The following is a 112536-nucleotide window of genomic DNA, read 5'->3' as shown; positions in this document are numbered from 1 at the left end:
AGTTTCCGAGTCCAGGGACGATGAGAACGCTCGCTTTCGCCATGGGGTCCGATCCGCTGCGGTGAACGGGGACGTTACAAACCGCAACGGTCCCGGAGCAAGGCTTACGGCTCCTCCGACACCCGCCACGCGCCGGATCCCGCCGGGCGGCGGGCCGGGGCAGCACCACCGGGAAGCGGGACGATCAGGCGGCGCTTGGCCGGCTGCTGGGTCTTGCGCGACACCCCGGCGAAGATCTGCTTGGACGCCTCGATCATCGTGACCCCGGCGAAGGCCTTGAACCAGCGGCAGCCGACCTCCTCCCAGGCCGGGGCGGTCTTCATCAGGAAGCGGGAGCGCAGCGGCGGCAGGAACAGCGCGTGCCCGGTGCGCTCGGGCACGAACATGGTGTCGCGCAGAACCTGCTTCAGTTGCGACGCCGAATAGGGGAAGCCATGGCCGAAGGGCGTCCAGTCGGCCCGCGCCCACAGGCCGCGGCGGTTTGGCACCACCACCAGGACCCGCCCGCCGCCGGCCAGCACGCGCCAGATCTCCCGCATCATCGGGCGGAGCTGCTCCGTCCCCTCCAGCCCGTGGACGAGCAGCACGCGGTCCACCGACATGTCGGCCAGCGGCAGGTCCGCCTCGTCGCCCAGCGCCACCAGCCCCGGCCCGCCCGGCGGCCAGAAGGTCACGCCCTGGGTCGCCGGCATGATGGAGAACACCCGCTCGGCCTCGTCGCGGAAGGGCTGCAGATAGGGCGTCGTGTAGCCGACCCCCAGAACGATCTGGCCGCGCAGGTCGGGCCAGATCGTGCGGATGCGCCGGCGGATCATCCGCCGCGCCGCCTGACCAAGCCCGGACTCGTAGAATTCACGAAGATCGACGATATCGGTGTACATGGTCATCCCAGGCTATCACGTTTCGATCAAACGTCCATTCATGCGGGAGGGCCCAAGCCCATGGACATCCACCTGATTCCGGCGTTCAACGACAACTACATCTACCTCCTGCGCGACCCGGCCAGCGGCGCCGTGGGCGTCGTCGACCCCGGCGACGCACAGCCCGTGCTGGCGGAGCTGGAGCGGCGCGGCTGGACGCTGACGCACATCTTCAACACCCACCACCACAACGACCACATCGGCGGCAACCACGCGCTGAAGGCGCGCTATGGCGCCGACGTGATCGGACCGCGCGCCGACGTCGCCCGCATTCCCGATATGGAGACGTGTCTGGGCGAAGGCGAGACCATTTCGTTCGGATCGTACACCGCGCACGTGTTTTTCGTCCCCGGCCACACCTCCGGCCACATCGCCTTCTGGTTTCCCGAGGCCAAGGCGCTGTTCAGCGGCGACACGCTGTTCGCGCTCGGCTGCGGGCGGCTGTTCGAGGGCACGCCGGCCCAGATGTGGGCCTCGCTGGAAAAGCTGCGCGGCCTGCCGGACGACACGCGCGTCTATTGCGGCCATGAATACACCCTGTCCAACGCCCGCTTCGCCGTGACGGTGGAGCCGGACAACGCCGCCCTGAAGGCCCGCGCGGCGGAGATCGCCGCGCAGCGCGAGCGCGGGGAACCGACCATCCCCTCCACGCTGGGCGTCGAGAAGGCCACCAACCCCTTCCTGCGCGCCGACTCGCCGGAGGTCCAGGCCGCCCTGGGCATGGCCGGGGCCGACCCGGTGGCGGTGTTCGCCGAGATCCGGGGCCGCAAGGACCGCTTTTAGGACGGAGCGCTTTTAAGACCGCGCGCCGTCGCGCTACGCTGACGCCCACAAAACGGGAGGAGAGATTTTCATGAAGCTTCGCTGGAGCCCGACCTCGCCCTACGTCCGCAAGGTCGCGATGGTCCTCATCGAATGCGGGCTGGACTCGACGGTCGAGAAGCAGGCGACCAACGCCTGGGCGCCCGACACCGACCTGCCGGCGGACAACCCGCTGGGCAAGGTGCCGGCCCTGATCCTGGACGACGGCTCGGCGCTCTACGACAGCCCGGTGATCGCCGAGTATCTGGACTCGCTGCACGACGGCCCGCGCCTGTTCCCGGCCGCCGGCCCAGCGCGCTGGACGGCGCTGCGCCAGCAGGCCCTGGCCGACGGCATCTGCGACGCCGCCATCCTGCGCCGCCTGGAGCTTCAGCGACCGGACGGCGAGCGCTCCGAAACCTGGGCGGACCGCCAGCGCCGCGCCGTGGCCCGCGCGCTCGACGTGCTGGAGGCGGAGGCGCCGGCCCTCGATGGCACGCTGACCATCGGCACGCTGTCCATCCTGGTGGCGCTCGGCTACCTCGACTTCCGCTTCGGGCACGAGAACTGGCGGGCGGGGCGTCCGGAGCTGGCGGCGTGGTTCGCCTCGGCCTCCGACCTCGACAGCTTCCGCCACACCGCGCCGCCGCCGGCGTGACGGCCGGCGCAAGGGAGGGCAACGCCATGGAGGCCCTGACGCCCGAGCGCATCATCGCGACGCTGGGCATGCAGCCCCACCCGGAAGGCGGCCACTATGTGGAAACCTTCCGGGACGCCCCGCCGGGCGGCGGGCGCGGGGTCAAGACCGGCATCCATTACCTGCTTCAGGCGGGCGAGCGCTCCCATTGGCACCGGGTGGACGCGGTCGAGATGTGGCACTGGCACGCCGGCGGACCGCTGGAGCTGTCCATCTCCGCCGACGGGCGGTCGGTGGAGCGGCTGGTGCTGGGGATGGACCTCGCGGGCGGCCAGCGCCCGCAGGGGGTCGTTCCGGCGCACGCGTGGCAGGCGGCGCGGCCGGTGGCGGGCTGGGTTCTGGTCGGCTGCACCGTCTCCCCCGCCTTCGAGTTCGCCGGTTTCGAAATGGCGCCGGAGGGGTGGGAGCCCGGGTAAGGATCCGCCCGCCTCACGCCGCATATAAAAAGCGCCCCGGAAGCGGGGCGCCTTTTCAACGTCGGTCTTCGGAGACCAGCCCTCAGGGCTGTTCCAGGTTGATCCGGCTGGGCAGCGGGTCGAGCTGGTCGCGGTACTTGGCGTCCGGGCGCGCGGCGTAGGGCTTGGAGGTCGGCGACATCAGCGTCTCGAAGCTGAGGGCGCAGATCCGCATGCCCGGGCGCAGCGCCAGCGGCAGCCGTCCGCAGTTGAAGAATTCCAGGGTGATGCGGCCGTTCCAGCCGGGATCGATGGTGTGCGCGGTGGCGTGCACCATCAGCCCGAGGCGGGCGAGGCTGCTGCGGCCGTCCAGGCGGCCGGCGATGTCGTTGGGCAGGCCGATGCGCTGCACGGTGATGCCGAGCACCAGCTCCCCCGGATGCAGGAAGAACGGCTCGCCGACGGGAACCTCGACGCGGTCCATCAGCTTGTCGGGAACCTGGCTGGGATGGCCCTCGGGCGGGGCGAGGTCGACAAAGGCCGCCTTCCCCGGCGGGAAGACCTGGAAGGCGTTCCCGAGCTGGAGGTCGACCGACATCGCGCCGATCTGGCTCTCCGCCGGCAACGGGTCGATCTCGATGCGTCCTTCGGCGAGGTATCGGCGAATATCGACGTCTGACAGCTTCATTCCTTCCGAACCTCCTGGCGAACCCGCAAACGGCGCGGCTCCGGTCGCTTCCCTGGCGCACTCTATAGCCGGATCGACGCCTCTCGACAACACAATCACCAGTCCCTTAGATGGGGCCGCTTTGCAAAGGGGAATGGGAATGGCGGTATCCTCGATCGACGCGTCGGCAACGGAGCATGGGGCATCAGACCACGAGGCCGTGTTGCGGCATCTGTCCGTCATCCTGGGCGATGTCCCGCCCGTGGACGCCCGCCCCGATGCGGTTTCGCTGTTCCGGACCCGCGTCGCCGAACACGGCGAACGGGTCCGTGCCCTTCGGGACTCCGTGTCGCCGCTGTTCGTCGTGAACGGCGATCTCACCGCCTACGCCACCGGCGGCGGGATGCTGCCGGAACTCATCCTGGTCGGCGACAATCCCGGGCGCCGGGAATTCGAGCAGTCCGTCTATCTCTGCGTCCAGGGGCGCGCCGGGGCGATGGCGCACAGCTTCTTCGACGGCATCTTCGGCGCGGGCTCCTTCCGCAGCAAGGTGATGGTGCTGAACAAAAGCTCCTTCCACACGCCGCGCACGGTGGGGCTGACCGAGGCGATGCGCGGCGATCCGGCGCTCGCCGAGGCCATCCGGCGCGACCAGGAGGAGAACGCCCGCCTGATCGCCGACTCGGTGGCCCTGCTCGGCGTTCCGGTCGTCACCATCGGCATGGAAAGCGGCGGGACGACCTTCCAGAGCTTCCGCAAGACGCTGGAGTCGCGTTACCGGACCCACGGCAACCCGCCGGCGGTCTTCCAGGGAAAGCGCCTCGCTGGCCCCTTCCGCAAGGTGCCGCACTTCTCATTGTCGAAAATCTTCTGCCGCAACGCCGATGCCGCCTGGAACGCCGCGCTGGACGGTTTCCTGGCCCGCCACGCGGCGGTTCCCGGCCTGCGGACGGACAACGGCAACGTCTCGTCCAAGCTGCTGCTGGGACTGGGGGACGGCGCGCTGCTGGCCGATTACCTGGACAGGGTGATCCTCGGCAACGGCGGCTGACCCTCGGCCTGCCTCAATGACTCAGGGTCTGCAGGGCCTTGCGGCAGGCGTCCTCGCAGGCCCGGCAGGCCTCGGCGCAGATGCGGCAGTGCTGGTGCATGCCGGCGTGGCCCTCGCACTCCTCGGCGCACAGGCGGCAGGCGGTGGCGCAGGCGTCGAGCATGGCGCGGATCACCGCCTCGTTGGAGCCGCTGCGCCGGGTGGCGACGGAGCCGGTCGCCGTGCAGACGTCGGCGCAATCCATGTTCAGGCGGATGCATTGGACCAGCTCCGCCACCTGATCCTCGCCCAGGCAGGCGTCGGCGCAGGTGGTGCAGGTCTGCGCGCAATCGTAACAGGCCTCGATGCAGCGGATGAGCGCGTCGTTGGTGTTTCCGCGGACCTGCGGGTGCGTGCTGATCATGTCGCGGGCGTGCATGGGCAGCCTCCAAAGGACGGGGGTGAGGGGGAATTGGGCGTCGGTGCCCTCCCCCGCCAACAGCGCCGCGCCGCCATGGTTCGGAAATTCTCCGCCCTTTCCCTGGCCCCGCCCACGCGCCCCGGTTTACAAGCGACCGGCACGGCTTGAGGGGAAACGCGGGTGGTCAACGAGACGGTCGGTCTGACGGCGCTGATCCTGGCCGTCGCCACGCTGTACGCCGCGGTCGGGCAGGCCGGAGCCTCCGGCTATCTGGCGGTCATGGGCATCGTCGGGCTCGACCCGGCGACGATGAAGCCGACGGCGCTCGCCCTCAACCTCCTGGTGGCGGGCATCGGCACGGTGCGATTCGCGCGCGCCGGGCTGTTCGACTGGCGCGCCTTCTACCCGTTCGGCGTGCTGGGGATGCCCTTCTCGTTCCTCGGCGGCACGATGCATCTGCCGCCGCATCTCTACTACCCGCTGGTCGGGGCGATCCTCCTCCTGGCGGCGCTGGAGCTGGCGCGCTCCACCTGGGCGGCGCGCGGAACGCCGGAACGGGCGGCCGCAGCCATGCCGCCCTTCCTGCCGGCGCTCGCCGCCGGGGCCGCGGTGGGCTTCCTGTCCGGGATGACCGGCACCGGCGGCGGCATCTTCCTGGCGCCGCTGATCCTGCTGATGGGCTGGGTCGAGACGCGCCGCGCCGCCGCCGTGTCGGCCGCCTACAATCTGCTGAACTCGGCGGCGGCGCTGGCCGGGACCTGGACGACGGCCACCACCCTGCCGGCCGCCCTGCCCTGGTGGCTGGCCGCCGCCGGGGTGGGCGGTGCGGTCGGCGCCTGGCTGGGCAGCCGCCACCTGCCGACCGCGGCGCTGCGCTACCTGCTGGCGGCGATCCTCGCCTTGTCCGGCCTCAAGATGCTCACGGCCTGACCCTGGCGCTCTCCCACGCCCGCCGCTCCCAGACATGGGCGGGCAAACGGCTCATCAGGCCGATGGGCAGCAAAAACAGCGCGACGTTGGTCCAGCACAAGGCGCGGCGTCCGCCGCCTCGCTCCTGCGGCGCCTGCGCGGCGGCGCGTTCCATCCAGCCGCCGCTCGCCTCCCGGTAATCCGGCATGGCCTCCAAAACGCCGCCGGAGGTGTCGCGGGCCGGGCGGTTGTCGAACATGTCGCGGTCCATCCGGTGGGCCAGCATCCGGTCGGCCAGCGCCGGCGCCACCGCGTGCGGCAGGGCGGCGGAGCGTCCCGCGGCGCCGACGAACAGCTCCGGCTTGGGGTTTTCGGCCAAGCGCAGGATGGCGTCGGCCACCTCTTCCGGCGGGCGCAGCGGATTCATCGCCTTGACGGCACGGCCGGTGTAGTTCGCGCCGTGCTGCCACAGCGGCGTGTCGATGGGGCCGGGCAGCACGGTGCAGACCTGGATGCCGGGATCCTCCACCAGCTCCTGCCGCAGCGTCTCGGAGAAGCCGCGCACCGCGAACTTGCTGGCGGCGTAGGCGGCGGCGTAGCGCTGCCCGATGATCGAGGCCAGCGAGGCGACGTTGATGACCGTGCCCTCCCCGCGCTCCAGGAAATGCGGCAGCACGGCGCGGCAGCCGTTGGCGGTGCCGAAGAAGTTGGTGCGCATCACCTCCTCGAACACGTCCTGCGGAGTCTCCTCGAAGCGCCCGAAGGCGATGACGCCGGCGTTGTTCACCCAGACGTCGATCCCGCCGAACACCTCGATGGCGCGCTCGGCCAGCCGGTTCATCTGCTCCTGGTCGCGCACATCGGTGGGCACGACCATCGCCCGCCCCCCGGCCTCGATGCAGTCCTCCGCGACCTCGTGCAAAGCGGCATGGCGCCGCGCCGCCAGGACCACCGCGGCGCCGTGGCGCGCGAACTCCAGGGCGGTCGCCCGCCCGATCCCGCTGGACGCCCCGGTGATGACCACCACCTTGTCGAAATGCCGACCGGCCATAAGCGTTGCTCCCGCATTGTTCGTTCGAATCCGCTTCCCTGGCTAACATCCCAGCCCGGCAAAGGTGCCCTGGGCCTCCGGACCGCCAAACTGTCCGGAACGCCGAATCTATGGGAACGGTGGAGACGGCGGCGCGAACCCGCTACAGTCGCGGCGTCCGGTGCCCATGCAGAAGAAGAGGTTACGTCCGTGTCGGCCAAGGAACTCGACGTGAAGGGGCTGCATTGCCCGCTGCCCATCCTGCGGACGCGCGCCCTGCTGGACAAGATGGCCGAGGGGGAGGAGGTGATCGTCTACGCCACCGACCCGGCGTCGATCATCGACTTCAAGCATTTCTGCAACACGACCGACAATGTGCTGCTGGCGCACGAGACGCGCGGCGAGGTGTTCGTGTACCACATCCGCCGCGGCGCCTCCGCCGCGTGATGCCCGTTCTTGCCCTGGCCGTCGTCCATCCCTGAAGGAGCCCGCCCCATGCCGACCCTGCGCCCTGCGGTTCCGCCCCCGCTGCGTCCCGGCGCGGTGGTCCATGGCCCCGGCTCCGCCGCCGTGGACGCCATGATCGACCGCTTCGTGATGGAATTGCAGCGGCGCGGCTTCCGCGTCGGGGGCGTGATCCAGCGCAACACCGGCGCGCCCGGCGACTGCGCCGACCTGATGGAGCTGGTGGACGTCGCCACCGGCCAGGCCTACGACATCTCCCAGCATCTGGGCCGCCAGTCGCAGTCCTGCCGCGTCGACCCCCAGGGGGTGGCCGAGGCCAGCCAGGCGCTGCGCCGCGCCATCGCGGAGCGCGCCGACCTGCTGGTGGTCAACAAGTTCGCCGGCCTGGAGGCGCACGGTGAGGGGCTGGCGGACGAGCTGCTGGCCGGCATCGCCGAGGGCATCCCGGTGCTGACCAGCGTCGGCAGCCGCTTCCTCAACGAGTGGCAGAGCTTCACCGGCGGCTTTAGCGCGCTGATCTCGCCGGACGAGGACGCGCTGTGGCGCTGGTGGGGGGCGCACCGGCTCTACGACGACCTGCTGCACGGGGTGGAGGACGCCGAGGTCCGCGCCATCACCATCGGCGCCAAATGGATCATGGTGGAGACGGACGGCGCCCGGGGGCCCGGCATCGGGCTGGCCGCCCGCCCGCAGTCGGCGCCGCCGCCCGATCCGGCGCGCTGGGTCGGCGTCGGCCTCGCCGGGCTGGCCGCCCACGCCGCCCGCTCCTGGGACCCGCAGGAGGCCGCGGTCGGCATGGCCGCGCTGAACGCCCACTACAACCGTCCGGACCTGACCGGCTCCTCGGCCAACGGGCTGGACCTGTTCGCCGGGATGGAGGGGCGCGTCGTCGTCTTCGGGTCCTTCCCGCAGATTGCCCGGCGCCTGCCCAACGCCCATGTGGTCGAAATGAACCCCAGCGACGGGGAGTATCCGGAAGCCGCCGGGGAGTGGCTGCTGCCGGGCGCGGAGGGGGCGGCGATCACCGCCTCCACCCTGACCAACCGCAGCCTGCCCCGTCTGCTGTCGGTGGCGCAGGGAACCCGCGTCGCCCTGATCGGGCCGGGGACGCCGCTGAGTCCGCGGCTGTTCCGCTACGGCATCGCCGCGCTGGCCGGCTTCGTGGTGGAGGACCGCGACGCCGTGGCCGAGGCGATCCTGGCCGGCGGTTCGTCGCAGAGCTTCCACCGCCATGGCCGCTTCGTCACGCTGCACAACGAACAGAACTGAGAGGGATTGGAATGGACGAGAAGACCCGCACCGAGTTGGAAGCCGCCGCGTTCCGCGGTCTGGTCGCGCATCTCCAGAAGCGCACCGACGTGCAGAACATCGACCTGATGAATCTGGCCGGCTTCTGCCGCAACTGCCTGTCCAAATGGTACGCCGCCGCGGCCAAGGAGCGGAACGTGCCGCTGACCGACGAGGAGGCCCGCATCGCCGTCTATGGCATGCCCTATTCGGAATGGAAGGCGAAGCACCAGAAGGAAGCGACCCCGGAGCAGCAGAAGACCTTCGAGGACACCAAGCCCCTGCACGCCGAGATCAGCGGCCACATGCCCAAGAAGTAAGGGCTCTCCCCCTCTCCCGTCCCCCGGGAGAGGGCCGGGAGAGGGCCGGGAGAGGGCCGGGAGAGGGCCGGGAGAGGGATCGTCCGGCGCTCAGGCGAACAGGCCGGTGAAGGGCAGGAACTCCACCATGTCCCCCTCGCGGATCGTGGTGGCGTCCGCCGGCATATCGACCAGCCCGTCGGCCTCGACCATCGAGGTCAGGACACCGGAGCTGTCGCTGGGGAACTTGTGGGCAACCGGGCGGCCATCGGGTCCGGTCGCCAGACGGGCGCGCAGGAACTCCCGCCGCCCCGGCTTCTTCCTGAACTCGAAGCCGGCGACGACGAGGCAGCGCGGGGTCGGCGCGCTCTCCGCCCCCGACAGGCGCAGCACCAGCGGACGGCCCACCAGCATGAAGGTCACCATGGCCGAGACCGGGTTGCCGGGCAGGCCGAGGAACGGCGTGGTGCCGATGCGCCCAAGCGCCAGCGGCTTGCCCGGCTTCAGCGCGAGCTTCCACAGGTCGACGGAGCCAAGCTCGCCGACCACCCTCTTCACATGGTCCTCCTCGCCCACCGAGGCGCCGCCGGAGGTGACGACGAGGTCGGCGGTCGCCGCGGCGTCGGCCAGGGCGGCGCGGGTCACGTCCGGCTTGTCCGGCAGGATGCCGAGGTCGCGCACATCCGCCCCCAGCGCGTCGAGCTGGGCGGCCAGCGTGTAGCGGTTGGCGTCGTAGATGGTGCCCTCCGGCTTGTCCGTCCCCGGCTCGCGCAGTTCGTCGCCGGTGGAGAACAGGACGACGCGCAGGCGCTGGCGCACCGACAGGCTCGACCGCCCGACCGCGGCGGCCAAGCCGATCTCCTGGGCGCGCAGCCGCAGGCCGGGGGTCAGCACGACGGACCCCGCCGTCATGTCCTCCCCGGCGTCGCGGATGTTGGCGCCGCGCTCAAGGGTAGCCGGCACCAGCACCGCACCGTCTTCCGCCCGGCAGTCCTCCTGCATGGCCACGGTGTCCACACCCACCGGAATCGGCGCGCCCGTGAAGATGCGCACCGCCTCGCCCGGCCCGACCACACCGGGGAAGACGGAGCCGGCGGGCACACGCCCCACCACGGCCAGCCGCCGGGCTTCACCCGTCCCGGCACCGTCCGCCGTGCCGAATCCCCAGCCGTCCATCGCCGAGACGGCGACCGGCGGCACGTTCACCGTCGCCGTCACCGGTTCCGCCAGGATGCGGCCGAGCGCCGCGCGCAGCGGCACCTCCTCGGGCTCCGTCACCGCGCCGTAGGTCCGCTGCACGCGGGCCAGCGCCTCGTCCAGCGGAATGGGGGCGGCGGGGCCGGGGCCGGCGAAGCAGTCCATGCGACAATCCTTCTCCCTTGGGGGCCGCCCCCAGGGAGCGGCACCGCGTCATATCACCCCGGATAGTCCGGTGCGCGGTTCTCTTCCACCTTGATCATCGTCAAGACGCGGCGCGGCGCAAGCGTCCGTTCGTGGACACACCATCGCGGTTTCATATCACCACGGGGAATTCGCGGCATGATTGTTGGTTACACGAATTAATTTTCGCAGCGCTGCGTTTTCCGTCTTGCGCATTTGGATCGATCCAAATAGGCTCGCCCCAACATCCGGCGCCGGAGGCATCGCCAGGGAGGCACCGCCACGGCCCGCCGGAGGACGAGAGGCCGACAACGAGAATCCCGCACAAGGGACCGTTCACCGGACGCGCGCAGCGCCCCGGTCCGGATGCGGAGGGAAAGCCCGTGAACTACACCTTCGATTTCAAGGCGGTCGTCGATTCCTGGGACTACCTGCTCCAGGGCGCTTGGCTGACCGTTCAGTTGTCGATCGGGGCCATGATTCTCGGCCTGATCGTCGCCATCCTCTGCGCGCTCGGCAAGACGTCCGGGCCGAAGCCCATTCGCTGGGTGATCAACGCCTACATCGAGGTGGTGCGCAACACGCCCTTCCTGGTGCAGATCTTCCTGATCTTCTTCGGCCTGCCGACCATGGGCATCCGCCTGTCGCCCGACCTCGCCGCGCTGATCGCCATGGTGGTCAATGTCGGCGCCTACGCGACCGAGATCATCCGGGCCGGCATCGAATCGATCCAAAAAGGCCAGATCGAGGCCGGGCTGGCGCTGGGGCTGAAGCCGTTGCAGGTCTTCCGCTACATCGTCATCAAGCCGGCGCTGCGCACCGTCTACCCCGCGCTGACCAGCCAGTTCATCCTGCTGATGCTCAGCTCCAGCGTGGTCTCGGCGATCTCGGCGGACGAGCTGACCTCGGTCGCCAACAACATCCAGTCGCAGACCTTCCGCAGCTTCGAGATCTACATCGTGGTCACCGGCATCTATCTGGCGCTGGCGATGATGTTCTCCGCGCTGTTCGCCGGCATCTACAAGCTGGCCTTCGCCTACGACACCGACCGGCGCTGAGGGAGGGCCGAGCCATGATCCGCGCCTTCAGTTACAACGAGTTCCTCTTCCTTCTCAGCGCCGTGCAGTGGACGCTGGCGCTGTCGGCCATCGCCTTCGTCGGCGGGGCCACGGTCGGGCTGGTCATCGCGCTGGCCCGCACATCGGACATCAAGGCGGTGCGGCTGGCCGCCACCGGCTACATCCAGCTGTTCCAGGGCACGCCGCTGCTGATGCAGCTCTTCCTGGTCTTCTTCGGCGCCACGGTGATGGGGCTCGACCTCAACCCCTGGGCCGCCGCCGCGCTGGGCCTGACGCTGAACGCCAGCGCCTTCCTCGGCGAGATCTGGCGCGGCTGCATCCAGGCGGTGCCGCGCGGCCAGTGGGAGGCCGCCTCGGCGCTCGGCCTGCGCTATCCGGGGCTGATGCGCTACGTGATCCTGCCGCAGGCGGTGAAGGTCGCGGTGCCGCCGACGGTGGGCTTCCTCGTGCAACTCATCAAGAGCACGTCGCTGGCCGCCATCATCGGCTTCACCGAGCTGACCCGCGCCGGGCAGATCGTCAACAACGCCACCTTCCAGCCCTTCCTGGTGTTCGGGATCGTGGCGGTGCTCTACTTCCTGATGTGCTGGCCGCTGTCGCTGCTCAGCGCCCGCCTGGAGCGGCGCTACGCCCTGGCCACCCGCTGACACCCCCTTTCATAAGAACCGTGAGGAAACCCCCAATGAGCCTGTCGATCACCCGCCGCCTCGCCGTCGCCGGCGCCATGATGGCCGCAGCCGTCGCCCTGGCCGCTCCCGCCGCCGCCCAGACCGTCGACGAGATCAAGTCGAAGGGCAAGCTGACCATCGGCATGCTCGTGGACTTCCCGCCCTTCGGCATCACCACCGCCGACGGCAAGCCGGACGGCTACGACGCCGACGTCGCCAATCTGCTGGGCAAGCACATGGGCGTCCCGGTGGAGATCGTCCCGGTCACCGGCCCGAACCGCATCCCCTACCTGCTGACCAACAAGGTCGACCTGCTGGTCGCCTCGCTGGGCATCACCCCGGCCCGCGCCGAGCAGGTGCAGTTCTCCGAGCCCTACGCCGCCATCGAGATCGGTCTGGTCGCCCCGGCCAACACCAAGATCAAGGAGGCCGCGGAGCTGTCGGGCAAGCGCGTCGGCGTCGCCCGCGCCAGCACCCAGGACAACGCCCTGACCGCCGTCGCCCCGAAGGACGCGCGCATCATGCGCTTCGACGACGACGCCAGCGCCGTGCAGGCCATGCTGTCCGGTCAGGTGGACGCGCTGGGCCTCAGCAACGTGGTCACCAAGGAGATCAAGAAGCTGGCCCCGCAGGCCAACTACGAGATGAAGTTCGTGCTGAACCGTCAGGTCCAGGGCATCGCCATGCGCAAGGGCCAGGACGCCCTGCTGAAGTGGGTCAACGAGTTCATCGAGACCGCGAAGGCGAACGGCGAGCTGAACGAGGTCCACAAGAAGTGGCTGGGCACCGACCTGCCCCCGCTCACCAAGTCGTAAGTTCTTGATCCCCTCTCCCGCCCCGGGAGAGGGTGCCCGCGAAGCGGGCGGGTGAGGGTAAAGCCGAGAGCGCTGTGTCTTGCCGGCACCCTCACCCTTCCCACGCTTCGCATGGGTCCCTTCCCTCTCCCGGGGCGGGAGAGGGCCAATTTTGGAGGAGTCCCCCATGGCCTCGGCTTACGATACCACGGACGTCCCCGCGCCGCGGCCGGTCAGCGGCGAGGTCGTCATCCGGATGGCCGGCGTCCAGAAATGGTACGACAGCTTCCATGTGCTGAAGAACATCGAGCTGGAGGTCCACAAGGGCGAGCGGATCGTCATCTGCGGCCCCTCGGGCTCCGGCAAGTCCACGCTGATCCGCTGCATCAACCAGCTCGAGAAGCATCAGAAGGGCACGATCACCGTCAACGGCGTCACCATCGACGCCCACCACCGCCACCTCGATCAGGTGCGGCGCGACGTCGGCATGGTGTTCCAGCAGTTCAACCTGTTCCCGCACCTGACCGTGGTCGAGAACTGCATGCTGGCGCCCATGCGGGTGCGCGGCACCTCCAAGCAGGAGGCGCGCGACATCGCCATGAAGTATCTGGCCCGCGTGCGCATCCCGGAGCAGGCGGACAAGTACCCGGGCCAGCTCTCCGGCGGTCAGCAGCAGCGCGTCGCCATCGCGCGGTCGCTGTGCATGAACCCCAAGGTCATGCTGTTCGACGAGCCGACCTCGGCGCTCGACCCCGAGATGGTCAAGGAGGTTCTCGACACCATGATCGGGCTGGCCGAGGACGGCATGACCATGCTGTGCGTCACGCACGAGATGGGCTTCGCCAAGTCGGTCGCCGACCGCGTCATCTTCATGGACCGCGGCGAGATCGTCGAGCAGGCCACCCCCGCCGAGTTCTTCACCAATCCGAAGTCCGAGCGGACCCGCAACTTCCTCGGCCAGATCCTCACCCACTGAGTCTTCCCCATTAAGGACAGCGTTTGATGAAGCCGGAGATCCTCCTCGTCGAACCCATGATGCCGGACATCGAGACGGCGCTGGACGCGGGCTACACCGTCCACCGCCTCGCCGGGGCGCCCGACCGCGACCGGCTGGTCGCGGAGGTGGGGCCGCGTGTCCGCGCCGTCGTCACCGGCGGCGGCACGGGCGTCAGCAACGCGATCATGGACGCCTGCCCGAACCTGGGGATCGTCGCGATCAACGGCGTCGGCACCGACGCGGTCGACCTGAAACACGCGGCCAGCCGCGGCGTCCGCGTCACCAACACGCCGGACGTGCTGACCGACGACGTGGCCGATCTCGCCATCGGGTTGATGATCGCCGGGTCGCGCCGCATGATGGTCGGCGACCGCTTCGTGCGCGCCGGGCGCTGGCCGGGCGGCGGCCTGCCGCTGGCCCGCAAGGTCACCGGCAAGCGGCTCGGCATCCTTGGTCTGGGCCGCATCGGTCTGGCCATCGCCCAGCGCGCCGCCGGATTCGGCATGGACATCGCCTACACCAACCGCAAGCCGCGCAGCGACGTGCCCTACCGCTTCGTCGCCTCCCCGGTCGATCTGGCGCGGGAGTGCGACATCCTCATCGTCGCCGCCTCGGCCGGGCCGGACGCCCGCAACATGGTCAACCGCGCGGTGATCGAGGCGCTGGGGCCGGACGGGCTGCTGGTCAACGTCGCCCGCGGCGCCGTGGTGGACGAGCCGGAACTGGTCGCCGCCCTGGCCGACGGTCGCCTCGGCGGGGCCGCGCTGGATGTCTTCGCCAACGAGCCGCACGCGCCGGAGGCCCTGTTCCGCCTGGACAATGTGGTGCTCCAGCCGCATCAGGCGAGCGCCACGGTGGAGACGCGGATGGCCATGGGCAATCTCGTGCTGACGAACCTGTCCGCCTTCTTCGCCGGCCAGCCGCTGCCGACCGCCGTCGTCTGAATGGCGGCGTGAATGACCATCCTCGACGAGCGCGGCGGACCGGCCCGCATCACCCTGACGGAGGTGGCGCACCACGCCGGGGTGTCGCGGTCCACCGTCTCGCTCGTCCTGCGCGGCAGCCCGCTGGTCGCCGCCGAGACGCGGGAGCGCGTGCAGGCCGCCATCGAAGCCTTGGGCTACGTCTACAACCGCGGCGCCGCGACCCTGCGCGCCGCCCGCACCGACACGGTCGGGCTGCTCGTCTGCGAGATCAACAATTCCTTCTACGGCGAGCTGACCGCCGGGGTGGACGACGTCCTGGGTGAGCAGGGGGTCGTCGCCTTCCTCGCCAACACCGCGGAATCGGGGGAGCGGCAAGACCGCTACCTTCAGCGCATGCGCGAGCAGAATGTGGACGGGGTGATCATCTGCCCCGCCGCCGGCACGTCGCCGGCCCTGCTGGACCGGCTGCGCCAGTGGCAGCTTCCCGTCGTCCAGGCCCTGCGCTTCCTCTCCGCCCGCGAAGGCGATTACGCCGGGGTGGATTACGAGTTCGGCATGGAGATGATGACCGAGCATCTTCTGCGGATCGGCCATCGCCGCATCGCCTTCGTCGGCGGCAACCTGTCCCACTCCGCCTTCACCGGGCGCCGCGTCGGCTTCGCCGCGGCGCTGCGCCGCCACGGCCTGACCCCGGACCTCGTCGTCCGCTGCCCGGCCACCCGCCGCGGCGGGCTGGACGCGGTGGGGCCGCTGATGGATCTTGCCGACCCGCCCACCGCGATGCTTTGTTACAACGATCTGGTTGCGTTCGGCGTGATGCTGGGGCTGGAGGCCCGCGGTCTGCGGGCGGGACGGGACGTCGCGGTCACCGGTTTCGACGACCTGACCGAAGCGGCGATAAGCCGCCCCGCCCTGACCACCGTCGCGACCTCCGCCCGCCAGATCGGGCAGGAAGCCGCCCGCCTGCTGCTGCGCCGCATCGCCGACCCGCAGGGGGCACCGGAGCGCGTGATCCTGCCCGCCCGGCTGGTCATCCGCGAGTCCTGCGGCGCCATGAGAGTCCAACCCGATAAGCACCAATAACCGAAGAAAAGCGAAGGCCCGAAGACGATGTCCGAAGAGATGAACGATTCCGCATTCCGCGATTCCGTCGACGCCCTGATCCAGGCGCGCAAGAGCCGCGACTGGCTGTCCGCCCTGCCGACCCGCCCCACCAGCGAGGCCGAGGCCTACGCCATCCAGGACGCCGTGGCCCGCCGCCTCGGCCCGGTCGTCGCCTGGAAGGTCGGCGCCCGCACCCCGGAGTCGGAGCCGTTCCGCGCTCCCATCCACGCCGACACGCTGTTCTTCGACACCACGGTGCTTCCCGCCGCGGACTATCAGGTCATCGGCATGGAGGCGGAGATCGCCTACACATTCGCCAAGGACCTGCCGCCCCGCGCCGAGCCCTACAGCCGCGAAGAGGTCCTCGACGCCGTCGGGTCCGTCCATCCCGCCTTCGAGATCGTCGACACCCGCTTCGCCGGCTTCGGCTCGCAGGAGTGGTTCAGCCACATGGCCGACCAGTTCAACCACGGCGCCCTGGTCGTCGGCCCGGCCATCGCCGACTGGCGCTCGCTGGAGCCGCTGAAGGAGCGGGTCGCCCTGGTCGTCGACGGCGAGACGAAGGCCGACACGGTCGCCGGCAACTCCGCGGGCGAGCCGGTGCGGCTTCTGGTGTGGATGGCCAACACCGGCGCGGTCAGCCTGGGCGGCCTGAAGGCCGGCGACGTGGTGACCACCGGGTCGCATGTCGGCACCGTCATGGTCCCGGCGGGCAGCACGTCGGTGGCCGTGTACGGGACGATGGGAACGTATGAACTGACGGTGAAGTGATCGAGTTCCCCTCTTCCCTGACCAAGGCCATCACCTCTGGCCTTTTTTATAGCCCTCTCCCCTCCGGGGAGAGGGAGCCTGCAACAGGACCGCCCCTCACCCGAACACCGACGCTCCGGCCTCGGCGCTGCCGACCGCCCGGCGGAACACCCCGAACAGCTCCCGCCCGCAGCCGACACCGGCATCAGCCGGCGCGTCCGCCGGCGGGCGCGCGGCCCACTCCGCGTCATCGACCAGCACCTCCAGCGTGCCGCGCTCGGTGTCCAGCCGCAGAACGTCGCCATCCCGCACACGCCCCAGCGGGCCGCCCGCAGCGGCTTCCGGCGTGACGTGGATCGCCGCCGGGACCTTGCCCGACGCCCCGGACATCCGCCCGTCCGTCACCAGCGCGACGCGGTAGCCGAGATCCTGGAGCACGCCCAGCGGCGGCGTCAGCTTGTGCAGTTCCGGCATGCCGTTGGCCTTCGGCCCCTGGAAGCGCACCACCACCACCACGTCGCGGTGAAGCTCGCCACGGCGGAACGCCGCCTGCACCGATTCCTGGTCGGTGAAGACACGGGCCGGCGCCTCGATCACGCGATGGTCGGGCTTCACGGCGGAGACCTTCACCACCGCGCGCCCCAGCGGCCCGCTCAGCACGCGCAGCCCGCCCTCCGCCGCCATGGGCGACGCGACCGGAGCCAGCACGGCGGGGTCGGCGCTCTCGCTGACCGCCGCGCCGCGCACCAGTTCGTCCCCCTCCAGCCGCAGCGGGCGGCGGTAGGCGGCGATGCCGTTGTCCTCCCACACGGTGGCGGCGTCGCCGTGCAGCAGCCCGGCGTCGGCCAGTTCCCCGATCAGGAAGGCCATGCCGCCCGCCGCCTCGAAATGGTTCACGTCGGCGCTGCCGTTCGGGTAGACGCGGGCGAGCAGCGGCACCACCGCCGACAGCTCGGCGAAGTCCTCCCAGGTCAGGGCGATGCCCGCCGCCGCCGCGATGGCCGGCAGATGCAGCGTGTGGTTGGTCGAGCCGCCGGTCGCCAGCAGCCCGACCACCGCGTTGACGATGGCGCGCTCGTCGACGATCTCGCCGATGGGCGTGCGCAGGGACACCACCCGCCGCGCCGCCGCGTCGGTCAGCGCGTCGCGCAACGGCGTGCCGGGGTTGGCGAAGCTCGCCCCCGGCAGGTGCAGCCCCATCATCTCGACCAGCATCTGGTTCGAGTTGGCGGTGCCGTAGAAGGTGCAGGTGCCCGGCGCGTGGTAGGAGGCGGCCTCCGCCTCCAGCAACGCGTCCTTGTCCAGCTTGCCTTCCGCGTACTGCTGGCGGATGCGCCCCTTCTCCTTGTTGGGCAGGCCGGAGGGCATCGGACCGGCGGGCACGAAGACGGTGGGCAGATGGCCGAAGGACAGCGCGCCGATCAGCAGCCCCGGAACGATCTTGTCGCAGACACCGAGGCACAGCACGCCGTCGAAGGTGCCGTGCGACAGGGCGACCGCCGTCCCCATGGCGATCACCTCGCGGGAGAACAGCGACAGCTCCATCCCCGGCTCGCCCTGGGTGACGCCGTCGCACATGGCCGGCACGCCGCCCGCCACCTGCGCCACGCCGCCCGCCGCGCGCACCGCCGCCTTGAGCCGCTCCGGATAGTCGCCGTAGGGCTGATGGGCGGACAGCATGTCGTTGTAGGAGGTGACGATGCCGATGGCCGGCGTGGAGCCGCCACGCAGCGCCGCCTTGTCCTCCGCCGCGGTGCAGCCGGCGAAGCCGTGCGCGCGGTTGGCGCAGCCCAGCGCCAGACGGCGCGGCCCCTGCGCCGCGGCGGCGCGGAGCCGCTCCAGATAGGCGGCGCGGGCGGGCTGGCTGCGCTCCCGGATGCGGCGGGTGACGGCGTCGAGGACGGGATGAAGACTCATCATGGCGCGGTCCTTCCAGACGGCAGGCTGTTCAGGCGGCGGGAGCGATCCGGGAGGAGACGCGGGCGGCGATCTCCGCCGGGCTGGCGTCGATGTCGCAGACGATGCCCAGCTCCCCGGACCCCAGCGGCTCCAGCGCCGCGAACTGGCTGTCGAGCAGGGTGGTCGGCATGAAATGGCCGGCGCGCAGCGCCATGCGGGCGTGGATGATGTCCCGGCTGCCGTCGAGATGGACGAACAGGACGCGCGTCCCCCCGGCGCTCAGCCGCTCGCGGTAGCGCCGCTTCAGCGCGGAGCAGGACACGACGATCGGCGCCTTCGCCTCCCGCGCCAGGGCGATGTGAGCGGCGATGGTGTCCAGCCAGCCCCAGCGGTCCTCGTCCTGCAGCGGGATGCCGGCGGACATCTTCGCGATGTTCTCCGGGGGGTGGAAGCCGTCGCCCTCCAGGAACTGCCAGCCGAGCCGCCGGGCCAGCTCCTCCCCCACCGAGGTCTTGCCGCAGCCCGCCACGCCCATCACCACGACCGCGTCCACGGCCCCGCTTATGTTAGCGGTAACATCGGAAGACGGGGGAGCGCTCATGCCGATCGGTCCTTGCAACATTACGGGAGGGGAGAGATGACGATGTTACCGCTAACAAACGAGGCTTGTAAAGCCCAAAGCGGCGCGGGATAATGGCCGCCGGACAACTGGAACGCCGATGACCGCCACCCCCCGCAAACCCCGATCCTCGCGCAGCGGACGCGCCACCATGGCCGACGTCGCCGCCGCCGCCGGGGTCAGCGCCATGACCGTGTCCCGCGCCCTGCGCCGGCCCGACACGGTCAGCGAGGAGGTGCGCGCCCGCGTCGAGGAGGCGAGCCGCCGCCTGGGCTTCGTGCCCAGCCGCGTGGCGTCGGCGCTGGCCTCGGCGCGGACGATGACGGTGGCGGTGCTGATCCCCTCCCTGACCAACGCCGTCTTCATCGACCTGCTGGCCGGCGTGCAGGAGACGCTGAGCCCGCAGGGCTACCAGCCGCTGGTCGGCATCACCGGCTACGGCCCGGAGGCGGAGGAGCGCGTGCTGCGCACCCAGCTCGCCCACGACCCGGACGGGGTGATCCTGAGCGGGCTCGACCACACGCCGGGCACCTGGGACCTGCTGCGCGGCCTGACGATCCCGGTCATCCACACCATGGATCTGGCCGCGGAGGATAAACACGGCGACTGTCCGGTGCAGACGGTCGGCTTCTCGCAGTTCGACGCCGGCTACGCCGTCGGCGCGCATCTGGTGGCGCGGGGACGGCGGCGGATCGGGCTGATCGCCGGGCAGCTCGACCCGCGGACGCGCCAGCGCTGCGACGGCTGGCGGCAAGCGCTGCGCGACGCCGGGCAGCACGACCCGGCGCTTGAGTTGATGGTGCCGGACGCCACCTCCGTCGCGCTGGGCGCTGAGCTGCTGGAGCGCACGATGGCCACCCACCCGGACACCGACGCGCTGTTCCTGTGCAACGACGATCTGGCGCAGGGCGCGCTGTTCCAATGCGCACGGCTCGGCATTCCGGTACCGGAGCGGCTGGCCGTCGCCGGCTTCAACGATCTGGCGGGGGCGGCCTGGACCGTCCCGCCGCTCACCACCGTCGCCACCCCCCGCCGCGCGATCGGCGTGGAGGCGGCCCGCCTGCTGATCGCGGGCATGGCGGACCGGACGCCGAAAAGCCGGGAAAATCCGCAGCGTGTGGATCTGGGCTTCCGCCTGATGGTCCGCGAGACCACTTGAGAAACCGAAACCGACCCCCGCGCCGCGGGGCGTCATCAAAGTGCCACCCCCGCACCGCGGGGGATCATCAAAGAGAATGTACGGGAGTTCGTTGTGATGGTGCAGGGCAACTCGACCAGGACCGGAGCGGAAACCACCGCCATCGGCTCGGCCGACATCGCCGTCCTCGGCCTGGGCGTGATGGGGCGCAACCTCGCCGCCAATCTGGCCGACCACGGGGCCGTGGTGGCGGGCTACGACCTGGACGAGGGGCGCCGCGGTGCCTTCGCCGCCCAGGTGGGCAACGCCATCGCCTGCGCGTCGGTGGAGGAACTGCTGGGCGCGCTCAAGGCGCCGCGCACGATCCTGATGATGGTGCCCGCGGGCGCCCCGGTGGACGAGCTGACGGCCGCCCTGCTGCCCCGCCTGGCGCCGGGCGACGTGCTGATCGACGGCGGCAATTCCCACTTCCGCGACACCAACCGCCGCGCGGCGCTCGCCGCGACCGCGGGCGTGCGCTTCGTCGGGCTGGGCGTGTCGGGCGGCGAGGAGGGCGCGCGGCGCGGTCCCGCCCTGATGGCCGGCGGCGACGCCGAGGCGCTGGCCCCCGTCGCCCCGCTGCTGGCCGCCATCGCCGCCCGCGCGCCGGACGGCGAGTCCTGCTTCGCCCGCGTCGGGCCGGAGGGGGCGGGCCATTTCGTGAAGATGATCCACAACGGCATCGAATACGCCGACATGCAGCTGATCGCCGAGGCGTATCATCTTCTGCGTGAGATCGGCGGCTGCTCCTACGAGCGTCTGGCGGACATCTTCGCCGAATGGAACGGCGGGGAGCTGGCCTCCTACCTGATGGAGATCACCACCGACATCCTGCGCACCAAGGACGGCGAGACCGGCGCTCCGATCCTCGAGGTCATCCGCGACGCCGCCGGCCAGAAGGGCACCGGCCATTGGGCGGCGACCACCGCGCTTGAGCTGGGTATGCCCGCCCCGACCATCGCCGAGGCCGTGCACGCCCGCTGCCTGTCCGCCCTGAAGGACGAGCGCGTGCGCGCCGCCGAGGCGCTGGCCATCCCGCACGTTCCCTCCACGGAGGATCTGGTCACGTCGGTCGGCGACGCGCTGCTCAGCGGACGGATCGCCGTCTACGCCCAGGGCTTCGCGGTGATCGCGGCGGGCAGCCGGCAGTTCGGCTGGGATGTCGATCTGGCGGCGGTGGCGCGCATCTGGCGCGGCGGCTGCATCATCCGCGCACGCCTGCTCGACCGCATCCTGACCGCGCTGAACCGCGCGCCGGAACTGCCGAACCTGATGCTGGACCCCGACATCGCCGGCCTGATGACCCGCGGCGACGCCGGCTTCCGCCGCGTGGTGGCCGCCGCGACGCTGGCCGCGGTGCCGGTGCCGGCGATGGCTTCGGCCCTGTCCTACTGGGACGGCTACCGCAGCGGCCGGCTGTGGGCCAACATGATCCAGGCCCAGCGCGACTATTTCGGCGCCCACGGCTACGAGCGCACCGACCGTCCGGGCATGGTGCACACGGAGTGGAAGGGGGCCTGAGGCCGCGGCACGGGCCCCCACCCCGGCCCTCCCCCGCTCCGCGGGAGAGGGAGATCAGTCCCCTCCCCTGCGATAGCGGGGGAGGTTTAGGGTGGGGGCCTCACACCCGCACTCAGCCCTTCGGAAACACCGGTGCCCGCTTCTCGAAGAAGGCGGTCAAGCCCTCCCCGGCCTCGTCGTTGAACAGCGACTCCACGAAGGCGTCGCGCTCACGGTCGAGCTGCTTCGCCAGACCGCCGTAGGCCACCTCCAGCAGCCCCTTGGCGCGGCCCAGCGCGGCGGTCGGGCCGGCGGCCAGCCGTTCCGCCCAGGCGGTCGCCTCGGCCAGCGCGCCGCCGGGGGCGGTCAGCCGGTTGATCATGCCGAGCTGCGCCAGACGCGGCGCCCCGACGCGCCCGCCCTCGAACAGGATCTCCGCGGCGAGCTGCGGCGGCAGCGCGCGGGCCAGCGACGCCGTGCCGCCGCCGTCGGAGGTCAGCGCGACCTTGATGTAGGACAGGGTGAAGACCGCGTCCTCCGCCGCGACGATCAGGTCGCAGGCCAGCGCCAGCGGGAAGCCCGCCCCGCCCGCCGGCCCCTCGACCGCGGCGATCACCGGCTTGGGGCAGGCGCGCAGGCTGCGGATCATGGCGTGGAAGCTCTCCACCCCCGCCCGCACCGACTCGCGGTCGCCGTTGCGCGCCTCCTTCAGCCATTTCAGGTTCCCGCCGGAGCAGAAGGCCCCCTCGGCGCCGGTCAGCACCACCGCCCCGACGCTTGCGTCGGCCGCCGCCGCGTCGAAGGCGGCGCGGGCCGCCTCCATCAGCGCCGGGCCGATGGAGTTGCGGGTGGCCGGGTCGTTGATGGTCAGGCGCAGGACACGGCCGTCCTGCGCGATGTCCAAGCCAGTCTTCTTATCGTTCGTAATGGTCATCGGGGCGTTCCCTCCGGATTTTCGCTTCCCGGAGCATACTTGAACATTCCCTCGGCGGACGCCAGCAGCGCGCCGTCCTCCTTGCGCCGCACCTCGCCGCGGCAGCCGACGATCTTGCGGCCGCCGCCCAGCAGCGTGCCGCGGGCCACCACCGTGCCCTCCGCCACGGCCCCCAGGAAGCTGGAGGACAGCGACAGCGTGACCACCCGGCGGGAATGGCCGGGCACCGAGCAGTGGGTCGCCGCGAATCCCATGACGGTGTCGAGCAGGGTCATCAGCGCGCCGCCGTGCAGGACGCCGCCCCGGTTGCGGTGCTGCGGAGCGATGGTCAGCTCCACCTCCGCCACGCCCTCCTCCCAGCGCACCAGCGTGTAGCCGAGCAGGGTCTGGAAGCCGGAGGCCGGTTCCCCCTTCATCAAGTCGTCCATAAAAGCGCTCTCCAACCCGTCTTCTTGGTTCTGGAGCGCCAGTGTGGCACAGAAGGGCGGGTCAGTGCCGCCGCGCCGCCTTCAAAAAACGCTCGCGGTCGCTGGAGCCGACGCGCATGTCGAACACGTCGCCCTCCCGCTCCAGGGTCAGCGGCACGTCCACGCCCGCCGGGCCGAGATTCCACAGGGCGCGGTAGAAGTCGGCCAGCGAGCCCACCGGCTGCCCGGCCACCGCGCGCACCACGTCGCCGGCACGCAGCTCCGCCCGCTGGGCCGGCCCGTCGCCAGCCAGCCCGACCAGCACCACACGCTCCCGCTCGTCCTGTGTGGCGTAGAGTCCGAGCCAGGGGCGCGGCGGGCCGCTGACCTTCCCACGGGTCATCAGGTCGTCGAGGATCGGCTTCAGCAGGTCGATCGGCACGTTCATGTTCAGCGGCAGGACGCGCTCCTCCTCAGCCCGGTACTGGAGCTGGAGGGAGCCGATGCCCAGCAACTCGCCCCCCGCCCCCAGCATCGCCGTGCCGCCCCAGTTCGGATGGGCCGGCAGGGTGAACAGGGCGTCGTCGATCATGTACTCCCAATAGCCGGCGAACTCCTGCCGGGCGACCACCCGCGCGGTGATGGACCGCTCGCGACCGCCGGCGCCGGCCACCACCACCGGGTCGCCCAACTGCACATGGCGCGACGAGCCGAGCATGAGCGCCGGCACGCCGAGCGGCGACAGCGCCTGCACCAGCCCGAAGCCGCTGGTGTGGTCGTAGGCGACGACATGCGCCTGCACCGCCCGCCCGTCGTTGGTGGTCAGCCAAACCTCCTCGGCCTCCGCGATCAGATAGCCGATGGTCAGGACCAGCCCGTCCTCGCGGATGACGGCGCCCTGCCCGGCGCGCTCCGTCCCCAGCACGCCGGCGGTGTAGGCGTCTTCGGGAACGCTGGCGCGCAGCCCGACCACGGCGGACAGCGCCCGGTCCAGGTCGTAGGCCAGATCATCCGGGTCGGGCTGGAATTGCGGCGGAATCCGCCAGTCGTCGGACGGGTTCATCGGCGGCTCCTTTCGCAGGGGGTGGTGTGATCCCCTCCCCTTTCAGCGTTACTCTCCATGGCCTTATTTGGGAAGTCGAACGCCGCTGCTAAGCCCGACGTTCCGCACCCCCTCCTCCGCGCGTGAAACCAGCGAGCCGCAGCGATGTTGTCCGGGATCGCTTCACCATGGCGACCAACCGAGGGAGGACATGATGGGCCTGTTCGATTTCTTCCGCCGCGATCATGGCGAAAAGGTCGGCGACGCGGACGCCCCGACCGCGGACGAGCTGAAATCCCACCTGTCGCAGGTCGGCCTGCCGACCAACGGGCTGGACATCCAGGTCGCCGACGACACGGTGACCGTGCGCGGCAGCGCCGCCTCGCAGGAGGAGAAGGAGAAGATCGCGGTGGCGCTCGGCAACGTGAAGGGCGTGTCGCGGGTCGACGACCAGACCGCCGTCATCGCCAAGGACCAGGGGCCGGGTGGCCCGGACCAGCCGACCATGCCGCCGACCGAGCAGCCGGCCAGCCAGACCCGGTTCCACACGGTGGAGAAGGGCGACACCCTGTCCGCCATCGCCAAGAAGGTCTACGGAGACCCCAACCGCTACAACGCCATCTTCGAGGCCAACAAGCCGATGCTGAAGGACCCGAACAAGATCTATCCCGGTCAGGTCCTGCGCATCCCGCCGCAGTGACGCGGCACCGTCCCGCGGCGGCGAGGTTCCGCCGCGGGATCGGTCCGCAAAGGTGCAGATCGCGCCGGAATCTCCCGTCATTCCGACCGATCTCGAATTGCTCCGCCCAAGCCGCTCCGGCAGGCTCCCCGCCACGAACCGGCAAGGAGGAGCAGGCCATGAAGATCATCGGATACCCGGACGACCTCATTCCGCGGGTGGCGTCGGCCAGCCTGGGGACGTACCGGACCCGGCAGGAATGCGCGGATCTGCTGGCCGGGATGGCCGACGCGGAGAAGGCGTTCGGCTCGATCACGTGGCACAAGGTGATGCTGCTCGCCCTCACCAAGCCGGAGCCGTTGGACGAGGACACCATCCACGTCTACGAGAGCGAGGTGGACAACGCCATCGCCCGCGTGTTCCGCAAGATGAAGATGCTCAACACGCTGGCCGCCGCGGCCTCCAAGGATCTCGGCGCCCTGGCGAAGGCGAATCCGAAGGACGCGGTGGCGAAGAAGGCCCTTGCCGCCACCAAGGCGGTGCCGGGCGTCACAGCCAAGCTGGTGAAGGCCCTCGAGGACGCCATCGACAAGGACCACAAGGACATCAAGGCCCGCTTGGCGAAGGATGAGGCGGCCCATGAAAAGCAGCGCAAAGCGGCGGAAAAGGCACAGGCGCAGACCAACGGCGGTCAATTCGTCAATCCCTTCCAAGGCAAGAGCCTCGCGGACATCCTGAAGAGCAGCAAACTGACGCTGCTGCTGCACGCCTTCGCCAAGACGGAATACAACGGCGACAACATCGAATTCCTGTCGATCACACGCAAGGGCGTCGACCAGCGGGGCGCGCTGAAGCTCTACGACCTGTTCATCGACCCGAACGGCACGAAGAGCCTGAACATCACGGCCCAGCAACGCACCGATTTCTCCAACGGGATCGGAACCGGCGCCTACGTGGCGGCCCTGAAGGACATCCGCGAGCATGTCGAACTCGTCGTCAGCCGGGAAACCCTGAAGCGCGCCAAGGAGCTCGGCGAACCCGCCCTGCGCAAGCTCGGCCACAAGTGACCCTCAAGCGGCGCCGGGCCGCCAGCGGGTCAGGCGCGCCGCCAGCCGGTCAAAGCCGGCGTCCAGCACCACCGCCAGGGCGGCCACGATCACCGCGCCCTGGATGACGTAGGCGGGGTTGGAGCCGTTCAGCCCGACGATGATCGGCAGGCCGAGCGTCTTCGCCCCGACCGTGGAGGCGATGGCCGCCGTGCCGAGATTGACGACCGCCGCCGTCCGCACCCCGGCCAGGATCACCGGGGCGGCCAGCGGCAACTCCACCCGCCACAGCCGCGCGCCCGGCCCCATGCCCATGCCGCGCGCCGCCTCGCGCACCGGCTCCGGCACCGATTCCAGGCCGGCCACGGTGTTCTCCACGATGGGCAGCAGCCCGTAGAGCGTCAGGGCGATCAGCGCCGGGGCCGGGCCGAAGCCGAGGACGGGGACCGAGACGGCCAGCACCGCCACCGGCGGGAAGGTCTGGCCCATCGCCGCCACCGCGTCGAGGATGCCGCGGAACTCCCGGCCAAAGGGCCGGGTCACCGCGATGCCCGCCGCCCCGCCGAGCAGCACCGCGATCAGGCTCGCCCCGCCGGCCAGCGCCAGATGGTCCAGCGTCAGGGCCAGGAAGCCGTCCGCCTCGTAGAGCGGCCGGTCGAGCGCCGGGAAGAAGGCGGCGAACAACGGCTTCAGCGCCGGCATCCCCAGCACCAGCGCCGCCAGGACGAGCAGGCCCAGCGCCAGCCGGTCGGTCAGCAGGCTCCGCAGGCGGCTCACGACCGGTCCGGCCCGCGCAGCAGGTCGGCGAGGTGCAGCACGCCCATCGGGCGCCCCTGCCCGTCCGCCACGGGAAGCCGGTCGGTGCCGCGCGCCACCATCGCGGCCAGAGCCTGACGCAGCGACGCCCCCGCCGCCAGGGGATCGCCCGGCGCCGTCTCGCCGGGGCGCAACCGCTCCGCCACCGTCTCCACGGCCAGCCGCTTCAGCCCCCAATCCTCGCGCCCCACCAGATCGCGCACCCGGTCGTCGGCGGGCCGGGTGAGGATGTCGAGCGGCGTGCCGCTCTGCACCAGCCGCCCGCGGTCCAGCACGGCGATCCGGCTGGCCAGGGCCAGCGCCTCGTCCATGTCGTGGGTGACGAAGACGATGGTGGTCCCGGTCGCCTTGTGGATCGCCGCCATCTCCGCCTGCAAGGCGCCGCGGGTGATCGGGTCGAGCGCGCTGAACGGCTCGTCCATCAGCAGGATGTGCGGCTCCGCCGCCAGCGCGCGGGCGACGCCGACACGCTGCTGCTGGCCGCCGGACAGCTCGTGCGGGTAGGCACCGCGGTAGCGCTCCGGGTCGAGGTTCAGCAGGGCGAGCAGCTCCGTCACCCGGTCGCGCACCCGCGCCCTGGGCCAGCCGAGCAGGTCCGGCACGGCGGCGATGTTGCGCTCCACCGTCCAGTGCGGAAACAGCCCGATGCTCTGGATCACGTAGCCCATGCGGCGGCGCAGCGCCTCCGGCTTCAGGCGGGCGATGTCCTCCCCCTCCACCCGGATGGTCCCGGCGTCCGGCGCGATCAGCCGGTTCATCATCCGCAGCACCGTGGACTTGCCGGAGCCGGACGGCCCGATCAGCACGCGGAACTCCCCCGCCGCCACGGTCAGCGACAGGTCGTCCACGGCGGTCCAGGCGCCGAACCGCTTGGTCACTCCCTCGAAGGCGATCACGCCGCCGTCCTCCCAAGTCGTGACAGCGCCAGCGCCGAGGCCAGCTTCAGCGCCGCGTCGGCGGTGACGGCCAGCAGGATCACCGGCACCGCCCCCAGCAGCACGAGGTCCAGCGCGTTGGCGAACAGCCCCTGGAACATGATCGCCCCCAGCCCGCCGGCGCCGATCAGCGCCGCCACCGCGGCCAGCCCGACCGCCTGGACCAGCGTGATCCGCAGCCCGGCCAGGAACACCGGCAGAGCCAGCGGCGCCTCGACCCGCCAGAAAATCTGGCGCGGGGTCATGCCGATGCCGCGCGCCGCCTCCCGCACCGGCTCCGGCACGCCGGCCAGCCCGGCGGCGGTGTTGCGCGCGATGGGCAGCAGCGAATAGAGCGTCAGCGCGATCACCGCCGGCACCGGCCCCACCCCGCCGATCCCCAGCCCTGGAAAGGCGGCGGCCAGCGCGGACAGCGGGGCCAGCAGCAGCCCGAACAAGGCGATGGACGGAATCGTCTGCACCACGTTCAGCACCGGGAAGACCAGCCGCCCAACGGCGGCGGAACGCTGCGCCGCGATGCCCAGCGGCACACCGATCAGCAGGGTCGGCACCAGGGCCGCCGCGACCAGCGCGGCGTGGCGCAGCACGGCCCCGGCGAAGACGTCCCGCTGGTTGGCGTATTCCTTCATGATCGAGAGCTGGTCGAGATGCCCGGCGGCGAACTGCCCGCCGATCAGCGCCGCCACCAGCGCTCCCACGGCGACCCGCCCGGCGGGACCCAGCCCCAGCCGCCGCACCCCGTCGAGAACGGCAAGCAGCGCCGCCGCCTCCATCACCCAGAAGCCCGCCCCGAAGGAGGTCCGCGCCGCCGGGCTGGCCGTCGCGGCGAGCAGGACGGCGTGCTGCCCGGCCAGCCAGACCAACCCCGCCGCCGCCAGAACGCCACCCCCGACATACAGGGCATTCACCACCCGGCCCGGCCGCAGGAACGGCACGGCCAGCAGCAGGGCGACCGGCAGCAGCGCCGCTCCGCTCCACCCGGCGCCCGCCACCGTGCTCAGCGCGACGGCCTTTCCCGACAGCAGCCGGTTGGGCGCGAAGGCAAGGAACGGCAGGGCCAGCGCCGCCGCCACGGTCATGGCGGCGAGGAGCAGGGCGACGCGGTTGTGGATCGGACGGACGCGGGTCATCCCGTCGGTTCAGGCCGTCAGTTCAGGAAGCCTTTCGACTTCAAATACGTCGTGGCGACCGCCCGCGGGTCCTGCCCCTCCACCGAAATCTTGGCGTTCAGCCCGCGCAGGGTCTCGGTGTCCAAGGACTTGAAGACCGGGTCCAGCAGGTCGCGGATCTTCGGATGGGCGTCCAGCACGCCGTCGCGGATGGTCGGGGCCGGGGCGTAGACCATCTGCGCGCTCTTGGTGTCTTTCATGACCACGAGGTCCAGCGCGGCGATGGCGCCGTCCGTGCCGTAGACCATGGCGGTGTTGACGCCGGACGTGCCCTCCGCCGCCGCACGGATGGTCGCCGCCGTGTCGCCGCCGGCCAGCACCAGGATCTGGTCGGGCTTCAGCGTGAAGCCGTAGGATTTCTGGAAGGAGGGCAGCGCCGCCGGGCTCTCCACGAACTCCGCCGAGGCGGCGAGCTTCGCCGTGCCGCCCGCACCGACCCAGCGGGCGAAATCCTCCATGGTGGCGAGGTTGTTGGGCGCCGCCACGTCGCGACGCAGCGCGATGGCCCAGGTGTTGTTCGCCGGCGCCGGGGTCAGCCAGACGATGTTGTTCTTGTCGCGGTCGAGCTGCTTCACCGTCTCGTAGCCGGCGGCGGCGTTCTTCCAGGCCGGATCGCTGTCGATGTTGAAGAAGAAGGCGCCGTTGCCGGTGTATTCCGGATAGACGTCGATCTCGCCGGCCAGCAGGGCGCTGCGCACGATCCGGGTGGGGCCGAGCTGGATCTTGTTCTCCACCGGGATGCCGTTGGCCTCCAGCACCTGCAGGATCATCGTGCCGAGCAGGCCGCTCTCGGCGTCCAGCTTCGATCCGACACGGACCTTGTCCGCCGCCACTGCGTCCGCCGCCACTGCGCTCCCCGCCGTCAGCAGCGCTCCCAGCGCCAGGGCGGCCACCGCCCGAACCACACGCCGCATCCCCCGCATCCTCCCAGCCATCGTCCAATCCGTCCGTCCGCCAGCATGGGGAAGCCGGGCCGCCGCGGCAACCCACCCTTTCCGCCGGTGCGGCCCTCCATTTTGGAGAAGGGGGTCACACCGTGACGTGGTCCTCCGCATCGCGCGCCGCCCGCGCCCCGGCGCCGTCCACCCAGCCGCCCAGCTCGCGCTCCACGAGGTCGGCCAGGAAGATGACATGGTCGGGATGGTCGTTCAGGCAAGGAATGTAGGTGAAGCGCTCACCGCCCGCCGCCATGAAGGCGTCCTTCACCTGGAACTGGATCTCCTCCAGTGTCTCCACGCAGTCGGCGGAGAAGCCCGGCGCGATCACCGCGATCTTGGTCTTGCCGGCGCGGGCCAGCTCCTCGACCGTCCTGTCGGTGTAGGGCTTCAGCCACTCCGCCTTGCCGAAGCGCGACTGGAAGCTGTACTGCACGCGCCCCGGCTCCCAGCCCAGCCGCTCGGCCAGCAGGCGCGCGGTCTTCACGCAGAAGCAGTGGTAGGGATCGCCGCGGTCGAGATAGGCCTTGGGCAAGCCGTGGAAGCTTGCCAGCAGGACGTCCGGCGTGTGGTCCAGCGCCGCGATGTGCCGCACCACCGAGCGGGCCAGCGCCTCGATGTAGCCCGGCTCGTCGTGGTAGGCGGGGACGGTGCGCACCGCCGGCTGCCAGCGCATGGTCATCAGGTGACGGAAGGCCTGGTCGTTGGCCGTGGCCGTCGTCGTCGCCGAATATTGCGGGTAGAGCGGGAACAGCAGGATGCGGTCGCAGCCCTGGTCCTTCAGCCGCTGGATCGCCGGGCCGACCGCCGGCTGGCCGTAGCGCATGGCCCAGTCCACCACCACCGCTTCGCCATGCCGCGCCGCCAGCGCCGCCGCGACGCCCTCCGCCTGGGCACGGGTGACGGTCTTCAGCGGGCTTTCGTTGCGCTCCTCGTTCCAGATGCTTTTGTAGGCATGGCCGCTCTTGCCCGGACGCACGGTCAGGATGATGCCGTTCAGCACCGGCCACCACACCGCCTTCGGCACCTCGATCACGCGGGGGTCCGACAGGAACTCCTTCAAATAGCGGCGCATCGACCAGTAGTCGGTCGCCTCGGGCGTCCCGAGATTCATCAGAAGCACACCGACGCGGCGCGCGGGAACCGGCGGATGGTCGGCGGGCTTGGGAATGGGCTGCATGATGTCGGTCACCTCGATGTCGCGGCGGGCAGCATAATAGCGAGCCGAACCCATCGGAAGCAGCCCTTTGTCCCTATGCGGTCGATAGGGCCGGGCTATCCTCCGGCCGTTCGGACAGGCTCTTACGTCCGGCCCATCGGCTGATCCGCGAAAACGGATTTCAGATCGACCGCGCCGTCGGACCGCGCGTCGAGGTCGAGCTGCCGCTCCACCTCGTCGAGATGCTCCATCATCAGCCGCATCGCCGCGCCGGGCGGGCCGGACTCCAGCGCCTCGACGAAGCGCCGGTGCTCGGTGGCGGAGCAGGAGTGCGAGGACCGCCGCTCGAACGCCGCGATGGCGAGGCTGGAGCGGTCGATCAGGTCGGCCAGGATGCCGGCCAGCGTGGCGTTCCCGGCGAAGTCGGCGAGCAGCTGGTGGAACTGGCCCGACAGGCGGATCAGCGCCATGCGGTCGCCGGTCCGGTCGGCCTCCTCCTCCCGCGCCAGATGGGCGCGCAGCTTCGCCGACATCTCGTCCGGCAGCGGGTCGCGCTCCAGCGCCTCCACCACGGCGCGCTCGATCACGCGGCGGGCCTCGAACACCTCGCGCGCCTCCCGCGCGGTGGGCTTGGCGACGAAGGCGCCGCGGTTGGGAATCAGCGTCACCACGCGCCGCTGCGCCAGCAGGAGCAGCACCTTGCGCACCCGCTCCCGGCTGACGCCGAACACCTCGGCCAAGCTCTCCTCGGCCAGCTTGGTGCCGGGCGGCAGACGGCGGTCGGCGATGGCCTCGCCGATGCTGCGGACGATTCGGGCCTCCGCCCCCTCCCCCGCCCGCGGACGGCGCGGCGGGGGGCGCTCAGGACAGTTTTCATGACGGCACGGGCGCTGTTCAATGTGTTGCCGCGGATTGTGCACAAAACGGACCAGCGGACAAACGCGGCTCCCGCGCCCTGCCCATGCATCGGGCACAGCCCACCTATGCACAATTTCGCGCCATAGCGCTGAAATCCTGACCAATCGCTGATTTTCGTCGCTGGAAAGCCGCAGAATTCCGCCATTCACACGCTGGCATGGAACTTGCGGACACATCCGACAGCCGCAGCGGGCCCTGCGGATTGTGCACAAAATCGGAGAAGGTCATGACTGCCGGATCGACCGCCGCCGGATCGACCATCGAGCTGGTGAAGCTGCGCAAGTTCTACGGCTCCACCGTCGCGGTGGACGGCATCGACCTGCGCATCGCCGCCGGCGCCTATTGCTGTCTGCTCGGCCCCAGCGGCTGCGGCAAGACCTCGACGCTGCGCATGATCGCCGGGCACGAGGACATCTCCGACGGCGACCTGCTGATCGGCGACACGGTGGTGAACGGGGAGCCGCCGGCCCGCCGCGGCACCGCCATGATGTTCCAGAGCTACGCCCTGTTCCCGCACCTCGACTGCACCGACAACGTCGCCTTCAGCCTGAAGATGAAGGGTGTCGCGAAGGAGGAACGGCGCCGCCGCGCGCGGGAGATGCTGGACCTCGTCCACATGTCCCAGTACGCGGACCGGCTGCCCGCCCAGCTCTCCGGCGGCCAGCAGCAGCGTGTGGCGCTCGCCCGCGCGCTGATCACCCGGCCGGGCGTGCTCCTGCTCGACGAGCCGCTGTCGGCGCTCGATCCCTTCCTGCGCATCCGCATGCGCGAGGAGCTGAAGCGCCTGCACACGGAGCTTGGCATCACCTTCGTCCATGTCACCCACAGCCAGACCGAGGCGATGGCGCTGGCCGACCTCGTGGTGGTGATGAACCAGGGCCGGATCGAGCAGGCCGGGCCGCCGCGCGAGGTCTTCAACCAGCCGCGCACCGCCTTCGTCGCCCGCTTCATCGGCGGCCACAACGTGGTGGAGGACGCCGCCGGCCGCCGGGCCGTGCGGGCCGACCGCATCCTGCTCGGCCAGCCCGAGGGCTCAGACCATCAGTTGGAAGGCACCGTCCGCGCGCTGGAGTATCACGGCGCGTCGGTCCACCTGACGCTCGACGTGCCGGGTGCCGAGGACTTCGCGGTGGTGCTGGACGAATCCCGATTCTACGACGCCCCGCTCGCCATCGGCGACCGCGTGACCGCGGGCTGGAAAGCGCGCGACGTCCACCCCCTGGTTGCCTGATTTCCCGACCAATCCCCAAAAACCGACTCCCCAAGAACCGACCGACCATACTGGAGGCACAGAGCATGACCGAGACGCGCACCGGCTCGCCCCTTTCCGCCGGGACCACCACGGGCGTCAGCCGCCGCACGCTGCTGAAGGGCACCGCCGCCGCCGCGGGTGTCGCCATCGGGTCGGGGGCGATCACCGGCTTCCCCACCATCTGGGCGCAGAACATCAAGAACGTCACGCTGCGCCAGTTCGGCACCGGCGTGTCGAACCTGAACGCCGTCGCCGACAAGGTGAAGGAGGATCTCGGCTTCACGCTGCAGATGACCGCGCTCGATTCGGACGCGGTGGCCCAGCGCGCGGTGACCCAGCCGAAGTCCTACGACATCGCCGACATCGAGTACTGGATCTGCAAGAAGGTCTTCCCGGCCGGCGTGATGCAGCCGATGGACGTCTCCAAGATCAAGAACTTCGACAAGATCGTCCCGATCTTCGTCAACGGCAAGCTGACCCCGGAGAGCGCCGTCGCCCAGGGCACCGCCCCGCACACCGTCGGCTTCGTGGAGGGCAAGGACAGCATCAAGTTCGCCAAGTCGGCCACCCAGTGGATGACGCTGATCCCGACCATCTACAACGCCGACACGCTGGGCATCCGCCCCGATCTGGTCGGCCGCCCGATCAGCAGCTGGAAGGACCTGCTCGACCCGGCCTTCAAGGGCAAGGCGTCGATCCTGAACATCCCCTCCATCGGCATCATGGACGCCGCCATGGTCTGCGAGGCCATGGGCGAGGTGAAGTACGGCGACAAGGGCAACATGACCAAGGAGGAGATCGACAAGACCCTCAAGATCATGACCGACGCCAAGAAGGCCGGCCAGTTCCGCGCCTTCTGGAAGACCTTCGACGAGAGCGTCAACCTGATGTCGTCGGGCGAGGTCATCATCCAGTCGATGTGGTCGCCGGCCGTGGCCGCCGTGCGCGCCAAGGGCATCCCCTGCGTCTACCAGCCGCTGAAGGAAGGCTACCGCGCCTGGGGCGGCGGCCTCGGCATCGCCAAGCATCTGAGCGGGCTGGAGCTTGAGGCGGCCTATGAGTACATCAACTGGTACCTGTCGGGCTGGGTCGGCGCCTATCTGAACCGCCAGGGCTATTACTCCGCCGTGCTCGACACCGCGAAGGAGCACATGTCGCCGGACGAGTGGGCCTTCTGGATGGAGGGCCAGCCGGCCAAGACCGACATCCTCAGCCCCGAGGGCAAGGTGATGGAGAAGGCCGGCGCGGTGCGCGACGGCGGCTCGTTCCAGGACCGCATGGGCCGTGTGGCCTGCTGGAACGCGGTGATGGACGAGGACCGCTACATGGTCCGCAAGTGGAACGAGTTCGTCGCGGCGTAAGGCGCGTCTGCGTTTGCCCCCACCCTTCCCATGCTCCGCATGGGCCCCTTCCCTCCCCCGCTCTCGCAGGGGAGGGAGCATCAAATCCCCTCCCTCGCCGGAGGCGGGGGGAGGCAAGGGAGGGGGCACCGCAATCTTCCATCACTCCCCCACGGCACCGGACCCCTCCGCCATGACCGCCTCCGCCGTCCCATCCGAAGCGTCCAGCGCGTCCGCGGCACCGCGGGGCGGCGGGGTGCGCCGTTCCGTGTTGCGCCGGGTCGCCCCCTACCTCCAGGCCGGGCCGCTGGCGCTGACGCTGCTGGTCTTCCTGCTGATCCCCATCCTGACCATCGTCGCGGTCAGCTTCTGGGACTATGACAGCATCCGCATCTACCCGGATTTCGTGCTGACCAATTACGAGGAGCTGCTCACCTCCCCGGTCACCTGGAAGACCTACCTGAACACGGTGAAGTTCGCGGCGCTGACCTGGGTGATCACGCTGCTGATCGGCTTTACGGTCGCCTATTTCCTGGCCTTCCACGTCCAGTCCACGACGTGGCAGATGGTACTGTTCCTGGTCTGCACGATCCCGTTCTGGACCTCCAACATCATCCGCATGATCTCGTGGATTCCCTTCCTCGGGCGCAACGGGCTGCTGAATTCCGGGCTGATCTCCGCCGGGCTGATCGACCAGCCGCTGGAGTTCCTGCTGTTCTCCGACTTCGCGGTGGTGCTGGCCTTCGTGCACCTCTACGCGCTGTTCATGGTGGTGCCGATCTTCAATTCGATGATGCGCATCGACCGCGCCCTGGTCGAGGCGGCGCGCGACGGCGGCGCCAGCGCGGCGCAGGTGGTGTGGAACGTCATCCTGCCGCTGGCCAAGCCGGGCATCGCCATCGGCTCCATCTTCGTGGTCACGCTGGTGATGGGCGACTTCATCACCGTGCGTCTGATGAGCGGCGGGCAGAGCGCCTCCATCGGGCTGATGATCGCCAACGAGATCTCGCTGCTCCAGTACCCCGCCGCCGCCGCGAACGCGGTCGTGCTGCTGGCCGTCGTCCTCATCATGGTCGTGGCGATGCTGCGCATCGTCGACATCCGGAAGGAGCTGTAAGCGATGACCGGCACCCGGCGCGGCCTGTCCTTCTACCTGCTCGCCGCCTTCTTCGGGCTGTTCGTCCTGTTCCTCTACGGGCCGATCGCCACCATCACCATCCTGTCCTTCCAGGGGCCGGAGGGCGGGTTGACCTTCCCGATGAACGGCGTCTCCCTCCACTGGTTCAGGAACCTGTTCGAGCAGCAGGCGGTCGGCGATTTCGGCGGCTCCTTCCGCCGATCCATCGCGCTCGGGCTGACGGTGATGGTGCTGACGGTGCTGTTCTCGCTGCTCGCCGGCTTCGCCTTCCGCCGCCGTTTCCTGGGCAGCGGGGCGCTGTTCTATCTGGCGGTGGCGAGCCTGATCGTGCCGTCGATCCTGGTCAGCCTGGGCATCGGCCTGCTGTTCAACATCCTGGGCATCGAGCCGACCTGGTACGGCTCGGCGCTGGGCGCGCATCTGACCTGGACGCTGCCCTTCGGCCTGCTGATCGTCTTCGCCATCTTCAACCGCTTCAACCCGGCCTACGAGGAGGCGGCGCGCGACCTCGGCGCCACGCCCTGGCAGACGGTGCGCCACGTGGTGCTGCCGATCCTGCTGCCCAGCCTGATCGGGGTCGGGCTGTTCGGCTTCACCCTGTCCTACGACGAGTTCGCGCGGACGCTGATGACCGCGGGGTCCTTCAACACCCTGCCGCTGGAGATCTACGGCATGACGACCAACGTCACGACGCCGGTGCTCTACGCGCTGGGCACGCTGACGACGGTGTTCTCCTTCACGGTGATCGGCCTGTTCCTCGCCGGGGTGATGATCCTGCGCCGCCGCAGGCTGCGGCGGACCGGCGCCGCCGGTTGACGGGAGAGGAACCAACCATGCGCATCCTGGTCGTCAACCCGAACACCACCGCCTCGATGACCGAGAAGGCCGGGGCCGCCGCCCGCGCCGTCGCGGCGCCGGGGACGGAGATCGTCGCCGCCAACCCGGCCATGGGTCCCGCCAGCATCGAGGGCTATTACGACGAAGCGCTGGCCGTCCCCGGCCTGCTGGAGATGATCGCCGCCCATGAGCGCGCCGCGCCGGGCATCGACGGAGTCGTGATCGCCTGCTTCGACGACGTCGGGCTGGACGCCGCGCGCTGCCTCGCCGCGGTTCCGGTGGTCGGCATCTGCGAGGCGGCGATGAAAACCGCCACCCTGCTCGGCGGACGGTTCAGCGTGGTCACCACCATGCCGCGCTCCGTCCCGGCGCTGGAGCATCTGGCGGAACGCTACGGCGTGGCCGGGCGCTGCCGGGTGCGCGCCGCCGGCGTGTCGGTGCTGGCGCTGGAGGACCCGGCGTCCGGCGCCGTGGAGCGGGTGCGCGACACCATCCGCCGCGCCATCGCCGAGGACGGGGCGGAGAGCGTCGTGCTGGGATGCGCCGGCATGGCCGATCTGGCCCGCGCCCTGACCGCCGAGATGGGCGTGCCGGTGGTGGACGGCGTCACCGCCGCGGTGAAGCTGGTGGAGGGGCTGGCCGTGCTGGGCTTGCGCACCGGCAAGACCGGCGGTTACGCTTTCCCCCTGCCCAAACCCTACGCCGGGGACATGGCGCGCTTCGCCCCCGCCCCGCAGCCCTGAACCGGAGGGACGCCATGGAAGGCTACCGCGTGCGCGTGATGAGCCGGGCCGAGCTGGATCTCGCCGTCGACTGGGCGCGGGCGGAGGGCTGGAACCCCGGGCTGCACGACGCCGGGGCTTTCCACGCCGTGGACCCCGAAGGCTTCCTGATCGGGGAACTGGACGGCGAGCCGGCGGCCTGCATCTCCGTCGTCCGCTATCCCGAGAATTTCGGATTCCTCGGCTTCTACATCGTGCGGCCCGGGATGCGCGGGCGCGGCCTCGGCTGGGACCTCTGGCGGGCCGGGCTGAGGCATCTGGAGGGCTGCACCGTCGGACTGGACGGGGTGGTGGCGCAGCAGGATAACTACCGCAAGTCCGGCTTCGCGCTGGCCCACCGCAACATCCGCTACGGCGGAGCGCCGCCCGCCGGGACCTCCTCCGCCGCCTCGCTGGTGGACGCGCGGACGGTGCCCTTCGACCGGCTGCTGGACTGGGACCGCGCGCTGTTCCCGGCGCCGCGCGCCGGCTTCCTGTCCAACTGGATCGCGCTGCCCGGCGCCTCCGCGTTGGCCGCCGTGGTCGATGGGGCGTTGCGGGGCTTCGGGGTGATCCGCCCCTGCCACAGCGGCAGCAAGATCGGCCCGCTCTACGCCGCCGACCGCGGTACCGCGCGTGATCTGGCGCTGGCGCTCGCCGCCACGGCAGGGGACGGCCCGGTCTTCCTCGACGTGCCGGAGGTCAACCGCGACGCCATCCTGCTGGCGGAGGAGTTGGGCCTGACCCCGCAGTTCGAAACCGCCCGCATGTATCTCGGCCCCGCCCCGGCCATCGACACCGCGCGCCTGTTCGGCGTGACGACGTTCGAACTGGGCTGACGACGGGCAGAGCTGAGCCGTAACAGTCCGTTACCAAACAGGGGGCCGCCGGACACACGCCGGCAACAGGGCGCGCGCAGCATCGGGACATCGGGATCACGATCCCGGCCTGATGAAAAGAGGGATACCCCATGTCGCGCATCCTGATCGCCGCCATGACCACCGCCTTGACCGCCGCCACCGTGCTGGTCGGACTGGGCACCCGAGACGCTTCCGCCGCCGGTTGGGGACCGGACCATCGCGAACCGCCGCGGATCGAGCGGGACCACCGCGGCCCGAATGCGCACCGCCCGGAGGCCCATCGCCCGCCTCCGCCGGTCCACCGCGCGGCACGATACTGGAAACCCGGCGACCGGCTGCCCGCGGCCTACGCGTCGCGGCGCCACGTCATCGCCACGCCCGCCGCCTATCATCTGCACCGTCCGCCGCACGGGCATCATTGGGTCCGCGCCGGGTCGGACGCCGTCCTGGTGGCGTCGCGATCGGGGATCATGGTGCGGATCGTCCCCGGCCTGTTCCGCTGAGGCGCCGCCCTTCCTCCGTGGACGAGGCCCGGCCGGGCGGTCTACTCTCCCGCGAGTTGCACCGCCCTTTGCCGCGATGCCCGATCCCATGATGGACGCTCCATGACGGTCAGCCGTACCCCCTCGCCCTCGCTCACCGATGCCCTGGCTCTGCACAACGACGGCCGCAGCGACGAGGCGGAGCGGGCGTACCGCGACATCCTGAGGCGCGAGCCGCGCAACCCCGACGCCTGGCACCTGCTGGGCGTCCTGCAGTCCGAGCGGGGCGATCACGAATCCGGCATCGCCAGCATCCGCACCGCCCTGTCCATCCGGGAAGCGCTGGAATACCACCTGAATCTCGGCTCCGCGCTTCTGGATTCGGGCCGCGCGGACGAGGCGCTGGACGCCCTGATGGCGGCGTTGCGCCTCGGTCCCGACCGGGCCGACATCCATTTCCGGCTGGGCAACCTGTTCCGCCAGCAGCGCCGGCCCAACGAAGCCGTCGCCGCCTACCGTCAGGCCATCGCGCTCCAGCCCGGCTTCGTGGAGGCGCTGAACAACCTCGGCTCGCTGTTCCTGGAGGTCGGGCAGACCGACGCCGCCGTCGCCGCCTTCAGCGAGGCCATCCAGGCGGCACCGGCCAACGCCGAGTCCCATTGCAACCTCGGCTACGCCCTGGACCTGCAGGACCGGCTGGGCGAAGCGGCCGCCGCCCACCGCGTCGCCCTGGCCTTCCGGCCCGACTTCGCCCTGGCCTGGTCCAACCTCGGCAACGTCCTGAAAGGGCAAGGGCATCTGGAGCAGGCCATCGCCGCCTACCGCTCGGCGCTGACGCACCGCCCGGACTACCCGATGGCGCACAGCAACGTGCTGATGGCGCAGCATTATGTGCCGGAGTGCGGGAACGCCGATTTCCTCGCCGCCGCCCGCGGCTGGGTCGAACGAAGCGGCGGCGGACCGCCGGCGACCGCCCCGGTGGTGCGCGACGACCGCCCCCGTCCGCTGCGCATCGGCTACGTCTCCAGCGACTTCAACAGCCACCCGGTCGGCTACTTCCTGGAAAGCGTCCTGAGGGCGCACGACCGCGCGGCGGTCACCGCCTTCGGTTACGCCAACAACGGCCGCACCGACGACGTGACGGAAAGCCTTCGCGCGGCGGCCGACGGATGGCGCCCGATCGTCGGGATGGACGACGCGGCGGTGGCCGACCTGATCCGGCGGGACGGCATCGACATCCTCGTCGATCTGTCCGGCCACACCGGGAACAACCGCCTGACCCTGTTCGCCCGGCGGCCCGCCCCCGTCCAGGTGAGCTGGCTGGGTTACTTCGGGACGACCGGCCTGCCGGCCATGGACTGGATCATCGCCGACCGCCACGTTTTGCCGCCGGGGGAGGAGCGCTTCTTCACCGAGAAGGTCTGGCGCCTGCCCGACAGCTATCTGTGCTTCACCCCGCCGGCGGAGGAGGTGGCCGTCGGGCCGCTTCCGGCGCTTGGCGGCGGACCGGTCACGCTCGGCGCCTTCCACAACCGGGCCAAGATCACCCGTCCGACCGTCGCGCTGTGGGCGCGGGTCCTGACCGCCCTGCCGCAGGCCCGCCTGCTCCTGAAATCGCGGGAGTTCGCCGATTACGGTGTGCGGCAGACCCTGCGCGACCAGTTCGCCGCGCAGGGCATCGCGCCGAACCGCCTGCGCATGGAGGGGAAAACGCCGCGGGCCGACTATCTCGACAGCCTCAACCGCATCGACCTCGCGCTGTCCCCCGTCCCCTTCGGCGGCGGCACGACGACGGCCGAGAGCCTGTGGATGGGCGTGCCGGTGGTGACCCTGCGCGGCGACCGCTGGGCGGGGCGGATCGGGGTCAGCTTCCTGGAGACGCTGGGTCTCGCCGACCGGCTGGTGGCGGACAGCCCGGAGGATTACGTCGCCAAGACCACCGCGCTGGTCGGCGACCTCGAGGCGCTGTCCGCCCTGCGCGCCGGCCTGCGCGAGCGCATGCGCCGGTCGCCGTTGTGCGACGCGCCGGCCTTCGCCCGGTCGCTGGAGGAGGCCTACCGGTCGATGTGGCGCGCACCGTAAGGGGGCCGAGGGTATGCCAAAGGAAGTCCTTCCGATACGCCCTGGCACAACGGTGCCGACCATGCGTTGAAGGACCCGACGACGCAGCGGAAGCGAGGCCGAGACGCCGATGATGAAGGATCCCAAACAGATCGCGCGGGTTGCCCTGCAATCGGCCCGCGTCAATGTCGAGGTCTACGAGGCCTGCGGCCTGATCGACACGCCGTCGGCCCACGGCCTGCGCTACAAGATCGCCGTGCAGGCCAGCGACGTGAACGGCGACGAGTGCCGTTTCCCCTCCTGCGCCTGCCCCTGGCCGGACTGCTCCCGTCAGGCGGAAGCCGGAGCGGCGGACGGTCAGCCCAGCGGCCCGACCGTCTCCACGTAACGCTCCATCGCGGCGACGCCCTCTTCGGTCAGTTCGATGAAGACCCGGCGGCCGTCCTTGTCGTCGGCGATCCGCCGGACCAGCCCGCGCTCGTGCAGGTCGGTGATGCGGCGCAGCGCCGTGGTCTGCGCCACGCCGGACGCGATGCACAGCGAGGACACGGAAATCCGCCGCCCCTGGAGATGATTGATCATCAGGTCCAGCAGCATGTCCCAGCAGGGGTCCTCGAACAGGCCCTTGGGAAAGAACTTCTCGCGTGCGGCGCGCTTGCGCCGGATCGCCGTCAGGATGCCCAGGCTGTCCGGCACTCCGCCGTCCGATACCTGTTCGCTGACGGATTGAGCCGCGGTCGCGATGGCCGTGGGAGAGGCCGTCGGTGTGCCCGCCATGGGTACGGCCGCCGTGGGTGCGACCGCCGCGCGATGGGCCGCGACGAAGGGCATCACGCGGGCCGCCGCGGCTTCCCCGCGCAAGGCCCGCACCGTCTCGACCAGCGCCAGCCCGTGGCGGTAGGCCTGCTCCAGCGCGTCGTCGCGGCTGTCCATCGCCGCCGGGAATTCCGGAACCGACGATGCGCTCGACTCCCCGCCGTTGAGGACACGGGCCAGCGCGCGCTCGATCTGCGCGTCGTCCTCCGGGTCGGTCACCACGTCGGCCGCTTCCAGACGCAGGGCGCGCACCACGTCGTCCGCCTCCGGGTTGCGGGCGAAGAGGATGCAGGCGAGCCCGCGGTGGGTGCGGTGCAGCCGCTCCATCAGCGCCAGCCCGTCGAACCAGGGCGATCCGCCGTCCACGAACACCACGCCCACGCTGCGGTCCACGTCGAGCAGGCCCAACGCGGAGATCACGTCGCGCGTGTCCTGAACCCGGTGGCCAAGCCGCAGGGCGCAGTCGCGGATGCCGGCGATGGCCGCGCTGTCATTGCCGATGATCAGGATGGACGGCGCCGCCGCTGAGTAAGTCGGGGCCGAGTAATTCGGCGCCGCTTGACTGGTCGCCGTTTGAGTGGCCGCCATATGGCCAGTCAGCGCGAGACGCTCCGCCGAGCGCGAAACCAGGGACCGTTGCATGCCGCTCTCACCCGCATCAGATCGCGCGCCGGTTGACCGGCGGCGGTGTCAGGCCCGGCGCGGCGACCCGATGCGGCGGAACGTTCCGCCACCTCCAGGTACCCGCTTGGAACCGTCAATCATTCGTTGGGTGATGTATAGCATTACCCCGTTCGAACGCGTATCAACGGCCGTTGATACTTTTCTGTCGGAGTAACGTGCGGTTTATTATTGCATATTAATCATTATCGTCAAGATTCGTCAGATTCCAATGCATAACCGACCCCACGGACGGTAACGATCGGCGATGGCGCGCCGTCGTCCAGCCGCATCTTGCGGCGCAGCCGGGTGATCAGCGTGTCCACCGTGTGCTCGCTGATGGAGCGCGGGTCGCGGTTGCTGATCACGTCCAGCAGATATTCGCGGCTGACCGGGTTGGGCCGCATGGCCGCCAGCGCCGCCAGGATGTTGAACTCCCCCGTCGTCAATGCGAGGTAGGAGCCGTCGGGACGGAACAGCGCACGGCGCACCAGATCCAGACGCCACCCCCGGAAGGTCAGCGGCGCGTCGGGGGCCGGACCCGCCGCCCCCTCGACGGATGCGGACGGAACGGCGGACGCCCCGGAGCGGCGCAGCAGGTTGCGGATGCGGATCAGCAGTTCGAGCAGATCGACCGGCTTGGTCACGTAATCGCCGCCGTGGGACAGGCCGGCGATGCGGTCGGTCGGGCTGTCGCGTCCGGTCACGAAGATGAGCGGAAGGGTTTCCCCCAGCCGCAGCCGCTCGGCCAGGGCCAGCCCGTCGCAATCCGGCAGGTTGATGTCCAGCAGCACGAGGTCCGGCCGGTCCCGCGCGATGCGCTCGGTCAGTTCCGCCCCGTTCGCGGCCCGCAGCACCCGCAACCCCTGGCTTTCCAGATAGGTGGCGATCAAATCCTGCGTTTCGGGAGAATCCTCGACCACCAGCACGGTCCGCCCGACCAGTTCCGATCCGACGCTCATGCCGCCCTGCCCGCCGCTGCCGGTCCCGTCGCTTCAATCCCTGTCGCCGTCATGTCAGCCCCGCCTCCCCCTTTTCGATGGCGCGCAGGGCGGCGTGAAGCCGATCCCGCAGCGCCGCCGCGTCCCCTTGCATGGAAGCGGCCCCCCCGCTTCCGCTTTCGACGGCCTGCGCCGTCCGCTCCAGCGCCCGCGCCGCGGCGCTCACCTCCGGAAAGCCATAGGTGCCGCCGCTGCCCTTCATGCGGTGGGCCGCGTCGACCACGCGCCGGGGCGGCGAGTCCGCGTCGTCGAGAACCGCCAGCACCTCCCGGCAGGCCTGGGCGAAGCGCTCCATCAGGCGGGCGCGGTCGGCGCTGGACAGCCCGCCCGGAAGACGTCCGCTCCCGAGCGGCGCCTGCCGGACCGCGACGGACGGAACGGACGCGGGCGCGCAGGTGCCCGACGGCGCGTGGCGCGCGAGCGCGTCCTGGAGCGCGTCGGGGTCCACCGGCTTGGCCACCACCTCGTCCACGCCGGCCTCCAGATAATCCGCCCGGTCCTCCGGCGAGCTGTTGGCGGTCACCGCGATCACCGGCACCAGCGCCCGCTCGGCGTCCGGCAAGGCGCGGATGCGCCGCGTCACCTCCACCCCGTCGATTCCCGGCAGCCGCATGTCGAGCAGCACGACGTCCACGGTCCTGGTGGCCAGAACCGCCAGGGCCTCTTCCCCGCTGTCCGTGTAGACGGCGCGGTGGCCGCCGGGCGCCAGATACTCGCGAAGGATGGCCTGGTTCTCCGGCGCGTCCTCCACCACCAGGATGTCCAGACTCCCCGGGACCGGCATGGGGGCGGCGCGGCCCGGCGACGGATCGGCGACCGGAAGCGGGCGCGTCGGCAGCGAGACCGTGAAGAGGGAACCGCCGCCGGCACGGCCTTCCAGGCCGACGTCGCCGCCCATCAGCCGGACGAGCCCGTTGACGATGGCGAGCCCAAGGCCGGCGCCATCGCGGCGGTTGCCTTCCAGCCGGCTCCCCTCCAGCCGATGAAAAGGCTCGAAAATGATCGCCTCGGCCGCCCGCGGAACGCCGGGGCCGCTGTCCGCCACGGTCAGGCACAGAACGACCGTCCCGCTCGCCGTGCCCGCCGGGGCCGGCGTCGCGGTCAGCGACACCTCCACCCCGCCACGCTCGGTGAACTTCACGGCGTTGCTCAGAAGGTTCAGAACGATCTGGCGCAAGCGCAATGGATCGATCCAAAAACGCGCCGCCCCCAGCCCGCTGACCGTCAGGGACAGGCCCAGCCCCTTCTCCTCCGCACCCGCGCGCATCAGCGCCACGGCGTCCTCGACCAGCGCCACCACGTCGGTGGGCTGGGGGTGCAGCTCCATCCGGCCCGCCTCCAACCGCGACAGGTCGAGGATGGTGTCGAGCATGGAGACGAGATGCCGCCCCGCCCCGTCGGCGACGCGCAGCCGTTCGTCGAGCTGCTCGGTCGGGCCTTCGCGGCGGATCACCCGCACCATGCCCAGAACGGCGTTCAGCGGGGTCCGGACCTCGTGGCTGAGGTTGGCGAGGAAGCGTTCCAGCGTCGCGGACTTGTCCGACAGGGCGCGGGTGCGCTCGGCGATCTGGCGCTCCAGCCCCTCGTTGAGGGCGGCCAGCTCCTGCGACAGCCGGCGCTCGTTGAGGAAGGCCGTTTCCACCCGCCGCCCCAGCACCAGCGCGTGGCTGAACAGGAACAGCAACGCCCCGTAGGGCACGAGGTCGATGCTCTCGAAGAAATGCGCGTACATCAGCGCGTCGTGCACCACCGACCCCAGGAAGGCCAGCGCCCCCGCCCCCAGCAGGAGCGCGCCGGGATGGCGGCGCAGGGCGGCCACGGCGAGGCGCCACGCGAAATACAGGGCCGACAGCACCAGCAGCAGGCTCGCAACATCGCGAAATTGCGTGAACTGCGCCGGTTCGGTCACCAGAACCAAGACCATGCCGGGCACCGCGACCACCATCATGGCGCGCCCGACCCCGCGGTGCAGGCATCCGGGGAACAGCTCGCGCAGCAGGTGGAAGTAGATCGGGTAGAACATGTAGATCGGCAGATATTCCAGCCGGTAGGCCCACACCTCCGACACGCCGGGGAAAAAGACGCGCAGCAGTTCGCTGGTGCAGATCAGCCGCATGGCGCAGGCCGCCAGCAGCATCACCAGGAACAGCGGGGCCGCCGACAGGCGCCGGCGCAGGAAGGCGGCGATGAACAGCGCCATCAAGGACAGCGACATCAGCGCCCCGGCGTTGGTCATCAACTGCCGCTGCCACAGCCGCGACAAACCTCCGTTGGCGTCGAGATAGACCGTGCGCCCGATCCCGCCTTCGAAATGGAAGTGGTTGGAAACCTCGACCGCCAGTTCGATGACCCTCTGCCCGCCATGCAGCGTGACGAAGCGGGAGACGGAGGACGGCTGCTCCTGCGCGGCGGCCAGGGCCGGCACCCCCGCGGCGGCGACCGACCGGCCGTCCACCCACACCCGCATGGCCGAGTTGGCCGGCGGCATCTTCAGCGTCAGCGGCGGCATGCCGGGCGGCAGCAGGATCTTCAGGCGGAAGGTGGCGGCCCCCATGCCGCCCATCTTCCGGCCGTCCGGGCGCTCGGCCCCGTTCCAGATCGCCGGCAGGGTGAAGGGCATCCAAAGCGCGCCATCGGGCTCCGGCAGCGGATTCAGGCTTTCCTCACCGGCCAGACGGTCCCAGGACACCAGCCACTCGCCGTCCAGCGACACCGGCCCGTCGAGGTCGGCGTACCAGCCCCGCAGATCGAGCACGCCGCGCTCCGCCTCCGGGAGAACGGTGGCCAGGGCCGGAGCGGTGCCCGGAGCGGTGCAAAGAAGAGCGAGGAGCAGAACCACGCCCAGCCGTCGGGCGACACGCGCAACAAAGGCGGTTAGAGACGGCATGGCAGCAGGCGGCGGAAGCACCGGGGCACAGTTCCTTCGGCAGGCGCATGGCACGGGCCGCGGCCCGACCCGCAGGTCGACAGGCGCCGAGCCAATCCCGTCATGAGAGGTATCGCAAAACGGTCGTTGCGGAAATACCGATGCACCCAGGCATTTAAAGCCGAAACCCCATGAAACCGAAACCGGCCACGCGGCGAAGTATAACCAGCCATCGATGCAACAACGACTCAGAAATTCGCAACAAGCTTGGTCAATCGTAAATCCTATAGAAAATGTGGTTTTAACCTTTCAATCGAGGATATGGCCCATACTTGGCGGCGATCGCCGAACGCGGCGATTTCAACAGGGTTCGCTAATAGGCGAAGCGTCCGGAACTGCCCGAACACGGGCGAATTTCCGGACGCTCCCGCACAGGGCAGCCGATCGGCCGCGGCGCTGAACGCGGTCAGGCCATGGCCTTCATTTGCTTGTCCATGCGGGCCAGCACGGCCATCACCTCCTTGCAGCGGCTCTTCACATCCTCGTCGGTCTCCGGGATGCCGTCCTGGGAGGAGATGTTGCGCCATTCCTTCAGGAAGGCTTTCAGCTCGGGCATCTTCGGCAGCTGGGTGCCGACGCCACGAATGTCCTCCTTCCACAGGTCCTGGAAATCGTCCACCGTCTTCGCCGTCTTCAGCTTCTTCGCCAGGGACAGCATGTATTTTTCCAGGATCTCCCGCCCCTTGGCGCGCACCTTGTCGGCCTTCTCGATGGCGTCCTTCATGCCCTCGTAGTCATCGACGATCTTGTCGCCGAGCGAGGACTGGTTGAAGGCGACGAAGAGCTGGTCGGCGGCCTTGCCCACCTTCTCCGCGTGGGCGGCGGAGTCCTTCGGGATCAGCTTGTTCGACTTGAACTTCTTCGCTGTCGCCTCGGCCAGATCGCGGAGCTTCTGGAGCTGGGTGCGCAGCGGCTCGACCGAGCGCTTGTACTCCGCCCGCGCCTCGTCCAGCAGCGAGTCGAGGTCGTCCAGCGTGGCGTTGCTGGGAGCGTTCAACGACACGCTCAGCTTCTTCCAGTCGATGGCGCCGTGCGCCTTGTCCACCGCCTTCATCGCGTCGCCGACGCCGGTCTTGCCGGCGATCTTGGCGATGGCGCCCTTCTTCTTGTCCCAGTCCTTCTGGGTCAGGATGTCCGGGATTTCGATGCGCTTCAGGGGACCACCCATGTCTCAGCTCCTCCGCTTAACCAAGCATTCACCCTATCGGTCCGCATGGTAGGAGGCGGGCGCCACCCTCGGAATCGGCGATTGCTCCTCTCCCGCCCCTACCGGGGGTCGATTGGGTCCAAAACGGCGGCTTCCCTTTCCGCCCCGTCTCTCAGCGGCCGCCGACCAGTTGCACCACGCCCTTGCAGACGGTGGCGAACTCCTTGATCAGGTCGGTGATCTGGCGGGCGGTGTAGTCGGGCGGCACGCGCATCGGCGGCCCGTCGCCGCCCTGCCCGGCCCAGGGAGCAAGCTTGCGGCGGTAGAAGTCCGGATCGGCGCGCAGCCCGTCCAGCGCCTTCGCCGCGGCGAGTTGGGCGGCAAGATCGCGGGCCAGCGCCGGGAACAGCTCGTTGTAGGTCTCCGGGGTCGGCTTGGCGCGCACCTTGGCGACCCCCGCGGCGGCACGGGCGAGCGCGCCGTTGATGTTCGCCTCCCAGCGCTTCTGCGCGCGTTCCGCCGAGACGGCGTCCTTCTCGGCCTGGGCCGCCTGCGCCTTGAGGCGGTCGGCGTCCGCGCCGATGTCCGCCTCCAACTCCGCGAGGTCCTTGGCGAGCGCCTTCATCGCCCGCTCGCAGGCCGCCGCCGCGGCCTTGTCGCCGCGGCCGGCCACATCCTCATCCAGCGCCTTGCCGAGCGCGGTCAGATAGGCCTTGCGCGCCTTAACGGCGTCCTTCCCCGTGGCGACGAGATCCTTCACGGCCTCGTCACCGGTCGTGCCGGCGCGGTGGACGGCGTCGCCGGACTTCAGCGCCTTGACCAGCGCGGCGTCGCCGTTCAGCGCGGCGGCGACCGCCTTGGCGTCCTTCGGCCGATGCTTCGCCGTTGCAGCCTCGAAGCGCTTGCGGGCCGCGGCCCAGCGCTGCTCGTAAGGGACATGCGCCATCGCCGCCCGCCCGCTCCGACGCTACGCGACGGTCGGCTGGAGGCGGTCCTCCAGGGAGCGGATGGCGGCCCAGTCGCGCTCGAACACGGCCCGGTCGGGATGCGCCAAGTAGATTTTCGCCAGCACCTGCGTCAGATCGAGCGTCGGCACCACCTCGTCCCCAACCCGCGGCACGAGGCCGTAACCGCGCACGCTCGCCATCCCGTCCAGGACGGAGAGGTCCGGCAGCGCCTCCACCCGGCCCGACACCAGCACCGGCAGGTAGAGGACCATCGCGTCGGCCAGGAAGCGGTAATGGCCGCCGAGCCGCGGCCCGACCGCCGCCGCCCCGTCGAAGGCATCGACCAGCAGGTCCACCTGATCGTGCCCGGTGCCCGCCGCGATGCCGGTGGTCGAGCCGGCCGGGCCCATGGCGCGCGCCGCGATCTCCACCAGCGCCGGTCCGCGCGCGGTCATCCGCACCTCGGCATGGCCGGCGCCGTCGGTGATCTCCAGCGCGTCGAGGACCCGGCGGATGTAGGCCATCAGCGCCTGCGCCACCGGCTCCTCCGGCGGCAGCAGACGGTAATTGTCGTACACGAAGGGCGACCCGTTCAGCGCCCGCTTGGCCGACAGCAGCACGTCGCAGACATAGTGGCGCCCGCCGCGGCTGACCGTGTTGACGACGTATTCGAGCCCGTCCAGGTAGGTCTGCACCAGAACCCGCTCGTTGGCCGACCCGCAGAAATCGCGGCTGCCGAGGATGGCCTCGACGGCGGCGCGGAGCTGCGCGGGGGTGTCGCAGAAATAGACATGGTCGGTGGAGGCGCTGGCCATCGGCTTCGCCACCACGGGCCAGCCCGCCTGCGCCGCCCATTCCACCGCCTCGGTGGCGCTGGTCGCCATGGTCTGGCGGGCGGTCAGCAGGCCGGCGGCGGCCAGCCGCTCGATCATCATGAACTTGTTGCGGCGCGCGGCGGTCAGCTTCGGGCTGTTGCCCGGCGTGCCAAGGACGGCGCCCAGCGCGTCGGTCAACTCCACCGCGGACTCGTTGCCCGGCAGGATGAAGGCCGGGGCCAGCGGGCGCAGCGTCCTCGCCAGCGCGTCGAGGTCGCCGTCGTGGAGGATGTGCGCCGCGAAGTCGTCGGGCTGGTAGCTGCGCAGCAGCGACGGGGCGAGGTCGGGGCGGCTCTGCACCGCGACCACCTCGTAGCCCCGCGCGCGCAGGCGCGGCGCCAGAAGGATGCCGGTGGAATAGGGATCGACGACGACCGCCGTTTTGAGCGGAGCGCTCATGGCGCGACCTCCAGCGCGGTGTCCTGCGGCAGGGCCGTCGCAGCCTCCATCGGGCGCGCGTAGGTGACCAGCGGCACGGGACCGTCCAGCTCCACCGACCGCCCGACCCAGCCGGCCTCGATCACCGCCCGCTGCTCGTCCAGCTCGGGCACCGCGAAAACGCGCTCGCTGCCCGGCACCCAGGCCGGCGGCGCCGCCCCGAGGTCGCGATGCAGCAGGTAGCGCAGCCGGCCGCTGGCGTGCATGACCAGCACCCGGCGCACCAGGAAGCCGCCGGCCAGCAGGTTCGCCAGGCTGCGCGGGTTGGACAGGGCGACGCGCGAGAACAGGTGCGGGCGCCCCGCCCCCAGCGCGTGGAGCGTGCGCAGCGTCACCAGCAGCCGTTGCAGCCCGTTGCCGCGGAAGTCCGGATGGACCATGCAGCTCGCCATGTGGGCGGTGGCGGTGACGGCGGGGCGCGTGCCCGGCAGGTCGTCCACGAAGGCCGGCATGCCCGGCTGCGGCAGGCCCAGGATGGCGCAGCCGATCAGCCGCCCCTCGGCCTCCAGCCCCAGCGTCACGCCGCGCTCGCCCACATGCAGACCGGCGAACTCCGGCGTCTCGGGGAAATAGGCGTCGATGTCCGGCAACTGCCCGAAGATGTAGCCGCGGAACGCCTCCAGCGCCGGCAGGTCGGCGGGGCCGAGGAAGCGGATGCGGTAGGGAACGCAGACCGGCTCGCCGCGCCGGACGCGCAGCATGCCCGTGTGGACCGTCTGTTCGGGGGATAAGAGGACCGTCATGTCAGGCGTCCTGGACGATTTCGGCGATGTTGAGCAGGCGCATCGGCGGGTAGAGGTCCAGTTGCTTGGCCGCCCCGATGCGCAGCAGCAGGGAGAAGCGGTTCAGCGTCTCCACCGGAATGGTGTCGGCGGGCTTGGCCCCGGTCAGGATCTCCACCGCCTTCAGCCCGGCGAAGCGCCCGACGTTGACGGCCGGGCTGACCAGCCCCATCAGCAGGTTGGCCCGGCGGATCGGCAGCTCGGTGGAGCAGAAGGTGGCCAGCCGGTGGGCCAGCGCCTGCTCCGCCACCACAGCGTTGTTGTTGGAGGCGACCAGCGTGTCCGGCCCGATGTAGACCAGCTCCGCCCCGGCGCGGGCGGCGTCGGCGATCAGGTCGGGGATGGCGGCCGCCTGCGGCGCTCCGGAGGCGTCGCGCGGCAGCGCGGCGTCGTGGATCTCCACCCCCTGGCGGGCGGCCTCCTCCTTCAGGTCGCGCACGGCGACAACCATGTTGTCCTCCGCCGGGTTGTAGACCGCGGCGATCTTCTTCCAGCGCCGGTAGGACAGCATCGTCTTCATCTGCACCGCGGCCGGCGCGATGTGCCGCGTGCCGGTGACCGCGCGACCCGGACGGTCGAGCGCGCGCACGACCCGCGAGGCCACCGGGTCGGTGACCGAGGTGAAGACCACCGGCACGTCGGTCAGGAAGCGCGACGGGTCCGGATCGTCGTAGCGCCCGACCGCTCCCAGCGTCAGCGGCGTGAAGACCGTCACCACCAGATCGGGCTTGGACGCCCGGATCTCCGGCAGCAGAGCGGGCATGGCGGAGGCCTGCGGCACCTCGCGCACCTCCACCGTGGCGGACAGGCCGCTCGACGCGATGAAGTCGCGCAGGCCCAGCACGTCGCCCACATCCTTGCGCGGGGTCAGCACGACGATGCGCGCCGGTCTGGCGGCGGTGAAGGTCCTGACCGCCGGACCGAAGGATGGCTGGGCAAGGGCCGGGACACCGCCCGCGGCCAGCGCTCCGGCGGTGAGGGCTCCCGTCAGGACGGTGCGGCGGGACAGGCTCATGCGGGGGTCCTCTGCGAGAAGTCGGCGGGCGGGCGCGGACGGAACAGGGTGCTCAGCAGAAGCTGCACGGCGACGCAGGCCGCCAGCACCGCGCCGATGCCCTTCAGCGCCCCGGCGTAGCCGTAATGGGCCAGGAACAGCCCGGCCAGGAAGGGGGCGACAACGGAGCCGAGCCGCTCGATCAGGCGGAACATGCCGATCACCGTGGTCTCGCCCAGCGCCGCACGCTCCTTGACGCAGACGTCGGCGAGCATGGCGAGCTGCGGCGCGCCGAGCATGGCGTGCGCCACCCCCAGCAGGGCGACCCCGGCCAGCGCCGTGCCGAGCGACCCCGGCATCGACAGCACCCAGGCCGCCCCGGCGGCGACCAGCCCGCCCACCACCAGGAAGCCGATGCGCTGGCCCGAGCGGTCCGACAGCTTCGCCGCCATCGGCGACACCACGATCATCAGCAGCCAGTAGAGCAGCAGCACGCGCCCGATCCAGGACTGGCTGACCCCCTGGTCGTCCAGCGCCAGCGGCAGCAGGAAGAACAGCAGCGCCGTCAGCCCCAGCTTGGCCGGAACCGCGCTGAAGACGGCCAGCCCGACGAAGCGCGGGTTGCGCAGGCACAGCACGGCGTCGGCCAGACGCAGGCCGCGGCTGGATTTGGCCTGGGCCCCGCGCACCCGCGGCAGCACCTGCCACGCCATGAAGGCGGCCAGCAGCGCCAGCCCGGCGGAGATCAGGAAGGTCGTGCGGAAGCCCACCTGCCCGGCGATCACGCCGCCGATGGCCGGGCCGCAGACGCCGGCGCTGAGGATGCCGCCGGCGTACATGGCGATGGCCTGGGCGCGCTGCTTGGGGTCGGTGGCGTCGATGACGAAGCCCTGAGCGGCGATGAAGACGCTGGCGTAGCCGACGGCGGTCAGGCAGCGCGCGACGATGAGCTGGATGAGGTCGGTGGCGAGGCCGGAGCCGACCAGACCGACGAAGGACAGCAGCGCCCCGCCGAGGAACACCGCCCGCCGCCCGCGCCGTTCCGACACGCTGCCGGCGATCGGCTGGCTGACCGCCCAGAGCAGCATGAACAAGGCGATGGGCGCGCCGATGACCATCTCCATCGACAGGCCGGGCACCGGTTCGAACAGCTGCTTGATGTAGACGGACAGGAAGGTGCGGGTCAGCTCCTCCGCCAGGGAGAAGATGAAGATGGCGAAGCGCAGCTCCACCACCCGCTGCATCATGCCGATCTTGGTCATCGCCGGCTCGGAGGCGGTCATGTCGGCCTTGTGCTGCACGCTGTCCAGCGCCCAGTCGACGGCGCGCGACAGCTCGCCCACCTCGTCGCGGTTGCGCAGGGCGACGCGCACGCCGAGATGCCCGTCGGCGGCCTGCTTCATCACCGCCGTCACCCGGCGCAGCGGCGCGGCGACGGAGGAGCCGACAACCAGCAGCAGGATCTCGATGTTGAGCAGGATGGCGACGATCAGCACGGAGCCGAGGTCGAACACCACCTCGTTCATGGCCGAGCGGACATAGCCGGAATCGACGCCGACATGCAGCCGCGCCTCCCCGTTCCCCTCCAACGGCAGGACGGTGTCGAGGAATTGCGGGGACTCGCCTTCCGGCGGGGCGTCGGCGACGGTCAGGCGGGTGCCGGACCGCGCCTCCTCGGACCCGGAGAAGGCGTGGAGGCGCCCGCCGATCTCCAGCGCCAGATACTTGACGTCCGGGTTGGCGGCCAGCGCGTCGGACAGCAGCTCCTCCACCCCGACCAGCTTGTCCAGCTCGAACCCCAGCGCCACCGCGCGGTCGATCTGCGCCACCACGTAGGACCCGACGACCTCGGCCTTGCGGGCCAGTTCCGGCTCGATCAGCGGGCGGAAGAGCGTGTTGACGTGGTTGGTCTGGACCGCGAGGCTGACCAGCATCAGGACGGACACGACGCCCGTCAGCATCCAGTTCAGGCGGCGGATGAAGGACAGCTTCATGGCGTGACTCCCGCCGGGCGCGCGGATTCCGCCGCCGGACCGGCGGGCTGGGGATGGTCCTCCTCCGCGCCGTGCTGCTGCTGTTCCAGGATGCGGTCGGCGAAATCCTTCAGGCCGGGGGCGAAAGCCGCCAGCTCCGGGGTCAGGTTGGGCGGCTCGCCCATGCCCAGCATGTTGATGCTGGCGGTCATCTCGCGCAGCCGCCGCTGGATCGGGCGCAGCAGCAGCCAGACCGCGACCATGGTGACGAGAAGCCCGGTCAGCAGATTGATGCCGCCGGACAGCAGCAGGTCCGGAATGGTGCCACGGATGCCCGCCTGCACCTCCCCCAGCGAATAGGTCAGGGCGACGCCGCCGGCCACGCCGCCGAAGGCGTTGCGGATGCCGAGCAGAAGCGCCTGGCTGTCGCCGTCGGCGACGGCGGCCACCCGGTCGGACTTGCCGTCGCGGGCGAAGGCCGCCTTCCAGCCGGCGGGGATCGTTCCGACCGGCCCGCCGCGGCCCGCCGCGGCCAGCACCTCGCCCGTGTCGGTGAACAGGACCAGACCGGTGATGCGGTCGTCCCGCGCCATCGCGCGCTGGATCAGCGCGTCCAGATTGCGCAGGGCCGTGATCGACACGCCGAGGCTGACGGCGCCCTCGACCTCACCGGCCAGCCCGCGCAGAGCGACGGTGAAGCGGGAGGCCACGGTGTCCTCCACCATGCGCTCCATCTTCAGGTAGGAGAGCGCGGCGGTGGAAAGCAGCGCGAAGCAGAGCGCCACCTGGAGCAGCAATATGATCTTGGTCGTCAGGGTGAGGCGCATGGGTCCGGTGCCGGCAAGGGATGCGGCAACCTTACGCGCATCACGCGCGCCGCCGTTTCCAAGACGGGTCCAGTCTGGAGAAGACCCCGGCAACATGGCTCCGCTCCGGCCCGACCGCTCCAGCTGCGCAGTTTTGCCCATCGCGCCGCAACCGGGAGGAGCAAAGCACCGCATTCCACTTACGAAACCAAGAACAAACGGCAACTGAGTCCGGTAGATCTATGCCGTTTCGCCTAACCCGTCGAAATTTTGCGGAATTTTGAGTCATTTTTTGATCGCTCTGTTTTGGACCATGATTGCATCCATGATGGTTTGCTTTGCGTGGTAATCCTTATGCACAGCATTCCATGCACCCAACGGGGGAAGGGCTTCGATGCGAATCGAGTTGGAGCGACCCTTGGCGTGGCCGGTGCGTCCGGTCCAGACCAGCGCCGGCCTTCATGTGTCGGCGACGTCCATCCTGATCGCCTGCGCGGACCGCGCGCTGGGCATCGGCATGCACGACGCCTTCGAACGCAACGGCCATCGCATCCACGTGACCCACGACCCCATCGCGGCGCTCGACACGCTGGAGGCGGACGGCAGCATCGGCATCGTCGCGGTGGAACTGGCCCTGCCCCATTTCGACGGGCTGGCGCTGGTCGAGCGGATGCGCAAGAGCGTGCAGCGGCATCTCCAGGTCATCGTCGTCGCGCCCAACGCCACGGCGGCGGACGTCGTCCGCGCCATGCATCTGCGCGCGGCGGATTTCGTCAGCGACCCGCAGGACGGCAGCCAGCTCCACGGGGCGCTCGCCCGCGCCCTGGCGGCCCATCAGGCGGCGGCCCCGCTGCCCGCCCCGCCCCCGCCCGCCGGCAACGGCGAGTTGCATGGGGCGCTGGAGGACGCCTACCGCCACGGCCTCGCCCTCATCGAGGCGGTGAAGGCGCTGCGCGAAGGCCAGCCGACGCTGGCCGCCCCCGCCCCCGCGCGCCCCGCCCCGACGCCGGTCCCCGCCGCGGCGGGGGAGAACCGGCGCCTGGCGGTGTTGCGGACGCTCCAGCAATCCCGCGTCGCCCGCGACAAATATTTTCCGAAGGGTCTGTTCGAGGACCCCTGCTGGGACATGCTGCTGGACCTGATGGCCAACCATCTGCGCGGGCGGCGGATTTCCGTGTCGTCGCTGTGCATGGCCTCCGGCGTAGCCCAGACCACGGCGCTGCGGCGGATCACCGAGCTGCACGACCGCGGGCTGGTGCGCCGGATCGCCGACGAGAAGGACGGCCGCCGCGTCTTCATCGAGCTGACCGAGCAGGGGATCGCCGCCCTGTCCGGCTATGTCGAGCATATCCAGGAATTGACCTGACCGGCAGGAATTGACCCGACCGGATCGGCGCGAATTGGCCCGGTCCGGCGGGTTTCCCGCCCAGACTGCTTCAACCGGGACCCGTCCCGGATCGACAGCGCGCCCCGAAAGCGGCCAACATCGCGGTAAGGAACGCCCTGCGCGCAGGACGGCGGAGACCCGATGGCCGACCAGAAACTGAAGGATGTGATCGTCGTCGCGACCCCCACCGAGGGGATCGGCCCGACATCCTCCCTGCCCACGCGCCCGGCGACTCCCAGCGAGGAACCGGACCGCCAGCGCATGGCCGAACGGCTGCGCGCCCAGGGCTGGAGCTACCGCCGCATCGCGGAGGAGCTTCAGGTCTCCTACATCCTGGTGTCGCGCTGGCTGGGGGGTGACGGCGCCACGCCCAGCGGTCCGCGGACATCCGCCGCCGTCGCCACGCCCTCCCCGCCGCCGCCGGCACCCGGCGGGACGCGGACGGCCAAGGCGACCAAGGCCGCGAAGGCGGCGGCCACCGCAGCGGCCGCCAACGCCGACGAGGATGTTCTGGCGCTCCAGTTCCGCGCCTTCGAACAGTATGTGCGCGAGGTCATCGACGCGATGGAGACGCGGCACGAGTCGCTTCTCCAACGCCAGGAGGAGCTGATCCAGGCGCTCGACACGGAACGCGCCGCCGCCCGCCGGCGGGAGGAGGAACTGCTCGCCACCCTCGACCAGGAGCGCCAGCGCTGGAACGAGGCCGAGGATCGCTTCCGCGAGGAGCTTGAGCGCTTCAAGGCGGAGATGCGCCGCGGCCAGGGCGCGGCGAGCGCGGTCGCCGTTGCCGCCACGGCCCTCGGCGGCGCCGACGAAGAGGAGGAGGAAGAATCCTCGGATTTCTCCGCCTTCAGCTTCGACGACGATGACGATGACGATGAGGCCAAGGACGACGACGAAGCGGGCGGGAGTGACGCCAACGCCTTCAACTTCGACGAGGACGAGAACGAGGACGAGGACGGCGGCGATCCCTTCAGCTTCGACACCGACGACACGGAGGAGAAGGCCGAAGACGACACGGCCGAAGCGGCCGACAACTCCGACGACGACGGCGACCCCTTCAGCTTCGACGATGACGAAGCGGAGGAGCCATCAAAGGACGACTCCGAAGACAAGGATGCGGAACCGGACGAGGACCCGTTCTCTTTCGACACCGACGACGAGACGGAGGAGCCCAAGGCCGAAGCCGAGGCCGGCGCGGCAAAGGCCGATGCGGAGGACGATCCCTTCTCCTTCGACGACGAGCCGGAGCCGGAGCCGGAATCGGAGGCTCCGCCGAAGAAGAAGGGGCTCTTCGGCTTCTGGCGCAAATGACCGCCATGCCGAGACGTTGAGAAGAGCGCCGACGCACACGTTTGCGTGTTGATCGCGCCCCGCCGCCGGTTGTATGAAATGGTCCATGATTCAACCGCGCCGCACCCTGTCCGCCGCCGAGCGGTTCGACTGGCTCCGACTCATTCGAACCGAGAATGTCGGGCCGATCACCTTTCACCGCCTTCTGGAACGGTTCGGCGGGGCCGGCGCCGCGCTGGAGGCGCTGCCCGACCTCGCCCGGCGCGGCGGGCGGACCAAGCCGCTGCGCATCGCGCCGAAGGCGGACATCGACCGCGAGTTGGCCGCCAACGACCGCATCGGCGCCCGCCTCCTCTGCTCCTGCGAGCCCGACTATCCGGAGCCGTTGGCGGCGCTGGACGACGCGCCACCGGTGGTGTCGGTCCTCGGCCACCCGCATCTGCTGCAACGGCGCGCGGTGGCGCTGGTCGGGGCGCGCAACGCCTCGATGAACGGCAAGAAATTCGCCGAACGGCTGGCGCGGGAGTTGGGCGAGGCCGGGCTGCTCGTCGTCTCCGGGCTGGCGCGCGGGATCGACACGGCGGCCCATGCCGGGGCGCTCGGCAGCGGAACCGCGGCGGTGGTGGCGGGCGGCGCCGACGTCGTCTACCCGCCGGAGAACGAGAGACTCTACCGCGACATAGTGCAGCAGGGGGTGGTGATCGCGGAAAGTCCCGTCGGGACCACGCCGCAGGCCCGCCATTTCCCGCGCCGCAACCGGCTGATCTCCGGCCTGTCGCTGGGGGTTCTGGTGGTGGAGGCGGCGCTGCGCTCCGGCTCCCTCATCACCGCGCGCATGGCGCTGGAACAGGGGCGGGAGGTGATGGCGGTGCCCGGCTCCCCGCTCGACCCGCGCTGCCAGGGCACCAACAATCTGCTGCGTCAGGGGGCTGCCTTGGTGGAGGGGGTGGACGACGTGCTGCGGGCGCTGGACAACCTGTCGCCGCCGACCCTGCGGGAGCGCCAGGGCGACCTGTTCGCCCAACCCCGCCCCGCCGTTCCGTCCGAGGCGGACCTTGAATCGGCGCGCGCCGTCATCCTGGAAAACCTCGGTCACACACCGGTTGCCATTGACGAACTCGTCCGCGGGTGCCAATTGTCCGCTCCGGTGGTGTTGACCGTGGTGCTGGAACTTGAGCTTGCGGGCCGTGTCCAGCGCCAGCCTGGGAATCAGGTGAACCTGATCTGATCCCGATCCGCACCGCCGGTGTATGGGATAGGCACTTTCAGGGGCGCGGACTCTTGCCGGGCAGCAACGTCGTCATCGTCGAATCGCCGGCCAAGGCGAAAACCATCAACAAATACCTTGGCTCGGACTACACCGTGGTCGCCAGCTTCGGCCATGTGCGCGACCTTCCGGCGCGCGACGGATCGGTGCGTCCGGACGAGGACTTCGCCATGGACTGGGAGCTGGGCGACCGCTCCAAGCGCCACATCGACGAGATCGCCAAGGCGGTCAAAGGGGCCGAACGCGTCTATCTCGCAACCGACCCGGATCGCGAAGGGGAAGCCATCGCCTGGCACCTGTCGGAGCTGCTGCGTGAAAAGCGGCTGATCGACGAGTCCAAGGTCCAGCGCATCACCTTCAACGAGATCACCAAGACCGCCGTCCAGGCCGCGTTGGAGGCCCCGCGCGACGTGTCGCGGGAGCTGGTGGACGCCTATCTGGCGCGCCGCGCCCTCGACTATCTGGTGGGCTTCACCCTGTCGCCGGTGCTGTGGCGCAAGCTGCCGGGCTCCCGCTCGGCGGGCCGCGTGCAGTCGGTGGCGCTGCGCCTGATCTGCGAGCGCGAGTCGGAGATCGAGGTCTTCAAGCCGCAGGAATACTGGACCATCGAGGTGGGCTTCGCCACGCCGGGCGGCGCCTCCTTCACGGCCCAGCTCACCCAGCTCGACGGCAAGCGGCTCGACAAGTTCGCCCTGCCCGCCCGCGAGGCGGCGGAGGCCGCGGTGGCGCGCATCAGCCCGCAGGCCTTCTCGGTCGCGACGGTGGAGCGCAAGCAGAGCCGCCGCAACCCCTCCCCGCCCTTCACCACCTCGACCCTGCAGCAGGAGGCCTCCCGCAAGCTGGGCTTCGGCGCCACCCGGACCATGCGCACCGCCCAGCGGCTCTATGAAGGGGTGGACATCGGCGGCGAGACGGTCGGCCTGATCACCTACATGCGAACCGACGGCGTCAGCCTGTCGCAGGAGGCCATCGAGGGCGCCCGCAACCTGATCGGTTCCCATTGGGGCGAGCGCTACGTCCCGGCGCAGCCGCGCGTCTACAAGACCGCCGCCAAGAACGCCCAGGAAGCGCACGAGGCCATCCGACCGACCGACCTGTTCCGCCGCCCGGAGGAGGTCGCCTCCTACCTGGAAGGCGACGAGCTGCGGCTGTACGAGCTGATCTGGAAGCGCACGCTGGCCAGCCAGATGGAAAGCGCGGTGCTGGATCAGGTGGCGGTGGACATCGCCTCGCCGTCCAAGGACGTCGTGCTGCGGGCCACCGGCTCGGTCGTGGTGTTCGACGGCTTCCTCAAGGTCTATCAGGAGGACCGCGACGACGGCGCCGCCGACGACGACCAGGAGCGCCGCCTGCCGGCCATGGAGCAGGGCGACGCCCTCGCCCGCGGCGACATCAGTCCGGAACAGCATTTCACCCAGCCGCCGCCCCGCTACACCGAGGCGAGCCTGGTCAAGAAGCTGGAGGAGCTGGGCATCGGACGCCCGTCCACCTACGCCTCCATCCTCCAGGTGCTCCAGGACCGCAACTACGTGCGGCTAGACAAGCGGCGCTTCATTCCGGAAGACCGCGGCCGTCTGGTCACCGCCTTCCTGAAGAACTTCTTCAACCGGTACGTCGAGTACAACTTCACGGCCGACCTGGAGAACAAGCTCGACGAGATCTCCGACGGGCGGATCGACTGGAAGACCGTGCTGCGCGACTTCTGGCGCGCTTTCCACGTCGCGGTGGACGGAACCAAGGACCTGACCATCACCCAGGTCCTCACCACGCTGGACGAGGAGCTGGGGCCGCACTTCTTCCCGACCAACGCCGACAGCGACACGCCGGGCCACGACCCGCGCGTCTGCCCGGTGTGCGGCCAGGGCCGGCTCGGCCTCAAGCTCGGCAAGATGGGCGCCTTCATCGGCTGCTCGCGTTATCCGGAATGCCGCTACACCCGCCCGCTCGCCGTCGCCAACGACGAAAACGGCGAGGCGCAGGAAGGCCCGCGCGAGCTGGGCAACGACCCGGAAACCGGCCTGCCGGTGACCGTGCGGCGCGGCCCCTATGGCGCCTACATCCAGCTTGGCCCGCCCCCGGTGGCCGCCGCCCCGGCCGAGGCCGTGGTTGAGGAAGCCCCCGCCGACGGCAAGAAGACCAAGGGCAAGAAGAAGGTAAAGGTCGAGGCGCCGAAGCCCAAGCGCGTCTCCCTGCCCAAGGGCATGGCCGCCGCCGACGTGGACCTCGACACGGCGCTGAAGCTGCTGGCCCTGCCGCGCAGCGTCGGCAACCATCCGGAGACCGGCGAGGACATCAGCGCCGGCATCGGCCGCTTCGGCCCCTACCTGAAGCACGGCAGCGTCTACAAGTCGCTGACGCCCGACGACGACGTGCTGACCATCGGCATCAACCGCGCGGTCGACCTGCTGGCCGGCGCCGCCAAGAAGGCGTCCGCCCCCGCCAAGACGCTGGGCGACCATCCGAAGACCGGCAAGCCGGTGACCACCGGCGCGGGCCGCTTCGGTCCCTACGTCAAGCACGGCTCCGTCTACGCCTCCATCCCCAAGGGCACGGAGCCGGACAGCGTGACGCTGGAACAGGCCCTGGAGCTTCTGGAGGCCAAGGCCGCCAAGGACGCCGCCAAGAAGGGCAAGGCCCCGAAGGACGCCGAACCAGCGGCGGCCGAAGGTGCCGAGGCGCCCGCGAAGGCGGAGAAGGCGACCAAGGCCAAGGCGTCCGCCACGAAGAAGGAACCGGCCAAAAAGGACGCGGTGAAGAAGGCGGCTCCGAAAAAGGCGGCCGCCAAGAAGGCCGACAGCGCCGAAGCCGACAAGACCGACGCCGGCGAGGAAAAGCCCGCCGCCCGCAAGCGGGCTTGATTACCCCCTCTCCCGTCCCGGGAGAGGGTGCCCGCAAAGCGGGCGGGTGAGGGTCGAGCGAGAATCAATAAACTGCCCCTTGGCGACACCCTCACCCTTCCCACGCTTCGCGTGGGCCCCTTCCCTCTCCCGGGGCGGGAGAGGGGGAGAAAACGCGCTCCCTACCGCACCCAGCGCATGACGCCGTCCTCGAACGGCGTCCAGGCGCCCATGGTCACTCCGGCGGCGCGCAGGGCCTTGCCGGTCCATTCGTTGCACGTCTCGACCGGGCTGTAATGGCCGACCGCCTCGTAGAAGAGGTCGGTCGCGCCGTAGCCGCTGCCCGGCAGGGGCATCACCCGCCCCGCCCCGTCCCGGCGGAAGCTGCCGCGCACGAACGCCGTCAGGGCACCGTACTGCCCCGCACCCAGCACCAGCGCCCCGCAATCCGGGCTCCCCGCCGGGCGATGCAGCGCGTGGACATGCATCACCGACGGCCCGCGGCCGAACAGGGCGGACAGCGCTGTGGACAGCCGCAGGTCCGACCATTGGCGGGTTTCCAGATAAAAGGCTTGGTCGCCCCAGCCGAAGGAACGGTGGCTTGCCTGGGGACCGGCGCCGGGAAAATCGCCGTCCGGCAGGTCCACGGTCCAGTCGACGGCCGCCGTGACGGCGGGAAGCACCAGATCGGTGTGGACTCCGTTGGTGCAGACGAAGACCTCCACGCCCTCCCGCACGGCCGGCTGCCCCTCCACCGCGAGGCGGGACAGGAGAAAGGCGGCGAGCAGGTGGGCTCCGGCCGCAAGCGCCGGAACGGCCAGCGCCAGCGCCACCCCGATCCGTACAACCCTCATGGATGCGCTCCCGCCACGCTTGGCACGGTTCTGGCGCGTCTTTGTGGCGGAGCCATGGCGCGGCGGTTGGATTCCCCGCGCCCAGGGCTTACTTAAACGGTCCACTCTCCACGGCACGGACTCCCTTGACCGACATCCCCCGCCGCCCCGGCAGCTTTCCCGGAGGCTTTCCCGACAAGGACACGGTCCTCTCCTTCATCCGCAGCAGCGCGACTCCGGTCGGCAAGCGCGAGATCGCGCGCGCCTTCAAACTGTCGGGCAGCGACGACCGGGAACGGCTGAAGGACCTGCTGAAGGAACTGGAGGCCGACGGCGCCGTGGAGCGCGGGCGCAACAAGCGCGTCGCCCCGCCGCAGTCGCTGCCGGAGGTCGCCGTGCTGGAGGTGACCGGCGCCGATGCGGACGGCGAGGTCACCGCCCGCCCGGTCACCTGGACCGGCGAGGGCACCCCGCCGCGCATCTTCCTGATGCCGGAGCGGAAGGGCCATCCCACGCTGGGGGCGGGCGACCGGGTGCTGGCGAAGCTCAGCCGCATCAACGACCGGCTGTACGAGGCGCGCACCATCCGCCGGCTGGACGGCACGGTGGGCCGCGTTCTCGGCGTCTATTACCCCGCGGCGGACGGCGGGCGCATCGTCCCCACCGACAAGCGCAACAAGACCGAGCTGCTGGTCCTGCCGGCCAACCGCAACGACGCCGAACCGGGCGAGCTGGTGCTGGCCGACCTGCTGCCCGCCGCCCGGATGGGCTTGCCGCAGGCCCGCGTCGCGGAGCGGCTGGGCCACACGGCGGAGCCGCGCGCCGTCAGCCTGATCGCCGTCCACACCCATGGGCTGCCCACCGAGTTCCCGCCCGCCGCCCTGCGCGAGGCGTCGCACGCCGCCGTGCCCTCCCTGACAGGACGCACCGACCTGCGCGACCTGCCGCTGGTGACCATCGACGGCGCCGACGCCCGCGACTTCGACGACGCGGTGTGGGCGGAGCCGGACCCCGATCCGGCGAACGAAGGCGGCTGGCACCTGCTGGTCGCCATCGCCGACGTGGCCTTCTACGTGCGTCCCAATTCGGCGCTGGACGGGGCGGCCTATGAGCGCGGCAACTCCGTCTATTTCCCCGACCGCGTCGTGCCGATGCTGCCGGAGGCGCTGTCCAACGACCTCTGCTCGCTGCGCCCCCACGAGGATCGCGCCTGCGTCGCGGCGCATTTGTGGATCGACCGCAACGGCGCGCTGCTGCGTCACCGCTTCGTGCGCGGTCTGATGCGCTCCGCCGCGCGGCTGACCTACGAGCAGGTGCAGGCGGCCCGCGACGGGGCCGCGGACGAGGCGGTGGCGCCGCTGCTTGAGACGGTCATCGCTCCGCTCTACGGCGCCTACGCCTGCCTGTGGGCGGCCCGGCAGCGGCGCGGCACGCTGGAGCTGGACCTGCCGGAACGGCGCGTCCGGCTGGACGGGCGCGGGCGGGTGGCGGAGATCGCGCCGCGCGAGCGCCTCGACAGCCACCGGCTGATCGAGGAATTCATGATCTGCGCCAACGTCGCGGCGGCGGACAGCCTGGAGCGGGCGGGCATGCCCGGCCTGTTCCGCGTGCACGACCAGCCGTCGCTCGACAAGCAGGAGTCGCTGCGCGAGTTCCTGACCGGCATCGGCTATGCGCTGCCGCGGGTGCCCCGGCTGACTCCGGCGCATTTCACCGCGATCCTCGACCGCGCCGCCGGCACGGCGGAGTCGCAGCTGGTCAGCGAGGTGATCCTGCGCAGCCAGTCGCAGGCCGAATACAGCCCGGAGAACATCGGCCACTTCGGCCTGTCGCTCGACCGCTACGCTCACTTCACCTCGCCGATCCGCCGCTACGCCGACCTGATCGTCCATCGCGCGCTGATCCGCGCGCACGGGCTGGGGCCGGGCGGGCTGGACGATGCGGCCATGGCCGGGCTGACCGACATCGGCGAGCACATCTCGATGACAGAGCGCCGTGCTGCCACGGCCGAGCGCGACGCCATCGACCGCTTCACCGCCGCCTTCCTGGCCGACCGTGTGGGCGCCCTGTTCACCGGGCGGATTTCGGGGGTCACCCGCTTCGGTCTGTTCATCCGGCTCGACGAGAACGGGGCGGACGGGCTGATCCCCGCCAGCACCCTGCCCGACGACCAGTATGAGCATGACGAGCGCGCCCACGCCCTGGTCGGCCAGCGCACCGGCCGCAGCTACCGGCTGGGCGCCGCGGTGAAGGTGGTGCTGATGGAGGCCGATCCGCTGACCGGCAGCACCCTGTTCGCCCTGCCCCGCGCCGAGGGGGATTTCTCCGGGGATTCCGTTGGGGGCACCAATCATCCGTTGCAATCCAGCCACCCTGATCACCCCCCGCGAAACGCCCGTTTCGCGGGACGCGCGACCCAGAAGCAACGGAAGCGTGGCCGCTGAGTCACAGTGGTGGACATTCCACGACAAAGAGTCTTGCCCCCGTCTTTTGTCCCGCCAGCCCACATTTCTGAAGTGCTATTCCTTATCCGTTCGAATCCGGTGGGCAACCATCCGGGTCCGCCTGTGGGAAAGGAGGCCGCGTACGGCGCGCCATGGGCATACGGAAACGAGGAATTTCGCCGCGCGGGCGTCTTTCGGTCCCGCTCGCGGCCGCCATGCTCGCGGTCGGCCTCGGAAGCCTTGGCGGGGCGCTGCCCCGTCCGGCCGAAGCCGCCGCGACCGAAGCCGCCTTCATCAGCGAACAGGTCTTCGCCGTCGCGTACGGCAAGATCGCCGAGGTGTATCTGCAGCAGGTCGATTTCGGCCGTCTCGGGCTGGACGGCCTTAAGGGCCTCGCAACCATCGACCCGACCGCCCGCGCCGAGCGTCAGGGCAACACCGTACGTCTGTACGTGTCCGGAAGCCTGATCGGCGAGTACGCCGCGCCGTCCCTGTCCGATGCCGCCGGCTGGGCCGCACTGACCACCAAGGCGGTGGAGCGCGCCCGCCTTTATTCGCCCACCCTCTATCAGGCGGTGCCCGAGCGGGTCTATCAGGTCGTCCTCGATTCCGTGATGTCGGACCTCGACGGTTATTCCCGCTACACCGGCACCCAGCGCGCCACCAGCGAGCGCGCCCAGCGCGAGGGCTATGGCGGGATCGGCCTGTCGCTGGAAACGGCGAACGGGCGCACCCTGATCCGCAACGTGCTGCCGCGCAGCCCGGCCGACCGCGCCGGCATCCGCAGCGGCGACCAGCTTCTCGCCATCGACGGCGACCTGACCGCGCGCCTGAGCGAATCGGACATGCGCGACCGCCTGCGCGGCCCGACCGGGACCATGGTCCTGCTCACCGTGGCGCGCGACAACAACCCGCCGCGCCGCGCCCCCCTCCGCCGCGAGCGCGTGGTTCCCAACACCGTGAACGCCAGCGTGTCCGAACAGGTCGGCGTGCTCAAGGTGGACCGTTTCAACGCCGCCACCGCCTCCAACCTGCGCGACGCCGTCCTCGGCACGCGGCAGAGCATGGGCAAGGGCCTGCGCGGCTTCGTGCTCGACCTGCGCGGCAACCCCGGCGGCCTGCTCGACCAAGCGGTCGCCGTGGCCGACCTGTTCATCGCCCAGGGCAAGATCATCACGACCGAGGGCCGCCACCCCGACAGCCGCCAGCGCTTCGAAGCCGGTCCCGACGACATCGCCGAGGGGATGCCGCTGGTGGTTCTGGTGGACGGGCGCTCCGCCTCCTCCGCCGAGGTGGTGGCCGCCGCCCTTCAGGACTCGGGCCGCGCGGTGGTGGTCGGCGCCTCCTCCTACGGCAAGGGCAGCGTCCAGACGGTGACCCGCCTGCCCAACGACGGCGAGTTGTTCCTGACCTGGAGCCGCATCTACACGCCCGCCGGCTACACCCTGCATCGCCAGGGCGTGCAGCCGACGGTCTGCACCAGCCGCACCGGCCAGGACGACCCCGTCGCCCTGCTGTCCGACCTGCGCGACGGCCGGGCGCGCCCGATGACCCAGTTCGCCGGCTGGCGCGCCCGTGCCGCCGACGACGAGGAGGCGCTGACCCGCCTGCGCGAGGCCTGCCCCTGGAAGGAGCATGAGCCGGAACTGGATCTGAAAGTGGCGCTGCGCCTTCTTGCCGAACCGGCGCTTTATCAGCGCGCGGTCGCCCTGTCCTCGACCAACACCGTGGCGGAGCGCTGAGTCGTTTTCCGCCCCGATTTGCAGGCGAAAAAAGGACTCGGATCCGCGCTTCTTGGCACTTTACAAAGGCTTGACATCGCGGCTGTAGCGGGTATCTTCCCCCGCTACGACGCCGCCCCGCCGGGCTGGCGGGTCACGGATTTTTAGTCGGGATTGAGATCATGGCGAAGCAGAACACCGTCCTCATCAAGCTGGTGAGCACGGCCGACACCGGCTTCTTCTACGTGAAGAAGAAGAACCCGAAGAAGACCACCGAGAAGCTGTCGTTCCGCAAGTACGACCCGGTGGCTCGCAAGCACGTCGAGTTCAAGGAAGCCAAGATCAAGTAAGGTTTCCCCGGGACTACCGGAATCAGAAAGGCCGCCTTTCGGCGGCCTTTTGCTTGTCTAGACCTTTGCTTGTCTGGCCCTTTGCTTGTGCGGGGAGCCCCTGCTTCGCGGGGAAGCCCCGGAAGATCCCGGCGGGGATCAGCCCGGCCCCGGTCAGGGCGACTGCAGGGCGTTGGCGCGGGGGTCGGCGACGCTGCGGTTGCGCCCGGAGCGCTTGGCCTCGTAGAGCGCCTCGTCGGCCCGGCGGATCAGCCCTTCGGCGGTGTCGCCGAGCCGGCCGCCGGCCGCGACGCCGATGGACACGGTGACCGGGATCTCGCCGGCATCGGCGCTCACCTTGAACAGCGTGTCGGCGATGCGGGTGCGCAACCGCTCCGCCACCGACAGCGCCGCTTCGGCGTCGGTGTCCGGCAGGATCACCACGAACTCCTCGCCGCCGAGCCGCGCCACCAGATCGAAGGTGCGCAGGTTGCGGCTGGCGCGATTGGACACCTCTTTGAGAACCTCGTCGCCCACGGTGTGGCCGTAGCTGTCGTTGACCACCTTGAAATGGTCGATGTCGAACAGCAGGATCGCCACCGGCTTGTGGTTGTCGATCGCCCGCTCCAGCAGCCGCGGCAGGTGGGCGTTGATGTAGCGGCGGTTGAAGACCCCCGTCAGGCTGTCGGTCAGGGCCATGGACAGGCTCTGCTCGTAGTTCGCCCGCAGCCGCTCCTGATAGCGCTTGCGGCGGATCTGGGTGCGCGCGCGGGCCAGAAGCTCGTTCCGGTCGATCGGCTTGATGACGTAATCGTTGGCGCCCAGTTCCAGCCCCTTGGCGACCCGGTTCAGGTCGCCCTCCTCCTCCACGAGCAGGATCGGCACCTGGCGCGTGCGCTCGTGGGAGCGGAGCTGGGAGCACAGGCGCAGCCCGTCCTCGTTCATCAGGGTCAGGCTGATCACCACGAGATCCAGATCGTCGCTCAGCGCGCGCTCCAGCGCCGTGGCGCAGGTCGCGGCGGACATGACATGGCCATGGTCGCGCTGCAGCGTCTCGGCGATCTTGGCCAGATCGAGCCGTGAATCATCCAGCACCAGGATGCGGGCGCCCTCGAAGGATTCGCTGTGCAGCGTGCCGGTCGGCTCCAGGACCCCGAACTGGCCGGAGGTGGTCTCGCGCAGCCGCCATTCGTCCATCATCATCTTCAGGCGGACGAGCGAGCGCACCCGCGCGAACAGGGCCACGTCGTTGACCGGCTTGGTCAGGAAGTCGTCGGCTCCGGCCTCCAGCCCGCGCACGCGATCGGCGCCGTCGGACAGGGCGGTGACCATCACCACCGGGATGTGCATGGTCGCGGGGTCGGAGCGGATCTTCTCACAGACCTCGAATCCGTCCATGCCGGGCATCATGACGTCGAGCAGCACGATGTCCGGCGACTCCCGCCGGACCGCTTCCAACGCCTCGGGGCCGTTGCTGGCGGTGATGACGTTGAAATACTCGCGCGTCAGCTTCGCCGCGAGCAGCTTCACGTTCGGAAGGACATCATCGACGACGAGAACGCGAGCGGACATGGAGCGTGCGACCGATCCCGTAAAAGGTTAGCGAAGGAACTTCTGAACGGCTTGCAGGAACTTCGTCACCGAAATCGGCTTGGCGATGTAGTCCTCGCAGCCGCCCTCCCGGATCTTCTCCTCGTCCCCCTTCATCGCGAAGGCGGTCACCGCGATGATCGGAATGCTTGCCAGTTCGGGATCATCCTTGATCCAGCGCGTGACCTCCAGCCCCGACACCTCGGGCAGCTGGATGTCCATCAGGATCAGGTCGGGCCGGTGCTCCCGCGCGATGGACAGGGCATCCATCCCGTTGCGGGTCTGAAGCGTCGCGTAGCCGTGCGCTTCCAGCAGATCGTGGAAGAGCTTCATGTTCAGCTCGTTGTCCTCGACGATCAGGACACGCTTCACGGTTCGGTCGTCCATCGGCGCCTTCTTGGGGCTGTTCGGTTCCGCAGGCGTCGTGCCACCCGCGCTCCGGCTTGCAGCGACCACACCCGGAAAGACCGGTATATCCCGTTCACTGTTCCGCCGCGACGGTTAAATTGTCGTTAGCGATGCCCTTCGCGGCCCGCCACATCCCGAGAAGTCCCAGGAATTCCACGGTTTCCATCACGCGATCACCCGCTCCGCCGGGAAATGGAGATCGATCCGCGTGCCTTGCCCCGGCACGCTGTTCAACACCAGCCGCCCGCCATGGGCTTCCACCAGGGACCGCACGATGGGCAGGCCCAAACCGGTTCCGGCGCCGCCGCGGATGCGCTCTCCCGGCACTTGGCGGAAGGGTTCCAGGACGATGGGGCGGTGTTCCTCCGGGATGCCGATCCCGGTGTCGATCACCGCGATGCGCAGCCCGGTCCCGGTCCGCTCCGTCGTGCGCGTCACGTCGATGGTGACCCGACCGCCGGCCGGGGTGAACTTCACGGCGTTGGACAACAGGTTCAGAAGGATCTGCCGCAGCGAACGACGGTCCGCGCGCAGGCGCGGCAGCGGACGGGGGAACTGCGCGTCGAAGGTCAGCCCGGCGGAGGACAGCGCCAGTTCCTGAAGGGCGTAGACCTCGCCCACCAGCACCGCGACGTCCACCTCCTCGTCGTTCAGGTCGATATGGCCGGCCTCGATCTTCGACAGATCCAGCACATCGTTGATGAGTTCAAGGAGATGCGTGCCGGAGGCGCGGATGTTGCCGATGCAGTCGCGCTGCCGGTCGGTCAGCGGGCCGGTGCCCGGATGCAGCAGAAAATCGGAATAGCCGATGATGACGTTGAGCGGGGTGCGAAGCTCGTGGCTCATGCCCGTCAGGAAGTCGGACTTGGCCCGGCTCGCCTCCGCTTGGCGCGCCGCGTGGGCGGCCCGGCGCTCCCTGTCCATCGCGCGTTCGGCGCCGTCCAGCATGAGGCCGAGCGCGTCGGCGGCCATGGCGGCCAGCATCCGGACCGACGGCGGCATCCCCTGGGGCCGTCGGCGGTGGCCGGAAATCACGCCCCACGTCTTGCCGCCATGGATGATCGGCACGGTCAGGGCCGCCCCGGCTCCCATGCGCCGCAGGAACTCCCGGCGCGCCGGAGGCGGGCTGCGAAGATGCGCGTGGGCCAGATCGGGCGGCGGAACCGCCGCGTCGACGCGCAGGAGAGGAACCGGTTCGGCCCAATGGTCGAGGACCACGCGCAACCGCGGAAATCCGTCCGGCCCACGGTCGAAGGCGCTCGCCGGCAAGGTCGCGCCGGGACGGATCTCCGAAGCGGCGTGACTCCAGTCCGGCGCCTCGTCCCTCGCCACGACCTCCCCGTTGCCGGACTCGTCGAAACGGCAGACGATCACGCGGTCCATGCCGGTGAGCCGGCGGACGGTCTGGGCGGTGTGGGCCGCCATGGCCTCCATCGCCGCGACGCCGCGCAGGGACGCGATCCCCGGCAGCAGGCCGGCCGGCGCCGCCGTGGCGGGCCAGCGCTCGACGCCGGCGGGCGGCCTTTCCACCTCAAGGATCACCTGCCCGCCGTGCTCGTGCAGGAAGGCCGGCAGCGGCAGGCCTCCCGGCGGCGTGACGGACGCGTGCACCCCCAGCGCCCGCAGGCCCGGCGGCAGAGCGCGCAGTTTCGTCAGCAGATCCGCAAGCTCGGGGAGGCCAAGCACCCCCACGCTGCGGCCGAGCAGCCGTTCCGGGGCCAGGCCGAGGAAATCCGCGCTGTTGGCGCTGCAGGCCTGGATCGTCTCGCCGTCGCCGTTCAGCGCCACGAGAGCACCGTGAGGCTGTATCCCACCGGGCGGCCTTGCGGCCGGCCCGCTGATCGCGGACGGGGATGTGAAGGGATTCGGACGACCCGAAGACGTGTTCAGGACAGGCACCTTTGCGACGGAAAGGTGCAGATGCTGCGGTGGGATCGGCCATCCGGTCAAGCCCGGCCTGGGGGGTGCGACAGGCTGCCCGATGCCATTGTTCCGCAGCGGCGCCCGGTTCAGGCGATGGTCCGCCGGTTCGCCGCGCAGTGACCGGGCGGGTTCCCCACCTTGCGCCCCGCGGAGCGCGGGCGGCGCCCGGCCTTGTTGCTGTACATGCGGGAATCGGCAAGGCGCATCACCTCCTCCTCCCGGTCGTCGGCACCGTAGGATTGCACCCCGAACGAGAAGCGGATCGGCAGGTCGGCGTTGTTCCACCGCACGCTGCGGCGCCCCGCCGCTACGGCGATCTGGCGGGCACGGAGGTCGCCGCAAGCCGCGTCGGTTTTGGTCAGCAACAGGGCGAACTCGTCGCCGCCCAGCCGGGCCACCACATCCTCCTCTCGGACCGACCCGACGAGCAACCGCGCGACCTGCCGCAGATAGGCGTCGCCGGCCATGTGTCCATGGGTGTCGTTGATTCGCTTGAAGCCGTCCAGATCGATGATGACCAGCACGCCGCCGCCCTTCCCGCTTCCCTTGGCGCCCTGCCGCCGCGCGGCGGCGATCTCGCGCCGGAAATGGCTGAAGAAGCCGCGGCGGTTCAGCAGGCCGGTCAGCTCGTCCGTCATGGACAGGCTTTCCAGATAGGCGATCCGGTCACGCTGTTCGGCGATGGTCGCGCGGGCCTCGGCGAGCTGGCTCTCCAGGGATGACGCCTCGAGGGCCACGGACACCGCCGAATGGGCGATGCGGGAGCCACGCAACGGCGGCATCCGCAACAGCCGGTCGTGTGCCCCGCGGTCGAAAGGCCGTCCGTCGTGATGCTCGGCGGCGAGGGCGTCCGAATCCTGGGTGGTCACGACGGCGCTCATGGGCTTTCTCCACATGATCGGCACTGGCTGCGCTGAACATAAGCAATCGCCGTGCCATATGAGGATATCCAGACGCCTAGGCCTTTCGTCCCGGCAACTTCTGCCGGGCAAGGCCGCTCCCAGGCAGAAATTGCCGGGAGAACAGCTCATTGCGGAAAATTTTATCTATTTTTGATTTATTTTCTATTTTGAACCGTTTCCGAACAAACGGCCTGTCCGGCTCCCGACAGGCCCGCTTGCGGCGACGTCAGACCACGCGGTCCGGCGGCGCCGCCCCGGCGAAGAATGCGTCCAGGTTGTCGAGCGCCTTGAAGCCCATGGCGTTGCGCGTTTCCACCGTGGCGCTGCCCAGATGCGGCAACAGGAAGGCGTTCTCCAATCGGCGGTAGCCGGGGTGCAGGTTCGGCTCGTTCTCGAACACATCCAGCCCCGCGGCGGCCAGCCGCCCGGAGGCCAGGGCGGCGATCAGCGCCTCGTCGTCGACGACGGAGCCGCGGGCGGTGTTGACCACGATGGCGCCCGGCGGCAGGCGCTCGATCCGCCCGGCGTTCAGCCAGTGGGTGGTTTCCGGAGTCGCCGGGAAATGCAGCGACAGCACGTCGCAAACCGCCAGCATCGCCTCGGGGTCGGCGTGATAGACCGCCCCGGCCTCCTGCTCCGCGGGCAGACGGCGCCGGTTGGAATAGTGGATGGTCATGCCGAAGGCCCGCGCCCGCTGCGCCACCGCCTGCCCGATTCGGCCCATGCCGATGATGCCCAGCCGCTTGCCGCCCAGATGGGTGCCGAGGAGCTGGGTCGGCGTCCAGCCGGTCCAGGCACCGGCGCGGATCATCCGCTCCCCCTCCGAGGCGCGCCGCGCCGCGCCGAGCATCAGCAGAAGCGCGATGTCGGCGGTCGCGTCGGTCAGCACGTCCGGGGTGTTGGTGACGATCAGCCCGCGGGCCTTGGCCGAGTTGAGGTCGATGTGGTCGGTGCCGACCGAGAAGGTGGCGACGATCCGCACGCCCTCCGGCAAGGCCGCGATGGCCGCGGCGTCCAGCCGGTCCCCGGCGGTGCAGAGGATGCCGACGGCGCCGGTCTCCCCCGCCAGGGCGGCGATGTCGGCGCCGGACAGGGCGCGGTCCCGCGGGTTCAGCCGGGCGTCGAAATCGCGCGCGGCGCGGGCCTCCACCGCGTCGGGCAGGCGCCGGGTCACCAGGAGGACGGGCCGTGATGCGGGAGAGTCGCTGCGCATGTTTCTGTCCTCAGCCTTCCGTTTATTCGGGGGGTCGGGCCTTCCGCTCCGACGCCGAAACACCCATAATCCATCCGACGCTGCCAATCACCTGTGGATGTCGCTTTGCAGAACCGCCGCTCCGCCGCCCGCCTCGCCCTTTGCGCGACCTTCGGCGCGTTCCTGGTGTCCCTGACCGCCCTTCCCGCCGCCGGCCCGGCCCAGGCGGCCCCCGCCAACGCGGCCGGCGCGGCGGTGGGGGCGGCCGCCGGGGCGGCGGCGAACATCCTGCCGCACCGCGCCGTCTACAAGATGTCGCTGCAGTCCGCCCGTAACAGCTCCAAGGTCAGCGACGTGCGGGGCCGCATGCTGTTCGAATGGGCCGACGCCTGCGACGGCTGGACGACGGAGCAGCGTTTCCAGCTCCGCTTCGTCTACGCCGAGGGCGACGAGATGGCGATGATCACCAACTACACGACGTGGGAGGCCAAGGACGGCCAGCGCTACCGCTTCAACGTCCGCAAGCTGATCAACGGGGAGGAGGACGAGGAGGTGCGCGGCGACGCCCGGCTGGCCAAGGACGGCACCGGCACCGCGGCCTTCTCCAAGCCGGAGCCCCAGGACATGGAACTGCCCCCCAACACCATGTTCCCGACGGCCCACACGCTGGCGGTGCTCGACCACGCCAGCGCCGGCGACACCTTCTTCAACCGCGTCGTCTTCGACGGCGCCGATTCCGAGGGGGCGACCGAGGTGTCGACGGTCATCGGCGCGGCGGCGGCGATCAAGGAGGACGGCGCCGACCCGCTGCTGAAGGGCAAGAAGGCGTGGCCGGTGCGCATGGCCTTCTTCCCGCTGAAGAGCGATTCCGCCCAGCCCGAATATGAGATGAGCCTGCGCCTTCTGCAGAACGGCGTCGCCGAATCCATGCAGATCGACTACGGCGATTTCACCGTGAACGCCATCCTGGAGAAGGTGGAGGCGCTGCCGAAGTCGGGGTGCTGAGCGCAAAGGTCACAGGCTTTGGCGCAAATCGTTACAAATCAATTCGCCATATTTTGAGGAAACTGGCCTAAACTGTGCATGGTGCGCCCACGCCTCCGCGGATTCGTGGCGCGCACCGACAGCAGGATGAAGGGTTTCCCTATGGCCAAGAAGCAGGTTTTGGTGGGACAGGTGTTCCAGACCGTTGGCGCGACCAACGGGCGGTCCTGGCGCGTGCGGGAGACCGTGACCCTGTTCGGCATCCCACACGCCCGCGTGGTCAGCACGGAAGACGAGGGCGACGCGAAGACGCTGAGCTGCTTCGTCCTGGTCGACTCCAATTACTACCGCATGATCGGATCGGCCCCCGCCGGCAACGTCGCGGCCTGACGCGTTCCGCGTCTCGCCTTCGGTTTCCAACAAGAAAGCCCCCCGGCCTCGCGGACGGGGGGCTTTCTTGTTGGAAACCGTCCGCCCCTCCCCGCCGAAGCGGGAAGGAACGGCAGGTACCGGACCGTCAGGTGGCGGCCTTGGGCGCCTCGGCGGCGACCTTCGGCTTCGGCAGGTCCAGCTTCAGATGCAGTTCGCGCAGGCGCGCCTGATCCACCGGGGCCGGGGCCTGCATGAGCAGATCTTCCGCGCGCTGGTTCAGCGGGAAGGCGATGACCTCGCGGATGTTCGGCTCGTCGGCCAGCAGCATCACGATGCGGTCGATGCCCGGAGCCGAGCCGCCGTGCGGCGGGGCTCCCAGCTTGAAGGCGCTGAGCATGCCGCCGAAGCGGGCTTCCAGCTCCTCCGGCGGGTAACCGGCGATCTCGAACGCCTTGTACATCAGCTCCGGCAGATGGTTCCGGATGGCGCCCGACGACAGCTCCACGCCGTTGCAGACGATGTCGTACTGGTACGCCTTGATGTCCAGCGGGTTCATCGTGTTCAGCGCCTCCAGGCCGCCCTGCGGCATGGAGAAGGGGTTGTGGCTGAAGATGACCTTGTTGGTCTCCTCGTCCAGCTCGTACATCGGGAAGTCGACGATCCAGCAGAAACGGAAGGCGTTCTTCTCGATCAGGTCCAGCTCCTCGCCGATCTTCGTGCGGGCGAAGCCGGCCAGCTTGGCCGCCGGGCCGGGCTGGTCACAGACGAAGAAGACCGCGTCGCCGTCCTCCACGCCCGCCGCCGTACGCAGCTCGGCCTGGGCGGCCTCCGGCACGAACTTGGCGATCGGACCCTTGCCGCCCGCCGCCTCGAAGATGATGTAGCCGAGGCCCGGGGCGCCGAGGCCGCGCGCCCAGTCGTTCAGCTTGTCGAAGAAGCTGCGCGGCTTGTCGGACACCTTCGGGGCGCGGATGGCGCGGACCACGCCGCCCTTCTCCAGCGTCTGCTTGAAGGCGCGGAATTCCACGTCGTCGCGCTTGAAGACGGCGGTGACGTCGGTGATCTCCAGCGGGTTTCGCAGGTCCGGCTTGTCGTTGCCGTACTTCAGCATCGACTCCGCGAAGGAGATGCGGCGGAAGGGCGGCTTGTCGATGGCCGGCGGCGTCTCGCGGCGGAAACCGCCGAACTCGTCGAAGATGCCGTGCAGCACCGGCTCGATGGCGGCGAACACGTCCTCCTGGGTGACGAAGGACATCTCGAAGTCGAGCTGGTAGAACTCGCCCGGGCTGCGGTCGGCGCGGGCGTCCTCGTCGCGGAAGCAGGGGGCGATCTGGAAGTAGCGGTCGAACCCGGCGACCATCAGCAGCTGCTTGAACTGCTGCGGCGCCTGGGGCAGCGCGTAGAACTTGCCCGGATGGTTGCGGCTCGGCACCAGATAGTCGCGGGCACCCTCCGGCGAGGAGGCGGTCAGGATCGGCGTCTGGAACTCGGTGAAGCCCTGGTCGATCATGCGGCGGCGCGCCGACGCGATGACTCGCGAGCGCAGCAGGATGTTCTCGTGGATGCGCTCGCGGCGCAGGTCGAGGAAGCGGTAGCGCAGGCGCACGTCCTCGCCGGCGTCGGTGTCCTGGTTGACCTGCAGCGGGATCTGCTCCGCCTCGCCCTGCACCGTCAGCTCGGCGATCTGCACCTCGATGCGGCCGGTCGGCAGACGGTCGTTGATGGTCTCCGCCGTGCGCTTGACCACCTTGCCGGTCACGGTGATGACCGATTCCAGCTTCAGCCGCTCCGCCGCCTGGAAGGCCGGGTTGGAGGTGTCGACCACGCACTGCGTCAGGCCGTAATGGTCGCGCAGGTCGATGAACAGGAGCTGTCCATGGTCGCGCTTGCGGTTGATCCAGCCCGACAGGCGGACAATCTGACCGGCGTTCTCTTCGCGAAGCTGGCCGCAGGTGTGCGTGCGGTAGGGGTGCATGGGTCGAAACACCTTGGAAAAGGTCGGAATCCTGCGCGGAAAGGCGGCCCGACACACCACACCGACAGCGCGGGAATGTCAAGTCGCCATCCGCGTCCGCTGCACGCTGGGAGAGTTGCCGAAGGGCGAGCTTTCGCGCGGTCGCGCGCTCGTGTATGAAGCGGCTATGACACTGATCACGACCACCGAAGACCTTGACGCCTTCTGCCGCTCGCTGGCCGGGGCGGAGTACATCACCGTCGACACCGAATTCCTGCGCGAGAAGACCTATTGGCCGCAGCTCTGCCTCGTGCAGGTCGGCGGGCCGAACGGCGCGGTCGCCATCGACCCGCTGGCCGAAGGGATCGACCTGGCGCCGCTGTTCCGCGTGATGGTGGACCCGGCCATCCTCAAGGTCTTCCACGCCGCCCGGCAGGATGTGGAGATCTTCTGGCACCTGTCCGGCCAGATCCCCCACCCGCTGTTCGACACGCAGGTCGCCGCCATGGTCTGCGGCTTCGGCGAGAGCGTGGGGTACGAGACGCTGGTCACCAAGCTGGCCGGTGCGCGCATCGACAAGTCCAGCCGCTTCACCGACTGGTCGCACCGCCCGCTGACCGAGCGGCAGCTGACCTACGCCCTGTCCGACGTGATCCACCTGCGCCCGGCCTATGAGAAGCTGAAGCGCCGCCTCGTCCGCTCCGGCCGCGCCCATTGGCTGGAAGAGGAGATGGCCGTCCTGACCGACCCGGCCACCTACCAGGTGGACCCGGACAGCTCCTGGCTGCGGCTGAAGGTGCGCACCAACAAGCCGCGCTTCATGGCCGTTCTGAAGGAGCTGGCGGCGTGGCGGGAGCGCGAGGCGCAGCGCCGCGACCTGCCCCGCTCCCGCGTGCTGCGGGACGAGGCGCTGCTGGAGATCGCCGCCCACGCCCCGACCAGCGTGGACGACCTCGCCCGCACGCGCGGCATGGGCCGCGGCTTCGCGGAAGGGCGCCAGGGCGCCGAGGTGCTGGCCTGCGTGCAGAAGGGTCTGGACCTGCCGGAGTCCGAACTGCCGCGCGTCGAGCCGCGCGAGGAGCCGCCGCCGGGCCTGCAACCGGTCGTTGAGTTGCTGCGCGTGCTTCTGAAAATGAAGTGCGAAGAGAACAACGTGGCGTCCAAGCTGATCGCGTCGGCCGCCGATCTGGAGGCGATTGCAGCGGACGACGAGGCCCAGGTGCCCGCGATGCAGGGCTGGCGCCGGGAATTGTTCGGCGACGACGCGCTGGCGTTGAAGCATGGCCGCATCGGTCTGGCGGTGCTCGACCGTCGTGTCCGCATCGTCCCGACCGCCAATGGAGAAGGGCCGTAAACGGCCCTATCCGGAACCATTCCAAAATGGCGCAAGAATCCGGGCGGGCCGTTACAGGATCGCTCAGCTTGGTGACGTTTAGCCAAAATTATGAAACATTTCATCGCAATTAACAGCGCTTTAAGGCATTGTTAAAAAAGGTCAGGGCTAATAAGTCACGGGCACCGTATCCATGCCGTGTAGCGGCGCGCTGTGGTTCGCGGGGGGAATTCTCGCCTATAAGGTGTGCACACGCCCAATGTGCCAGCCTGGGGGATTTCGCGTATGAGCAGGTTCGGCGGCAAACCACCCATGGGACGCGACCGCGTCCGCCTCTCCACGACGGAGAAGCAGGCCGCCGTCGCCGCCGCGAAGGACCAGAAGCCCGAATTTGACAATGACAAGCTGCTGAATCTGCTTCGCTCCGCGAAGGCCGAACTGCAAGGCATGCGGTTGATCCACATGCATCTGTCGCTGCTGCGCGACAAGGACCCGTCCAGCCAGATGATCGTCCGCACGATCATCCAGGAGCTGGCGAACAAGGCGTCCTATCTGCAGTCCTTCAACATCTCCAACGGCGATGTCATCATCCTCTACAAGGGCCTGAAGCTGACCGGCGTCACCGACGTCTGCCAGAAGGTGGAGCAGATCTTCCTGGCCAAGACGACGCTGACCGGCGCCAACCCCTACAAGGAATTCTCGCTCTACTCGATCATGGAACTGGCGTTGAACTTCATCAACGTCATCCGCTTCATCGAGGAGCTGCAAGCCAACGAGACCGGCGACCATTCCAACGAGACGAAGCCGCCGATCACGCTGGAGGAGATGGCCAAGCTCGAACGCTCCATGCAGATGTTCGACCTGTCGCCCTTCCTGTTCAATCAGGCCATCGCCAACATCGGCCGCAACGCCGAAGAGGACATGGCCTACTTCGAACTCTACATCTCCATCAAGCTGCTTCAGGAGCGGCTCTGCCCGGATTACGACATCACGGCCAACAAGTGGCTGTTCAACTACTTCACCGCCAACCTCGACCAGTCGGTGCTGCGGGCGCTGAATCATGGGCTCAGCTTCATGCGGGGCCGGCGCATCGGCATCAACATCAACCTGTCCACGGTCATCTCCACCGGCTTCGTGAAGTTCGACGAGCGGCTTCCCCTCGATTTCCGCGGGCAGGTGGTGCTTGAGATCTCGAAGGGCGACCTGATCGAGAATCTGTCGCTGTTCAACGAGGTCGTTGAGTTCGCCCAGGACCGCCGCTACCAGATCGCCGTGGATGGGCTGAACCCCTTCTGGGTGACCAACTTCGACCTGGAATACCTGAACGCCGACTACGCGAAGATCTTCTGGTCCAACGACATGCTGGAGATGGACCCGACCTTCGAGAAGTACTTCATGGAGCGCATCCAGGAGCAGGACCGCTGCAAGTTCATCCTGGCGCGCTGCGACAGCGTGTCCAGCCTTGTCTACGCCAACAAGGTCGGCATCACGATGGTGCAGGGCCGCGCCGTGGACAACATCCTGCGCAAGGGCGTGAGCGTCCGCGAGGCCATCGCCCACGCCAAGGTGGCGTGAGGGCGGCGGTTCCTCCGCCGCCCCCCGTTCTCTACTCCGCCGCCTGGGGCCGGGCCGGCGGCACGATCTCGCCCTTGCGGTTCAGCGCCTTCGCCAGGGCGTCCAGGCGCCGCTGCACCGTCTCGCCGGCCGGCACGCTGAAATCGTCCGGCAGGGACAGCACCAGCCGCTCCCCCGACACCTTCAGCGCCGTGCGCTGCAGCAGCGCCGTGGCGCCGCCGGTCAGCGTGTGGGCGAGACGCAGCGCCAGCCCCAGAACCAACGCCTTGCGCGCCTGGGCGTCGCTGAGCAGCGCCCGCGGCCCCGCGGTGACCGCGTTGGGCGTGCCCGGCCCGTCGATGGACCCGGCGTAGCGGGCATAGACGGCCAGCGCCAGGAAGGCCCGCTCGTCATGGTCGATGCCCGGGAAGGGGTAGCGCAGGATGCGCAGGCAGGCGTGCTCCGCCCGATAGTCGGGATGCTCGGCCCAGCCGACGTCGCTGAGCAGGCAGGCGGCCTGCCGCAGCCGCAGCGCCGCGTCGTCCTCCCCGGCGAAGAGGTTGCCGGTCCAGGACACCAGCAGCGCCGGATCGCCGATGCGGACGAAGCGCTGCGCCCAATCCTCCACCGCGGCGATCAGCGGGTCCTGCCGCTGCGCCTCCGGGCCGAGCAGCGCGTACAGGTGCCCTTCCCGCAGCCCGAAGGCCGAGAACACCACGCTGGACGGCTGGACCATCCGCAGCAGCCGCTCGAACACCAGCGCCGCGTAGGGCAGCGTGTCGATCCGGCGGCGCGAGCCCGACATCTTCTCCAGCGAGGAACGGCTCTGCTTGGCGATCAGGGCGGCGAAGTCCCGCGCCTCGGCGAAGGGCACCGTGTAGTGGTGGATGATGTGCAGCGGGTGCTTCACATGCTCCATGTGCAGCTTGGCCAGGGCCCGCCAGCCGCCGCCCACCGGGAAGAAGGGCTTGCCGCGCATCTGGGCCAGCCAGTCGAGCTTTTCCAGATGCTGGTCGATGGCGCGGACCAGCCCGTTCGGCTTGGCCGGGTTCAGCTCCATCAGGCGCAGCGGCCCCAGCGGCATCGTCAGATGCTCGCCGATCACGCCGCGCTCCAGCCGCACCAGCTCCAGGCTGCCGCCGCCGAGGTCGCCGACCAGCCCGTCGGCGGCGGGGGTGCCGGACAGCACGCCCATGGCGGACAGCCGCGCCTCCTCCTCGCCGCTGATGACGCTGACGTCAAGGCCGGTGCGGTCCTTGACCCGCTGGACGAAGGCCGGGCCGTCCGTGGCGTCGCGCACCGCCGCCGTGGCGATGACGTCCAGCCGCCCGACGCGCATGCCGGCGGCCAGCAGGGCGAATCGTTCCAGGGCTTCCAGGCCCTGGATCACGCCGTCCGGGTTCAGGCAGCCGGTCTTCTCCACCCCGCGGCCGAGCCCGCACAGGACCTTCTCGTTGAAGACCGGCAGGGGCGACCGCTTCAGAGCGTCATAGACGACGAGCCGGATCGAGTTGGACCCGATGTCGATCACGGCGATCCGCTCGCCCTTGTCGACGACCCTGCTATCGATCTTGGTGGCGACCGTGTGTTCCTGCGCCGGCGTCATAAGCAACCGATGTCCTCAATCAGATGACCGTACGCAGCTTCAACCGCGGCGGCGTCTTTTTGCTGCTGAGCGCGCTGCCGCGGCCCGACAGGCTGGGGTTCGTCATGAAGTAGTTATGGGCGCTGAACGCGTCCGGACCAGCCTCCACGCGATGATAAACGCCATCGGGGCCGAGTTTCCAGGTGTTCGCCTCGTCCTTCAGGTTGGCGACCATGATCTGGTCCAGCACCTGCTCATGCACCGTCGGGTTCTCGATGGGCACCAGCGTCTCGATGCGGCGGTCCAGGTTGCGCGTCATCCAGTCGGCGGAGGAGATGTAGACCTTGGCCTGCGGGCTGGGCAGCGCCTGACCGTTGGCGAAGCAGATGACGCGCCCATGCTCCAGGAAGCGCCCGACGATGCTGCGCACCCGGATGTTCTCCGACAGGCCCTTGACGCCGGGGCGCAGGCAGCAGATGCCGCGGATCACCATGTCGATCTGGACGCCCTTCTGCGACGCCTTGTAGAGCCGGTCGATGATCTCCGAATCGACCAGCGAGTTCAGCTTCACCCAGATGTGGGCGGGCTTGCCGGCGGCGGCGTTGGCGACCTCCGCGTCGATCAGCTGGCCCAGCTTCTGGCGCAGCGTGATCGGGGCGATGGCGATCTTCTCCAGCAGCTTCGGCGTGGCGTAGCCGGTCATGTAGTTGAACATTACCGCCGCGTCGTGGCAGAGCGCCGGGTCGCAGGTGAAGAAGGACAGGTCGGTGTAGACCTTCGCGGTGATCGGGTGGTAGTTGCCCGTCCCGAAATGGACGTAGCTGCGCAGCGCCTTGTTCTCGCGCCGCACCACCAGCGACACCTTGGCGTGCGTCTTCAGGTCGACGAAGCCGTAGACGACCTGGGCGCCGGCGCGCTCGAGGTCGCGCGCCCAGCGGATGTTGGCCTCCTCGTCGAAGCGGGCCTTCAGCTCCACCAGCGCGGTCACCGACTTGCCGGCCTCCGCCGCCTCGATCAGCGCGGCGACGATCGGGCTGTCCTTGCTGGTGCGGTAGAGCGTCTGCTTGATGGCGACCACCTGCGGGTCGCGCGCCGCCTGGCGGATGAACTGCACCACCACGTCGAAGCTCTCGTACGGGTGGTGGACGACGATGTCCTTGTCGCGGATGGCCGCGAAGCAGTCGCCGCCGAAATCGCGGATGCGCTCCGGGAAGCGGGCGTTGAAGGGACGGAAGACCAGATCGGGCCGCTCGTCGACGATGAGCTGGCGGGTGTCCGACAGGCCGATCAGCCCGTCCAGGATGAACACGTCGTCGTTCGACACCCGCAGCTCGTGGCGCAGGAACTCGCGCAGGTCGGCGGCCATGCCGGCGTCGGTGGCCAGCCGGATGACGCTGCCGCGGCGGCGGCGCTTCAGCGCGCTTTCGAAGGTGCGGACCAGATCCTCCGCCTCCTCCTCGATTTCCATCTCGCTGTCGCGCAGCACGCGGAAGACGCCGTGGGCCTTGACCTGGAACGGCGGGAAGAGCCGGTCGATGAACAGCATCACCAGCCTCTCAAGCTGGATGAAGCGGATCTCCGAGCCCGGCAGGCGGATGAAGCGGTCGAGCTGCGCCGGCAGCGGGACCAGCGCGTCGAGGTGCCGCCCCTTCACCGGCTCGTGCAGTTGCAGCGCCAGCGAGAAGCCCAGGTTGGGCAGGAAGGGGAAGGGGTGCGCCGGGTCCACGGCGATGGGGGTCAGGATGGGGAAGATGTCGTCAAGGAACTTGGCCTCCAGCCAGTCCTTCTCCCCGTCGGTCAGATCCTCCGAGCCGACCACCATGATGCCGGCCTCGCGCAGGTCCTGCTTCAGGCTGCGCCACATGGTCTGCTGCGCGTTCATCAGCTCGACGATGCGCTGGTTCACCGCGGTGAGCTGCTGGGCCGGGGTCAGGTTCTCGGCGCTGGGGGTCTTCACCCCCGCGGCCACCTGCCCCTTCAGGCCGGCGACGCGGACCATGTAGAATTCGTCGAGGTTGCTGGACGAGATCGACAGGAACCTCAGCCGCTCCAGCAGCGGGTGATTCGGGTTGGACGCCTCATCCAGGACGCGCTGGTTGAAGGCCAGCCACGACAGTTCGCGGTTGATGAAGCGCTCCGGCGCGTCCGCTTCGATGCAGGTCGCTTCCAAGTCCTGAAGTTCGGTCACAGCAGCCTCGGGCTTTTGCGTGATGGGTGGTGCCGCTACAGTCCGGTCGGTCCGGACCGCCCCGCCGCGGTCGGCGGGCCAAGCAACCTACCCCAACTACGTTACGGTTTTGGGTCAGACAGCATAATACTGCCGTCACGATAATACCGCTGCGAAAACAGTCGCACCCCCGGCGCATCCCGCCGGACCACGCGATTCGGACAGGAAGGGACAGCCTCGATGAAGACCCTGTATCTCATGCGCCACGGCAAGTCCGCGTGGGACGACCCCTCCCTGGACGACCACGACCGCCCGCTGGCGCCGCGGGGGAAGAAGGCGGCCCGGCTGGTCGGCCACGAACTGAAGGACCGCGGGGCGCGCATCGGGCTGGTGCTGTGCTCCACCGCGCGGCGCGCGGCGGACACCGCCGACCGCCTGCTGGAGGTGATGGACGCGCCGGACATCCCCGTCGAGCGCGAGCGCGGCCTCTACCTGTGCGGCGCGCGCGTCCTTCTGGAACGGCTGCGCGACGCGCCCGACTCCGTGTCGTCGCTGATGCTGGTCGCCCACAACCCGGACCTCCACGACCTCGCCCGCGAGTTGACCGGCAGCGGCGAGGCGCGGCATCGGGACGCGCTGGCGGAGAAGTTCCCGACCGGCGCCTGCGCCGTCATTCTGTTCGAAGCGGCCCGCTGGGCCGACCTGGACAGCGGGGCGGGACGACTGGCCGATTTCATCCTGCCGCGCAAACTCTCTTAACGCCCTTTTGCCAAATGGGGTATTTCAACCCTTAACAGAGCAGGCCCGGAACCGAGCAGGAGTCGCCCCCCGTGTCCTCCGCGCCCCAGAACACTGCGCCTCAGGGTGCACCCACGGCGGTGTCCGCCGTGCGTGAGGTGGAGATGAAGCTCCATCTCGACCCGCGCGATCTGCCCCGCGTTGCGGACCTGCCCGCCCTGAAGGAGAAGGCGGAGGGCGCGCCGACCGTCCGCAACCTTCGCACCGTCTATTACGACACGCCGGACCGCCGCCTGTTCCTGGGGGCGTGGCCCTGCGGGTGCGGCAGGACGGCGACCGCTTCGTCCAGACGCTGAAGACCATCAACGCCGCCACCCCCGGCGATTCGGCCGCCGTGGCCATCCGCAAGAAGTGGGACTGGACCATCCCCACGGCCGCCCCCGACATGTCTCCCCTCGACGCCGAGGGTGTCGCCGCCCTGGTGCCGGAGGACGCGCGGGCGGCGCTGGTTCCGCAGTTCACGACGGAGTTCCAGCGCACCACCCTGCTCGTCCGCCCGGACGCCCTGACCTCCATCGAGGTGGCGGTGGACGAGGGCCAGATCACCGCCGGCAACGCCTGCGCCCGGATCAGCGAGGTCGAGCTTGAGCTGAAATCGGGCCGCATCGGCCGTCTGTTCGACCTCGCGCTGGCGCTCCAGCGCCGCGTGCCGGTGCGCATCGGGACGGAAAGCAAGGCCGAGATCGGCGACCGCCTCGTCACCGGCCGCCTGCCCGCCCCTGTCCTGCCGGAACCGCTGGGCCTGACCCCGGTTACCACGGTGGCCGAGGCCTACCGCCACATCGTGCGGCACGGTCTGCGCCTGCTGCTCGCCAACGAGGCCTGCGCGCTGGCCGGCGGCGACGTGGAGGGGCTGCACCAGATGCGCGTCGCGCTGCGCCGCCTGCGCACCGCCATCCGCCTGTTCCGCCCCCTGGCCGGGGTGCCGGACGCCTGCCGCGCCGGGAACGACATCCGCTGGTTCTCCCGCCAGCTCGGCCCGGCGCGCGATTGGGACGTGCTGCTGTCCCATGGGATCGCGCCCTTCGCGGCGACGGAGAAGGCCCCCGCCGACGCAATCGCCGCGCTGACCGCCGCGGTTCGGGAAGCCCGGCGCGGACCGGCGTTGGCAGCCGTCGAGGCGATCCAGTCGCCACGCTGCACCGGTCTGATCCTGGCGCTCGGCACCTGGCTGGAGGACGGGGCGTGGCAGTCCGGCGCCGCGCCGGAGGTCCGCGCCCAGCTCGACCGCCCGATGGCCGAGCTGTCGGGTCCTTGGCTGGCCGCCCAGCACGCCAAGGCATTGAAGGCGGGGGCGTTGAAGGCGGGACGCGACCTGGACGCCGCCGACGCCGCGACGCGCGACCGGCTGCGCCGCCGCCTGCGCAAGCTGCGCCACACGGCGGAGTTCTTCCGCGGCCTCTACGCTGAAACGGCAACGGTGCCCTTCATCGCCGCGCTCGACGCCCTGCTGGCCGCACTGGACGCCGAGCACGACGCCGCGGTGGCCGGCGATCGCCTGCGCGGCCTGTCGGCGGACCGGCCAGAGCAGCGGCCGGCCGCCGACGCGACCGCCCGCTGGCTCACAAAGCAGGCCGACAAGCGCCGCAAGGCGCTGCCGGGGCTGTGGAAGGCCTTCCGCGACGGGCCGGTGTTCTGGTGAGGGTGTTGCCCCCTCCTTAACCCTCCCCCTCTTCGAGGTGGAGGGGACTGCCGCCGCTTCGCAGACATGCGTGGACAGCACCACCCCTGGATGACGGTCACTTACACGGCCATCGAGACGCCCGCGACCGCGTTGCGCAGCCACAGGTGCGCGGGGTCGCCGCCCCGCCGTTCATGCCAAACCTGGACAAAGGGAAATGGCGGTATCGAAAACGGCGGCTCGAAGACGACGACGGCCGGGTCATGCTCATGGAGCGCGAGGGCTTTCCGGGCCACGGTCAGAACAAGATCTGTCCCTTGGATCAACCGTGGCGCATTTCCCCAATGCGGCAGCGTGACAGCGATGCGGCGCGCGTGGCCGATCGCGCGCAAGGCCGCATCGATTTCGGTGCTTGCTTGGTCCTTCATCGCCACGAGCACGTGTGGCCGGGCAAGATAGGCGTCAATATCCAGACGGCCATGCCCCCCCAAACTCCCCCGGTCCGCAAGGCAAGCGAAGCGCTCGGCGAAAAGCTGCTCTGATTCGATCCGTTCGGGACGATCGGGAAACACGCCAATTGCCAGATCGCAGTTCCCGTCCAACACCTGCCGAAGCATCGCTTCCCGGTTCGATTGGGTTATCACGACGTCGATCCCCGGTGCTTCGAGGCGCAGCATCTTCAGCAGGCCGGGGAGGACGACAGCCGAGCCGTAATCCGACATTGCAAGGCGAAACGTTCGTTTTTCCTTGGCCGGGTCGAAGCCGCCCGGTCCTAGAACCTCCCGCACCTGTCGCAAGGCTTCGGTCAGCGCCGGAGCAATTTCAAGCGCCCTTGCGCTCAGAACCAGTTGCCCGTCGCGGCGTATCAACAGGGGGTCATCGAACAGATGCCGCAGACGCCCGAGCGCATGGCTGACCGCTGGCTGACTCATGTTCAATCGGCATGCCGTGCGCGACACATGCCGCTCGGCCAGCAGAGCATCGAGGATCACCAGCAGGTTGAGGTCGACGCCACGAAGGGTATTCATGTCATGCATGTGTAAGATATTATATCAGAATTTCCATCCATGAAGCGAATGCAGCATCTGGTGATGCATGGAGGCTCAACCATGCAAACCAATGCGCTGATTCTTATCTCCGCCGCGATCGTCTCCGGTGCGGTCGTACCGTTTCAGGCCGGGGCCAACGCCGTCCTGGGACGGACACTCGGTCATCCCCTGTGGGGAACGGTCGTATCCCTGTGCGTCAGCTTCGCCTGCATCCTGCCGGTCATGGCGTTGGCGAGGGTGGAGGCGCCAACCTTCTCGAATCTGGCGCAAGCCCCCCGCTGGATATGGATCGGCGGTGTTGTCGGCGTCGCCTATATCACCGGCGCGCTCATGCTGGCGCCGAAACTCGGAGCCGCCGGCTTCATCACGGCGGCCATCGCCGGACAAATGCTGGCGTCGATCATCATCGACCAATGGGGTCTTGTCGGCCTCCCTCGAAAGCCCGTCTCGTTGTCCCGTCTTGCCGGTCTTGGCCTGATTTTTCTCGGGCTGATCGTGATGCAGTTGCAGGCTCTCGGCACGAAGCCGCCCGCCGGTTCATGACAGCACGACGCTCTCGCCGACCTCTTAAAGAAAGATCACCCATGAAACTGCTTCATATCGACTCCAGTATTCTCGGTGAGCAATCCATAAGCCGCATGCTGTCCAAAGCCACCGTCCAACGATTGAAGGAACACAATCCGGCGATTGACATCGTCTATCGTGATCTGGTCGCTGTTCCCGTTCCACATCTGACCGGCGATCATCTGGCGGTCTCCCCGGCCGTGATGGAGGACATCGCGTTTGGTGAAAAGCTTCTGGACGAGTTCATCAACGCCGATGTCATCGTCATCGGCGTCGCGCTCTACAACCTGACCATTTCCAGCCAGCTCAGGACTTGGATCGACCGGATCGTCGTCGCGGGGAAGACGTTCCGCTACACGGAGAACGGCTCGGAAGGATTGGCGCATGACAAGCGGGTGATCCTTGCCGTGGCGCGGGGCGGTCAATATCGAGAGGGCATGTCCCTGGCCTCGTCCGAACACGCCGAAGCCTACCTTCGGTCGATGTTCGCGTTCATCGGCGTGACGAGGCTTGATGTGATCGTCGCGGAAGGTCTTGCCATCAGCGAAGCGCACAGGGAAAGCGGCAAGCGGGCAGCGTTCGAGGCCCTATCGGTCCTCGATCCGTGTTGCGATTTGTAGCGTGCGCTTTGCCAGGTCCTGTCTGACGACCCTGGAACGGCGCGGTCAGACAGGACCTATCGGAGGCCTCGCCCAGCCGCCTACAGCGTCCCCGCGTAGGCGCCGCCGTCCAGAAGGACGTTCTGCCCGGTCATGAAGCCGGCGTGGGCGGAGCAGAGGAAGGCGCAGGCCGCACCGAACTCCGCCGGATCGCCGAAGCGGCCGGACGGGTTGTCGGCGCGGCGGAGGTCCATCTCCTCGTCCAGGCTGCGGTTGTTGGCCTTGGCCCCGCCCTCCATGGTGGTGCGCAGGCGGTCGGTCTCGAAGGGGCCGGGCAGCAGGTTGTTGATCGTCACGTTGTGGCGCACGGTCTGGCGCGACAGCCCGGCGACGAAGCCGGTCAACCCCGCCCGCGCCCCGTTGGACAGGCCGAGGATCGGGATCGGCGCCTTCACCGCCGCCGAGGTGACGTTGACGATCCGCCCGAAGCGGCGGCCGATCATGCCGTCCACCGTCGCCTTGATGAGGAAGATCGGGGCCAGCATATTGGCCTCGACGGCGCGGACCCAGTCGTCGCGCTCCCAGTTGCGGAAGTCGCCCGGCGGCGGGCCGCCCGCGTTGTTGACCAGGATGTCCGGCTCCGGACAGGCGGCCAGAGCGGCGGCGCGCCCTTCCTCCGTCGCGATGTCGCCGACGGCGGTGGTCACGGTGGCGCCGGTCTCCTTGCGGATCTCCTCCGCGGCGGCCTCCAGCAGGTCGCGGCCGCGCGCGGTGATGGTGACGTCCACCCCCTCGCGCGCCAGCGCCAGGGCGCAGGCCTTACCCAGTCCCTTGCTGGCTGCGCACACGATGGCGCGGCGTCCGGCGATTCCCAGATCCATCCTCGTCTCCTCCCTTCCCGGCCTCCAGACCGGCCAGCACCTCGCGGGCCAGCGGCACGGTCAGGGGACGGTGCGCGGCCAGCGACGCGCGGTCAAGCGCCGCGACCACCCGGCCCGCCGCCTCCAGCGACCGCTCCATCCGGGTCAGCAGGTAGGTGATGAGGTCCATGCCCGGCCGCAACTGCCGGTCGGCGAACAGCTTGACCAGCACGGCGGCGAGCAGCGCGTCGTCCGGCGCCTCCACCCCCACCGCGGGGGCCGCCTTGATGCGGGAGCGCAGGTCGGCCAGCTTCATCCGCCAGCGCGACGGCGGGCGGCGCGACAGCAGGAGCAGATGCCCACCCGAGTCGCGGGCGAGGTTGTAGAGGTGGAACAGCGCCTCCTCCCGCGCCGGCGCGCCGGCCACGCGGTCCGCGTCCTCCACCACCACGGCGTTGGCGCGGGCCAGCAGGGCGTGCGGATCGATCTGGTCGAGCGCCTCGCCCATGGCGATGGGGGCGTGGCTGCGCGCCCGCCAGACATGGCCCAGATGCGTCTTGCCGCAACCGTCCGGCCCGTACAGCGTCAGGGCCGGCGCCGGCCAGGACGGCCAGCGGTCGAGCCACGCCACCGCCTCGGCGTTGCTGGGCGCCACGAGGAAATCCTCGCAGCCCATGGCGGCGCGGTGTCCGAGGTCGAGCGGGATCTGGGCCGCGAGTGTCATGGGGCAGCGGTCATAGGACAGGGGTCATGAGGCGGAGGCCATCAGGAAGGGGTACCGCGGTAGTAGGGGCTGTCAAGATAGCGCCCCAATGCGAAGCGTGTCAGCACCCCGATCACCGCCGCCACCGGAACCGCCAGCAGGACGCCGACGAAACCGAACAGCGACCCGCCGGCCAGCAGGGCGAAGATCACCCAGACCGCGTGCAGCCCGACCTTCTCGCCCACCAGCTTCGGCGTCAGGACGTTGCCCTCCACCGCCTGCCCGAACAGGAAGATCGCGATGACGATGGCGATTCGCCACGGGTCGTCGAACTGCAGCAGGGCCAGCCCGGTGCTCGACACGAATCCGAACAGCGAGCCGACATAGGGGATGAAGGACAAAAGCCCCGCCATCAGCCCGATCACCAGCCCGAAATCCAGCCCGGCCAGCGACAGCGCCACCGCGTAGAACACGCCCAGCACGAGGCAGACCAGCGCCTGCCCGCGGACGAATCCGGCCAGGGTCTCGTCGACCTCGCGCGCCTGCTCGCGGATCGTCGCGGCGTGGTGCAGGGGCAGCCAGCCGTTCACCTTGGCGACCAGGATGTCCCAGTCGCGCATCAGGTAAAAGGCGACGATGGGCGTGATGAACATCACCGACAGCACGTCGAACAGCGCGAGCCCGCCGGACAGGATGTGCTTCAGCACCCGGCCGACCCAGCCGACCACGTCCCCGGCGTAGTTGCCGGCAGCACCGCGCAGTCGCTCCACGTCCTCCGGCGACAGGCGGTGCACCAGCCGGTCGAGCATCGGCATCAGCCGGTCCCGCGCCGCGTTGGCGTAGTTGGGCAGCACCTCGATCAGGTGGGACACCTGCGACTGCACCAGCGGCAGCAGCAGCAGGACCATCACCACCAGGACCAGGACGAAGGACAGCAGCACCAGCGTCGTCGCCAGCCAGCGCGGCAGGCGCCAGCGCTCCACCCGGTCGACCACCGGATCGAGCAGATAGGCCACCGCCAACCCCACCACGAAGGGCAGCAGCATGCCCGACAGCAGCCACAGGGCGAGGACGAAGAGGCCAAGCCCGATCAGCCAGAAGCGGATCTGCTTGCCCGCCGTCACGGCACCCCTCCGTGCCGGCTGAACAGAAGCCCGCCGCGGTAGACATAGGCCAGCCCCGACAGCACCGTCGTCGCCGCGCAGACCCAGATCAGCAGAGGAACCAGTTCCCGCCCGAACAGCTGAAACTCCGGCAGCCCCAGCCCCGCCGGGGCCAGCACCGCCGCCGCCAGGGCGAGCTGCACCGCCGTGTTGATCTTGCTGACGTAGAGCGGCTGCATCGCCAGCGACTCCTTCAGCGTGTAGAGCAGCATCACCCCGCCGACGATCATCAGGTCGCGGAAGACCACCAGGATGACCAGCCACAGCGGCAGCACGCCGATGTGTCCCAGCGAGACGTAGACGCTGACCAGCAGCGCCTTGTCGGCGATCGGGTCGAGATAGGCGCCCAGCACCGTGCGGGCGCGGAACATGCGGGCCACGGCGCCGTCCACGGCGTCGGACACCCCCGCCCCGACGAACAGCCAGAAGGCGACCCCCAGCTCCCCGGCCAGGATGAAATAGACGGCGACCGGCACCACCAGGATGCGGCCGAAGGTGATGATGTTCGGAATGCTCACCGCGGTGCCTTCTGCCGTTGTCCCCTACGCCGCCGTCCCATTAAGGGCCGGCCCGGCCCTTTTGTAACGCCGTCACGCCCTCTCCCGTCACGGGCGCGCCGTGCCGGCGGGCAACGTGCCCAGAATGCGCGGCGGCGCCCCCGGCGCGGCCTGCGGCGCGCCGACCGGGGCCGGCGTCACGCTGGGATAGGCCGACGGCGCGGCGGTGGCCGGCGAGAAGGCCGAGGGAGACGCCGGGACGGACGCCGGCGAAACGGCGGCGGGCTGCGCCTGGGACGCCCCGGCGCCTTTCGCCAGCACCTGAAGCTGCCATTCCGGCGTGGGCGCGGCCGGCGGAAGCGGCTGGCCCGGTACGGGGACCGGAACTGGTGCTGCGACCGCCCCGGTGCGGGCGAGGCCGAGATCGCGGCGGGCCAGCGCCTGGCGCAGCCGCTCCACGTCGCCGCGGTGGGTCAGCGCGACCAGCGCCTCGTAGCGGCTGATCGACAGAACGTCGGTGCGGGTCACGGCGTTGACCATGCCCAGCCGCTTGCGCGTCTCCACCCAGTCGTTGAGGCTGCCCAGCGGCACGCGCACCAGCGTCGCCTGCTCCGGCCCGCTCGCCACGGTGTTGTCGCGGCGGTAGGATTCATCGATGGCGGCCGACACGAAGGTCGTCGCACGGGTCAGGAAGTCGCCGGCCCGGTCGGCCATGTCGGCCTTCACGTTGACCGTCTGCGTGTCCCGCGCGCCGTCGGGGGTGTAGTGGGTCACCTCGACCGCCAGCGGACGGCCGAGATCGAGCCCGCCCGCCGGCAGGTCGGTCTTGGCGACGACCACGCCCCCGGCGTTGTAGCGCTGGGCGATGCGGGCCAGCGCCTCAGGGTCGCCGGACAGCGCCTCGTTCACGCCGATGGCGGAGATGTCGGCCAGTTCGCCGTCCGGGACGACCAGCGGCACCAGCGAGGCGCCGGTCTGCCGGCCCTCCCAGGCTTCGCGCCAGTCGGTGCGGTCCTCCCACAGGACGGGGCGTCCGTCGACGACGGTGACCGGCAGGATCACGTAGGGCCGGGCCGGCGGCTCGACATACTGCTGGCCGCCGCCGGCCAGCGTCTCGCGCACCGGGTTGGGGCGGAAGCGCACGGTGATGCTGCCCACATAGCGCGTGGCCGACACCTTCTCGTCGTCGATCTCGAAGCCCTGGACCAGCCGGGCGAGTTCGATGTCCGACACCCGCGGCACGCTGCTGGCGGTGGGGACAAGGCGCTTGTACAGCTCCGCCCAGGCCTTCACCTGCGCGTCGCGGATCGCCTGATCGCGGGCGGCGTTGGCGTTGGCGGCGCTGACGTCCACCTTCACGCCCGACACGGTGAAGGGGTCCGCCGCCGGAACCGTTGCGGGAGCCGTCCCAGGCGTTGCCCCTGGAGCGGCTGGGGCCGCCACCGCGGGTGGAGCGGCGCCGGTCACCTGCGCGTCCACGGGGCCGGCCGGAACGGCCAGGGCCACGGTGATGGCGGCGAAGCCCGCAAACAGCGGCGCATGGCGGCGGTGGAGCATTGCAAAGCCTTCCGATTCGAGTATGTTCGGCCCGTTCCCTATTGACCCGGCCCAAATTGACCCGGTTCAGGTGGCCCAGGTATATAGCTCAGCCCAAGCGAGGATACCATCAGCACCCAGTCTAATAACACGTCCGACGCCTACAAGCAGGCCGGCGTGGACATTGATGCGGGCAACGCGCTCGTTGACGCGATCAAGCCGCTCGCCCGTTCCACCGCGCGCCCGGGCTCCGACGCCGGGCTGGGCGGGTTCGGCGCCCTGTTCGACCTGCGCGCGGCCGGGTATCACGACCCGCTGCTCGTCGCCACCACGGACGGCGTTGGCACCAAGCTGAAGGTCGCCATCCTGGCGAACCGGCACGACACGGTGGGCATCGACCTCGTGGCGATGTGCGTGAACGACCTCGTTGTCCAGGGCGCGGAGCCGCTGCTGTTCCTCGACTACTACGCCACGGGCAAGCTGGACGTCGCCGCGGGCCGCGCCATCGTCGCCGGCATCGCGGAAGGCTGCCGTCAGGCCGGCTGCGCGCTGGTCGGCGGCGAGACGGCGGAGATGCCGGGCATGTACGCCGAAGGCGACTACGACCTCGCCGGCTTCTCGGTCGGCGCCGTCGAGCGCAAGGACGCGCTGACCGGCGCCACCGTGCAGGACGGCGACGTGGTGCTCGGCCTCGCCTCCTCCGGCGTGCATTCCAACGGTTACTCGCTGGTCCGCAAGCTGGTGGAAAAGTCCGGCCTCGGCTACGACTCGCCCTGCCCCTGGGACGCCGGGAAGACGCTGGGCGAGGCGCTGCTGACCCCGACCCGCATCTATGTGAAGAGCACGCTGGCCGCGGTGCGCGCCGGCACGGTGCGGGCGATGGCCCACATCACCGGCGGCGGCCTGATCGAGAACATCCCGCGCGTCCTGCCGGACGGGCTGGGCGTCACGCTCGACGCGTCCAAATGGCCGCTGCCGCCGGTCTTCAACTGGCTGATGAAGACGGGCGGGCTGACCCCGCTGGACATGGCGCGCACCTTCAACACCGGCCTCGGCATGGTCGTCGTGGTCCCGGCGGACAAGGCGCAGCAGGCGGCCGAGATCCTGGCCCAGGGCGGCGAGACGGTCTTCACCGTCGGCACCGTCCACGCGGTCAAGGACGGCGACGCCCGCGTCACCGTCACCGGCATGGACACGGCATGGTCGGCCTGACGCCCGACACCCTGAAGGTCGGAGTCCTGATTTCCGGGCGCGGCAGCAATCTGCAGGCGCTGATCGACGCCTGCGCCGCCCCGGGCTTTCCGGCGGAGATCGCGCTGGTGCTCTCCAACAAGGCCGATGCCTACGGGTTGGAGCGCGCCGCCGCCGCCGGGATTCCGGTCGCCGTGGTCAGCCACCGCGACTTCCCCGGCGACAAGCGCGCCTTCGAGGAAGCCATGGACGCGCGCCTGCGCGAGGCGGGCGTCGAGCTGGTCTGTCTGGCCGGCTTCATGCGGCTGCTGTCGCCCTGGTTCGTCGAGCGCTGGCACGACCGGATGATCAACATTCACCCGTCGCTCCTGCCCTCTTTCAAGGGGCTGGACACGCACCAGCGGGCGCTGGACGCCGGGGTGCGCTTCCACGGCTGCACCGTGCATTACGTGCGCGCGGAGATGGACGAGGGGCCGATCATCGCCCAGGCCGCGGTTCCGGTGCAGCCCGGCGACGACGCCGACCGGCTGTCCGCCCGCGTGCTGGAGGCCGAACATCGGCTTTATCCCCAGGCGCTGCGCCTGATCGCCGAGGGCCGCGCCCATGTCGAGGACGGCCGGGTGACCCTGTCAGGCCCGGCGGCGGACCTGCCGACGCTCATCAACCCGCCGGCCTGAGCCGTCCCGAGCGGGGCCTTTGGCCAAGCGGGACCCTTGCCGCAACCGTCCGCGCTCCCCACATTCTCCGCCGGAACCATAACAGGGGAGGCAGAGGGCGATGGCGGTTACGGAACACGGCCACAATCCGGTCAGCGAGGATGTCGTTCGCCGCCACGAGGCGGGCTGGCACGCCTTCACCCGCTTCTTGACGCTGGCGACCGCGGGCGTGATCGCCGTGCTGGTCTTCATGGCGATCTTCCTGGCCTGACGGACCTGTCGGGCGACCAACCGGAAAACCGTGGCGGGGCGCTTACGCCCCGTCCGGCAGGCGGCCGAGCAGCAGGTCGCGCATTTCGCCGACCAGCGCGTCCACCTGCTGCTCCCATGCCTCGGTGCCGCCCTGGATGGCGTGCATGACGTGGGTCGCGAGGTGGATCAGCGAGGCGCGCACGCAATCCTCCGCCGGGAAATCCAGCCCCACCGTATCCTGAAGGAACTGGCCGAGCTGGTCGGCGGAGTTCCAGGGATGGACGATCACCGTGTCGAAGCCGCTGGTCCCCAGGAACACCGCGTTCAGGGCCGTCGCCTGCGCGTTGATGGCGTCGATGGCCGCGTCCTGCTCGACGTTGCCGCGCAGCACCTCCTGGAAGGCCGCCAGGCACTGGTCGACATAGCCGCGCACCAGCAGTTCCACCACGCCCGGATCGCTCAGGTCGTTCCTGCCCTTCACGAGGGGCGGCAGCGGTTCCAGCAGGGCCGCGACGATCGGCTTGACGTCCGGATTTTCCATGGCGGGGGTACTCCTAGCGGTAGAATCCCCGAATACTCGACTTCGCCACGCCTGTCCACGACGCCGTGACCCGGCGCGGGCGACAAGTTGCGGGCGGGCGGCCCTGAATCGGCTCTGAATCGTCCCTGAATCGAAAAGGGCCGCCCCGGTCGGGACGGCCCTTCGCGCAAGGCTGCGAAGCGGACGAGCCGCGATCAGCCCACCAGCTCGATGCCGGCGAAGAAGAAGGCGATCTCCTGGGCGGCGGTCTCCGGAGCGTCCGAACCGTGCACCGAGTTGGCCTCGATCGACTCGGCGAACTCCTTGCGGATGGTGCCCTCGGCGGCGTTGGCCGGGTTGGTGGCGCCCATGATCTCGCGGTTGCGGGCGATGGCGTTCTCGCCTTCCAGGACCTGGAGCACGACCGGGCCGGAGATCATGAAGGAGACGAGGTCGTTGAAGAACGGACGCTCGCGATGCACGCCGTAGAACTGCTCGGCCTGGGCCTTGGACAGCTGGACGCGCTTCTGCGCGACGATGCGCAGGCCGCCGTCCTCGAACTTGGCATTGATCTTGCCGGTCAGGTTGCGGCGGGTGGCATCGGGCTTGATGATCGAGAGGGTGCGTTCGACGGCCATGGCGGTGGGCTCCTGCTGGAAATGCGTTATGGGCGCCGCTGGTTTGGCCGGGGCGCCGATTGCGCGGGGTTATATAGGCGCTTTTCCGCCACGGCAACCGGTTCGTGAGGCCGCTTCGCGTTGCTTCGCGCGGCTGCCATGAAGGGTTGCCCCGCGGGTCCCGCTTCAAATCGCGGTTTCCCCGTGGTAAACCGGCGCCGATATGCTGCACATCAACGACCTGACGTTCCGCTACGGCGGACGTGTGCTGTTCGACCGCGCCACCGCGGTCGTGTCGAAGGGCCACCGCGTGGCGCTGGTCGGCCGCAACGGCACCGGGAAATCCACCCTCCTCAAGCTCATCGCCGGCCAGCTCCAGACGGACGCCGGAGCCATCGGCGTGCCCACCGGCACCAAGATCGGCATGGTGGCGCAGGAGGCCCCGAGCGGCGCCACCACCCTGATCGACGCCGTCCTGGCCGCCGACACGGAGCGCACCGCCCTGCTGGCCGAGGCCGAGACGGCCACCGACCCCATGCGCATCGGCGAGATCCACGCCCGGCTGGCCGACATCGAGGCGCATTCGGCGCCGTCGCGCGCCGCCCAGGTGCTTTCCGGCCTGGGGTTCGACGCCGACGCGCAGGCGCGGCCCTGCTCCGACTTCTCGGGCGGCTGGCGGATGCGCGTGGCGCTGGCCGGCGTGCTGTTCGCCCGGCCCGACCTGCTGCTGCTCGACGAGCCGACCAACCACCTCGACCTGGAGGCGACGATCTGGCTTGAGGGGTACCTCAAGAACTACCCCCACACGATCCTGCTGGTCAGCCACGACCGCGACCTCTTGAACTCGGTCCCCACGACGACCATCCATGTGGACCAGGGCAAGCTGGTGACCTACGCCGGCAACTACGACCAGTTCCTCAAGCAGCGCCGCGCCAACATGGAGCGGTTGCAGGCCATGGCGACCAAGCAGGAGGCCAAGCGCAAGCACATGATGGCCTTCGTCGAACGCTTCCGCTACAAGGCGACCAAGGCCCGGCAGGCGCAGAGCCGGCTGAAGGCCCTGGAGAAGCTGGAGACCATCACGCTGATGGAGGACGACGCCGAGGTCGTCTTCAACTTCCCCCAGCCGGACGAGATGGCGCCGCCGCTGATCGCGCTGGACGGGGTGACCATCGGCTACGGCGACCGCGCCATCCTGCGCCGCGTCAACCTGCGCATCGACATGGACGACCGCATCGCCCTGCTCGGCGCCAACGGCAACGGCAAATCGACGCTGGTGAAGCTGCTGGCCGGACGGCTGGAGGCGATGGCCGGCGAGGTGAAGCGCCCAACCAAGCTGCGCGTCGGCTATTTCGCCCAGCACCAGCAGGACGAGCTGGACCTGTCGCTGACCCCGATCCAGCAGACCCAGCGCATCATGCCGCTGGCGCCGGAGGAGAAGGTGCGCGCCCATCTTGGCCGCTTCGGCTTCCAGCAGAGCAAGGCGGAGACCCGCATCGCCGACCTGTCCGGCGGCGAGAAGGCCCGGCTGCTGCTGGCGCTGATGAGCCGCGAGACGCCGCACATCCTGATGCTGGACGAACCGACCAACCACCTCGACGTGGACAGCCGCGAGGCGCTGATCGAGGCGATCAACGGGTTCGAGGGCGCCGTCATCCTCATCAGCCACGACCCGCACCTGATCGAGCTGACCGCCGACCGGCTGCTGCTGGTGGCCGACGGCACGGTGCAGCCCTACGACGGCGACCTCGACGACTACCGCCGCTTCCTGCTCGACCGCGCGCGGGCCGAGCGCGCCGCCGCGAAGGGCGGCGAGCCGGCGGACGCCGGGGCCAGCCGCAAGGACCAGCGCCGCGCAGCGGCGGAAGCCCGCGCCACCCTGGCCCCGCTGAAGAAGAAGGCCACCGACGCGGAGTCGCAGGTCAACAAGCTGACCGAGGAGAAGCGCAAGATCGAGGCGAAGCTGGCCGATCCCGCCCTCTACAGCGGTCCCAGCGACAAGCTGCAGAAGCTGCAAATCGACCTCGGCGTCGTGGACAAGAAGCTGTCCGCCGCCGAGGAGGCGTGGCTGGACCATCTCGAAGCCTATGAGTCGGCGGCGGCGGAGGCCGGCGTATGAGCGTGCCGCGCAACGTGGCCTTCACCGGAGCGGGCTCGCTCCCCGCGACCGCCGCCCGTCGCGGGCGGCAGGACCATGGGGAAGAGCGGACCTCCGACGTCCTGGCGGCCTTCCGCGCCAACCTGCCGGAGGGGCGGGTGTCGCTGGGCGACCTGATCCAGGCGCTGGGCGACCGCTCGCTGGGAACCATCCTGCTGGCCCTGTCGCTGCCGACCATCGCGCCGGTGCCGCTAGGCGTGTCCTGCCTGTTCGACCTGCCGATCCTTCTCTTCTCCGCCCAGATGGCCTTCGGCAAGCGCGGCGCCGCCCTGCCCGGCTGGATCCTGCGCCGCTCGGTCAGCCGCTCCCTCGCCGCGCGGATGATCGACAAGGCGATGCCGCGGCTGACCGCCATCGAGAGGATGCTGAAGCCGCGCCACAGCCGCTTCGCCAGCATCGACGGGGAGCGCTGGTTCGGCGTGCTGGTCCTTCTGCTGTCGCTGACCTGCGTAGTGCCACTGCCGCTGACCGGCTGGCTGCCCGGCTTCGCCCTGGTCCTGCTGTCGCTGGGCCTGATCGAGCGCGACGGGGCCGCCGTCGCGGTCAGCCTCGCCCTCACCGTGGCGGGTCTGGTCTTCTTCGCGCTGGTCGCCAGCGGCCTGTCCTATGCCGGCCAGACCCTACTGGCCGTCACGTCATATCCCGCGTTTATGGCATAGCTCCCGCCGCTGCGGCCGGTTGCGGGGGAACCCCGGATGCGACATAAGTGCGCTCAGGGATTGTTAGGTTCGGGACCCCCCGAGGCTCCAGCTTGTTTAGCCCCGGGGTAAAACGCTCAACAGCCAACGGCGAAAGGCCGATCATGACACCAACGGAAATCACCGTCGCGGAGAAGCAGAAAAGCGGCAAGACGCCGCCGGCCGCGTGGCTTTTCTTCCAGCGTTGGTTGGCAAATCCCCTTTCCATGGGTTCCGTTACACCATCCTCGGGCGCGCTCTGCCGGCTGATCGGCGAGCAGGTGCTGTGCGGGCCGGATCAGGTCGTCGTGGAGTTCGGCGGCGGCACCGGCGCCATCACCAAGGCCCTGCTCCAGCGCGGCATCCCGGGCAACCGCATCTTCACCTTCGAGATCGACGACCACCTGTCGCGCTTCCTGCGCGGGCACTACCCGGACGTCAACGTCGTCCATGACGACTGCCGCAAGGCCGCCGACATCCTCGGTCCGGAGCTGGTCGGCAAGGTCGGCACGGTGGTCATCGGCATCCCCATGCTGAACCTGCCGATGCGCGCCCAGAAAGAGGTCGTCGAGGCCTGTTTCCGCATCCTGCCCGAGGGCGGGCGCTTCGTTCTCTACACCTACGGCCTCGTGTCGCCGCTGAACCAGCGCGCGCTGGGCGTCAAGGGCAAGCGGCTGGGCTTCACCCCGCTGAACGTCCCGCCGGCCTCCGTCTGGGGCTATTGGAAAGCCAAGCCCTGATTTCCCTTCTCATTCCTTGCGCGGCGCCTGCCGCAGCAGGACATCCGTCAGTCCCACCGGCAGAGCCGCCATCAGCCACACGGCGGCGGCCATCGGCCAGGGGAAGGCGATGCGCGCCCGGTTGCGGGCCAGCCCGCTCTTGATGACTTGGGCGGCGCGGTCCGTCTCCATCAGGAAGGGCATGGGGAAGCGGTTCACCGCGGTCATCCGGCTTTTCACGAAGCCCGGACAGATCACCGTCACGCCGATCCCCTGCCCCGCCAGATCGCCGCGCAGCGACTCGCCGTAGACCCGCACCGCCGCCTTGCTGGCGCAATAGGCGGGCGCGCCGGGCATGCCGCGGAAGCCGGCCAGCGAAGCCATCAGGGCGATCTGCCCGCGCCGCCGCGCCTGCATGCCGGGCAAGAGCGGGTGGACGCTGTTCAGCACGCCGTCCACATTCACCTGGAAGATGCGCCGCGCCTGCTCGGCGCTCTCCACCCCGCCCCCGGTCCCGGCGGAGATTCCGGCGTTGGCGATGACCAGATCGACCGGCGCGCGGGCGTCCAGCGCGCTCAGCCACCCCGCCATCGCCGCGCGGTCCGCCGCGTCGACCAGCGCCGTTTCCACCGCCGCCCCGGCGGCGCGGCAGCGCTCCGCCACCGCGTCCAGCCTTGCGGAGTCGCGCCCGCTCAGGGCTAGCGCGACGCCGGGGACGGCGTAGGCCAGGGCCAATTCCTCCCCGATGCCGCTGGACGCCCCGGTGATGACGATCGAGCGCGGATCGCGCATGCCCCTTTCCCCCTTGTCCCTGACGCTTGTTGCCTTGGCCGCCCGACGCTATAACGTGAGCCTCCCGATCCCACAAATACTCGTCGAGGCCGCTTTGCCCGCCCAACGCTCCGCCGTTTCCAGCATGACCGGTTTCGCACGCGTGGACGGGCATGCCGACGGCTACAGTTGGACCTTCGAGGTGAAGAGCGTCAACGGGCGCAACCTCGACATCCGCTGCCGCCAGCCCGCCGGCTTCGACACGCTGGAGGCCGCCGCCCGCGCCGAGATCCCCAAGCGGCTGGCCCGCGGCAGCGTCAACCTGAACCTGACCGTCACCCGCAGCCAGTCGGTGTCGCAGCTCCGCATCAACCGCGAGCTTCTCGCCCAGGTGCTGGAGCTGGCGCGCGAGATCGAGGGCGCCGGGGCCGCCCCGCCGCGGCTCGATTCGCTGCTCGCCGTCCGCGGCATCATCGAGCCGGTGGAAGAGGACGAGGGCGACGCGCGGGACCGGGTGGAGGCCGCGCTGAAGGCCGACCTCGGCCGGCTGATCGGCGAACTCGTCACCGCCCGCTTGGCGGAAGGGGCGCGTCTGGTCACCGTCCTGAACGGCCATCTCGACGAGATCGAGCGGCTGATCACCGCCGCCGCCGCCTGCGCCAGCACCCAGCCCGAAGCCTTGCGCGAACGGCTGCGCAGCCAGGTCGCCGCCCTGCTCGACGCCGCCCCGGCCCTGCCGGAGGAGCGGCTCGCCCAGGAGGCCGCCATCCTGATCGCCAAGGCCGACGTGCGCGAGGAGATGGACCGGCTGCGCGCCCACATCCAGGCCGCCCGCGACATGCTGGCGGAGGGGGGCGCCATCGGCCGCCGCTTCGACTTCCTGTGCCAGGAATTCAACCGCGAAGCCAACACGCTGTGCTCCAAGTCCGCGGACGTGGAGCTGACCCGCATCGGCCTGTCGCTGAAAGCCTCCATCGAGCAGCTTCGCGAGCAGGTCCAGAACATCGAGTGACGTCCGACCCATGCCCGAGACCATATGCCTGAGACCATGAACACGAAGATCGCCCGGCGCGGCCTGATGCTCGTGCTGTCCTCCCCCTCCGGGGCGGGCAAGACCACCATTTCGCGCCGCCTGCTGGACCGCGACCCCGGCATCACCCTGTCGGTGTCCGTCACCACCCGGCCGATGCGCCCCGGCGAGCAGCCGGGCGTCCATTACTATTTCGTCGACATGCCGGAGTTCGACCGCATGGCCGGCCAGGGCGAGCTGCTGGAGCACGCCCGCGTGTTCGGCAACTGCTACGGCACGCCGCGCCACGCCGTGGAGACGGCGCTGAGCGCCGGGCGCGACGTGCTGTTCGACATCGATTGGCAGGGCATGCAGCAGCTGGCCGCTAACGCCCGCGCCGATCTGGTCAGCGTCTTCGTCCTGCCGCCCTCGGGCACCGAGCTGGAGCGCCGCCTGCACTCCCGCGGCCAGGACTCGGCGGAGGTGATCGCCCAGCGCATGGCCAAGGCGTCGGACGAGATCAGCCACTGGGGCGAGTACGATTACGTGATCGTCAACAACGACGTGGACGAGAGCGTCACCGCGGTCCAGGCCATCCTGCGCGCCGAGCGGCTGCGCCGGACGCGGCAGGTCGGGATGCCGGCCTTTGTGGAGAGCGTGCAGGCGGCGCTGTAAGGCGGCGGCGTACGGCCCCCACCCTTCCCACGGCTTCGCCGCGGGCCCCTTCCCTCCCCCGCTTCGCAAGGGAGGGAGATTTGTCCCCTCCCCTGCGAAGCGGGGGAGGGTCAGGGTGGGGGCAAGGACCTATCGCGCCTTGAACGCCCGCGCCAGCGCCGCGAACCCCGCCACATCCACCTCCTCCGCCCGCGCGGTCGGCTCGATGCCGGCGGCGGCCAGCAACGCCTCCGCGTTCCCCAGGCTCTTCAAGCTCTGGCGCAGCATCTTGCGGCGCTGGCCGAAGGCGGCGGCGGTCACCTGCTCCAGCGCCTTCCACTCCGCCGGCTCCGGGTTGGCGCGCGGGGTCAGGTGGACGATGGTGGACTCCACCTTGGGCGGCGGGGTGAAGGCCTTGGCCGGCAGGTTGAACAGCACCCGCGCGTCCGACCGCCACTGCGTGATGACCGACAGGCGGCCGTAGGCCTTGCTGCCCGGCTTGGCGACCAGACGGTCCGCGACCTCTTTTTGGAACATCAGCGTCAGGCTGACGAACTCATCGATCCGCCCCAGCCAGCCGATCAGCAGCGGCGTCGCCACGTTGTAGGGCAGGTTCGCCACGATGGCCCGCGGGGCCGGCGCGATTTGAATGGGATCGACCTCCAGCGCGTCGCCCTCGACGATGGACAGCCGCCCGTCCGCCGCCTGGATCACGTCCTGCAACGCCTCGATGAAGCGGTGGTCGCGCTCGATGGCGATGACCTGCTTCGCCTTCGTCGCCAGAAGCGCGCGGGTCAGCCCGCCCGGACCGGGGCCGATCTCCACGACCGTCACGCCGGTCATGTCGCCCGCCGAGCGCGCGATGCGGCCCGTCAGGTTGAGGTCGAGCAGGAAGTTCTGCCCCAGCGCCTTGCGGGCATCCAGCCCGAAGCGGGCGATCACCTCGCGCAGCGGCGGCAGGGCCTGCGGGTCGAAAACAGCGGGCATGGGGGCGGAGTCGGGCGTGGCGTCGGTCATGGCCGCACTTATAGGACGGCGCAGGCCCGCCGTCATCAGCCGCGCGTCATCGTCACCCCTCGCTCTTGAGCGCGATGTTCTCCGGCGTGGCGTCGAGCCGGCCCGTGCAGGTGATGCGGCGCCCATCGTCGAAGGCCTGGGACGGCTTCGGCCCGATGGTCACCTGCAACACCACCTTGTCCGCCAGCTGGTCGCCGAGATCCTGGGGCCGGTCGCCGCCCTGGGTGTCGTGGCTGAACACGCTCTCCAGATACCAGGCCGCCCCGCCGGCCCCTTGCGGCCCGCCGCGGACCAGCGCGCCGGCCAACCGGGTGTAGACGTCCTTGCACACCTCCTCGGTCCGGTTGCGCGGCAGATCGACGAAGTTGGCGTAGGCGACGATCCGCCGGTCCTGGAAACGGTAGAAGACGCCACTGCGCGACACCTCCGTCCGCAGATCGCGGGACAACCCGTCCACCGTGTCGTGCAGGTCGCCGCGCAGGCGGGTCATGCCCCAGTCGAGCAAGGTCACCGGCTCCCGCGCCAGCCAGTCCAGCGCGTCGCGGGCCTGAACCGGCCCTGAGACGAAAGACAGCAACATGAAGGACGGCAACAGGACGAGCGCGGCGAAACCCCTCATGGCGTCGGGCCTCCGGACCATCGTTGCGGCGCAACCGTAGCAGCGATGCTAAGCCAGGAGCGCGGCCATAGCCAGCCGGATTCCGGGCCGCATGCCACGCCCACGCCGGGGTACCCCCGTCAGTCCTCCAGCAGGAAGTCGCGCACCGCGGCGATCTGGTCCGCGGTCATCAGCGCCGGGGCGTGGCCGGTGTGGGCGAACTCCACCAGGCGGGCCGTGGGGCCGCGGCGGGTCATCTCCTCCGCCGTTTCCGCCGGAAGAATGTCCGAGGTGGCGCCGCGCAGCACCAGAACCGGGCAGCGGATGCGGTCCCAGACCGCCCACAGGTCCACATCCTCCATCGGCTGCGCCTTGAAGGCCTCGGCGATGGCCGGGTCGTAGGCGAGGCCGTAGCAGCCGTCCGGGCGCAGACGGGCGCTGTGCTCCGCCATGTGGCGCCACGCCTCGTCGGAAAGCCGCCCGAAGCCCATCAGGACGAAGCGCAGATAGGACTCCACCGCCGCCAGATCCTCGAACACCGGGTCCTTGCCGACGTAATCGGCGATGCGCTGCAAGCCCGCCTTCGGGATGAAGGGGCCGATGTCGTTGACCACCAGCCGGCGGATCGGGCTGTCGGGCTGGGCGGCCAGCAGCATGCCGATCAGCCCGCCCATGGAGGTGCCGACCCAATCCACCGACTCCACCCCCAGCCGGGCGATCAGCGCCGCCATGTCGGCGCAGTATTGCGGGTAGCCGTAAAGCGTCGGGTTGCTCAGCCGGCCGCTCTTGCCGCGCCCCACCACATCCGGGCAGGCGACGCGGTAGCGGTCGGCCAGATCGAGCGCCAACGCGTCGAAATCACGGCCGTTGCGGGTCAGGCCATGCACGCAGACCGCGGTGCGGGCCGCGTCCTCGCGCCCCCACTGGGTGTAGGCGACGCGGTGGAACCCCGCCGCGCTGAGGCCGAGAAAGCTGCGTTCGGACATCGGCACGGGTGGCCCCTCCCCTGTTGGTTCGTTCTCAGCCCTTGCCGGGCTTTGCCAGTTCCGCCGCCTGCCGGACGACCATGGGCGACGGGTCGGCCGCCGCGGCGTCGAAGGGATGCCGCGGCGCGTCGTACAAGCGGCGGATGGCGCGCACGTAGTTCCGCGTCTCCTCGTAGGGCGGAACGCCCCGGAAGCGGTCCACGGCCCGCTCCCCCGCGTTGTAGCCGGCAAGGGCCAGCGTAACGTCCCCTGGAAATAGGCCAAGAGCCAGCGCAGGTAGCGCACGCCGCCGCGGATGTTCTGGGCGGGGTCGAAGACGTCGGACACGCCGAACCGCTCCGCCGTGTCGGGGATGAGCTGCATCAGCCCCGCCGCCTCCTTCGGCGACACCGCGTCGGAGCGGAAGGCGCTCTCCACCCGGATCACCGCCATGACCAGCGCCGGGTCGAGGCCGTACTGGGGCGCGGTCTTGTGGACCAGCGCGATGATCTCCGGCGGCGGGGGCAGCGCCTCGCGCAGCGGGGCGGCGCCGGGGCGGCACCAGGGACGGACATGGCCCATGCGGCCCGGTACGTAGGCGACCAGCCGCCGCGCCTCCTTGTGGCCGCGCGACGCCGCGGCGCGCAGCCACGCCGTGCCGACCCGCTGGTCGCGCCTCACCCCGACGCCGAACAGGAAACGCCGCGCCATGCGGTAGGACGCCTCCGGATCGCCCTTCTCCGCCGCCTCGCAGTCGGCCATGCGCGACTCGCGCGAGGAGACGGAGCCGGACTTGCCCGCGGCGAGGGCGGCGGGGGCCGCCAAGGCGACGAAAAGGGCGAAGGTCAGGGGGAGGAAACGCACGGGTTGGCCTTGGAACGGTCTGCAAAACCGCATTGATATGAGGCTGCCTGCAGGACACGGCAAGCGCAGGGCAGGGTTACCCTCTTTTCGACACAGCGCGCAGGTGGTTGCGCAGCGACCGCGCCCAGCCGCGGACGACCGCCAGCGCCGGCCCAACCGCCCCGCGCACCCGCCCCGCCACCCGCTTGGCGGCCTGCCAGGGCGGCAGCGCGGTGAGCCAGGCCAGCCAGCGCACCACCCGGACGTAGCACCAGGCGAAGGCCGGGATGGTCAGCAGCTTGTCCTTGCCGATGTGAAACAGCCGCTCGACCAGCGTGACCTTGACCAGTTCCACGGCCCCGAGCAGCAGCGCGCCCTGGACCGCGTGCCCGGTCCCCATCAGGTACAGGCCGACCGGCTTCAGCGGCTCCAGAATCACCAGCGGAACCACGAACAGCGCCAGCGTCGGATAGGGGCCGAGCCGGCGGATGCGCGCGGCCAGCCGTTCGGCGAAACGCTGCCGACCGATCCAGGCGGCCAGCGGGCGCAACGCCTCCAGCGCCACCGCGTCGATCAGGAAATAAACCAGCGCGGCGACGGTCAGCAGAGGGCGTAGCACGAGGCGGCGCAATAGCCCCATCATCCTCCGCCCAAAGGCCCGGTCGAAAGTCCCAGATGGAGAGTTTCCGTTCGAGGTAGCCATTAGGTCTTTCGTCGGGCGTACAGGGGCGTTTCGGTGGCTTGGGTTCGCTGCGGATTTCCACTATCTAACGTTTCTGACATCGCGCGTCCGTCCCCTCGTCCACTCTCGGTGCGCCCCATCGTGCTCGGCCATTACGATCCTTACCTCGTTGCGCTGTCCGTTGTCGTGGCCTCTTTCGGCGGCTATGTGGCCCTGGACCTCGCCTCCCACGCGCGGGACGCCGGGCGGGGACGGAACGGCTGGCTGGGCGCCGCCGCGCTGGCCCTCGGTGCGGGGATCTGGTCGATGCACTTCATCGGCATGATGGCGATGCGCATGCCCATGCCGGTGTCCTATGACATCCTGCTGACCGCGCTTTCCTTTTTCCTGGCGGTCGGGGTGTCGGGGACCGGCCTCTTCGCCGTGGCGCACGGCGGAGGCGGCCGGGCGACCCTGGCGGCGGCGGGTCTGCTGACCGGCTTCGGGATCGTTTCCATGCACTACGTCGGCATGGCCGGCATGCGGCTGCCGGTGCCGCTGATCTACGACACGCTTCTGGTCGTCGCGTCGGTGGTCATCGCCGTCGCCGCCTCGACCGCCGCGCTCTGGCTCGCCTTCCGCACGGCCAGCCCCCTGCAGCGCCTGTCCGGCGCGCTGGTGCTCGGCGCCGCGGTGGTCAGCATGCATTACATCGGCATGGCCGCCGCCAACGCGGACGTAACCGCCATTGGGCATGCCGCCAATACGGACGCCGTCCCGACCGGGGACGACCTCGGTTTCGTGCTGTCGACCCCATCCCTGGCGGTGGGGACCGGGGTGGGGACGCTGCTGATCCTCTCGCTGGGGCTGCTCTCCGTCCTGATCGACCGGCGCCGCTCGGCGGAGCGCGCGGCGGGGCAGGAGGCGCGCTACCGCGCCGTCGTCGACTCCGCCGTCGACCCCATCGTGGTGATCGACGAGACCGGCACCATCCAGTCCTTCAACCGGGCGGCCGAGACGACCTTCGGCTACGGCGCGGCGGAGGCCGTCGGCGCGAACGTCCGCATCCTGATGGCGGAGCCGCACCACTCCGCCCATGACGGCTACATGGCGCATTTCCGCGAGACCGGCGAGCGGCGGATCATCGGCATCGGGCGCGAGGTCGAGGGCCGGCGCAAGGACGGTTCCCTCTTCCCGCTGGAGCTGTCGGTGGCCGAATGGCACGACGGGCGGCAGCGCCTGTTCACCGGCATCATGCGCGACATCACCGCCCGCAAGGCGGCGGAGGACGCCCTGCACCGCGCCAAGGCGGAGGCGGAGCGCGCCCGCGAGGAGGCGCTGACCGCCCGCGACAACGCCGAACGGGCGGACATGGCCAAGACCAAGTTCCTCGCCGCGGCCAGCCACGACCTGCGCCAGCCCGTGCAGTCGCTGTTCTTCTTCGCGCACGCCCTGTCCGACCGGCTCGACGGCCATCCCGCCTCGCCCCTGCTGGCGAGCATGAGCGAGTCGCTGAACGGCCTGCGCACGCTGCTGGACAGCCTGCTGGACGTGTCGCGGCTGGACGCCGGGGTGGTCACCCCCGCGGTGACGGAGTTCGCGCTGGGCCCGCTGCTGCAGCGCCTCGCCGACGAATATCGCGGCCGCGCGGCGGAGGTGGGGATCGCGCTGCGCCACGTCCCCACCGACGGCTGGACGCGCAGCGACCCGGCGCTGGTCGAGCGCATCCTGCGCAATCTCGTCGAGAACGCCATCCGCTACACGGAGAGCGGGCGTATCCTGATCGGCTGCCGCCGCACCGGCAAAGACCTGCGGATCGAGGTGCTCGACACCGGCATCGGCATCCCCGAGAACAAGCGCGACGAGGTGTTCGTCGAATTCACCCAGCTCGCCAACCCCGAACGCGACCGGCGCAAGGGGCTGGGGCTGGGGCTCGCCATCGTGCGGCGGCTGGCCGGGCTGCTCGGCCATGAGGTGACCCTGCGCTCCCAGCCGGGACGGGGCAGCGCCTTCGGCCTGACCGTACCGTCGGTCGCGCCGCGCCAGGTGATGAAGACCTGCCGCCCGGCCGCCCAGTCCGCCGCCCAGCCCGCCGCCAACGGCGGCAAGGGTCTGGTCGTGGTGGTGGAGGACGACGCCATCATCCTGCTCTCCATGCGGACGATGCTGGAGGAGTGGGGGTACGAGGTGGTGGCCGCCGTCTCCGCCGACGAGGCGGTGGGCACGCTGACCAGCCTCGGCCAGCGCCCCGACATGATCGTCGCCGATTACCGCCTGCGCGAGGGACGGACAGGGCTTCAGGCCATCCGCGACATCTACGGGGTGTGCGGGGTGCGGGTGCCCGCGCTGGTGCTGACCGGCGACACCGACCCCGCGCGCATCGCCGAGGTCCAGCAGAGCGGCCACCGCCTGCTGCACAAGCCGGTGGCCCCCGAGGTGCTGCGCAACGCCCTGAACTCCGCGGCCTAAAGCGAACTTCCGTTCGCTTTAGAATCATAGCGCCTCATTCGCCGGCGGGCTCCGGTCGCATGTGCGACCGGGACCGCCGGCGCGGTCCAAAGCGGATTGCAATCCGCTTTAGGCGCGCTTTCCCCGGCCGCCCCCGGCCGAGACCCGAGTGTGGTTGAAAGCGCGCTCCGCCCCGCTTATGGTCTTGGAAAAAGGCGCGTTTGCGCCGAAACCAGAATCAGGTTCCAGGAGCGCCCCCCATGAAAGCCATGCTGCTCGGCTTCGCCGCCGCCATCGTCATCGCCGTCGGCGCGTCGGTCGCGCTGACCTCCATCGACCACAGCTCGGCCAGCCGCTTCTCCAGCAGCTCGGTCCGCCTCTGAGGGTCAGGCGCGGCGAAGGTCAGGCGCGGCGGCGGGCGGCCATGGCCTCCGCCGTCGTCAGGGCGGCGATCAGGCTCGACGCGCCGGCCTTGCCCGTGCCGGCGATGTCCAGCGCCGTCCCATGGTCCGGCGAGGTGCGGACGAAGGGCAGCCCCAGCGTGATGTTGACCCCCGTGTCGAAGTCGATGGTCTTCAGCGGGATCAGCGCCTGATCGTGGTACATGCACAGCGCCGCGTCGTAGCCGCGCCGCGCCGCCGCGTGGAACAGCGTGTCGGCGGGCCGCGGCCCCACCGCGTCGATTCCCTCCGCCCGCAGGTCGGCGACCGCCGGGGCGATGACGTCGATCTCCTCCCGCCCCATGGCGCCGCCCTCCCCCGCGTGGGGGTTCAGGGCGGCGACGGCCAGCCGGGGCCGCGCGATGCCGAAGTCGCGGGCCAGCGCCGCCGCGGTGACCCGCCCGGCGTGCAGGATCGCCTCCCGCGTCACCAGCGGCACGGCGTTGCGGACGGAGACATGGATGGTCACCGGCACGACGCGCAGATCCTGCGCGGCCAGCATCATCACCGGCTCATCGGTGAGCCCGGCCAGATGGGCCAGATATTCGGTATGTCCAGGATGGCGGAAGCCGGCGGCGTAGAGCGCCGACTTCTGGATCGGGTTGGTGACGACCGCCGCCGCCTCCCCGCGGCGGACCAGCTCGACCGCCCGGTCGATGCTGGCGATCACCGCGGCCCCGTTGGCCGGGTCCGGCCGGCCCGGCGTGACCGGGGCCGCCAGCGGCTGGGGCAGCACCGGCAGCGCCGCGCCGAACAGCGCAGCACCCTCGGCCATGCTGCCCACCGCCCTGACCGGCACCGGCAGGCCGAGCCGGGCGGCGAGCGCCTCCAGGCGGGCGGGATCGTCGAGAAGGACGAAGGGCGGCACCGCGCCGTCCGCGCGGGCCGCCCCGGCCTTCCCCTGAGCTTCCGCCCAGGCCTTCAGTGCGATCTCCCCGCCGATCCCCGCCGGCTCGCCCATGGTCAGGGCGAGCGGCGGCCGGACGCCGGATTCGGTCATCAGTTGCGGATCTCCACGAAGGCGGTGCGGCGCAGGTCGCGCAGGTAGCGGCGGGCCAGCAGGTCGGCGCGCTCGTTGATCAGGTCGCGCTCGATCTCCTCGCGCGGCGGCATCTTGATGTCCTTGGGGTCGATCGGCGGCGGGGCCGGGGCGGCGACCGGCTGCGGCTCGGCCTCCGGCGGCGGCTCGATCATCGGCACGTCACGCTTGCAGACGATCAGGATGACGGCGCCGCCCGGGCTCATCAGCACCGGGCTGGGCTGGCCGAGCGGGATGCCGACGGCGAGCTGCTGGAGGCCCGGCGCGAGGTCCTTGACCCGCAGCGTGCCCATGTCGCCCGACTCCGGAATGCCCATGGCGCGGGCCTTCTCGTCGAAGTCGGTGCAGCTCTTGATTGACTTGCGCAGCTTCTCCGCCTGGGCCTGGACCGCCTTCAGCTCCTCCTTCGAGGGGGCCGGGATGACGATCTGCTTCATGTTGACCTTGGCCTTGGCCAGATCGGGCTTCGGCTGGGCGCGCGGGCGCGGCGGCGGGGCCGGCGGCGGAGCGGTCGAGGCGTTGCTGCCGAAGGGCCGCTGGTCGCGCACCAGCAGGACGTGATAGCCGGTCGCCGTGCGGACCGGCGAGGAGAGCTGGCCGGCGCGCATGGTGGACAGGGTCTTGTCCAGCTCGGCGTTCAGCTCGCCCGTGCGGACCCAGCCCATGTCGCCGCCCGAGGCGGCGCCGGCGGACTGCGAGAACTGGCGGGCCAGCGCCGCGAAGTTGCCGCCGCGGCGCACCTCCTCGACCAGCCGTTCGGCGTTGCGCCGCACCTCCTCGTCCTGGTCGGGGCTGTCGACGGCCAGGAAGATCTCGGCCACCAGATACTCCGGCTTGCCGATGTTGGCCTTGATGCGCTGCATCACGGCGTCGATCTCCTCGTCGCCGATCACCACCTCCTGCCGGATGCGGCGCTGCATCACCCGCTGCCAGGACAGCAGCGCCCGCACCTGCTCGCGCAGGGTGGAGACCGGGACGTTCTGCGCCTTCAGCATGGCTTCGAGCTGCGGGCGGCCCATGCGGTTCTGTTCGGCGATGCGCCCGATGGCCTCGTCGATCTCCTTGGACGGCACCGAGACGCCGAGGCGCTTGGCCTCCTGAAGCTGGAGCCGCTCGTCGACCAGCTGGCGGAGCACCTGCGGGGTCAGGCGCTGGCGCGTCTCCGCGCTGTCCTGGGCACCGGCGTTCAGCAGGGCGAGGCGGATGCGCGCGTGCACGTCGGACAGCGAGATGACCTCGTCGTTCACGACGGCGGCGATGCGTTCCGCGGGGCCTTGCGTTCCCGCAGCAGGGCTGTTTGGAGCGTTGGGAGCCCGCGTCTGGGCCGCGGCGGGCGCGCCGGCGGCAAGAAGGGCGCAGGCGGTCGCCACGGCGAAGGCAGACCGGACGGCTCGCAAACTCTGCATGGTGCTCCAGACTCCAGAGGTGGTTGCCGTTTAATACGGCCCCCCGGGCGCGTGTAAACGGAATCGTGGGTCGTATCCTGGAACGGAATTGTGTCCAAAGACCGGGCGGTCGGCGTCAGCCCTGCTCCGGATCCGGCGTCAGCCGTCCTCCAGATGCAACAGCACCGCGGTGCCCAGAAGCACGCTGACACAGGCCGGGCTCCAGGCCGCCATGGCCAGCGGGATGGTTTCGGAGATGCCGAAGGTGCGGATCACGTCGGTCATCACGAACAGCACGAACCCGGTCAGAACGCCGCCGGACACCATGGTCATCGTGCCGCCGCGCCGCGGCAGCCGCAGCGAGAAGGCCGCGGCGAACAGCACCATCGCCACATAGAGCAGGGGCTGCGACAGCAGCGACTGGTAATGCAAGCGGTGCCGGACCGCCGGGAAGCCGGTGGCCTCCAGCGTGCGGATGAATTGCGGCAGATCCCAGAAGGAGATCGTCTCCGGCGCGGCGAAGCTCTCCTCGATGGTGGTCCGGTTCAGCTCCGTCGGAATGACGTAGGCCGGAACCGTCTCCGACTCCTTCTTGCCCAAGTTGATCGTGGCGTCCTGCAACTCCCACTTCCGGTCGCGCAGCACGGCGCGCGGCGCGTCGACCCGGCCGATGTAGGTCATGTTGGTGTCGAAGCGCAGGACGATCACCTGGCTCATCTCGAAGGTCAGCGGGTTCACGCCGTCGGCGTGGATGAAATACTGCTCCCCCGCCTCCTGCTGGCGCAGCCAGAGGCCGCTGCGCGAGACGTCGAAGCTGCTCGACTTCAGTTTCAGATAGCGGTCCTGAAGCTGGTTGTACTTGGCGATGAAGACGGCGCCGACCGGGTTGATCATCGTCACCTTCACCGCACCGATCATCAGCGCGGCGATCAGCACCGGGGTCAGGAACTGCCACGCCGACACGCCGACCGCGCGGGCCACCACCAGCTCCGCGCTGCGCGTCAGCCGCCAGAAGGTGAACATGCCGCTGAACAGGATCACGAAGGGAAAGATCTGCTGGCCGATCTCCGGCAGCTTCAGCAGGGCCATGCGCAGGACAGCCAGAAGGTGATGTCGGCTTGGTCCCGGCGCGGCGCAGCAGTTCCACGACGTCGAGCAGCAGGATGATCGACAGCAGGATGCCGAGCAGCAACAGGAACCAGGTGACGAACTGGCGCCCGATGTAGCGCGACAGCGTGGCGGATGAATACATGGGCTCCGGCCTCCCCGGCCGATCGACGGGCGGTACGCGGCGCGCCGGGGCTTCCACCACGGCGTGCCGGGGCTATGTACTGCGGACGGGCGCGGGAAACAACCGGTCCGCGCCTTGACAGGGCGCACGGGAAGGTCTTTATCCAGGGTGGTTGCGGATCGATCCCACCCGCCCGGCGCCGCGCGCCGGCCGTCCCAGCCGAGAGGAGCCGAGAGGAGCCGATGAAGTTCGCCTTTGCGAAGCCCGCGCTGCCCAAGTCCGGCACCGTCGCGTCACCGTCGCCACCGATCGCGCGCTCGGCGCCGCGGGGCAGGATCTCGACCAGAAGACGGGCGGCACGCTGTCCCGCGCCATGAAGGCCAGCCGCTTCACCGGCAAGAAGGAGGAGACGCTGGCGATCCTCGCGCCGGCCGGGGTCGAGTTCGACCGCGTCCTCCTGGTCGGCATCGGCAAGGGCGAGGATCTGTCGGAGGCTGCCCTCCAGGCGTCGGCGGCTCCATCGTCGCCGCCCTGGACAGTCCGGAGAGACCGAGGTCTCCGTCCTGCTCGACTGCCGGACGGCGGCACCGTGGCCCCCGACGCCGCGGCGGCGGAGCTGGCCTTCGGCGCGCAGCTGCGCTCCTACCGCTTCGACAAATACCGGACGACCGAGAAGAAGGAGGCCAAGCCCTCCCTCAAGAAGATCATCGTCCTGACCGCGGAGCCGGACGCCGCCAAGCGCGCCTACGGCCGCCTGGAGCCGCTGGCCGAGTCCGTCGCCTACACCGCGATCTGGTGTCGGAGCCGGCCAACGTCCTGAACCCGGAAAGCCTCGCTGACCGCTGCCGGGACCTGACCGACGTCGGCCTGCAGGTGAGGTGCTGGACCTCAAGAAGCTGAAGAAGCTCGGCATGGGCGCTCTGATCGGCGTCGCCCAGGGCAGCGCCTTTGAGCCGCGCGTCGTCGTGATGCGCTGGGACGGTGCCCCCGACGCCGAGGATCGCCGCCCGCTCGCCTTCATCGGCAAGGGCGTGACCTTCGACACCGGCGGCATCTCCATCAAGCCCGCCGCCGGGATGGAGGACATGAAGTGGGACATGGGCGGCGCCGCGGTGGTCATCGGCACCATGCGCGCCCTGGCCGCCCGCAAGGCGAAGGTGAACGCCGTCGGCATCGTCGGCCTGGTCGAGAACATGCCGTCCGGCACCGCGCAGCGGCCGGCGACGTGGTGACCTCGCTGTCCGGCCAGACCATCGAGGTGATCAACACC

The 112536-nt window shown here is 70.0% G+C and carries 108 protein-coding genes (1 of these 108 only partly in view); 56 read left to right on the top strand and 52 right to left on the bottom strand.

Going from position 1 to position 112536, the window contains the following annotated elements:
- Together D3869_RS14540 and D3869_RS14535 are read right to left on the bottom strand one after the other, a co-directional pair.
- Nucleotides 1-43: the 5' end (the start) of an RBBP9/YdeN family alpha/beta hydrolase gene (locus D3869_RS14540; RefSeq protein WP_137140736.1), read on the bottom strand. The gene continues 521 nt to the left of window position 1, outside the view; 43 of the gene's 564 nt are visible here — the first part of the coding sequence; it begins with the start codon at nt 41-43; its stop codon lies beyond the left edge, outside the window.
- Nucleotides 44-104: 61 nt separating this feature from the next.
- Nucleotides 105-881 carry a class I SAM-dependent methyltransferase gene (locus D3869_RS14535; protein WP_035678754.1) on the bottom strand — a complete coding sequence of 259 codons (777 nt, stop codon included), beginning with the start codon at nt 879-881 and terminating at the stop codon, nt 105-107.
- Between the two features lie 60 nt (nt 882-941).
- On the opposite strand from D3869_RS14535, the gene gloB reads away from it, so the two are divergent.
- The 3 genes from gloB (at nt 942) to D3869_RS14520 (ending at nt 2834) form a co-directional block, all read left to right on the top strand.
- The gene (gene gloB, locus D3869_RS14530; RefSeq protein ID WP_137140735.1) at nt 942-1703 is read left to right on the top strand and encodes a hydroxyacylglutathione hydrolase; all 762 of its coding nucleotides are present in this window, start codon (nt 942-944) and stop codon (nt 1701-1703) included.
- A 70-nt stretch (nt 1704-1773) separates the two neighbouring features.
- On the top strand, nt 1774-2379 hold the full coding sequence (locus D3869_RS14525; RefSeq protein ID WP_137140734.1) for a glutathione S-transferase N-terminal domain-containing protein: 606 nt from the start codon (nt 1774-1776) through the stop codon (nt 2377-2379).
- A 26-nt stretch (nt 2380-2405) separates the two neighbouring features.
- Complete coding sequence (locus D3869_RS14520; protein WP_137140733.1) at nt 2406-2834, top strand: cupin domain-containing protein; 429 nt, start codon at nt 2406-2408, stop codon at nt 2832-2834.
- Nucleotides 2835-2916: 82 nt separating this feature from the next.
- Here D3869_RS14520 and dcd read toward each other — a convergent pair whose 3' ends face one another.
- Nucleotides 2917-3501, bottom strand: coding sequence for a dCTP deaminase (dcd, locus tag D3869_RS14515; protein ID WP_014197327.1), 585 nt, complete (start codon nt 3499-3501; stop codon nt 2917-2919).
- 139 nt (nt 3502-3640) lie between these two features.
- Between dcd and D3869_RS14510 the strand changes: the two genes are divergently transcribed.
- On the top strand, nt 3641-4531 hold the full coding sequence (locus tag D3869_RS14510) for a hypothetical protein (protein WP_137140732.1): 891 nt from the start codon (nt 3641-3643) through the stop codon (nt 4529-4531).
- A 13-nt stretch (nt 4532-4544) separates the two neighbouring features.
- Here the strand turns inward: D3869_RS14510 and D3869_RS14505 are convergent, their stop codons facing one another.
- A complete protein-coding gene (locus D3869_RS14505; protein WP_137140731.1) occupies nt 4545-4949 on the bottom strand; it encodes a four-helix bundle copper-binding protein in 405 nt (134 codons plus the stop codon).
- Between the two features lie 162 nt (nt 4950-5111).
- On the opposite strand from D3869_RS14505, the gene D3869_RS14500 reads away from it, so the two are divergent.
- Complete coding sequence (locus D3869_RS14500) at nt 5112-5861, top strand: sulfite exporter TauE/SafE family protein (RefSeq protein WP_137140730.1); 750 nt, start codon at nt 5112-5114, stop codon at nt 5859-5861.
- Here D3869_RS14500 and D3869_RS14495 read toward each other — a convergent pair.
- Complete coding sequence (locus D3869_RS14495; RefSeq protein ID WP_137140729.1) at nt 5851-6891, bottom strand: SDR family oxidoreductase; 1041 nt, start codon at nt 6889-6891, stop codon at nt 5851-5853. The two genes, D3869_RS14500 and D3869_RS14495, sit on opposite strands and share 11 nt — an antisense overlap.
- Before the next feature lie 189 nt (nt 6892-7080).
- On the opposite strand from D3869_RS14495, the gene D3869_RS14490 reads away from it, so the two are divergent.
- The 3 genes from D3869_RS14490 to D3869_RS14480 are packed head-to-tail and all read left to right on the top strand — an operon-like array spanning nt 7081 to nt 8942.
- Complete coding sequence (locus D3869_RS14490; protein WP_137140728.1) at nt 7081-7317, top strand: sulfurtransferase TusA family protein; 237 nt, start codon at nt 7081-7083, stop codon at nt 7315-7317.
- A gap of 48 nt (nt 7318-7365) precedes the next feature.
- Nucleotides 7366-8604, top strand: coding sequence for a DUF2478 domain-containing protein (locus tag D3869_RS14485; RefSeq protein ID WP_137140727.1), 1239 nt, complete (start codon nt 7366-7368; stop codon nt 8602-8604).
- Nucleotides 8605-8615: 11 nt separating this feature from the next.
- Nucleotides 8616-8942, top strand: a complete 327-nt coding sequence (locus D3869_RS14480) for a DUF1244 domain-containing protein (RefSeq protein ID WP_014197334.1) — start codon at nt 8616-8618, stop codon at nt 8940-8942.
- Nucleotides 8943-9032: 90 nt separating this feature from the next.
- On the opposite strand, the gene D3869_RS14475 is transcribed toward D3869_RS14480, so the two are convergent.
- On the bottom strand, nt 9033-10283 hold the full coding sequence (locus tag D3869_RS14475) for a molybdopterin molybdotransferase MoeA (protein ID WP_137140726.1): 1251 nt from the start codon (nt 10281-10283) through the stop codon (nt 9033-9035).
- Between the two features lie 401 nt (nt 10284-10684).
- On the opposite strand from D3869_RS14475, the gene D3869_RS14470 reads away from it, so the two are divergent.
- From D3869_RS14470 to D3869_RS14440, 7 genes are all read left to right on the top strand, one after another.
- Nucleotides 10685-11359, top strand: coding sequence for an amino acid ABC transporter permease (locus tag D3869_RS14470; RefSeq protein ID WP_137140725.1), 675 nt, complete (start codon nt 10685-10687; stop codon nt 11357-11359).
- 14 nt (nt 11360-11373) lie between these two features.
- A complete protein-coding gene (locus tag D3869_RS14465) occupies nt 11374-12027 on the top strand; it encodes an amino acid ABC transporter permease (protein ID WP_137140724.1) in 654 nt (217 codons plus the stop codon).
- A gap of 35 nt (nt 12028-12062) precedes the next feature.
- Nucleotides 12063-12863, top strand: coding sequence for a transporter substrate-binding domain-containing protein (locus tag D3869_RS14460; protein ID WP_137140723.1), 801 nt, complete (start codon nt 12063-12065; stop codon nt 12861-12863).
- Between the two features lie 166 nt (nt 12864-13029).
- On the top strand, nt 13030-13818 hold the full coding sequence (locus D3869_RS14455; protein WP_137140722.1) for an amino acid ABC transporter ATP-binding protein: 789 nt from the start codon (nt 13030-13032) through the stop codon (nt 13816-13818).
- Nucleotides 13819-13844: 26 nt separating this feature from the next.
- Nucleotides 13845-14783 (top strand): 2-hydroxyacid dehydrogenase, encoded by a 939-nt coding sequence (locus D3869_RS14450; protein WP_137140721.1) that lies wholly within the window; start codon nt 13845-13847, stop codon nt 14781-14783.
- A gap of 12 nt (nt 14784-14795) precedes the next feature.
- Nucleotides 14796-15848, top strand: a complete 1053-nt coding sequence (locus D3869_RS14445) for a LacI family DNA-binding transcriptional regulator (protein ID WP_137140720.1) — start codon at nt 14796-14798, stop codon at nt 15846-15848.
- Nucleotides 15849-15887: 39 nt separating this feature from the next.
- The gene (locus tag D3869_RS14440) at nt 15888-16640 is read left to right on the top strand and encodes a 2-keto-4-pentenoate hydratase (RefSeq protein ID WP_247895854.1); all 753 of its coding nucleotides are present in this window, start codon (nt 15888-15890) and stop codon (nt 16638-16640) included.
- 96 nt (nt 16641-16736) lie between these two features.
- Here D3869_RS14440 and edd read toward each other — a convergent pair whose 3' ends face one another.
- Both edd and D3869_RS14430 read right to left on the bottom strand, forming a co-directional pair.
- Nucleotides 16737-18539 carry a phosphogluconate dehydratase gene (gene edd / locus D3869_RS14435; protein WP_432613418.1) on the bottom strand — a complete coding sequence of 601 codons (1803 nt, stop codon included), beginning with the start codon at nt 18537-18539 and terminating at the stop codon, nt 16737-16739.
- A 28-nt stretch (nt 18540-18567) separates the two neighbouring features.
- Nucleotides 18568-19119, bottom strand: a complete 552-nt coding sequence (locus tag D3869_RS14430; protein WP_137140718.1) for a gluconokinase — start codon at nt 19117-19119, stop codon at nt 18568-18570.
- Between the two features lie 118 nt (nt 19120-19237).
- On the opposite strand from D3869_RS14430, the gene D3869_RS14425 reads away from it, so the two are divergent.
- The gene (locus D3869_RS14425) at nt 19238-20296 is read left to right on the top strand and encodes a LacI family DNA-binding transcriptional regulator (RefSeq protein ID WP_247895853.1); all 1059 of its coding nucleotides are present in this window, start codon (nt 19238-19240) and stop codon (nt 20294-20296) included.
- 96 nt (nt 20297-20392) lie between these two features.
- Nucleotides 20393-21835: an NADP-dependent phosphogluconate dehydrogenase gene (gene gndA, locus D3869_RS14420; protein ID WP_175426498.1), complete on the top strand. Its 1443-nt coding sequence runs from the start codon at nt 20393-20395 to the stop codon at nt 21833-21835.
- 112 nt (nt 21836-21947) lie between these two features.
- On the opposite strand, the gene D3869_RS14415 is transcribed toward gndA, so the two are convergent.
- The 3 genes from D3869_RS14415 to D3869_RS14405 form a co-directional block, all read right to left on the bottom strand.
- Nucleotides 21948-22748 carry an oxepin-CoA hydrolase, alternative type gene (locus D3869_RS14415; protein ID WP_137140716.1) on the bottom strand — a complete coding sequence of 267 codons (801 nt, stop codon included), beginning with the start codon at nt 22746-22748 and terminating at the stop codon, nt 21948-21950.
- Complete coding sequence (locus D3869_RS14410) at nt 22745-23176, bottom strand: PaaI family thioesterase (protein WP_137140715.1); 432 nt, start codon at nt 23174-23176, stop codon at nt 22745-22747. Before D3869_RS14410 ends, D3869_RS14415 begins: the two co-directional genes overlap by 4 nt.
- Before the next feature lie 61 nt (nt 23177-23237).
- On the bottom strand, nt 23238-24218 hold the full coding sequence (locus tag D3869_RS14405) for a S1C family serine protease (RefSeq protein ID WP_137140714.1): 981 nt from the start codon (nt 24216-24218) through the stop codon (nt 23238-23240).
- 193 nt (nt 24219-24411) lie between these two features.
- Here D3869_RS14405 and lysM point away from each other — a divergent pair, with 193 nt between their 5' ends.
- Both lysM and D3869_RS14395 read left to right on the top strand, forming a co-directional pair.
- The gene (gene lysM / locus D3869_RS14400; RefSeq protein ID WP_137141956.1) at nt 24412-24897 is read left to right on the top strand and encodes a peptidoglycan-binding protein LysM; all 486 of its coding nucleotides are present in this window, start codon (nt 24412-24414) and stop codon (nt 24895-24897) included.
- A gap of 158 nt (nt 24898-25055) precedes the next feature.
- The gene (locus D3869_RS14395; RefSeq protein ID WP_137140713.1) at nt 25056-25943 is read left to right on the top strand and encodes a hypothetical protein; all 888 of its coding nucleotides are present in this window, start codon (nt 25056-25058) and stop codon (nt 25941-25943) included.
- A 3-nt stretch (nt 25944-25946) separates the two neighbouring features.
- Here the strand turns inward: D3869_RS14395 and D3869_RS14390 are convergent, their stop codons facing one another.
- The 6 genes from D3869_RS14390 to D3869_RS14365 form a co-directional block, all read right to left on the bottom strand.
- A complete protein-coding gene (locus tag D3869_RS14390) occupies nt 25947-26699 on the bottom strand; it encodes an ABC transporter permease (RefSeq protein ID WP_432613417.1) in 753 nt (250 codons plus the stop codon).
- Entirely contained in the window at nt 26696-27634 is a 939-nt protein-coding gene (locus D3869_RS14385; protein WP_137140712.1) for an ABC transporter ATP-binding protein, read from the bottom strand. The genes D3869_RS14390 and D3869_RS14385 overlap by 4 nt, the downstream gene beginning before the upstream one ends.
- Nucleotides 27631-28803: an ABC transporter permease gene (locus D3869_RS14380; protein WP_137140711.1), complete on the bottom strand. Its 1173-nt coding sequence runs from the start codon at nt 28801-28803 to the stop codon at nt 27631-27633. Before D3869_RS14380 ends, D3869_RS14385 begins: the two co-directional genes overlap by 4 nt.
- 17 nt (nt 28804-28820) lie before the next feature.
- On the bottom strand, nt 28821-29756 hold the full coding sequence (gene osmF / locus D3869_RS14375) for a glycine betaine ABC transporter substrate-binding protein OsmF (protein WP_137140710.1): 936 nt from the start codon (nt 29754-29756) through the stop codon (nt 28821-28823).
- Nucleotides 29757-29871: 115 nt separating this feature from the next.
- A complete protein-coding gene (gene hemH, locus D3869_RS14370; RefSeq protein WP_137140709.1) occupies nt 29872-31011 on the bottom strand; it encodes a ferrochelatase in 1140 nt (379 codons plus the stop codon).
- Nucleotides 31012-31079: 68 nt separating this feature from the next.
- Nucleotides 31080-31856, bottom strand: coding sequence for a GntR family transcriptional regulator (locus tag D3869_RS14365; protein WP_247895852.1), 777 nt, complete (start codon nt 31854-31856; stop codon nt 31080-31082).
- A gap of 224 nt (nt 31857-32080) precedes the next feature.
- Between D3869_RS14365 and D3869_RS14360 the strand changes: the two genes are divergently transcribed.
- The 9 genes from D3869_RS14360 to D3869_RS14320 all read left to right on the top strand — a co-directional run bounded on the left by D3869_RS14360 (nt 32081) and on the right by D3869_RS14320 (nt 40973).
- Nucleotides 32081-33085: an ABC transporter ATP-binding protein gene (locus tag D3869_RS14360; protein WP_137140707.1), complete on the top strand. Its 1005-nt coding sequence runs from the start codon at nt 32081-32083 to the stop codon at nt 33083-33085.
- A 65-nt stretch (nt 33086-33150) separates the two neighbouring features.
- Nucleotides 33151-34467, top strand: coding sequence for an ABC transporter substrate-binding protein (locus tag D3869_RS14355; RefSeq protein ID WP_137140706.1), 1317 nt, complete (start codon nt 33151-33153; stop codon nt 34465-34467).
- Between the two features lie 172 nt (nt 34468-34639).
- Nucleotides 34640-35563 (top strand): ABC transporter permease, encoded by a 924-nt coding sequence (locus D3869_RS14350; protein WP_175426497.1) that lies wholly within the window; start codon nt 34640-34642, stop codon nt 35561-35563.
- Nucleotides 35564-35566: 3 nt separating this feature from the next.
- Nucleotides 35567-36400 carry an ABC transporter permease gene (locus D3869_RS14345; RefSeq protein WP_137140705.1) on the top strand — a complete coding sequence of 278 codons (834 nt, stop codon included), beginning with the start codon at nt 35567-35569 and terminating at the stop codon, nt 36398-36400.
- Nucleotides 36401-36417: 17 nt separating this feature from the next.
- On the top strand, nt 36418-37164 hold the full coding sequence (locus D3869_RS14340; protein WP_137140704.1) for an aspartate/glutamate racemase family protein: 747 nt from the start codon (nt 36418-36420) through the stop codon (nt 37162-37164).
- Nucleotides 37165-37178: 14 nt separating this feature from the next.
- Nucleotides 37179-38021 carry a GNAT family N-acetyltransferase gene (locus D3869_RS14335; protein ID WP_137140703.1) on the top strand — a complete coding sequence of 281 codons (843 nt, stop codon included), beginning with the start codon at nt 37179-37181 and terminating at the stop codon, nt 38019-38021.
- Between the two features lie 131 nt (nt 38022-38152).
- Nucleotides 38153-38545 carry an RcnB family protein gene (locus tag D3869_RS14330; RefSeq protein ID WP_137140702.1) on the top strand — a complete coding sequence of 131 codons (393 nt, stop codon included), beginning with the start codon at nt 38153-38155 and terminating at the stop codon, nt 38543-38545.
- A gap of 102 nt (nt 38546-38647) precedes the next feature.
- Complete coding sequence (locus D3869_RS14325; RefSeq protein ID WP_137140701.1) at nt 38648-40606, top strand: tetratricopeptide repeat protein; 1959 nt, start codon at nt 38648-38650, stop codon at nt 40604-40606.
- A 109-nt stretch (nt 40607-40715) separates the two neighbouring features.
- A complete protein-coding gene (locus tag D3869_RS14320) occupies nt 40716-40973 on the top strand; it encodes a hypothetical protein (RefSeq protein ID WP_109071506.1) in 258 nt (85 codons plus the stop codon).
- On the opposite strand, the gene D3869_RS14315 is transcribed toward D3869_RS14320, so the two are convergent.
- The 10 genes from D3869_RS14315 to D3869_RS14265 form a co-directional block, all read right to left on the bottom strand.
- A complete protein-coding gene (locus tag D3869_RS14315; protein WP_137140700.1) occupies nt 40943-42043 on the bottom strand; it encodes a response regulator in 1101 nt (366 codons plus the stop codon). The two genes, D3869_RS14320 and D3869_RS14315, sit on opposite strands and share 31 nt — an antisense overlap.
- 230 nt (nt 42044-42273) lie before the next feature.
- A complete protein-coding gene (locus D3869_RS14310) occupies nt 42274-43023 on the bottom strand; it encodes a response regulator transcription factor (protein WP_137140699.1) in 750 nt (249 codons plus the stop codon).
- A gap of 49 nt (nt 43024-43072) precedes the next feature.
- Nucleotides 43073-45901, bottom strand: coding sequence for a response regulator (locus D3869_RS14305; protein ID WP_247895851.1), 2829 nt, complete (start codon nt 45899-45901; stop codon nt 43073-43075).
- A 493-nt stretch (nt 45902-46394) separates the two neighbouring features.
- Nucleotides 46395-47156, bottom strand: coding sequence for a hypothetical protein (locus tag D3869_RS14295; protein WP_137140696.1), 762 nt, complete (start codon nt 47154-47156; stop codon nt 46395-46397).
- 151 nt (nt 47157-47307) lie between these two features.
- Nucleotides 47308-48081 carry a hypothetical protein gene (locus D3869_RS14290; protein WP_137140695.1) on the bottom strand — a complete coding sequence of 258 codons (774 nt, stop codon included), beginning with the start codon at nt 48079-48081 and terminating at the stop codon, nt 47308-47310.
- Nucleotides 48082-48102: 21 nt separating this feature from the next.
- Nucleotides 48103-49356 (bottom strand): ATP-grasp domain-containing protein, encoded by a 1254-nt coding sequence (locus tag D3869_RS14285; protein WP_137140694.1) that lies wholly within the window; start codon nt 49354-49356, stop codon nt 48103-48105.
- Nucleotides 49353-50138 carry a GNAT family N-acetyltransferase gene (locus D3869_RS14280; protein ID WP_137140693.1) on the bottom strand — a complete coding sequence of 262 codons (786 nt, stop codon included), beginning with the start codon at nt 50136-50138 and terminating at the stop codon, nt 49353-49355. The genes D3869_RS14285 and D3869_RS14280 overlap by 4 nt, the downstream gene beginning before the upstream one ends.
- Nucleotide 50139: 1 nt before the next feature.
- Nucleotides 50140-51192: an ABC transporter substrate binding protein gene (locus D3869_RS14275; RefSeq protein WP_137140692.1), complete on the bottom strand. Its 1053-nt coding sequence runs from the start codon at nt 51190-51192 to the stop codon at nt 50140-50142.
- Nucleotides 51189-53165, bottom strand: a complete 1977-nt coding sequence (locus D3869_RS14270; protein ID WP_137140691.1) for an MFS transporter — start codon at nt 53163-53165, stop codon at nt 51189-51191. Before D3869_RS14270 ends, D3869_RS14275 begins: the two co-directional genes overlap by 4 nt.
- Nucleotides 53162-53971 carry a hypothetical protein gene (locus tag D3869_RS14265; RefSeq protein WP_137140690.1) on the bottom strand — a complete coding sequence of 270 codons (810 nt, stop codon included), beginning with the start codon at nt 53969-53971 and terminating at the stop codon, nt 53162-53164. The genes D3869_RS14270 and D3869_RS14265 overlap by 4 nt, the downstream gene beginning before the upstream one ends.
- A 397-nt stretch (nt 53972-54368) precedes the next feature.
- Here D3869_RS14265 and D3869_RS14260 point away from each other — a divergent pair, with 397 nt between their 5' ends.
- The 4 genes from D3869_RS14260 to topA all read left to right on the top strand — a co-directional run bounded on the left by D3869_RS14260 (nt 54369) and on the right by topA (nt 60755).
- Entirely contained in the window at nt 54369-55316 is a 948-nt protein-coding gene (locus tag D3869_RS14260) for a response regulator transcription factor (protein WP_247895850.1), read from the top strand.
- Between the two features lie 162 nt (nt 55317-55478).
- Nucleotides 55479-56651 (top strand): helix-turn-helix domain-containing protein, encoded by a 1173-nt coding sequence (locus D3869_RS14255; protein ID WP_137140688.1) that lies wholly within the window; start codon nt 55479-55481, stop codon nt 56649-56651.
- 85 nt (nt 56652-56736) lie between these two features.
- On the top strand, nt 56737-57858 hold the full coding sequence (gene dprA / locus D3869_RS14250) for a DNA-processing protein DprA (RefSeq protein WP_137140687.1): 1122 nt from the start codon (nt 56737-56739) through the stop codon (nt 57856-57858).
- A gap of 53 nt (nt 57859-57911) precedes the next feature.
- Nucleotides 57912-60755: a type I DNA topoisomerase gene (gene topA, locus D3869_RS14245; RefSeq protein ID WP_137140686.1), complete on the top strand. Its 2844-nt coding sequence runs from the start codon at nt 57912-57914 to the stop codon at nt 60753-60755.
- Nucleotides 60756-60916: 161 nt separating this feature from the next.
- On the opposite strand, the gene D3869_RS14240 is transcribed toward topA, so the two are convergent.
- Complete coding sequence (locus D3869_RS14240; RefSeq protein WP_137140685.1) at nt 60917-61588, bottom strand: TIGR02117 family protein; 672 nt, start codon at nt 61586-61588, stop codon at nt 60917-60919.
- A 125-nt stretch (nt 61589-61713) separates the two neighbouring features.
- On the opposite strand from D3869_RS14240, the gene rnr reads away from it, so the two are divergent.
- From rnr to rpmG, 3 genes are all read left to right on the top strand, one after another.
- Nucleotides 61714-64011, top strand: a complete 2298-nt coding sequence (gene rnr / locus D3869_RS14235) for a ribonuclease R (protein WP_137140684.1) — start codon at nt 61714-61716, stop codon at nt 64009-64011.
- Nucleotides 64012-64226: 215 nt separating this feature from the next.
- On the top strand, nt 64227-65753 hold the full coding sequence (locus D3869_RS14230; protein ID WP_137140683.1) for a S41 family peptidase: 1527 nt from the start codon (nt 64227-64229) through the stop codon (nt 65751-65753).
- Nucleotides 65754-65914: 161 nt separating this feature from the next.
- Entirely contained in the window at nt 65915-66082 is a 168-nt protein-coding gene (gene rpmG / locus D3869_RS14225) for a 50S ribosomal protein L33 (protein ID WP_012974790.1), read from the top strand.
- Nucleotides 66083-66235: 153 nt separating this feature from the next.
- Here rpmG and D3869_RS14220 read toward each other — a convergent pair whose 3' ends face one another.
- The 5 genes from D3869_RS14220 to D3869_RS14200 all read right to left on the bottom strand — a co-directional run bounded on the left by D3869_RS14220 (nt 66236) and on the right by D3869_RS14200 (nt 72097).
- Nucleotides 66236-67633 carry a PleD family two-component system response regulator gene (locus D3869_RS14220; RefSeq protein ID WP_137140682.1) on the bottom strand — a complete coding sequence of 466 codons (1398 nt, stop codon included), beginning with the start codon at nt 67631-67633 and terminating at the stop codon, nt 66236-66238.
- Nucleotides 67634-67660: 27 nt separating this feature from the next.
- Complete coding sequence (locus D3869_RS14215) at nt 67661-68038, bottom strand: response regulator (RefSeq protein ID WP_137140681.1); 378 nt, start codon at nt 68036-68038, stop codon at nt 67661-67663.
- 186 nt (nt 68039-68224) lie between these two features.
- Nucleotides 68225-69958: an ATP-binding protein gene (locus D3869_RS14210; RefSeq protein ID WP_282190177.1), complete on the bottom strand. Its 1734-nt coding sequence runs from the start codon at nt 69956-69958 to the stop codon at nt 68225-68227.
- Nucleotides 69959-70068: 110 nt separating this feature from the next.
- Complete coding sequence (locus tag D3869_RS14205; RefSeq protein WP_137140680.1) at nt 70069-70863, bottom strand: GGDEF domain-containing protein; 795 nt, start codon at nt 70861-70863, stop codon at nt 70069-70071.
- Nucleotides 70864-71110: 247 nt separating this feature from the next.
- A complete protein-coding gene (locus D3869_RS14200; protein ID WP_137140679.1) occupies nt 71111-72097 on the bottom strand; it encodes a 2-hydroxyacid dehydrogenase in 987 nt (328 codons plus the stop codon).
- 105 nt (nt 72098-72202) lie between these two features.
- Between D3869_RS14200 and D3869_RS14195 the strand changes: the two genes are divergently transcribed.
- Nucleotides 72203-73081, top strand: a complete 879-nt coding sequence (locus D3869_RS14195) for a cell envelope integrity EipB family protein (RefSeq protein ID WP_247895848.1) — start codon at nt 72203-72205, stop codon at nt 73079-73081.
- Nucleotides 73082-73252: 171 nt separating this feature from the next.
- Nucleotides 73253-73450 carry a hypothetical protein gene (locus D3869_RS14190; RefSeq protein ID WP_247877053.1) on the top strand — a complete coding sequence of 66 codons (198 nt, stop codon included), beginning with the start codon at nt 73253-73255 and terminating at the stop codon, nt 73448-73450.
- A gap of 127 nt (nt 73451-73577) precedes the next feature.
- On the opposite strand, the gene aspS is transcribed toward D3869_RS14190, so the two are convergent.
- Nucleotides 73578-75407 carry an aspartate--tRNA ligase gene (aspS, locus tag D3869_RS14185; RefSeq protein WP_040134395.1) on the bottom strand — a complete coding sequence of 610 codons (1830 nt, stop codon included), beginning with the start codon at nt 75405-75407 and terminating at the stop codon, nt 73578-73580.
- 166 nt (nt 75408-75573) lie between these two features.
- Here aspS and rnd point away from each other — a divergent pair, with 166 nt between their 5' ends.
- Both rnd and D3869_RS14175 read left to right on the top strand, forming a co-directional pair.
- Entirely contained in the window at nt 75574-76740 is a 1167-nt protein-coding gene (gene rnd / locus D3869_RS14180; protein ID WP_137140677.1) for a ribonuclease D, read from the top strand.
- Between the two features lie 264 nt (nt 76741-77004).
- Nucleotides 77005-78294: a hypothetical protein gene (locus D3869_RS14175; RefSeq protein ID WP_175426496.1), complete on the top strand. Its 1290-nt coding sequence runs from the start codon at nt 77005-77007 to the stop codon at nt 78292-78294.
- Nucleotides 78295-78325: 31 nt separating this feature from the next.
- Here D3869_RS14175 and D3869_RS14170 read toward each other — a convergent pair whose 3' ends face one another.
- Both D3869_RS14170 and D3869_RS14165 read right to left on the bottom strand, forming a co-directional pair.
- The gene (locus tag D3869_RS14170; protein WP_137140676.1) at nt 78326-79879 is read right to left on the bottom strand and encodes a Ppx/GppA family phosphatase; all 1554 of its coding nucleotides are present in this window, start codon (nt 79877-79879) and stop codon (nt 78326-78328) included.
- A 19-nt stretch (nt 79880-79898) separates the two neighbouring features.
- Nucleotides 79899-82046 carry an RNA degradosome polyphosphate kinase gene (locus tag D3869_RS14165; RefSeq protein WP_137140675.1) on the bottom strand — a complete coding sequence of 716 codons (2148 nt, stop codon included), beginning with the start codon at nt 82044-82046 and terminating at the stop codon, nt 79899-79901.
- A gap of 219 nt (nt 82047-82265) precedes the next feature.
- Between D3869_RS14165 and D3869_RS14160 the strand changes: the two genes are divergently transcribed.
- The 3 genes from D3869_RS14160 to D3869_RS14155 all read left to right on the top strand — a co-directional run bounded on the left by D3869_RS14160 (nt 82266) and on the right by D3869_RS14155 (nt 84465).
- The gene (locus D3869_RS14160) at nt 82266-82784 is read left to right on the top strand and encodes a SixA phosphatase family protein (RefSeq protein ID WP_137140674.1); all 519 of its coding nucleotides are present in this window, start codon (nt 82266-82268) and stop codon (nt 82782-82784) included.
- Nucleotides 82785-82903: 119 nt separating this feature from the next.
- A complete protein-coding gene (locus D3869_RS33780; RefSeq protein WP_247895847.1) occupies nt 82904-83119 on the top strand; it encodes a hypothetical protein in 216 nt (71 codons plus the stop codon).
- The gene (locus D3869_RS14155; RefSeq protein ID WP_247895846.1) at nt 83071-84465 is read left to right on the top strand and encodes a CHAD domain-containing protein; all 1395 of its coding nucleotides are present in this window, start codon (nt 83071-83073) and stop codon (nt 84463-84465) included. The genes D3869_RS33780 and D3869_RS14155 overlap by 49 nt, the downstream gene beginning before the upstream one ends.
- A 101-nt stretch (nt 84466-84566) precedes the next feature.
- Here the strand turns inward: D3869_RS14155 and D3869_RS14150 are convergent, their stop codons facing one another.
- Nucleotides 84567-85472 carry a LysR substrate-binding domain-containing protein gene (locus tag D3869_RS14150; RefSeq protein WP_432613427.1) on the bottom strand — a complete coding sequence of 302 codons (906 nt, stop codon included), beginning with the start codon at nt 85470-85472 and terminating at the stop codon, nt 84567-84569.
- A gap of 81 nt (nt 85473-85553) precedes the next feature.
- Here D3869_RS14150 and D3869_RS14145 point away from each other — a divergent pair, with 81 nt between their 5' ends.
- Entirely contained in the window at nt 85554-86036 is a 483-nt protein-coding gene (locus D3869_RS14145) for a DMT family transporter (protein WP_137141953.1), read from the top strand.
- A gap of 41 nt (nt 86037-86077) precedes the next feature.
- Nucleotides 86078-86677: an FMN-dependent NADH-azoreductase gene (locus D3869_RS14140; protein ID WP_137140672.1), complete on the top strand. Its 600-nt coding sequence runs from the start codon at nt 86078-86080 to the stop codon at nt 86675-86677.
- Nucleotides 86678-86757: 80 nt separating this feature from the next.
- On the opposite strand, the gene D3869_RS14135 is transcribed toward D3869_RS14140, so the two are convergent.
- The 5 genes from D3869_RS14135 to D3869_RS14115 all read right to left on the bottom strand — a co-directional run bounded on the left by D3869_RS14135 (nt 86758) and on the right by D3869_RS14115 (nt 91436).
- Nucleotides 86758-87537: an SDR family oxidoreductase gene (locus D3869_RS14135; protein WP_137140671.1), complete on the bottom strand. Its 780-nt coding sequence runs from the start codon at nt 87535-87537 to the stop codon at nt 86758-86760.
- The gene (locus tag D3869_RS14130; protein WP_244947697.1) at nt 87476-88240 is read right to left on the bottom strand and encodes an HdaA/DnaA family protein; all 765 of its coding nucleotides are present in this window, start codon (nt 88238-88240) and stop codon (nt 87476-87478) included. Before D3869_RS14130 ends, D3869_RS14135 begins: the two co-directional genes overlap by 62 nt.
- 41 nt (nt 88241-88281) lie before the next feature.
- Nucleotides 88282-89343 carry an AI-2E family transporter gene (locus D3869_RS14125; protein WP_137140670.1) on the bottom strand — a complete coding sequence of 354 codons (1062 nt, stop codon included), beginning with the start codon at nt 89341-89343 and terminating at the stop codon, nt 88282-88284.
- Complete coding sequence (locus D3869_RS14120) at nt 89340-89900, bottom strand: CDP-alcohol phosphatidyltransferase family protein (RefSeq protein ID WP_137140669.1); 561 nt, start codon at nt 89898-89900, stop codon at nt 89340-89342. Before D3869_RS14120 ends, D3869_RS14125 begins: the two co-directional genes overlap by 4 nt.
- An 87-nt stretch (nt 89901-89987) precedes the next feature.
- Entirely contained in the window at nt 89988-91436 is a 1449-nt protein-coding gene (locus D3869_RS14115; protein WP_137140668.1) for a DUF2066 domain-containing protein, read from the bottom strand.
- Nucleotides 91437-91592: 156 nt separating this feature from the next.
- On the opposite strand from D3869_RS14115, the gene purM reads away from it, so the two are divergent.
- The 3 genes from purM (at nt 91593) to D3869_RS14100 (ending at nt 93533) form a co-directional block, all read left to right on the top strand.
- Complete coding sequence (gene purM / locus D3869_RS14110) at nt 91593-92627, top strand: phosphoribosylformylglycinamidine cyclo-ligase (RefSeq protein WP_425490029.1); 1035 nt, start codon at nt 91593-91595, stop codon at nt 92625-92627.
- A complete protein-coding gene (purN, locus tag D3869_RS14105; protein WP_137140666.1) occupies nt 92615-93283 on the top strand; it encodes a phosphoribosylglycinamide formyltransferase in 669 nt (222 codons plus the stop codon). Before purM ends, purN begins: the two co-directional genes overlap by 13 nt.
- Nucleotides 93284-93383: 100 nt before the next feature.
- Nucleotides 93384-93533: an aa3-type cytochrome c oxidase subunit IV gene (locus D3869_RS14100; protein WP_081863166.1), complete on the top strand. Its 150-nt coding sequence runs from the start codon at nt 93384-93386 to the stop codon at nt 93531-93533.
- A 42-nt stretch (nt 93534-93575) separates the two neighbouring features.
- On the opposite strand, the gene D3869_RS14095 is transcribed toward D3869_RS14100, so the two are convergent.
- Both D3869_RS14095 and ndk read right to left on the bottom strand, forming a co-directional pair.
- Nucleotides 93576-94055, bottom strand: coding sequence for a hypothetical protein (locus tag D3869_RS14095; RefSeq protein WP_137140665.1), 480 nt, complete (start codon nt 94053-94055; stop codon nt 93576-93578).
- Nucleotides 94056-94249: 194 nt separating this feature from the next.
- Nucleotides 94250-94672: a nucleoside-diphosphate kinase gene (gene ndk, locus D3869_RS14090; protein WP_014197473.1), complete on the bottom strand. Its 423-nt coding sequence runs from the start codon at nt 94670-94672 to the stop codon at nt 94250-94252.
- 202 nt (nt 94673-94874) lie between these two features.
- On the opposite strand from ndk, the gene D3869_RS14085 reads away from it, so the two are divergent.
- The 3 genes from D3869_RS14085 to D3869_RS14075 all read left to right on the top strand — a co-directional run bounded on the left by D3869_RS14085 (nt 94875) and on the right by D3869_RS14075 (nt 98226).
- On the top strand, nt 94875-96770 hold the full coding sequence (locus D3869_RS14085) for an ABC-F family ATP-binding cassette domain-containing protein (RefSeq protein ID WP_137140664.1): 1896 nt from the start codon (nt 94875-94877) through the stop codon (nt 96768-96770).
- Nucleotides 96767-97468, top strand: a complete 702-nt coding sequence (locus D3869_RS14080; protein ID WP_137140663.1) for an exopolysaccharide biosynthesis protein — start codon at nt 96767-96769, stop codon at nt 97466-97468. The genes D3869_RS14085 and D3869_RS14080 overlap by 4 nt, the downstream gene beginning before the upstream one ends.
- Nucleotides 97469-97713: 245 nt before the next feature.
- A complete protein-coding gene (locus tag D3869_RS14075; protein WP_236778273.1) occupies nt 97714-98226 on the top strand; it encodes a class I SAM-dependent methyltransferase in 513 nt (170 codons plus the stop codon).
- A 9-nt stretch (nt 98227-98235) separates the two neighbouring features.
- On the opposite strand, the gene D3869_RS14070 is transcribed toward D3869_RS14075, so the two are convergent.
- Nucleotides 98236-98997, bottom strand: coding sequence for an SDR family NAD(P)-dependent oxidoreductase (locus tag D3869_RS14070; RefSeq protein ID WP_137140662.1), 762 nt, complete (start codon nt 98995-98997; stop codon nt 98236-98238).
- Between the two features lie 124 nt (nt 98998-99121).
- Here D3869_RS14070 and D3869_RS14065 point away from each other — a divergent pair, with 124 nt between their 5' ends.
- Together D3869_RS14065 and gmk are read left to right on the top strand one after the other, a co-directional pair.
- Complete coding sequence (locus D3869_RS14065) at nt 99122-99988, top strand: YicC/YloC family endoribonuclease (protein WP_137140661.1); 867 nt, start codon at nt 99122-99124, stop codon at nt 99986-99988.
- 24 nt (nt 99989-100012) lie between these two features.
- Nucleotides 100013-100660, top strand: a complete 648-nt coding sequence (gene gmk / locus D3869_RS14060; protein ID WP_081863167.1) for a guanylate kinase — start codon at nt 100013-100015, stop codon at nt 100658-100660.
- A 129-nt stretch (nt 100661-100789) separates the two neighbouring features.
- Here gmk and rsmA read toward each other — a convergent pair whose 3' ends face one another.
- From rsmA to D3869_RS14035, 4 genes are all read right to left on the bottom strand, one after another.
- On the bottom strand, nt 100790-101656 hold the full coding sequence (gene rsmA / locus D3869_RS14055) for a 16S rRNA (adenine(1518)-N(6)/adenine(1519)-N(6))-dimethyltransferase RsmA (RefSeq protein WP_137140660.1): 867 nt from the start codon (nt 101654-101656) through the stop codon (nt 100790-100792).
- 52 nt (nt 101657-101708) lie between these two features.
- Complete coding sequence (locus tag D3869_RS14050) at nt 101709-102275, bottom strand: hypothetical protein (RefSeq protein WP_137140659.1); 567 nt, start codon at nt 102273-102275, stop codon at nt 101709-101711.
- Nucleotides 102276-102394: 119 nt separating this feature from the next.
- Nucleotides 102395-104083, bottom strand: coding sequence for an alpha/beta fold hydrolase (locus tag D3869_RS34460; RefSeq protein WP_282190176.1), 1689 nt, complete (start codon nt 104081-104083; stop codon nt 102395-102397).
- Nucleotides 104084-104159: 76 nt separating this feature from the next.
- Nucleotides 104160-104702, bottom strand: coding sequence for a hypothetical protein (locus tag D3869_RS14035; RefSeq protein WP_247895938.1), 543 nt, complete (start codon nt 104700-104702; stop codon nt 104160-104162).
- 183 nt (nt 104703-104885) lie between these two features.
- Between D3869_RS14035 and D3869_RS14030 the strand changes: the two genes are divergently transcribed.
- Nucleotides 104886-107192, top strand: a complete 2307-nt coding sequence (locus D3869_RS14030) for a hybrid sensor histidine kinase/response regulator (RefSeq protein ID WP_137140656.1) — start codon at nt 104886-104888, stop codon at nt 107190-107192.
- A 239-nt stretch (nt 107193-107431) separates the two neighbouring features.
- Nucleotides 107432-107554 carry a hypothetical protein gene (locus tag D3869_RS34455; protein WP_257722160.1) on the top strand — a complete coding sequence of 41 codons (123 nt, stop codon included), beginning with the start codon at nt 107432-107434 and terminating at the stop codon, nt 107552-107554.
- Between the two features lie 19 nt (nt 107555-107573).
- Here the strand turns inward: D3869_RS34455 and pdxA are convergent, their stop codons facing one another.
- The 3 genes from pdxA to D3869_RS14015 form a co-directional block, all read right to left on the bottom strand.
- Entirely contained in the window at nt 107574-108611 is a 1038-nt protein-coding gene (pdxA, locus tag D3869_RS14025) for a 4-hydroxythreonine-4-phosphate dehydrogenase PdxA (RefSeq protein ID WP_137140655.1), read from the bottom strand.
- Nucleotides 108611-110056 (bottom strand): peptidylprolyl isomerase, encoded by a 1446-nt coding sequence (locus tag D3869_RS14020; protein WP_137140654.1) that lies wholly within the window; start codon nt 110054-110056, stop codon nt 108611-108613. Before D3869_RS14020 ends, pdxA begins: the two co-directional genes overlap by 1 nt.
- A 138-nt stretch (nt 110057-110194) precedes the next feature.
- Nucleotides 110195-111124, bottom strand: a complete 930-nt coding sequence (locus D3869_RS14015; RefSeq protein ID WP_247895845.1) for an LptF/LptG family permease — start codon at nt 111122-111124, stop codon at nt 110195-110197.
- A gap of 314 nt (nt 111125-111438) precedes the next feature.
- On the opposite strand from D3869_RS14015, the gene D3869_RS33765 reads away from it, so the two are divergent.
- Nucleotides 111439-112086: a M17 family peptidase N-terminal domain-containing protein gene (locus D3869_RS33765; protein WP_247895844.1), complete on the top strand. Its 648-nt coding sequence runs from the start codon at nt 111439-111441 to the stop codon at nt 112084-112086.
- A gap of 58 nt (nt 112087-112144) precedes the next feature.
- Entirely contained in the window at nt 112145-112498 is a 354-nt protein-coding gene (locus D3869_RS33760; RefSeq protein WP_247895843.1) for a hypothetical protein, read from the top strand.
- Nucleotides 112499-112536 lie beyond the last annotated feature (38 nt).

The organism is Azospirillum brasilense (assembly GCF_005222205.1).
GTDB classification, from domain to species: Bacteria; Pseudomonadota; Alphaproteobacteria; order Azospirillales; family Azospirillaceae; genus Azospirillum; species Azospirillum brasilense_G.
This window is presented reverse-complemented; position numbering and strand designations above follow the sequence as displayed.

Bases quoted from the DNA above. Each gene is read 5' to 3' on its own strand.
- osmF (WP_137140710.1), bottom strand. From the start codon at position 29,756: ATGCGGCGTGTGGTTCGGGCGGTGGCCGCCCTGGCGCTGGGAGCGCTG.
- D3869_RS14410 (WP_137140715.1), bottom strand. From the start codon at position 23,176: ATGGACGACTTGATGAAGGGGGAACCGGCCTCCGGCTTCCAGACCCTG.
- D3869_RS14535 (WP_035678754.1), bottom strand. From the start codon at position 881: ATGTACACCGATATCGTCGATCTTCGTGAATTCTACGAGTCCGGGCTT.
- D3869_RS14255 (WP_137140688.1), top strand. From the start codon at position 55,479: ATGGCCGACCAGAAACTGAAGGATGTGATCGTCGTCGCGACCCCCACC.
- D3869_RS14395 (WP_137140713.1), top strand. From the start codon at position 25,056: ATGAAGATCATCGGATACCCGGACGACCTCATTCCGCGGGTGGCGTCG.
- D3869_RS14050 (WP_137140659.1), bottom strand. From the start codon at position 102,275: ATGAGGGGTTTCGCCGCGCTCGTCCTGTTGCCGTCCTTCATGTTGCTG.
- D3869_RS14455 (WP_137140722.1), top strand. From the start codon at position 13,030: ATGGCCTCGGCTTACGATACCACGGACGTCCCCGCGCCGCGGCCGGTC.
- D3869_RS14100 (WP_081863166.1), top strand. From the start codon at position 93,384: ATGGCGGTTACGGAACACGGCCACAATCCGGTCAGCGAGGATGTCGTT.
- D3869_RS14355 (WP_137140706.1), top strand. From the start codon at position 33,151: ATGACCGAGACGCGCACCGGCTCGCCCCTTTCCGCCGGGACCACCACG.
- hemH (WP_137140709.1), bottom strand. From the start codon at position 31,011: ATGGGTTCGGCTCGCTATTATGCTGCCCGCCGCGACATCGAGGTGACC.
- D3869_RS14095 (WP_137140665.1), bottom strand. From the start codon at position 94,055: ATGGAAAATCCGGACGTCAAGCCGATCGTCGCGGCCCTGCTGGAACCG.
- D3869_RS14380 (WP_137140711.1), bottom strand. From the start codon at position 28,803: ATGACCCGCGTCCGTCCGATCCACAACCGCGTCGCCCTGCTCCTCGCC.
- D3869_RS14070 (WP_137140662.1), bottom strand. From the start codon at position 98,997: ATGCGCGATCCGCGCTCGATCGTCATCACCGGGGCGTCCAGCGGCATC.
- D3869_RS14445 (WP_137140720.1), top strand. From the start codon at position 14,796: ATGACCATCCTCGACGAGCGCGGCGGACCGGCCCGCATCACCCTGACG.
- D3869_RS14015 (WP_247895845.1), bottom strand. From the start codon at position 111,124: ATGGCCCTGCTGAAGCTGCCGGAGATCGGCCAGCAGATCTTTCCCTTC.
- D3869_RS14340 (WP_137140704.1), top strand. From the start codon at position 36,418: ATGCGCATCCTGGTCGTCAACCCGAACACCACCGCCTCGATGACCGAG.
- D3869_RS14145 (WP_137141953.1), top strand. From the start codon at position 85,554: ATGCAAACCAATGCGCTGATTCTTATCTCCGCCGCGATCGTCTCCGGT.
- D3869_RS14520 (WP_137140733.1), top strand. From the start codon at position 2,406: ATGGAGGCCCTGACGCCCGAGCGCATCATCGCGACGCTGGGCATGCAG.
- D3869_RS14495 (WP_137140729.1), bottom strand. From the start codon at position 6,891: ATGGCCGGTCGGCATTTCGACAAGGTGGTGGTCATCACCGGGGCGTCC.
- D3869_RS14295 (WP_137140696.1), bottom strand. From the start codon at position 47,156: ATGGGTGGTCCCCTGAAGCGCATCGAAATCCCGGACATCCTGACCCAG.
- D3869_RS14080 (WP_137140663.1), top strand. From the start codon at position 96,767: ATGAGCGTGCCGCGCAACGTGGCCTTCACCGGAGCGGGCTCGCTCCCC.
- dprA (WP_137140687.1), top strand. From the start codon at position 56,737: ATGATTCAACCGCGCCGCACCCTGTCCGCCGCCGAGCGGTTCGACTGG.
- D3869_RS14205 (WP_137140680.1), bottom strand. From the start codon at position 70,863: ATGAGCGCCGTCGTGACCACCCAGGATTCGGACGCCCTCGCCGCCGAG.
- D3869_RS14135 (WP_137140671.1), bottom strand. From the start codon at position 87,537: ATGGATCTGGGAATCGCCGGACGCCGCGCCATCGTGTGCGCAGCCAGC.
- rsmA (WP_137140660.1), bottom strand. From the start codon at position 101,656: ATGACCGACGCCACGCCCGACTCCGCCCCCATGCCCGCTGTTTTCGAC.
- D3869_RS14220 (WP_137140682.1), bottom strand. From the start codon at position 67,633: ATGTCCGCTCGCGTTCTCGTCGTCGATGATGTCCTTCCGAACGTGAAG.
- D3869_RS14085 (WP_137140664.1), top strand. From the start codon at position 94,875: ATGCTGCACATCAACGACCTGACGTTCCGCTACGGCGGACGTGTGCTG.
- D3869_RS34455 (WP_257722160.1), top strand. From the start codon at position 107,432: ATGAAAGCCATGCTGCTCGGCTTCGCCGCCGCCATCGTCATCGCCGTC.
- gndA (WP_175426498.1), top strand. From the start codon at position 20,393: ATGGTGCAGGGCAACTCGACCAGGACCGGAGCGGAAACCACCGCCATC.
- gloB (WP_137140735.1), top strand. From the start codon at position 942: ATGGACATCCACCTGATTCCGGCGTTCAACGACAACTACATCTACCTC.
- D3869_RS14035 (WP_247895938.1), bottom strand. From the start codon at position 104,702: ATGGGGCTATTGCGCCGCCTCGTGCTACGCCCTCTGCTGACCGTCGCC.
- D3869_RS14175 (WP_175426496.1), top strand. From the start codon at position 77,005: ATGAGCAGGTTCGGCGGCAAACCACCCATGGGACGCGACCGCGTCCGC.
- D3869_RS14415 (WP_137140716.1), bottom strand. From the start codon at position 22,748: ATGACCATTACGAACGATAAGAAGACTGGCTTGGACATCGCGCAGGAC.
- D3869_RS14075 (WP_236778273.1), top strand. From the start codon at position 97,714: ATGGGTTCCGTTACACCATCCTCGGGCGCGCTCTGCCGGCTGATCGGC.
- D3869_RS14170 (WP_137140676.1), bottom strand. From the start codon at position 79,879: ATGACGCCGGCGCAGGAACACACGGTCGCCACCAAGATCGATAGCAGG.
- D3869_RS14525 (WP_137140734.1), top strand. From the start codon at position 1,774: ATGAAGCTTCGCTGGAGCCCGACCTCGCCCTACGTCCGCAAGGTCGCG.
- D3869_RS14290 (WP_137140695.1), bottom strand. From the start codon at position 48,081: ATGGCGCATGTCCCTTACGAGCAGCGCTGGGCCGCGGCCCGCAAGCGC.
- D3869_RS14270 (WP_137140691.1), bottom strand. From the start codon at position 53,165: ATGAAGCTGTCCTTCATCCGCCGCCTGAACTGGATGCTGACGGGCGTC.
- lysM (WP_137141956.1), top strand. From the start codon at position 24,412: ATGGGCCTGTTCGATTTCTTCCGCCGCGATCATGGCGAAAAGGTCGGC.
- D3869_RS14230 (WP_137140683.1), top strand. From the start codon at position 64,227: ATGCTCGCGGTCGGCCTCGGAAGCCTTGGCGGGGCGCTGCCCCGTCCG.
- D3869_RS14505 (WP_137140731.1), bottom strand. From the start codon at position 4,949: ATGCACGCCCGCGACATGATCAGCACGCACCCGCAGGTCCGCGGAAAC.
- gmk (WP_081863167.1), top strand. From the start codon at position 100,013: ATGCCTGAGACCATGAACACGAAGATCGCCCGGCGCGGCCTGATGCTC.
- D3869_RS14130 (WP_244947697.1), bottom strand. From the start codon at position 88,240: ATGACACTCGCGGCCCAGATCCCGCTCGACCTCGGACACCGCGCCGCC.
- D3869_RS14330 (WP_137140702.1), top strand. From the start codon at position 38,153: ATGTCGCGCATCCTGATCGCCGCCATGACCACCGCCTTGACCGCCGCC.
- D3869_RS14345 (WP_137140705.1), top strand. From the start codon at position 35,567: ATGACCGGCACCCGGCGCGGCCTGTCCTTCTACCTGCTCGCCGCCTTC.
- D3869_RS14425 (WP_247895853.1), top strand. From the start codon at position 19,238: ATGACCGCCACCCCCCGCAAACCCCGATCCTCGCGCAGCGGACGCGCC.
- dcd (WP_014197327.1), bottom strand. From the start codon at position 3,501: ATGAAGCTGTCAGACGTCGATATTCGCCGATACCTCGCCGAAGGACGC.
- D3869_RS14140 (WP_137140672.1), top strand. From the start codon at position 86,078: ATGAAACTGCTTCATATCGACTCCAGTATTCTCGGTGAGCAATCCATA.
- D3869_RS14320 (WP_109071506.1), top strand. From the start codon at position 40,716: ATGATGAAGGATCCCAAACAGATCGCGCGGGTTGCCCTGCAATCGGCC.
- D3869_RS14450 (WP_137140721.1), top strand. From the start codon at position 13,845: ATGAAGCCGGAGATCCTCCTCGTCGAACCCATGATGCCGGACATCGAG.
- D3869_RS14115 (WP_137140668.1), bottom strand. From the start codon at position 91,436: ATGCTCCACCGCCGCCATGCGCCGCTGTTTGCGGGCTTCGCCGCCATC.
- purN (WP_137140666.1), top strand. From the start codon at position 92,615: ATGGTCGGCCTGACGCCCGACACCCTGAAGGTCGGAGTCCTGATTTCC.
- D3869_RS14285 (WP_137140694.1), bottom strand. From the start codon at position 49,356: ATGAGCGCTCCGCTCAAAACGGCGGTCGTCGTCGATCCCTATTCCACC.
- rnd (WP_137140677.1), top strand. From the start codon at position 75,574: ATGACACTGATCACGACCACCGAAGACCTTGACGCCTTCTGCCGCTCG.
- D3869_RS14485 (WP_137140727.1), top strand. From the start codon at position 7,366: ATGCCGACCCTGCGCCCTGCGGTTCCGCCCCCGCTGCGTCCCGGCGCG.
- edd (WP_432613418.1), bottom strand. From the start codon at position 18,539: ATGATGAGTCTTCATCCCGTCCTCGACGCCGTCACCCGCCGCATCCGG.
- D3869_RS14310 (WP_137140699.1), bottom strand. From the start codon at position 43,023: ATGAGCGTCGGATCGGAACTGGTCGGGCGGACCGTGCTGGTGGTCGAG.
- D3869_RS14315 (WP_137140700.1), bottom strand. From the start codon at position 42,043: ATGCAACGGTCCCTGGTTTCGCGCTCGGCGGAGCGTCTCGCGCTGACT.
- D3869_RS14265 (WP_137140690.1), bottom strand. From the start codon at position 53,971: ATGCGCCTCACCCTGACGACCAAGATCATATTGCTGCTCCAGGTGGCG.
- D3869_RS14160 (WP_137140674.1), top strand. From the start codon at position 82,266: ATGAAGACCCTGTATCTCATGCGCCACGGCAAGTCCGCGTGGGACGAC.
- D3869_RS14065 (WP_137140661.1), top strand. From the start codon at position 99,122: ATGACCGGTTTCGCACGCGTGGACGGGCATGCCGACGGCTACAGTTGG.
- D3869_RS14510 (WP_137140732.1), top strand. From the start codon at position 3,641: ATGGCGGTATCCTCGATCGACGCGTCGGCAACGGAGCATGGGGCATCA.
- D3869_RS14275 (WP_137140692.1), bottom strand. From the start codon at position 51,192: ATGAGCCTGTCCCGCCGCACCGTCCTGACGGGAGCCCTCACCGCCGGA.
- D3869_RS14480 (WP_014197334.1), top strand. From the start codon at position 8,616: ATGGACGAGAAGACCCGCACCGAGTTGGAAGCCGCCGCGTTCCGCGGT.
- D3869_RS14475 (WP_137140726.1), bottom strand. From the start codon at position 10,283: ATGGACTGCTTCGCCGGCCCCGGCCCCGCCGCCCCCATTCCGCTGGAC.
- D3869_RS14405 (WP_137140714.1), bottom strand. From the start codon at position 24,218: ATGAACCCGTCCGACGACTGGCGGATTCCGCCGCAATTCCAGCCCGAC.
- D3869_RS14325 (WP_137140701.1), top strand. From the start codon at position 38,648: ATGACGGTCAGCCGTACCCCCTCGCCCTCGCTCACCGATGCCCTGGCT.
- D3869_RS14465 (WP_137140724.1), top strand. From the start codon at position 11,374: ATGATCCGCGCCTTCAGTTACAACGAGTTCCTCTTCCTTCTCAGCGCC.
- D3869_RS14200 (WP_137140679.1), bottom strand. From the start codon at position 72,097: ATGCGCAGCGACTCTCCCGCATCACGGCCCGTCCTCCTGGTGACCCGG.
- D3869_RS14240 (WP_137140685.1), bottom strand. From the start codon at position 61,588: ATGAGGGTTGTACGGATCGGGGTGGCGCTGGCGCTGGCCGTTCCGGCG.
- rpmG (WP_012974790.1), top strand. From the start codon at position 65,915: ATGGCGAAGCAGAACACCGTCCTCATCAAGCTGGTGAGCACGGCCGAC.
- aspS (WP_040134395.1), bottom strand. From the start codon at position 75,407: ATGCACCCCTACCGCACGCACACCTGCGGCCAGCTTCGCGAAGAGAAC.
- D3869_RS14335 (WP_137140703.1), top strand. From the start codon at position 37,179: ATGGAAGGCTACCGCGTGCGCGTGATGAGCCGGGCCGAGCTGGATCTC.
- D3869_RS14430 (WP_137140718.1), bottom strand. From the start codon at position 19,119: ATGAGCGCTCCCCCGTCTTCCGATGTTACCGCTAACATAAGCGGGGCC.
- ndk (WP_014197473.1), bottom strand. From the start codon at position 94,672: ATGGCCGTCGAACGCACCCTCTCGATCATCAAGCCCGATGCCACCCGC.
- pdxA (WP_137140655.1), bottom strand. From the start codon at position 108,611: ATGACCGAATCCGGCGTCCGGCCGCCGCTCGCCCTGACCATGGGCGAG.
- D3869_RS14350 (WP_175426497.1), top strand. From the start codon at position 34,640: ATGACCGCCTCCGCCGTCCCATCCGAAGCGTCCAGCGCGTCCGCGGCA.
- D3869_RS14150 (WP_432613427.1), bottom strand. From the start codon at position 85,472: ATGAATACCCTTCGTGGCGTCGACCTCAACCTGCTGGTGATCCTCGAT.
- D3869_RS14360 (WP_137140707.1), top strand. From the start codon at position 32,081: ATGACTGCCGGATCGACCGCCGCCGGATCGACCATCGAGCTGGTGAAG.
- D3869_RS14280 (WP_137140693.1), bottom strand. From the start codon at position 50,138: ATGACGGTCCTCTTATCCCCCGAACAGACGGTCCACACGGGCATGCTG.
- D3869_RS14215 (WP_137140681.1), bottom strand. From the start codon at position 68,038: ATGGACGACCGAACCGTGAAGCGTGTCCTGATCGTCGAGGACAACGAG.
- D3869_RS14020 (WP_137140654.1), bottom strand. From the start codon at position 110,056: ATGCAGAGTTTGCGAGCCGTCCGGTCTGCCTTCGCCGTGGCGACCGCC.
- D3869_RS14460 (WP_137140723.1), top strand. From the start codon at position 12,063: ATGAGCCTGTCGATCACCCGCCGCCTCGCCGTCGCCGGCGCCATGATG.
- D3869_RS14440 (WP_247895854.1), top strand. From the start codon at position 15,888: ATGAACGATTCCGCATTCCGCGATTCCGTCGACGCCCTGATCCAGGCG.